Raw genomic sequence first — 115343 nt, forward strand, 5'->3', positions numbered from 1 at the left:
TAGAAATAGTTATGGAGATTAATACTACAAAAGCTATGATGCAACAGCAAATAAATTCTCAGCTTAACTATTATACAGGTAAAAAAGTTCAAAGTGATTCCAGTAATAAGTCCCAGTTTGATGAATTATTGCAAGAAGCAAAAGTTTGGGATCCTGCGCTTGGAAAAGCTTCGGAGGAAGCAGATCAAGACCTTATATGGGGATACCTCGGACAAACAGGAGTAAGTCATGTTCAACAATATGGAGAAGAAGTAGTAAGTGCAGTAAGAGGAACAGTTGGTTTATCATCGTCAGAAGCTGTAAATGTTGGAAGTAGCTATGGTAGCTCTCAATATGCTTCTCTAATTGGAGCAGCATCACAAAAGTATGGTGTTGATGCATCTTTAATTGAAGCAGTTATTCAAACAGAGTCCAACTTCAATGCTGGTGCAGTATCGTCTGCAGGGGCAAAAGGGCTTATGCAACTGATGGACGGGACAGCAAGAGGACTAGGTGTAACGAATTCTTATGATCCACAGCAAAATATTGAAGGCGGTACTCGCTATTTGGCTATGCTACTTAAAAAGTACAATGGCAATGAACAGGTCGCTCTTGCAGCTTATAACGCAGGACCTGGTCGTGTAGATCGTCTTGGTATTGCTACCAACGCTGATTTGCAACAAAAAATGTCATTACTGCCTCAAGAAACACAACGTTATATAGGTAAAGTATTATCAGCTCAAGCATAATATAAAGTTGAACATAAGCGAGAATAATAAGAAACGGGAATACGTGTTCCACTTAAAGGAAGTTAAAGTGGCACTTTCGTATATCCCGTTTTTATCGTATATTGTAGGTTGTACATTTAATCACAGTGGAAGAAGGTTTACATGTTATGCTTTATTTTGACCATTGCGCATCTACCCCTCCTCATGAGGATGTTGTGCGTACGATGATGGAAGTCATGACGAAACATTATGCCAACCCATCCTCGTTGCATAGTGGTGGCGTAGCGGCAGCAAAACTTATTGAAAAAGCACGTGAACAATTGACTAGTTTAATGCATACGAAGCAAGGCAAATGGATGTTTACTTCTGGTGGCACAGAATCTAATAATTTAGCGATTAAAGGCGTTGCCCGTCAATATGCTAATCGTGGCAAACATATTATTACTTCAGCAGTAGAACATGCTTCTGTTCATGAAGCTATGCAACAACTCGGGCAAGAAGGTTTTACGATTACTGAGCTTCCAGTTGATGCTACTGGGCATGTATCACTAGATCAATTGAAACAGCACATAACGGTTGATACTATTCTAGTAAGTATTATGCATGTTAACAATGAGTTAGGTTCAGAACAACCGATTGCTGCAATCGGACAATTGCTAAAGCAATATCCCAAAGTAATATTTCATGTTGATGCCGTACAAAGTCTTGGAAAACTCAATATTGATATTGAGGATTGGGGAATAGATTTATTAAGTGGTTCAGCACATAAATTGCGTGGTCCTCGTGGGGTCGGTTTTCTCTATATGCGAAATGGTATACAATTAGTACCGTTACAAGTAGGTGGCTCTCAAGAACATAATTTACGAGCAGGAACTGAGAATATAGCTGCGGTTGTTGCTAGTGCAAAAGCGTTGCGATTAGCAATACAATCATTAGATCAGCATTATAATGCTGCTGCAATATTAGCGACATATTTACGTGGAAAAATTCAAGAAATACCTGAATTAAAGCTTAATGGCGGTGCACCACAATCTCCGTATATCGTTCATTTCTCATATCCAGGGATGAAGCCGGAAGTCGTTATTCATATGTTGGAGCAACGGAGTATTCTAGCATCGACTCGTTCAGCTTGTTCCTCCAAGGACGATAAACCTAGTCGTGTTCTTATGGCTATAGGGGCAACAAGAGGAGAAGCTACTGGAGGCATTCGTATTAGCTTTGGACAAGAACATACAATAGCGGATATTGATACTTTAGTGGATGCGTTGAATGAAATAATACAGTCACTAAAACATCTTGAGAGGGGCAACACACATTGATGTACGATCGTATAGTGTTACGATATGGCGACTTAACAATGAAAGGTCGCAATCGTAAAATATTTGAAGATAAAATGCTAAAGTCAGTGAAGCGAGCAATGAAAGAGTTTCCTGAGGTAACCTACTGGAGAACATACGGAAGACTATATGTCATTCTAAATGGAATTCCACATCAACCAGTCATTGAGCGTTTGAAAGATTTGTTCGGAATTATCTCAGTTAGTCCGGTTATTTCTGTACCTTCAGAACTTGAAGCGATTAAAGCAGCAGCTGACGAGGTTATGAAATCTCTAGATAAGACTCCAGCTACTTTCAAAATTAATGCTCGTCGAGCATGGAAAAGATTTGCCCACGGTTCTCATGAGATGAATCATTTGATCGGTTCTCATATATTACCGCAATATCCTGATATGAAAGTAGATGTTCATAATCCTGAACTGGAACTGAAGATCGAAATCCAAGAAGAAGCTACTTATTTGTATTGGGAAAACATTGCAGCTGCTGGTGGTTTTCCTTATGGCTCAAATGGTAAAGCGATGTTATTGCTTTCTGGGGGGATCGACAGTCCTGTAGCGGGCTGGATGGCGCTTCGTAAAGGTCTTGAAATTGAGGCGGTACATTTCCATAGTTATCCTTTCACGAGTCAACAAGCAACAGATAAAGTTATTACACTTGCTAGAAGATTGTCATACTATAGCGGTGTTCCAATTCGTCTACATCTTGTTCCATTTACAGAAATTCAAACTCGCATCACTCATAGTAATCAAGAAAACTTAACGATTACATTGATGCGTCGTGCTATGCTTCGTATTACAGAGCAATTAGCATTGAAATTTAAAGCTGGTGGTATTGTAACTGGCGAAAGTCTTGGACAAGTTGCAAGTCAAACATTGTCAAGTATGAACGTTATCGGACGTGCGACTGTATTGCCGATGATCAAGCCAGTTATAATGATGGACAAGCAAGAGATTATAACGATTGCTCGTCAAATAGGAACGTTTGAAACTTCGATCTTACCATTTGAAGATTGTTGTACTTTATTCTTACCGAAATCTCCAAGTACAAATCCTAATCTACGAATTGTTGAACGTGTAGAGCAACAACTACCAGATCTTAACGACTTGATTAAACAAGCAGTTGAGGGAACAGAAAGTGTACTTCTCAATATGACTGAAGGACACCATGAACATGGACAAGTGGATAAATCAGAAGAAGATTGGTTCTAATCAAGGATTAATCAACGGAATGATAAAAAAGAAGCGTCTAGAGAGGTTATTACTCTCTAGGCGCTTCTTTTCTTTAGCTCATAATTGAAGCCGTTGAACGTTTGTTCTTTGATGAGAGACCATAATTTAATTTATGATTCATCAAAAGAAATTAGTGGATTAAACTAATTAAACGATAAGTGCAATAAGTTGACGACTAATAGTTTAGACAGAATATCTTCAAAAAAGTCCGCTAATGCTCATTGAAACAGAGAGCATTAGTGGACTTTTTTGGATAACTATATTTAAGATGTAGCAGTAGTTTTCTTAGCGTTTCGTTTATTGACCATATAGCCTAAACCCAAAATACCTACAATTAGAACAATTTTAACTGCCCACTGAAGCCATACATTTTCTTCGAAGATATTACCGAACTTGTGTTCATCAATAAACATTTTAGAAGCAGTGTATGCTAATACGGCAGCTCCAACATAGATGATCCATTTGAAACGATCAACTAGCTTAATGAACAATGTACTTCCCCAAACAATGACAGGGACACTAATAAGTAATCCAATAACAACTAACAACATATGTCCTTGGGCAGCACCTGCAACTGCAATTACATTATCTAGACCCATTGCAGCATCTGCGATAATGATTGTTTGAATCGATTGCCATAAGGTGTTTCCTGCTTTTACATTATCATGTTGTTCTTCTTGTACGAGAAGTTTGAAAGCGATCCATATAAGAAGTAGCCCACCAACTAAGTGCAACCACGGCAGATCCAGTAGTTTAACAACAAGCAATGTTGCTACTATACGAATGGAAATGGCACCGACTGTACCCCAAATAACTGCTTTCTTCTGTTGATCTTTTGGTAAATTACGAGCAGCTAGGGCGATGACAATGGCATTGTCTCCTGCAAGAATAAGATCGATAAAAATGATGTTTAGCAAGGCAAGCCAAAATTCTCCTGTTAAAACGTTCATGGTCGGTTCCTCCTTTTCAGTTGTCCATATAGAAGCTTACACCAAATATAGCCAAACGTGAAGTGAAAAATTTTAATTTCATGACATATTGATACAAGCTTATTCATACCTCTATTAAAGAGGAGGGGAGCATGTGGACAGCTTAATTATTTTTGTTGAAATCGTATTAATAAACTTGTTATTAAGTGGTGACAATGCCATCGTCATCGCAATGGTAAGTAATCAACTACCCATACATCAAAGGAACAAAGCGATGTGGTGGGGGACACTAGTTGCTGTGTTTTTAAGATGTTTTCTTGTATTACTTGCACTTCCATTACTTCAAATTCCCTTTCTACAAGCGTTCGGTGGATTGCTCTTGTTATATATATCAATTAAATTGCTTATTGATATGCAACAAGCACAACATCAAGAGATAAACATGAAGAAGGTAACACTTATGAGTGGAATCTGGACCATTATTACTGCAGATTTCGTTATGAGCTTGGACAATGTACTAGCTATAGCGGCAGTTGCCAAGGGAGATTTTATTCTTATTATGCTCGGAATTGCCCTTAGCATTCCGATGATTATTTGGGGCAGTAAACTGCTCGATCATCTAATGAAGAGGTTTCCTTTCTTAGCTTATATCGGTGCATCACTACTTGCATTTGCTGCTGGAGAGATGCTAATCAGAGATCAAGGGCTTCATGATATCATTTTTTATAAAATGACAAGCTCACTTACCTTAATTCCATTATTATGTATTCCATTGGTCATAATTGCAGCAATATTAAGGCAAAAACCGATTAGAAAATGAATGAATTTGGACATATTCCCACGATTTTTATTAATGGGAATATGTTTTTTTGTGCAAACCTACTCATAACCCTAGTTTTTTTGTCGCAATTCCGTTAAACTAATAAAGATATGGATACATTAACAGGTAATTATAGAATTAAGGAGCGGAACGTGTAATGAATAATAAATATTCCGCTGGGATACTTTTATTGCTTGCAGGGTTAGTCATTCTTCTAGGTAAATGGGGAGTATTTAGTTTTCTTGGCTCGATATTCTGGCCGATATTAGTTCTCATCCCAGGGATTCTTATTCATGTCCTTTACTTTGGTAGAGTGCTTCCAGCAATTACATTGGTTCCAGGCGGCATGTTGGTTGTGTATGCCATACTTTTTATTTTCTGTAATGCACTTGGATGGAGTAATTTGCGTTATCTTTGGCCGCTGTTTATTTTTGGTGTAGCACTAGGTATGTATGAGTACTACCTGTTTGGATCACCGAAACAGCGTTATATAAAGACAGCTGCTATTGGGCTTGGTGCAGCGTCAATTGTTGGCTTGTTGCTTGTTGCATTATGGGGCTGGGGCATTTATGTCGTAGCATTATTATGTGTTGGTGCTGGTCTTTACTTGATGTTTGGTACACGCAAGCGTAGGTAGACAAAAGAGTTTAACTAAAGAAAATGGAGTGGTAACAGTTAATGAAGGCAAGAGAAAATTTACGTAACATAGCAATTATTGCGCACGTAGACCATGGTAAAACAACATTGGTTGATAAGTTGCTTCAACAATCGGGAACATTCAAGGATCATGAAGCTGTACAAGAACGTGCAATGGATTCCAATGATATTGAGCGTGAACGTGGTATTACGATTTTGGCTAAAAATACAGCCATTAATTACAAAGATTATTTGATCAATATCGTAGATACACCTGGACATGCTGACTTCGGTGGCGAAGTTGAGCGTATTATGAAAATGGTTGATGGTGTACTACTTGTAGTTGATGCATTTGAAGGTTGTATGCCTCAAACGAAGTTCGTACTTCGTAAAGCACTTGAGTCTAACTTGACACCAATTGTTGTTGTTAACAAAATTGACCGTCCAAATGCTAGTCCAACTCAAGTTATTGACGAAGTATTAGACCTATTCATTGAATTAGGTGCTAATGATCAGCAATTAGAATTCCCAGTCGTATATGCTTCAGCATTGATGGGAACTTCAAGCATGAACGTTGATAAACAAGATGAAAATATGCAAGCACTTTATGAAACAATTATTGAAAATATCCCTGCTCCAACAGAGAGCACGGTTGATCCTCTTCAATTCTTAGTTACTTTGCTTGATTTCAACGAATATCTTGGTCGTATTGCGGTTGGCCGTGTAAACCGTGGTATTATTAAACAAGGTCAAACGGTTGCTGTTATTAACCGTGATGGCGTAACTAAACAAGCAAGAATTGAGAAACTATTTGGTTTCCAAGGATTGAAACGTTTAGAGATCGAAGAAGCGGGCGCTGGTGATATCGTTGCTATTGCAGGTATCCGTGAAATTAATATTGGTGAAACGATCGCTGATCCAGCGAATCCTGAAGCATTGCCAGTATTGAAAATCGATGAGCCAACATTGCAAATGACATTCGTTGTTAACAACTCTCCGTTTGCAGGTCGTGAAGGTAAATGGGTTACATCTCGTAAACTACGTGAACGTCTATTCAAAGAGCTTGAAACTGACGTAGCACTTCGTGTTGACGAAACAGATAGTCCAGACGCATTTATCGTATCTGGTCGTGGTGAGCTTCACTTAAGTATTCTTATCGAGAATATGAGACGTGAAGGGTTTGAACTACAAGTTTCTAAACCAGAAGTTATTGTTAGAGAAATTGATGGCGTGAAGAGTGAACCTTATGAGCGTCTTCTAATTGATCTACCAGACGAGAGCATGGGTGCTGTTATGGAAAGCCTAGGAACTCGTAAAGCTGAAATGATGAATATGGTTAATGATGGTTCTGGTCAAGTTCGTCTAGAATTCGTTATTCCTGCTCGTGGCTTGATTGGTTACCGTACTTCATTCCTAACACTAACTCGTGGTTATGGTATTATGAACCATGCTTTTGATAGCTATGGCGAATATGTTCCTTCTAACGTAGGTGGTCGTCACTCAGGCGTTCTAGTTAGTAGTGAAAACGGCACAACAACTTTCTATGGTATGATGGGTGTTGAAGATCGTGGTCACCTATTCCTAGAGCCAGGTGCTGAAGTTTACGAAGGTATGATCGTTGGCGAACATAACCGCGATAATGATATTATCGTAAATATCTGTAAAGAAAAACAATTAACAAACGTTCGTTCTTCGGGTAAAGACGACACTGTTAAATTGAAAACTCCAGTGCTATTCTCTCTTGAGCAAGCACTTGAATATTTGAATGATGATGAGTATTGTGAGATTACTCCTAAAACGATTCGTCTTCGTAAAAAAATCCTTAATAAGAGTGAGCGTGAACGTGCTGAGAAGCATCGTAAAGCTGCTCTAGCAAACTTATAATAAATAGTATGATAAGACTGTGAGGAGGTTGTAAGAATGCAAACATGGTTAAGTGAGCATATGCTCATTTCATATCTACTCATTCTTGGAATGACTTTTTTCATCTTTCAGAAGGTATTCCGTCCTCAACAGGCTAGATTACCATTAATTCGTGAGATTCTGTTGTATGCTACAATGATCTTTGGATCAGCTATTCTGCTTATTATGCAAGTAGATAAGCTACCTATTATTCAATGTATGGCCATTGCAATTGTTATGATGCTCACACTTCGTTTGCGCCAGTTATATGATAGCTGGAAAGGAAAATCTTCAACAGATAACAAAGTCAATACAGAAACAAAGTAATGATTTGATTAGAGCAGCACTCACACCATCCGTCTTTACGTTTGGCAACGGGTGCTGCTTTTTTATATTCTAATGAAAATAAGAGTAGGTGAATATATGAACAAGCAAATTTCAAAGAATGCACAACCACAACCGACCGAGAGTCGGGTGACTTCAAGAGGAACACGTAAACAGAAGAAGAGTAAAAAGAAAATAATTATTACGACGATCTTATCAATTATTATTATTATAGTTGCAGTAGTAGTATTATTCGGTACATACATAGTTAATAAGGTTAATAGTAAATTCCCAGAAATGAGTATTGTTACCGAGCAAGAGGGTGAACCAAATAGTATTGCTCCAATAGCAAAAGGTGAATCAGTAAAGGACAAGCCAGTAACTTTGGTTTTATTAGGAATTGATCAGCGCAAAGGTGGCGGTGGTTTGAACACTGACGTTATGTTAGTTGCTGCGCTAAATCCTATTACGAAAAAAGGGGCAGTTATTGCAATGCCTCGTGATACTCGAATCTCTTATTATAGTAAAGAAAAAGATGCAGTAGAAGTTCGTAAAGCGAATGCGTTTTATGCGAATTACTATGTAAAAGCTCAAAAAGATGGTGAAGATAAAAATGGAGCTATGCTAAAAGGGAAAGCAGCAGTGAGGGATGTGTTAGGACAGTTCTATGACATTCCCATTCAGTATGCAGTATCTGTTAATTTCCAGGGATTCAGAGATGTAGTTGATGTACTAGGTGGCATTCATGTTGATGTGGACATGCGAATGAAGTGGACGGATTCTCATGACGATACGGATATCGACTTGCAACCGGGCCCTCAAACGCTAAATGGGAAACAAACGTTAGATTTTGTACGCTTCCGTCAATCTAAAGCTAATCCCAATGCTTCTAGTGATTTTGAACGAAATAATAGACAAAGTATCGTTCTTTCCGCTATTATGAAAAAAATGATATCACTTGGTGGTATTACGAAGATCGGTGACGTCATAGATGAAGTGAGTGATGATGTTTATACCGATATGCCTACTTCAGAATTAACCCGTATGTTGTCAACTTATTATAATATTAATATGGATAATATTACATTTATGAGTTTACAGGGAAAATGGGATAATCCTTACGTAATAGCAAGTGAAGAATCACTTGCTGAAGCTAAGCAATTATTACAATCTATATTAGCAGAATGAGTAGCATGAACATATCATATACTATCAATAGTTAAGCTTCGATTATCACATAAAAGTGAAATGAAGGGGGAAAAGCTATGGTCGTATTATGGGAGCTACAACACATAGCTTTATTTCAATATGAAACGAAGGAAGCCTAGTGGCTACACTAGGCTTTTTGTGTATTTATTTCCCTTTTAAGCTATGCTCCGTATCTTTTACCAAATCGTCGGGAGTATTGTATGTTTTGTCCTTAGTTGTTGCTTTGTATTGAAGATCTTTTTGAGAAGGCATGAGATCTGCGGGAACTTGCGGGATAATACGTCCTACAATATCTGATAGCTCCTCAGCGATGCCCATTACAGGATGTCCTGCGGAGATATCTGCACTAATCTCCTTAATGCGTTCACCAAGATCCATATCCGCTGTTACGATTGCATTGATGCCATACGTATCATTGCGAAATGCTTCAGCAACGGAGTATTTAATGACTCCAACGCGTGATCTTTCTAGATCTGCGTTAACATCGATACCGACTATTGCATTATTTCCCATGATAACAACATGAGCATTGTTAACTCCTTCGACACTTTTTGCTAGCTCCTCAAGATGTGCAATTGTATCTTGGTGATTGCTAGAGATATTTTGTTGCTTAACAGATTGAGTATTGATGTTCTCATTTTGATTGGTGGAGGGTGATTTATTACTACTGTTCATACTACTGCAGCCAGATAGCAACAGTAACAGAGCTGTTATCATGACTAGTTCCTTTTTCATTTGCTTCACCTCTGTATATAACATGTTTGTACTTTCATAGTGTAACCGTAATGGCTGTTAGCTATGTATGCTAACCATGAAGATGGGGAGGAACTAATATGGGGAAAATAATTGTGCTCGATACAAACGTATTATTGCATGATCCAAAATCAATATTTGCTTTTCCTGATGATGAAGTTGTTATTCCAGCAATTGTTCTGGAGGAAATTGATTCGAAGAAGAGACTTGCTGACGAGTTGGGTCGAAACGCAAGATCTGTATCTCGATTGTTAGATAAAATTAAAGAAGATGGAAAGTTACACTCCGGAATCATACTCGATACAGGTGGGATTATTCGAGTGGAATTGAATCATCGTAATTTTGCACAGATACAAGAGATGTTCGGAGAAATTACGAATGATCATCGAATTATTGCCGTTGCATTGAATTATCATAATGAGCAAAATTTACTACCAGAAGAAGAACGTCAAAGTGTTGTACTCGTCAGTAAAGATGTACTAATGAGAATTAAAGCTGATGTGCTAGGACTTGAAGCGAAAGATTATGTCAGTGATCCTAATATTCAAGAAAGTGATCGATATCTTGGCTTCTTCAATATGCAAGTGCATCCGTCTATAATCGATGAATTTTATAATCAAAGATTTCTCACCATTAATAATTTACAATTAAGACAACGATTTAATCCACATGAATTTATTATTTTGAAAGATGAGATGGGTACTACCAAATCAGCCTTATTAAAGGTTAATGCTCAAGCAACGAAGTTAGAGCCGTTATTTCTAAGCAATGATCCTGTGTGGGGGATGACCCCGCGTAATGCACAACAACGTATGGCACTAGAATTGTTATTGAATGATGATGTTCCACTCGTAACTTTGACTGGTAAAGCAGGTACGGGGAAGACGCTGTTAGCACTTGCTGCAGGCCTTATGAAAGTAGAAGATGAACGAAAGTATAAAAAATTGCTTATAGCAAGACCCGTTGTTCCAATGGGTAAAGATATTGGTTATTTGCCCGGGGAGAAAGATGAAAAATTACGTCCTTGGATGCAACCGATTTATGATAATCTTGAATTTTTATTTGATACAAAAAAATCAGGAGATATTGATAAAATATTGATGGGACTGGGAAGTATTCATGTTGAGGCATTGACGTATATCCGTGGACGATCAATACCTGGCCAATTCATTATTATTGACGAAGCGCAAAATCTTACAAGTCATGAAATTAAAACAATCGTGTCAAGGGTCGGAGAGGGTAGCAAAATAGTTTTGGTAGGTGATCCTGAGCAAATTGATCATCCATACCTAGACTCTATGAGTAATGGTTTAACTAACATTGTGGAGAAATTTAAACAGGAGCAACTAAGCGGACATATTACGTTAGAAAAAGGCGAGCGATCCAAACTAGCACAATTAGCAGCCGATTTGTTATAAATGAAAACAGCCGTTAGACATTCATAGCTGAAATGTCTAACGGCTGTTTTTTTATCTAATTTCACACAAAAATTAAGGTAAAAATATACTGAAATTCCATTTAACATTGATTATAGAAGGATGAAAGCGATATACTTACTGTTAGGAAATTGATATACTTGAAGTATTCCGTGACGTAAAGGAGATAAGTTGTGTTCAATAGACGTTACATATTGTTGATGCTAGGTTCTATGGTGATCATTATAGTAGCTTTTATCTTTTTGACACGCGAATTGAACTGGAATTATGTAAGTGATCTATATAAAGATAAAGATGAACCTGCCGCTATAATTGTTGATCAAGAAAAAGTTATTGAAACTGAGCAATTACACATATTCGTTTCACTAGATGAAGAACAGTTTGAACGGTTAGATCAGTTAAGAATATTGATCGAAGACTCGAATCCTAATATTGAAGTGACTTTAACGAATCAATATGCAGAACAATATGATTATGATGAATGGGAACTAAAGTCTAAGCTAGATGAACTTGGTGATGTACAACTTGTTCCAAACGAGTGGATATTGCCTTTAGCTACGAAAGGCTTGTTACAGCCGGTAGATCGTTTAATGAATAGTGATTCTTTAGCAAGTCATTTGCCAGGCTATACAGATGCATTGAGATGGAATGGCTATCTATGGGGAGTTCCATATTCTAGTAATCCATACATTATCTTATCTCATAAATTACTACAAGAGTTTGTCGATGAAGCTGTTGAAAACCCTATTGACGATGCTGTTGATGTTACTAAAGAACCGATAGAGGAAATTATACATAATAATATACCAGAAATTGTGAATGAAGTTGAGGTAGCAACAAGTAGTAATTGGGATCATATGTTAGAAATGCTTGCCAAAGTAGAGCGAAATGACACTGAAATTGATTTGCTTAATATTGCTGATAATAGCTATAACTCTATGCTGGTCTGGTTAACTTATGGTGATCTTGCCAGACAGAGTGGAATATCGAATAGGGAGTTAAGTGAGGAGCAACTAACGATTGTACAATGGTTAGCTGAGCATGAGCATAAAATTCAACTAGATAATGCTATAGAGGAACCCAATGTAGAAAAGGAAAATTGGCCACTTTACTATATGACATCATGGGAAGAATTTATGTCCAGTGAAGAAGAGTTATTCGAGCAATATGATTCAAATGAGCTGCTCATACCAGTGCCATGGCTTAATGGATATAGTTTTGTTATTCAAGCCAATAGCAAACAAGCGGTTGCTGCGATTGAATGGATTGAGCATGTTACGCAATTAGCTAGTACAAATGCACAGAACTACAAAGAAGCTCCAACTAGAAATATGGAATACACACTAAGTAGTAGTGCTGTTGTAAATAATATTGGGAATTTGTTGAATCAGAAGTTAACGGAATCGCAACTGATGAATGTATCACCAAATTGGCCGGCAGAATATTTGAGTGTGAAACAACAGTGGGATCAGGCTTCTTTACTATCGGACAAACTTAAATTATTACAATAATAACAAAATGGCAAGTACAAGCCCCTTTTTGGTGCTAGTACTTGCCATTTTGTTATGTAAATGTTCGGGCCTAGAGGGATAACTGCAGTTCAATAGTTAATGTTCCATCACTTGTTGTTACTGATTTTGCGCGAAGCAAAGATAGAATATAGGAAGGATAGAAGTTCAAATTGAATTGTGACTCAAGATCATTTTTAGTTTCATCAGGTAATAAGAATCCATTGAAATAGAGCTCATCAACAGTAAATTGTATATAGTTAGTTGGCTCTTCTATAAGTGAATAGTGACCTTTAATTTCAATTTCAATATTATCCCGTTTCCCACGCGCAATGATGGCATTTTCTAAGAAAATAAACTCGAAATCATTAAACATTTTATTCTGATTTCTTAAGAAGCTATTAAGAGCATCATCAGGTAATTCAATCGTATATTTGAAGCCCTTCATCGAGATATATTGCTGATTTTCCTGTAACCAAGTTGGCAGCTCATTCATAGACTTTGCTAGCTCTTGGAAATAGGTTTTCACTTCAATAAGACCTTTGTCTTCCCAGAAAGTAGTTAACTGCTCAATCAGTAATTGAACTCGATCGGCATCGGTTCTTCCTGCCAATTGTTCGTCGATTTGTTGTTCTAGCGCAACGACACGTTTGCGTTGTAATTGTAGTTCTTCTTGGAGTGCTGTAAGTTTATTCTGTTCAACTTTGTAAGCATCGTAACTCGTTTGCAGCACGCGATATTCATCTACATAAGAGGTTAGTATTTCCCTATCATTTGAAATAATAATTTCTACAAATTCGATAGCGAGAAGTAATCCCTCGAGTGTATCGCTTTTAAGAAAATTAAGAAAGATACCATCTCTCTCACCCATATAGTAAGCAAGAAGTACTTTACCAGCCTGATCACGTTTTTCAGCAATTTGATCTTCTTGCTGAGCAATTTGATCTTCCGTTAACGTTAACGTTTGTTGCAAAACTTCAAGCTTTTGACCGATTCGACCGATCTCTTTGTCTAGTTCTACTACAGAGAGACTCGATTGTAATATCTGCTGCAGATCCTCGTCCTCATCAGTTTGTGTAGGTGATATCGATTCTATAGTTGGCTCAGCAATTGCGGAAGGAGTCGTTATAGTATAAAACATGAGTACCGCTAGCAAGCATATGATGATACGTGGTTTCATCACGATTAGATTCAACGCTACCTTACCTCCTAAAACTTTTCGTAGCTTAATAAGATACTTCCTTGTGAGAAAAGCATTAGCTTATCCATAATTGTATGCAATAGCATGACCTATTATTTCTTACATTTGCTTTATGAACCACCTATTAAATTGAAAGTTCAAAAAGCGGGCTTTAAGAACCGAGAAGATGGAACGCTACTTGAGGAAGGAGGAAATGCAAGTGTACATGTCTAGTACAGGCGTACCAGACTTTCCAAGTTCGTTTCATATTCGATGTCGAATAACCTACAAAACCAGTCATCGTTATCAAAGTCCGCTATTTGAACTACCTCTAATAATGGAAACAGGTCGTACAAGTAATTAACCTGTACGACCTGTTTGAAAATTTGATGTCTTAGAAAGGAATACTCATTTCGAATACCGACCAATAGGTGAATCCTACAAATGAGATCACCATATATCCCCAGAACATCGTTATGTAAGTTTTTTCTGAGAAATTCAAATATCCTAGGAAAGCGAATGCAACAGCTTGTGCAAAGAATAATAGAGAAAACTCATACATATGTCCAGCAAAAGCCATCAATGCGATTATTAAGCACCAGAAACCTAGTACTCTATACATACGTGCCATACAGCAACCCCCTTTCATGATGAACGACCTAATTTCCTAAATCTCATTATATCGCTAGCAGTAACAACTGTAAACATCCTCCATGTCTAAAAACCGAAAATATTTCATCATATTTGTGAACTTGTTCATAGTATGTACATGATTATTAGAAAAAATGTATGAGTTTTTTTGAAATTGGTTATACAAAATAGTAACCAATAGATTCTATGAACTCTACTAAGCACATAGAATCTAAGTAAGTGCCTTTACGTTAGGAGGTTATAATAGCATGACAGCTATAAGACAAGATGCATGGAGTCAGGATGATGACTTAATGCTCGCAGAAGTAACACTGCGCCATATTAGAGAAGGTAGTACTCAGCTTTCAGCCTTTGAGGAAGTTGGTGAACGTATTGGTCGTACATCAGCTGCTTGTGGGTTCCGTTGGAATAGTTTTGTTAGAAAACAGTATGATGAAGCTATTCAAATCGCAAAACAACAACGACATAAACGTAATTATATGAAGAAACAGGTGGCTTCACTTCCACAAGTATCATCTATAACGATGTTTGAAACAGATGAAAGACCTATTAGAATGGAACAAGGTTCAATAGAAGAGAGTATGTCTATTGATTCAGTCATTCGTTTTTTACGCGAATGGAAAATGACGTATCAAGATTTAGCGCGCCAAATCCGTAGTTATGAAAAATCATTGAAAGATCGTGAAGATGAACTATATCGACTTCGTCAAGAAAATGAAAGATTGGCGAAAGAAGTAAATATCGTTCAAACCGATTACCATGCTGTGAATGATGATTACAAAACATTAATTCAAATTATGGATCGTGCAAGAAGATTAACAGTTCTTTCAACTGAAGAAGAGAAAAAACCTCGATTCAAAATGGATGCAAATGGTAACCTGGAGAGAATTGAATAGAGTTTGAGGTGGGAGAAGTGTTACTATATATAGTAACACTTTTTTTATTGCTATAAAGAGGAAGTTCAAAAAGCTGAATTTGATAACGATGTGGTGAATGATACAAACTTAAAACGTATGTAAAACTTGTTGAAAGGTATGTGGATAACCATGAGGTTTGAAATCATTGGTAATGGTGCAATAGGTACGTTGTATGGAGCCAAGCTTATACAAGCTGGGTATGCTGTACATTTTTGGACAAGATCGATCGAACAAGCCGAATTTCTGAGAACAGAAGGAATTACGTTAGTAGATAGAGCAGGTAAAAGTAGAACAGAAACGCAGGGGACATATAGATCACTTAAAGAGTTTGCTTTGCATCCATTAGACTTTAGTTCAACAGATGAAATATACATATTACTTACCGTGAAACAAACTCAATTAGATAATGAGCTGTTAGCTCAAATTAAGCTGCTTTTACAGCAATATGAGAATTGTACTTTAGTAGCCTTTCAAAATGGTATAGGACATATTGAAAGATTAGCAGAACTATCGAATAAGCCGATAATAACAGCTGTGATAAGCGAGGCCGCACTAAAAGTACAATCTAACGAAGTACATCATACAGGAGCCGGACTAACCAACCTAGGTGATCAATTAGGTCGTGATTCTGATAAGATACATCAGAAAATATTGGAAGAAGTGTTATTTCAGGCAGGATTTAAGACATTGGTGTCGAAAAACATCAGAGAAGCGATCTATCGTAAATTAATTGCAAACGCAGTCATCAATCCATTAACTGCCCTTTTTGGTGTGAAGAATGGAAAACTATCGTCTGACTCTACTAGATTGCAGTTAATGAAACAACTGTTTGAAGAGACTAGAACTATTTTAGCTTTTGATGAGTTAGAAATTAGTAATGTAAGCTTTGACCAAGTACTACATATTTGTGAAGCAACATCCAGTAACACTTCTTCGATGTTAAGCGATGTTTTGGCTCATCGGGTGACAGAGATACTTGCCATTAATGGAGCAATTGTGAAAATCGCTTCGAAACATGGATATGAAGCAGGTCTTAATATGGCCATAGTACAATTAATATTAGCACTACATCCTGAAAAATAGGGGAGTGAATAATAGTAGCTTATGTGGGATTTTATTAGAAATATCTTCTCGGGGATTGCAATTATACCAATTTTTCCTTTTATTATTGTTTTTTTAGGATATGGTGCATTTGTAAAAGACCGTAAGAAAGCAATTCGTGTAGCAATGGACGTATCTACCATATTTTTCATACCTTGTGTCGCTGCATTGTTTAATGAATTATTTAATAGCGAATTTGGTATATATGGAATATTGTTAGTCATGATAATAGGAGGAGGATTACTTGGAAACATGCACTATCGTAAAGATGGCATCATTCCATGGAAGAAGATCCTTCGAGTCGTATGGCGTATTACGTTTTTCGCTACTGCATTTCTATATATCATTTTTATTATTGTTATGTTGTTACAACTGGCATTTACTGTTTCTTAATATAGAAACATCAAACGTCTCTACTTTAGTAGGGACGTTTTTCTTTTGACTTGAAACTTAGCTATTGTGTACAATGACACAGTAATGAGTTATCGTTATATAGTGTATTTAGTTTAGAAGTAAAACACATAGTGAAGTTTGAGGAGGTAGTGAGGCAGTGGTCGATCTACATAAATATGAATTACCTATTGCTCAAGCATTATCAGCAGATTATATAGAAGGTAAGCAGCAAGTTATCGAAACGCTGTATGGCTACTATGCTGGTAATACAGAGGATTGGATTAAGCGCTCGACGAGATTAACCCAATTGCAACATACTCGCGTGGAAAGTAGCTCATTAGCAAATGTGCTTAAAGCATACAATGAACGTTTGTCTGCAAGTGAAGAAACGTTAGCTAATATTGATCACATTGCACACGGAGCAAAAGTTGTAATTGGTGGACAACAAGCTGGTATTTGGACAGGGCCCTTACTAGTTGTCCATAAAGCAGTTTCTGTTATACAAGCAGCATTATCAGCAAGCGAGCAGCTACAAGAGAAAGTAGTTCCTGTATTTTGGATTGCTGGTGAAGATCATGATTGGGATGAAGTGAATCATACTTATTTGATCTCAACAGAACAGCAATTGAAAAAACTATCTATAAATAGAGATGCTTCGTTAAGAACATCTGTAAGTCGAACATCCATTAGCACGGAACAATGGCAAGAAGCATTAGAAGAATTGTCACAGCAATTACCAGGATCTGAATTTAAAGAGCAGCTTATTCTAGATCTGCAACTAATGGGAGAAAAGTCAACTTCATTATCTGATTTCTTCGGAAATATGTTGAGCGCATTATTTGCTAAGTACGGGTTAGTACTTATTGATTCTGATGATCCACAAGTTAGAGAAATTGAGAGTAGCATGTTCAATAAGCTATTGAAACGTAATGATGAATTAGAACAGGCATATCTTCAATCTGCACAGGCTGTTCGAGATTTAGGTTATTCACTTCAAGCAGATGTAACAGTGAATAGTGCTAACTTGTTTCTATTTGTTGAGGAAAGTCAAAATGATCGGGTCTTGTTATATAAAGAGAATGGTGAATTCCGTGATCGTAAAAACCAGTATCATTGGACGATGCAACAACTAGAGGAATTGTTGGAAAACAAACCTCAAAGTTTCAGTAACAACGTATTAACACGTCCGTTAATGCAAGATTATCTATTCCCAGTACTGGCGACTGTACTTGGTCCTGGAGAAATTTCATATTGGGGCTTAACAAAACAAGCATTTGAAGTTCTAGGAATGGAAATGCCTATTATTGTACCTCGTATGTCATATACACTTGTCGAAGGTATTATTGCTAAAAATATGACTAAATACGAATTGTCATTCGCTGATGTGATGGATCATTTCCAAGAGCGTAAGCAACAATGGCTACATGATCAAGATGAATTACATGTTGCAGATCAATTCAAACATGTGAGAGAGCAATTCACAGCAATGTATGCTCCACTCATTGAACTTGCTGGATCGATTCAAAGTGGTTTATCTAAGCTTGGTGATACAAATATGAACAAAATTATAGAGCAAATGACTTATATGGAAGCAAAGACAGTAGATGCACAGCAGAAACAGTTTGAAGCTGCTATTCGTCAATTAGATCGAGTTGAACTTTCGTTGAAACCTAGCGGTAAACCACAAGAACGAGTACTGTCTATGATTTCATATTGGAATAGATATGATAAAGCGTGGTTAGATGCAATTTTTGCGGTGACTTATTGTAGAACAGGTGGGCATGAGATAGTATACTTATAGTATAGGAAGTTCAAAAAGCAGACGTTGATAACGAAGATTGGAACTTTAGTATATTCAGCTTCGAAGCTTCCATTCATCGGAAGACAAGTATAATCTTCCGATGAATGTTTCTTTCAGATACAATTCAGCTACTTGCCTATTAGCAAGCGCTCTTGTACTACATATAATAAGTTGTTGGTTCAAATTCATTATTGTTAATTATAGGAGGATGATTATGAACGTTTTAGAAAAAAGTATTATTACTGACATTTCACTTGCCCCTGAAGGACATTTGAAAATTGATTGGGCAAGTAGTCATATGCCTGTCTTGAATGAAGTACGTGCACAGTTTGAGAAAGAACAACCTTTCAAAGGGTTGAAGGTTTCAATTTCTTTGCATTTAGAAGCGAAGACAGCTTACTTAGCTAAAGTCGTTCAGGCAGGTGGAGCAGAGGTTACGATTACAGGAAGTAATCCACTTTCAACACAAGATGATATTTGTGCAGCTTTGGTAGAAGATGGTATAACTGTTTTCGGCAAATATAATCCATCTCCAGAAGAATTCAAGATGCTTAATATGAAAGCTTTGGAAAGTAATCCTGATCTAATCATTGATGATGGTGGAGACCTTGTTACATTATTGCATACTGAAAGCAAACAACATGCAGTTAATGTACGCGGTGGTGCTGAAGAAACGACAACGGGTATCATCCGTTTGAAAGCTTTGGAAAAAGAAGGAACACTTACTTTTCCGATGGTTGCTGTAAATGATGCATACTGCAAATACTTGTTCGATAACCGTTATGGTACAGGACAATCTGTATTTGATGGAATAAATGGTACTACTAACTTAGTTATCGCTGGTAAAACAGTAGTAGTCGCTGGTTATGGTTGGTGTGGTAAAGGTGTTGCAATGCGTGCTAAAGGTCTTGGTGCCAGCGTTGTTGTAACAGAAATAGATCCGATTAAAGCTGTTGAAGCTTACATGGATGGTTTCAAAGTTATGCCAATGGTAGAAGCAGCGAAAATTGGTGATTTATTCGTTACAGTAACAGGTAACCGTGATGTTATTCGTAAAGAGCATTATGAAGTGATGAAAGACGGAGCGATTCTTTCGAACGCTGGTCACTTTGATGTAGAAGTGAACAAAGTAGACCTTGACGCAATGAGTGTGGGCAAACGTACTGTTCGCCGTAATATCGAGGAATACAAACTAGCAGATGGTCGCAAATTCTATTTACTTGCAGAAGGTCGTCTTGTAAATCTAGCTGCTGGTGATGGTCATCCCGCAGAAATTATGGATATGACGTTTGCACTTCAAGCGTTAAGCTTGAAATATGTAAATGATCAATACAAAGCAATTGGTAAGCAAGTTGTTAATGTCCCTTACGACATTGATCAACAAGTTGCTAATTTGAAATTAGAAGCGCTTGGCATGGGGATTGACTCTTTAACGCAAGATCAAGTGGCTTATCTTGATAGCTGGGAATAAAAAATAAATAAAATAATTAGAGAATCCTGCTTATAAAAGCAGGATTTTTCTTTTGTGTGGCGAAATAGTCTTACTTAGTGGTGGAAAGTGGAGCGAAGTGGAGTGAAAAGGGGAAGGGGTGGAGCGAAATTATGTTTATGGGAGAATATCAACATAGCATTGACGACAAAGGTCGTATTATAATCCCAGCTAAATTTCGTGATCAACTCGGATCAACCTTTGTAGCAACACGCGGCTTAGATAATTGCTTGTTCATATATCCTGCAAGTGAGTGGGTAGTATTAGAGCAAAAATTAAAAACTTTACCATTAATGAAAGCAGATGCACGTGCCTTTACAAGGTTTTTCTTCTCTGGCGCGATCGAATGTGATTTGGATAAGCAGGGTCGTATCAATCTACCTCAACATCTAAGAGAGTATGCAAAGCTTGAAAAAGATTGCATGGTATTAGGTGTTTCCAATCGGGTAGAGGTATGGAGTAAGTCATCTTGGGAAGGCTATTATGAAGAATCAGAGCAAACATTTAATGAGATCGCTGAAAAACTTGTAGACTTTGATTTTAATTTCTAATAGGACAACATGAATTGGGGGATTTAACGTGTTTTTGCATACAACAGTTTTATTGGAGGAAGCAGTCAAAGGGCTTAACATTAAGCCTAATGGAATATATGTCGACTGTACGCTTGGTGGAGCGGGACATAGCCAGCTAATTGCCGCATCATTAGGGGATCAGGGACGTCTTATTGCTTTCGACCAGGACGACTGGGCACATGAGAATGCAAAGGTTAAGCTTGCCCCTTATATGGATAAAGTTACGCTTGTTCGCAGCAATTTCCGCTATCTTGAACAGGAGTTAAAGCATTGCAATGTACCTATGTTGGACGGAGTTCCACAAGTTGATGGTATTTTATTCGATTTGGGTGTTTCCAGCCCTCAGCTTGACGAAGCAGAACGTGGATTCAGTTATAATCAAGACGCTCCATTAGATATGCGTATGGATCGTGACGAGGAATTGACGGCTTATCATATTGTGAACGAGTGGGATGAAAGAGATATTGCTCGTATTCTTGATCGATATGGAGAAGAAAAGTTTGCTCGCAACATCGCTCGTTCCATTGTGAAAATCCGCCAGACTAATGCGATTGAATCAACGGAACAATTAGCAGAGATTGTGAAAAATGCAATTCCTGCAGCTACTAGACGTACTGGAGGGCATCCTGCTAAGCGTTCATTCCAAGCACTCCGAATAGCTGTGAATGATGAGCTTGGTTCAGAGGAAGAAGCTTTAGAAGCAGCAGTGCGTTGCACAGCTCCTGAAGGAAGAATTTCCGTAATAACATTCCATTCGTTAGAAGATCGTATTTGCAAACAAACATTTGTTAAATACGTAGAAAAATGTTCTTGCCCACCTGATTTTCCAATGTGTGTTTGTGGTACGAAAGGTAAGTTGAAATTAATAACACGTAAGCCAATCTTGCCAAGTGAGCTAGAGATTGAACAAAACTTACGAGCAAGATCAGCCAAATTAAGAATAGCAGAAAAGCTGTAGGGGGGATTAATCGTGGCCTATCAATATGGTAATTTAGCAGTGAAACCTAAGCGTAAAGAACAAGAAGAGTACATCATACGTGAAACAAAGAAAAAAGTCGTTCGTAAAAAACCTATACCAGCAGGGGAAAAAGTATTATATCTTGCCGCTGTACTATTAGCAGTTATCATCTCAGGAGTTATCATATTTAGGTATGCTGATATTTACTATGGTAATTTGCAAGCTAAGCAAATTAATAGTGAAATGAAAGCAATGACGATTGAGGTTGAACAACTACAGCGTGAAGTTCAAACGTTAAGTGATCCTGAACGCATTCGTGAGTTTGCGGAATCTTTAGGAATGGTAAGTAGCCTAGATACAGGAATCATTGTCAAGAAGCCGAGCTCATCTGGAGCAACGGCAAAGCTTGAATAGGAAGTGATAGAGATGATAAAACGAATTAAATTACGTACACTACTACTTGGAGGGGTAATCACCCTCCTTTTTCTCTTTCTTATTTTTCATATTTATAAAGTTCAAGTAGTAGAAGGGTCGATGTGGCTGCAATTAGCAGAAAAACGTTGGTCTACTTCGGAAACTTTCAAATCAAAGCGAGGTACTATTACAGACCGCTCAGGTAATGTACTTGCGATGGATGCTATAGCATATAACGTGTCTATTAATCCAAAATTGATCCATGGTGCTGGAATAGAAGATGAAGTGTCTGAGGCGTTAAAGACGATTCTTGGTATGCCAGAGGATACGGTTAATTCTAATGTGAATGCTAAGCGTGATGATGGAACTTATTACTCTAATCGTGAATTACGTAAAGGCGGCTGGCAAATCGAAAAAGAAGTGGCCGATCAATTGAAAGCATTCTCGGATGAATTGAAAAAGAAATTATCTATGGAAAAAAAAGCGGCAGATACAGGCATTTATATCGAAGAGACCTATGAGCGTATCTACCCACAACATAAAATAGCGTCTCAATTAATAGGTTATATTAGTATTGATGGTGAGAATAAGATGGGTGTGGAATCGACATTCAATGACTTATTAACTGGATCTGATGGTCATATTTCCTACCAAAAGGATGGTCAGAAAGTTCAGATCGCTGGTAGTGATGTAGAATATGTTGCTCCCAAAAATGGGCAGAAGATTGAATTAACAATAGATGCTGATATTCAAGGTTATGCTGAAGAAGCTCTTCGTAGTGTTGTTCAACAGTATAGTCCGAAAAGTGCTACTGCTATTGTTGCAGATCCTAATACGATGGAAATTTTAGCGATGGCTAATATGCCAGATTTCGATCCGAATAACTATGGAGATAGCGATTATAGTAACATGTACAATCATGCTGTTGGCTCGCTGTATGAGCCTGGTTCGACTTTCAAGATTGTAACGTTAGCTGCAGCTATTGAAGAAGGCGTATTTGACCCAGATGAGTTATATCAATCAGGTTCGATCTATGTTCCTGGCGATCCAAATCCGATTCGTGATCATAACAGATATGGTTGGGGTAAAATTTCTTTTCTGCAAGGATTGAAATTTTCCAGTAACGTTGCCTTTGTTAAATTAGGATTTGAACGTCTTGGTGGCGAGAAGTTGAAAGCGTACTTTAATAATTTCGGGTTTGCTCAAAAAACAGGAATTGAAATTCCTAACGAAGCAGTAGGTACAATTCGCTTCCAATATAATCGTGAGATTGCTGCCGCTGCCTTTGGACAAGGTGGTGTCGTAGTAACACCAATTCAACAGATAGCAGCAGTTGCTGCCGTTGCTAACGGCGGAGAATTAATGCAGCCATATATTGTGAAAAGTAAAACAGACCCAACTACACAAACAACGATTGTAACAGAACCAACCACTGTTCGTAGAGTTATTTCTGAGGAATCCTCTAAACTTGCCAATGAGTACTTAGAACAAGTAGTATCCGATCGAATTGATGGTACTGGTCGTAACGCTTATATTGAAGGTTATCGTGTGGCTGGAAAAACTGGTACAGCACAAAAGGTAATTGGTAATAAGTATTCGTCTGATAAGTACGTCGTTTCCTTCATAGGATATGCACCAGTAGATGATCCGCAACTAATCGTTTTAGTAATAGTAGATGAGCCTAACGATAAAAACGCTGGTGGTAGTAAAGTAGCTGCACCAGTATTCCGTGAAATTATGCTGAAAAGTTTAAGAAAGCTTAATATTGCTCCTAACTATGAAAATATTGCAGTAGAAGAAGGCGAAACACCGACAGAAGTAATGATAACTACACCTGATGTTACAGGGATGAAAGGAGGACTTGCCAAAGAAAAACTTAAAAACGCAGGTCTTCCATTCGAATTTATTGGTGATGGTTCTATTGTAGAACAACAGATTCCTACTGCTGGAACGCTAGTTCATCCGACTCAAACCGTCTACCTAGTGACTGAGCAGAAAGAGAATCTGAGCATACCTGATCTTACAGGTGTATCGCTACGTGATGCTGTAGAAATTGCCGCGTTACTCGGCGTACAACTGAAAATAGAAGGTGCTGGATATGTCTACTCGCAACAGCTTATCGAAGATGGGAAATCAAAAGTGTTGAACATTATGTTGTCTCCGCTGAAGGAGTCGGAATATTACGTTGATGGAACGTTGGATAAAGCTGATAAAGATGTGACGGATGGTCTAGACGAGACAGATGATGGTGCAGAAGAACAATCAACATCTGGGGAGTAGTATTAATCTTGAACAAGGAATTCTCTAATGCATGCTAACTTTTGCGAGTGTGGCGCTACGGTGACCAATCGCTGTTTCTATCGCAGTTGTCCTCGGATTTAATAAATCCGAGGACAAAAACGACTGCTATCGTTTTTCCATGAGCGATTAGTCCTCTTTCGCTACTATGTGCGGGGTAGCAGCGTCTCACAATCAAAATAATTTTGTCATGCAATAAGCGGTAGTTACACTCATGAGTCCGAATGGTACAGGTTCTATCTTGTCCGAATTATGAATAGCATGTAGAGAGCAAAGTAACGCTTTTGCTATGTATGTTCTTAATTCAAGCTTACGATGTACTTTTATTTCCATAGCTATTATGGAGAAGTGCAGAAAAGTTGTAGGGGGATAGAGTATGAAAGTTTCTAATGTGACGGTTAGAAGAAGACTGTTCACCATTCTCATGTTTGCAATTATCGCTTTTGTTGGTTTAAGTGTTCGGTTAAGTTATGTCCAGCTTATTCAAGGTGCGGAGTTATCAGAGAAAGCGGAAAATTCTTGGCGCCGTAATATACCTTATGTCGCAAATCGTGGTGAAATATGGGATCGTAATGGAGTACGACTAGCTTATAACGTAAGTACACCGACTGTGTGGGCCATTCCTGTTCAAGTGAAAGAAAAAGAGAAAACAGCACAAACATTAGCACCATTACTAGATATGACGGTAGATGAAATCTTAACGAAAGTTTCAAAAACGCAGATGATTATTCAACTAGGTCCTGGTGGTCGTAAGATGACTACGGAGCAGGCGACTACAATTAGAGCTTTAAGTTTACCGGGGATTGTAGTTGCAGAAGATAATAAGCGTTATTATCCGTATGATCAACTTGCTGCTCATATACTTGGATTTACAGGTATCGACAACCAAGGCTTAACGGGAATGGAACTTACCTATAACGAACGATTAACTGGTACGCAAGGAATGGTTTCGTTTCTATCTGATGCTGCCGGTAGACAAATGCCTAACTCATCTGATACATATGTAGAGCCACAAGAGGGATTGACACTGCAACTTACGATTGATCAGCAAATCCAGACTGTGATGGAACGTGAATTAGATCAAGCGATGACCGGATTGAACGCTAACGCTGTTATGGCAATAGCGATGAATCCAAATACGGGTGAAATATTAGCAATGGCTAGTAGGCCAGGTTATAGTCCTAGCAATTATCAAGAGGTGGATGCATCAGTCTACAACCGCAATCTGCCAATTTGGATGACATATGAGCCTGGATCAACTTTCAAAATTATTACGTTAGCTGCTGCGCTTGAAGAGAAGAAGGTTAATTTACAGACCGATAGCTTTTATGATGGTGGTGCTGTAGAGATTGGTGGAGCTAGACTACGTTGCTGGAAAAAAGGTGGACATGGTAGCCAAAGCTTTTTACAAGTCGTTGAGAACTCTTGTAATCCAGGGTTTGTAGAACTGGGTAATCGTCTAGGCAAAGATAAACTTTTCGAATATATTAGAAACTTCGGATTCGGAACAAAAACTGGTATTGATATCGGTGGAGAAGAAAACGGGATTCTATTCAAATTAAGTCAAGTTGGTCCTGTTGAGTTAGCGACAACGGCATTTGGTCAAGGGGTATCTGTTACTCCGATTCAACAAATTACTGCCGTGTCAGCCGCCGTCAACGGCGGCACGCTTTACAAGCCATATGTCGCCAAAGCTTGGATTAATCGTGATACAGGGGAAATAGTACAATCGAATGAACCGACTGTAGTCAGACAAGTAATTTCAGAAGAAACATCTAAGCAAGTTCGTGAGGCGCTAGAAAGTGTTGTAGCGAAAGGAACAGGCAGAAATGCATTTATAGACGGTTATCGTGTGGGAGGGAAGACAGGGACTGCTCAGAAGGTCATTGACGGCAGGTACTCGACAACCGAACATATTGTATCGTTTATTGGGGTAGCTCCTGCAGATGATCCTCAAATCGTTATCTACGTTGCAGTAGACAATCCAGAAGGTATTCAATTCGGTGGCGTTGTTGCGGCACCGATTGTACGTAACATTATGGAAGATGCTCTGCAAATATTAGAAGTACCAAAACGTACAGATCAAATCGATCGCTTATATAAATATGGTGAAACTCCAATCGTTGAAGTGCCTAATCTTATTGGGCAATCCGTATCTGAAATATATGAAGATATGAATATGAATTTCATGCTTACAAGTGCAGGATCAGGTAAAGTCGTAATTAAGCAGGCGCCTGCAGCTGGAGAACGTGTTGATCGGGGGTCGACTATACGTATTTACTTAGGGGATGAGGGTGACCTCTCCTTAAAGGATATTCATAATCACTGACTGTGATCACGCGGTAACGCGCTGTAGCTTAGTCGGCGTCGAAGATGCCGTCCATCGAAAGCCTGCGTGTGCTCACGTACACAAAACGTACGCTGTGCTACTCGTTTTCGCTGGAGGCCATCTTCTTGGCGGGCGACAACCCACGATTTTGAACTTTCATTTGAAGTCTCGTGCTAAAGTTTCTTCGCTCTTGTAATAGAATCGTACACGTAGCTGGGCTTCGTTTCAAAGTGCTTGATGATTGGGGACTTGGAAGATGACTTCATTAGAAATTTCACATGAGGTCTTGAAATGACAATTTCTTAGCGATTTATTACTAAATATTTGGTATGTTTCTAACGTGATAGACATAATTGTTAAAAATAGCTATTGAATTGGCAAGCTATTCAGATGTAGTATAGTTGACGGGTATAAATATTTGGAAAGAACTAGAGATTGATACATAGTTTTTTCAAGAAGGAGATAATGACATTGATTACTAGAACAGTTGCGCAGCTCGCAGAGATGAGCGGTGCTATTCTAAAGAGTGATAATACAGAGTTGGTCGTGCAAGGTGTTATGACGGACTCGCGAACTGTGGGTGGGCAATTGTTCGTTCCGCTTGTAGGGGAACACTCAGATGGTCATCAACATATTTATCATGCTGTAGAAAAGGGCGCAACAGCGGCACTTTGGAAAAAAGGTGTGCCTGTTCCTGAAGATTTGCCACATATTCCTTTCTTGCTTGTTCGTGATCCATTAGCAGCTTTGCAAAAGCTTGCAATGAATTATCGAAGTGAATTATTTACAAGAGTAGTCGCAATTACAGGAAGTAATGGTAAAACAACGACGAAGGATATGACCGCAGCTTTATTATCTACAGTATACAAGGTGAGTAAGACACAAGGGAATTTCAATAATCATATCGGACTTCCATTAACAATTTTGGCATTAGAAGAGGATACAGATATTGTGGTAGTTGAATTGGGAATGAGTGGCTTTGGTGAAATTGAATTATTAACCCAAATAGCTCAACCTGATGTTGCGATTATTACAAATATCGGCGATGCCCACATGTTGCAACTTGGTAGTCGCAATGGAATAGCTCAAGCTAAACTTGAAATTGTGCATGGGCTTGGTGATGAAGGTGTATTCATCTACAACGGTGATGAGCCATTGATTGAAGAAGAAATGAATAAACTGCATATAGTATCGTCTTTGGAGAAAAAGCGTTTTGGATTAGGAGCGAGTAACGACTGGTCAGCGGCTAACATTGAGCTAGATCCATTTGGTAGTCGCTTTGAAGTATTATATATGGGCGAGTCGTGTAATGTAGGACAGCAACATATTACTACGCCAGGTCGTCATAATGTGAGTAATGCTTTGGCAGCCATTGCAGTCGCTCGCTTGTTCGGCGTAGCCGCTAATCTTATTCAAGAAGGCTTTAATCGACTACAATTAACAGGTATGCGAATTGCTCCTACAAAAGCACATAATGGAGCCATTGTACTAAATGATGCATACAACGCTAATCCAACGGCAACTCGAGCTGCCATTGATCTACTAGGAAGCGTAACTGGCTTCCGTAAGAAATGGTTAGTTCTAAGTGATATGCTAGAGCTTGGTCCCGATGAAATCGCTATGCATGTTGACATGGGTCAATATGCGACAAGTGATAAAGTAGATGCCATCATTACGTATGGTAATCTCGCTGCTCATATCGTTGAAGGTGCGAAAGATCATTTTTCTGAAGAACAACTACAATATTTTACAACAAAGGAAGAGCTGATCGATTGGCTATTGCCTCATATTTCACCTGATGACCTTGTACTTGTTAAGGGATCACGAAGTATGAAGATGGAGCAGGTTGTCGAAGCTTTAGAAAAGGGGTGAGTGTATGGACATGATGGTCATTCTATTATCATTAGGCGTTTCATTCATACTAGCAGTTTTAATTGGACCATTGTTCATACCGTTACTGAAACGATTAAAATTCGGACAGCAGATACGGACAGACGGTCCACAGTCACATTTGAAAAAGAGTGGTACTCCAACAATGGGTGGAGTTATTATCATGCTTGCGTTGTTAATTTCATTCGTAAAGTTTGCTGAGATTTCTAGTGAATTTTGGGTGCTATTAACGGCATCGCTTGGTTTTGGGATTGTAGGATTTCTTGATGATTATATTAAAATAGTATTTAAACGTTCACTTGGTCTAACAGCAAAGCAAAAGCTTGCAGGACAACTATTGTTCTCAATTATCGTTTGCGCACAACTATACAATATGGGTCATAGCACAGAGCTTCTTATCCCTGGAACAGAAATTGGTTTTGATCTAGGTTGGTTCTATTATCCATTTGTAATTATTATTTTGTTTGCTGCAAGTAACTCTGTAAACTTTACAGATGGTATTGATGGTCTATTGGCAGGAACAAGTGCTATAGCATTTGGCGCATTTACAATCGTTGCACTGTTAGCAGATTCATACGATGCTGCAATCTTTTCAGCGGCAATGGTAGGGGCAGTATTAGGTTTTTTAGTATACAATGCACATCCTGCTAAAGTCTTCATGGGTGACATGGGATCTCTCGGTATCGGTGGCGGTATTGCGGCAGTAGCCATTATAACAAAAACAGAGTTGCTCTTAGTTATTATTGGTGGAGTGTTCGTCTTGGAAATGTTATCTGTTATAATTCAAGTAGCATCATTCAAAATTCGAAAAAAACGCGTCTTCCGTATGAGTCCGATACATCATCACTTTGAACTTTCTGGATGGTCTGAGTGGAAAGTAGATGCCGTATTCTGGACGGTCGGTTTAGTGCTCGCTGTTATAGGTTTATTGCTAGTTCTATAAGAGGAAGTTCAAAACAGCCGCTTGTTGAACCTAGACTATAATGATTAATGTAACGGTTCTCGCGGGGCGGGGACCGTTACATCTATATTAGGTAATTCTGTAATCCGTATTTTGAACTTGCACTATACGTAAAATATGTACTCCAAGAAAAAAAGAGAGGTATTCTATATGAAGCATCCATCACAGTATAAGAATGAAAAAGTAATTATATTAGGTTTAGCAAGAAGTGGTGTTAGTGTAGCGAAGCTATTCCATAAGCTAGGGGCGAATGTTACAGTTAATGATCGTAAGCCTCGCGAGCAGTCCCCTGAAGCAGCACAATTAGAACAATTAGGTATTGAAGTAATATGTGGTTATCATCCCGAAAATCTAGTAGATAAGACGACTGCCTTATTAATTAAAAATCCTGGTATTCCATATCATGTATCACCTATTATTGATGCACAAACTAATAATGTAGAAGTTGTTACTGAAGTTGAGATTGCTTATTGGATTAGTAAAGCACCAATTATTGGTATTACAGGATCTAATGGCAAGACGACGACGACAACCTTAATTGGAGAGCTATTAACATCGGCTGATCTAAATCCTGTTGTTGGTGGAAATATCGGTTTGCCTCTATGTGAGATTGCGAGTGAAGTGTCTAGTGAAAACTGGATTGTTGCTGAATTGAGTAGCTTTCAATTGAAAGGTACAATTGCATTTGCACCGAAAATAGCATTAATTTTGAATTTAGCTGAAACTCATCTAGATTATCACGGGGATATGCAGGATTATGTGGCGTCTAAAGCGAAAATATTAAGCAACCAAACAGATGACGATATCGCTATCTTGAATTGGGATGATAAGATTACCCGTCAATTGATGCCTCAGTGTAAAGGTCAATTGTTCCCATTCTCGCTTTTTGAGAAGTTAGAAAGAGGTGTCTTCATTGATCCACCATTTGCACCGATTATCGCTGGCGATCCGTTGCCGAATGCGGCAGAGGAAGCTTCGATCCGATCTATTGTATATCGGATGAATAATGATTCAGAGCAACAAGTACTTATGCCTTTAAGTAGTCTTGGTATTCCTGGGCGTCATAATGCCGCTAATGCGATTGCAGCCATTGCAGCATGTCTTATAGCTGGGGCTGACCCAGCGAAGCTTGTAGAACCTTTAACGAGCTTTAGAGGCGTAGAACATCGTCTAGAGTTCGTAAGAACGAATGAAGGTGTCAACTACTACAATGATTCCAAAGCGACCAATTCGACAGCGACGACGATGACGATTCGATCTTTATCAGCGCCGTTGGTACTGATTGCTGGAGGTTTAGATCGTGGATCTGATTATATGGAATTACTCCCTATTTTCACAGATCGACTGAAAGGTATCGTGGCCGTTGGTGAAACTCGTCATAAACTTGAACATATTGCTAAGCTAGCAGGTTTAGATCAGATAAAGATCGTCGAACCTAAAGCTAGTGCCGAGGAAACGCTAGATGAAGCTGTCAAGCTTGCTAGTGAGTTAGCGGAGTCAGGAGATATTGTGTTACTGTCACCTGCATGCGCAAGCTGGGATATGTTTTCTTCTTATGAACAAAGAGGAAGCATGTTTAAGAAATCGGTGCATACCTTGTAAGTAGGGGGGTTGTCCCTACTTCATTTTATAGAGGTGTGTAAAGCATGGTTAAGACACGTTCTGCTCCAGATATATGGCTATTAATTTCCATCCTTCTTATATTATTTATTGGACTAATGATGGTATATAGTGCGAGTGCAGTATTAGCTTTTCATGAATTTGGTGATAAGTTCTACTTTTTGAAGCGACAATCGATATTTGCAGGATTAGGTTTATTATCTATGTTTTTTATGATGAATGTGAATTACACTGTCTGGAAAAAATGGGCCCCTATGTTACTTATCGTCTGTTTCGGACTACTTATCCTAGTATTAATTCCTGGGGTCGGAGTTGTTCGTGGTGGAGCGCGTAGTTGGCTAGGCATTAGTTCTTTCGGTATTCAACCATCTGAATTTATGAAACTTGGTATGATCTTATTTCTTGCAAAGTGGTTGTCCACAGAACAACAAAAAATTACTCAATTCACGAAAGGCTTATTACCGCCTTTAGGTCTTGTATTTCTGGCGTTTGGCTTAATTATGCTACAACCCGATCTAGGAACTGGAGCAGTTATGGTCGGAGCATCAATGATTCTTATCTATACTGCCGGTGCTCAGATGCGTCATCTTGGCGGTTTAGCGTTAATTGGTGTTATCGGTTTTGTTGGTCTCATTATTGCTGCACCTTATCGTTTGAAACGGATTACTAGTTTTCTAGATCCGTGGTCAGATCCACTTGGCGGTGGATATCAGATCATTCAATCGTTATTTGCCATTGGTCCTGGAGGTCTTGTTGGACTTGGTCTTGGCATGAGTAGACAGAAATTTAGTTACTTACCTGAGCCGCAAACAGATTTTATTTTCTCAATACTAGCTGAAGAGTTAGGTTTCATCGGCGGACTTACATTGATTCTATTATTTCTAGTCGTTGTATGGCGTGGAGTACGTACCGCTATCGCTGCTCCAGATACGTTTGGAAGCTTACTTGCGATCGGTATCACGAGCATTATTGGTGTACAAGTGCTAATTAACATTGGTGTTGTCATTGGAATGATGCCAGTAACAGGAATTACACTTCCATTAGTAAGCTATGGAGGCTCTTCCTTAACATTACTACTAACAGGATTAGGCATCTTGTTGAATATTTCTCGATACTCGAGGTGAAAGAGATGAAAATTTTACTAACAGGTGGAGGTACAGGTGGACATATATACCCTGCATTAGCGATTGGGAAATATATGCAACAACAGGACTCCGCTACTGAATTACTATATATAGGTACAGAGCGTGGGATGGAAAGTAAAATCGTTAGAAGAGCTAACGTTCCATTTGAAAGTATTGAAATTACAGGATTTAAACGTAAACTGTCCTACGATAATGTACGGACAGTTATCCGTTTTTTACGAGGTGTCAATCGTTCCAAACAATTAATAAAACAATTTAAACCAGACGTTGTGATTGGTACGGGTGGTTATGTATGCGGGCCTGTCGTTTATGCGGCAGCCCGTTTAGGCATACCTACCTTTATTCATGAGCAAAATGCAATTCCTGGTTTGACGAATAAATTTTTGACATCCTTTGTATCTCATGTTGGTGTAAGTTTTGAAGATTCATTATCTTATTTTGCAAAAGCAAAGCAAGTTAGCTTTACTGGAAATCCCTGTGCGTCTCAAGTGATCGAGGCAATACCAGGCCGTGGTAGAGCATCATTGGATCTTGAATCTAACCAACGTTATGCACTCATTGTTGGTGGTAGTAGAGGTGCGAAGGCGCTTAATCAAGCGGTTATAGCCTTAGCAAGGGAGCAAGAGCAATTAGAAAAACTTTCGCAGTACCGTATTGTATTTGCTACAGGTGAAATTTATTATGATGATACATTGCAAGCATTGAAAGATAATGCTGCTTATCGAAATGGACAAATTATGTTACTTCCATATATTAATAATATGGCGGAAGTTTTAAGTGATGCATCTATCGTAATTAGTCGCTCTGGAGCTTCGTCGCTAGCAGAGATTAACGCGCTTGGAAAACCGTCTATTCTAATTCCTTCTCCAAATGTAACGAATAATCATCAAGAAGCAAATGCACGTAGTTTGGAGTCTGTTGGAGCTGCAGAAATTATACTTGAAAGTGAACTTAGTGGTACTCATTTGTTAGAAAAATTGAGTGCTTTATTGTTAGATGATCATAAACTTGCGAAAATGTCGGCTGCATCACAATTTTTAGCAGTACCTGATTCAGCAAGCAGAATTGCTTTAGCGTTAGCGAGAATAATGAAACGATAACTGAACGTGAACTCTAGGCGATTGTCACACAACGAAGTGTTAAGGCATAAGATACTTTATAATTCGTGACCAGAAAGTCTAGGAGTTGATCACATGTTCAGGTGGGGCTTACCCACAACGATGGCAACTGCCATTTTTGGAAGGAGGACATACAATTGAATTTATTTATAGCGGAACTTGAGGAGTTAGAAATTGGGGAATATCTCGTCAACGAACCACTGTCGAAGCATACAACATGGAAGATCGGCGGTACGGCTGATCTGATGATCCTTCCACGAGGCAAGAAGCAACTTATATCACTAATCAAGCTACTTGGTAAGCATAGTATTCCGTGGACGAGTATCGGACGTGGATCTAATATGCTAGTAAGTGATAAAGGGATTCGTGGTGTTGTGATTAAGCCAACTGATGGCTTAGATTATGTGCGCTTCGAAGGTAATACTGTCATTGCGGGAGCAGCTTATTCATTTATTAAGCTTGCTGTTATGGCAAGCAAACAAAGCTTAACAGGCTTGGAATTTGCAGGCGGTATTCCAGGAACTGTAGGCGGTGCTGTCTACATGAATGCAGGTGCGCATGGGTCTGATGTGTCACGTATTTTTAAGTCAGCCGAAATTGTTCTGTCTAATGGTGAATTGGTAACGTATAAAAGCGATGATATGAAATTCTCATATCGTCATTCTGTATTGCAGGAAATGAGCGGATTTGTTGTTGAAGCTAGCTTTGAATTAGAAGCTGGTGATAGACAAGTGATTACTGCAGAAATGGCTAAGCATAAGGGACGTAGATTGCTAACTCAACCACTACAACTTGCATGTGCTGGGAGTGTATTCCGTAACCCCCCCGGTGATTTTTCAGCAAGATTGATTGAGGAAGCAGGATTGAAAGGGTTCCAATGTGGAGGAGCGCAAGTATCAGAGCTTCACGCCAATTTTATTATCAACACAGGACAGGCGACAGCTAAAGACGTTTTCGCTTTAATTACCCATATTCAAGGTGTTGTGAAAGAACGCTATGGTATTGAATTGATACCTGAAGTATTGGTAATGGGCGAGCGGTAACTCGGAGGTGATACATTGGACAGATTGGTGATTGAGGGCGGCAAACCTCTGTCAGGAACTGTTGTAATCCAAGGCGCGAAAAATGCAGTGCTGCCGATTATGGCTGCCAGTCTGCTGGCTGAAGGAACGACCGTGCTCGAAAATGTTCCTCATTTACTTGACATTGAAGTGATGATCCATATTTTGCGAGAATTAGGATGTCGAGTTGAGCATAAGGGAAGTACGATTATCATTGACACGGAGCAGGCTTCTGCTTCACATGTACCAGAATCGTTGATGAAGCAAATGCGATCATCAATTTTTCTCATGGGCCCACTACTTGCAAAGTACAGAAAGACTCAAGTTTATCAACCAGGCGGCTGCGCGATTGGCGAACGGAAGATCGATATTCATCTAGACGGCTTGAAGGCACTAGGTGCGCAAATTGAGGAAACAGGAAATTCTATTATTTGCAGTGCACAGAAACTAACGGGTGCGGATGTGCATCTGAATTTCCCAAGCGTAGGTGCTACTGAGAATATTATGATGGCAGCGGTGCTAGCGGATGGTCGAACAACGATTACGAATGCTGCAAGAGAGCCAGAGATTCAAGATTTGCAACATTTCCTTAATGCAATGGGTGCTAAAGTGCTCGGCGCAGGTACAGATACGATTACAATCGATGGTGTAGAGCGGCTACAATCATGTGAGCATCGTATCATTCCAGATCGAATTGTTACAGGAACACTAATGATTGCTGCAGCGGCAACTCGTGGACTAATTACATTACACAAAACGCAACCAAGTCATCTAACTTCTTTAATTCATGTCATGCGTCGAGCAGGTATTCAAATCCAAGTAGACGGTGATATAATAAAAGTTGACAGTAGAGTCAGAAGCAAAGCGGTAGAGAAGATTGTTACTGCACCTTACCCTGCTTTCCCTACTGATTTGCAATCACAGATGATGGTTATGCTTGCACTCTCAGATGGTGTCAGTGTAGTGAAAGAAAATATCTTTGAAGGCAGATTAAAGCATGTAGATGAACTGGCTCGTATGGGCGCTGATATTCGAGTAGATATGAATACAGCCTATATTCGAGGAGTGCCTCGTTTATATGGTGCTACTGTTGAGGCGACTGATCTTCGAGCGGGTGCAGCACTTGTAATTGCTGGTCTTGCAGCACAAGGGAGAACGATCGTAGAGCGAATTCACCATATTGATCGTGGTTATGATCGAATTGAGGATATGTTAACGTTATTAGGGGCTAGAATTACGAGATTAACTGCATTATCCAAAAACGAAACATATGCACAGTAATCGTTGGAATGATAATCGGCTTCCTCATCACCGATGAGGAGGCCGCGTTGTGTTAAGGAGTGGACAAGTTTATGCAATCTCAAATGCCAGTGCTCAAAGAGCCAGAGCCGAAAAAAAAGGGAAATAAAAAATTAATTGCAATTATTGTTATCTTATTTCTTGCTATTTTATCTATTGTATTTTTTAATTCTACGTTAAGTAAAATTACGGAAGTGCAAATCACTGGTACCCAATTTGTAAATGGTACAGAGGTTATGAATGCAGCAGGTCTAAAAGTAGGGGATTCTTTCGTGTTCAGTTCTGCGGAAGAGATTGAAAACAATGTCAAAACTTTAAACACCATTAATAAAGCGGTAGTTACTAAGCATTTTCCAGGGATAATCAAAATTGCTGTTACAGAATATAGTGTAGTGGCTTTTGAATTTGACGACAAAGGCGAACTAATTGCTTTATTAGCTAGTGGAGCGAGTATTAAAACAAACAATGATCGCCTACAAATAATGGACAAACCTATATTAACCGGATGGAGTAAAAATGATCCATATAAAAATGAATTAATGAAGCAACTTTCTTCTATTAATTCAACTTTGCTCGCTGACATATCTGAGATCGCACCTATTCCTTCCGTTGCTTTCCCAGATCGAATTTTAATATATACACGCACAAAGTTCGAAGTTACTACAGCTGTAAGTTTAATACGCGAGAAGGTAGAAGCGATGAATGGCGTTATTGAAACACAAGCACCAGGTAAGCTAACCTTATTACTTGCAGATACGTATGAACCATTTAACAGAGAAGATATGGAAAATACTGAAACTGAGTAAAAAGACTCTACTCAACTAGAGTAAAGAGTGGTAAAATTTTAGTTGTCTAATTTATTTTTATGAGTTTATAGTAACTTTTATGTCTAGTTGAACTAGATTTCTATTTCATATTTTCATGAACTTTTCCTTTTTTTTGATAAATATCTGAAAAAATTGTTGAAAAAAGAGGGAAAGTGCAAATAGTGTTGAATAGAATGTAAGTAGACTATTTACCTATTAGTGCAAAAACGAATAACTAAACTCATTCATTACAACTATAAATATTTATTGAAACGGAGGTGCCGCGCAATGAGCAACGGTGACATAATTGTCAGTTTGGACATCGGTACATCCAAAGTACGAGCAATAATTGGCGAAGTAAGTGATGGAGCCATTAATATCATTGGTGTTGGTACAGCAGACTCTGAAGGCATTCGTAAAGGTGCTATTGTAGATATTGATCAAACGGTTCAATCTATTAAAAATGCGATTGAGCATGCCGAACGTATGGTAGATATTGAAATTTCAGAGGTTTATGTTGGTATCCAAGGTAGTCATATTGGTGTACAAACGAATCATGGAGTAGTTGCAGTTTCTAATGAAGATCGCGAAATCGGTGAGGAAGATATCGATCGTGTACTTCAAGCTGCCAAGGTAGTAACCTTACCCCCAGATCGTGAAATAATTAATCTCGTACCTAAGCAGTATGTAGTAGATGGACTAGAAGGAATTTCAGATCCGCGTGGAATGATAGGTGTTCGCTTAGAAGTAGAAGCTACAGTTATTACTGGTGCCAAATCTTCTGTACATAATCTAGTTAGATGTGTCGATAAAGCAGGGCTAAAAATTAATGGCGTTATTCTTTTAACACTTGCGTCAGGTGTAATGACATTATCTAAAGATGAAAAGTCAGCAGGTACTGTACTCGTTGATATCGGTGGTGGATCTACAACAATTGCTATCTATGAAGATGGTGGTATATGTGCGATTTCTTCATTGCCAATTGGCGGTCAGTTTGTTACAAACGATATCGCTTATGGATTGCGTTCACAAACAGATCATGCAGAGAAAATAAAACTAAAATTTGGTTGTGCTGTTGCAGATGATGCAGCTGATGAAGTGAAATTCAAAGTTACACGCATGGGTAGTAATGTAGAAAAAGAATTTTCACAAAGAGATTTAGCTAGCATTATCGAACCTCGTATGCAAGAAATATTCCAGCTTATTAAGCAGGAAGTTCATGCACTTGGTTATGGTGATAAAGTTGATGGATATGTATTAACGGGAGGATCAGTATCTCTTCCAGGTACACTAGCATTAGCACAATCAGAACTAGAAAACAATGTAAGAATAGCTTTACCAGATTATATTGGAGTAAAAGATCCTTCTTATAGCAGTGGGGTAGGAATGATACAATACGTATCAAAGTACATGGGTGTACGAGGAGCTAGCACTACGAAGAAGGCTGTTAGTCGTAAAGGAAATTCTCCAGCTTCGTCAAAACCCCGAATGTTAGAACGCATTAAAAATATGTTTCAGGAATTTATTTGACGGGGGAGTCGTGTAGATGTTGGAATTTGACTTAGAACTAGAATCACTAGCGCAAATAAAAGTAATTGGTGTAGGTGGCGGCGGTAGTAATGCGGTTAACCGTATGATTGAGAATGGTGTAAAAGGTGTAGATTTTATAACTGTTAATACTGATGCGCAAGCATTACACCTAGCAAAATCTGAGCACAAACTGCAAATCGGTGATAAGCTTACTCGTGGTCTTGGTGCTGGTGCAAACCCTGAAGTAGGTAAAAAAGCTGCTGAAGAGTCTCGTGATCTTATTGCTAATCAGCTAAAAGGTGCCGATTTGGTATTCGTTACAGCTGGTATGGGCGGTGGTACAGGTACTGGTGCAGCCCCTGTTATTGCTGAAATTGCTCGCGAGTGCGGCGCTTTAACTGTTGGTGTAGTTACTCGTCCATTTACTTTTGAAGGTCGTAAACGTTTTGCACAAGCGGAACATGGAATCGAATCGTTAAAAGAAAAAGTAGATACACTAATCGTCATCCCTAATGATCGTCTATTAGAAATCGTAGATAAGAAAACTCCAATGCTTGAAGCATTCCGTGAAGCAGATAACGTACTACGTCAAGCAGTCCAAGGTATCTCTGATCTAATCATGGTTCCAGGTCTAATTAACCTTGACTTTGCAGATGTGAAGACGATTATGACTGAGCGTGGTTCTGCACTTATGGGAATTGGTATTGCATCTGGTGAGAATCGTGCTGCTGAAGCTGCTCGTAAAGCTATTCAAAGTCCATTACTTGAAACATCTATCGATGGAGCTCGTGGTGTAATTATGAATATTACTGGTGGTAGCAATCTATCATTATATGAAGTGAATGAAGCTGCTGAAATTGTTATTTCTGCATCTGATCCAGATGTAAACATGATTTTCGGTGCGATCATTGATGAAGATCTTAAAGAAGAAATTAAAGTAACTGTTATTGCGACAGGTTTTGAAGCAAAACCTGCCGAAGCAGCACCTCGTCGTCAAGTTGGTCAAGGTAACGATGCTGGTGAAGCGGGAAAGTCTCAAGCGACGAAGCCTATTGGTACAAACCTTTCTAATGATTTAGAAATTCCTGCTTTTCTACGTCGCAAATAACAACTTAGTATAAACATATAAAAGGGCTATACTCTTACAGTGATGTAAGTGTATAGCCCTTTTTCTAGTTTAGTAATCTAGTAATGACCACTTTTTCCGACAAAAATAGAACTCCAATGCTGACATAAACAGACAGACTTTGGAGTATATATCCAATATACTGTTTTAGAAGTAATCGCTTGGTACTACAGGAAGTATGTATTTTCATTGTAGTTGAAGGAAGGTATTACATGAAGGTATATCTAGACGTTCTGCTGCTGCGAGAATTATTAGTAGATGGGGTATTATTGTTAACAACAGGTTGGATACGAGGTTTTAAGCCTAAGGCTTGGCGTGTGCTACTTGCTGGCTCTGTCGGAGCGTTATATACAATGGCAATGGTCTTTCCTAGTCTGTCGTCCCTGTACCATATTTCGATTAAGCTATTTGTCTCTCTACTCATGATATACATTACATTCGGCTATTATTCATTACAATCTTTTTTGCGAGATATTGTAAGCTTCTATATCGTTAGTTTTGTAGCAGCTGGAGGGATGATGGCACTATACTATCTACTTATGAGAAGCTCACAAGAAGTATGGGCAAATGTACTGTTTATTGGTGGGACGGTAACAACGAAGCTACATATTGGAATTTTTTATCTGTTTGCTAGTTTCGCAATTGCTCTTTTTTTGTTTTCTAACTTTGTCAGAAGTAAAAAGAAGCATCAACTGATGGAGACTCATCTTGCTGATGTAGAGGTAGATATCGACGGTCAAATATTCACATGTACTGGATTAATTGATACTGGAAATCAATTGTATGATCCCCTTACGAAATATCCAGTTATGATTATCGAAGTATCAAGATTGCAAGATGCGTTGCCCGCTAAATTTTTGAAAGCTTTACAGCAAGGAGAAACGAACGATGCTTTAATGTTGTTATCTGATGAGCAACTCCAATTTCAATGGCAAGATCGAATTAGAATAATCCCCTTTCGGGGTGTGAATAAAGGTTCACAATTTCTATTAGCAGTAAAGCCTGATTGTGTGAAAGTCAATCATGAAGGTAAGAGCTTTGAAAGCGTCAAGGTGCTTATCGGCTTTGATGGAGGTCAGTTGAGTGGGGATGGGTCGTATCAGGCGATAATCCACCCCTCAATGGTCAGTGGGCTTTGATAACGATGAGTATGCGTTGTAGCGTAGTCGGCGTCGAATATGAAGCGAATTTCGGAAGTCCGGTACGCATGTACCAATAACGTACACTTGCGTTTCCTCCTTCCGAAAATTAGCTCCATCTTCTCGGTTCTGAAAGCCCACTTGTGGACTTTGATAACTAAGTAACGCAGGTAGGTTAATGAGAACTTTAAGCTGCTAATGTAAATTTTTAGTTTATGCTTTCGATGTAACTTTTCATTCCAATGAAGTTATGTCTTGAAGCCAATGAAAAGTTTTAGTCTATGCTTCCGATGTAACTTTTCATTCCAATGAAGTTATGTCTTGAAGCCAATGAAAAGTTTTAGGAGGAACAAACTATGATGCTGAAGTATAAGTTGTTGGCACAAATTTCTTTTTATCGGTTGATGTTAAAGTTAGGGCTCAAGGATGAGATGATCTACTATATTGGTGGTAGCGAAGCATTACCTCCACCATTAACACGAGAAGAAGAAGAATATCTGCTCCTCAAATTACCTTCTGGTGATGGTAGCATCCGTACGATTTTAATTGAACGTAATTTGCGTCTAGTCGTATATATTGCCCGTAAGTTCGAAAATACTGGTATTAATATTGAAGATCTTGTATCTATAGGTACGATAGGTCTTATTAAAGCAGTAAATACATTTGATCCAGAAAAGAAAATTAAACTAGCTACTTATGCTTCTCGTTGTATTGAAAATGAAATATTAATGTATTTGAGAAGAAATTCTAAGACGAGATCAGAGGTATCTTTTGATGAACCACTGAACATTGATTGGGATGGTAATGAATTACTTTTATCTGATGTGCTTGGCACTGAAAATGATACGATATATCGCAATATTGAAGAGCAAGTTGATCGTAAATTACTTCAAAAAGCACTTGAGAAGCTCTCTGATCGCGAACGAATTATTATGCAATTACGATTTGGTCTTGCAGATGGCGAAGAAAAAACACAAAAAGATGTTGCAGATATGTTAGGAATATCACAATCATATATTTCTCGTCTAGAAAAACGAATTATTAAGCGGTTACGAAAAGAATTTAATAAAATGCTCTAAAATACATGATAATAACCTAGACAACCACAGTACGTTTTGGGGTGAAAAGCATACGCTATTAGCAGGAATTTCAAAATGTTCGCATGTGATGATGAAGTATTGCATCGTAATAGTTTCTCGGAACTGTCATACGAACGATTTGAACCTTATAGATATGTGTAATCCAAAAATATGTGGCAGGGAGGGTGTGTATTTCAGCTTATGCCTACTATCATGACTTCTACAGAGCCAATTATGCTAAGCTATTTGAGCTTTCAACTAACCTTTTCATTGATCGAGTTGCAAATAGATCAACAATCAGTTGTTATAAAAACAAATGTACAAAATACTGGAAAATATGAAGGATCAATTTCGAGTAACCATTTTATCCTTGCTGCGGGTGGTCGAGAAGTACTTTCTAATGTTAGTTATATTAGTGAAGAACATAAACATGGGATGATATGGGCTTGGAAACGATTAAATCCCGGAGAACTGTGTACGGTTATCTTGAAATTCAACATGGATCCTACCTTATCTGAATATGATTTTAAATACAATTATAGGAAAATCACACAACTTATTAAGCGTTTTCAAATGCATAATGACAGTGAAAAAAGCACTTTCACATCCAATTAGTAGTCGCTGAATCTTGTCGCAAATTGTCAAAACAGGAATAAAATCATTCCCCAAGGAGATAATGATCAATAATGTTTCTCCTTGGGAGGTAATGATATTGACCCGTAATAAAGTTGAAATCTGTGGCGTGGATACTGCTAAGCTACCAGTCCTAACAAACGTTGAAATGCGCGAATTATTCACTGGTCTACAAACTCGTAATGAATGGGGAGCGAGAGAGAAATTAGTAAATGGAAATCTAAGATTAGTTTTAAGTGTCATTCAACGTTTTAATAACAGGGGCGAATTTGTTGACGATTTATTTCAAGTCGGTTGTATTGGCTTAATGAAAGCCATTGATAACTTTGATCTAGGTCAAAACGTGAAGTTTTCTACTTATGCTGTTCCGATGATTATTGGTGAAATCCGAAGGTATTTACGCGATAATAACCCAATCAGAGTTTCACGGAGTTTGCGTGATATCGCTTATAAAGCTTTGCAAGCGAGAGATAGTTTGACGAATAAATTTGCGCGCGAACCGACAGTAATGGAAATTTCACAGCTGCTTAATGTTCCAAAGGAGGATGTCGTCTTTGCATTAGATGCAATTCAAGACCCTGTATCTTTGTACGAGCCTATCTTCAATGACGGTGGCGATCCGATTTATGTTCTCGATCAGATTAGTGATGAGAAGAATAAAGATATAACATGGATTGAAGAGATTGCATTACGTGAGGCAATGCATCGCTTGAATGATCGTGAAAAAATGATCTTATCTATGAGGTTTTTTGAAGGAAAAACTCAGATGGAAGTAGCAGACGAAATAGGGATTTCACAGGCACAAGTATCTCGACTAGAAAAATCAGCAATTCAACAAATGCAGAAATATGTTAATGCATAAACTATAATTATTGACTTCCACAGCTGTTTTGAGACTATTAGTGAATGGAGTTTTAACAATATGTACTTGTAAATACATATTGTTACGGCTAATTCATCAATGGATCTTGAAACAGCTTTTTCTATTTACATTATAACGTTGAAATTCTATTTGGATTTGCTTTAGAGTCGGATATACTTTAACTTTTTCATACATATACTAAACGATCATAGCTTGTAAAAGGGGCGGATGAGTATTATGAAAATATCTGATTTCCAATCCAAAGATGTTATTAATATTGTAGACGGTAAAAAGCTTGGGCATATTAGTGATATTGAATTGGATTTACGGCAAGGGAAGATAGATTCGATTGTTATTCCTCAAGTTCAACGCATGTTCGGTATATTTGGTACAGCCGGTTCGGAGATTGTCATTCCTTGGCGTAATATTGTGAAAATCGGTACAGATGTCGTCCTTGTACGAATGGAAGAAACGAGATCAATTCGAACAGAGGAGGAAGATTTGCATGCTCGTATCTAACAAGTTACACTTAAAGTCATAAAGAAATGACGGAAGGTGAGCGAGATGGAACCATTTGTTGCTAGTCAAGCATCACATCAATTGTTACTCCAAAAATGGATGATGCAATGTGAGCACTTAACATCGGGATTTACGACAAGAATGGGGGGCTATAGCGAAAAGCCATATGCCTCTTTCAATATAGGATTACATGTTAATGATGAGGTAGAAGCAGTCGTTCGCAATCGACAATTATTAACTGATAGTATTGGTTGGGAATTTGATGCTTGGACGAATGCCCAGCAAGTACATGGGAATATAGTTGTTAAAGTGACAACTGAAGATCGTGGACGCGGTAGACTAACGATGTCAGATGCACTTCAAGGTGCAGATGGAATGATAACTAACGTGCCTGACATTTTGTTGACTTCATTTTATGCGGACTGTGTACCCTTATTATTCTGGGATCCTGTTCACGAAGCAATAGGTTTAGCACATGCAGGGTGGAAAGGAACAGCTTCGGCAATTGCAATAGAGATGGTTGAAGCGATGAAATTAAACTTTGGAACAGAGCCAGATCAGCTTATGGTTGCGATTGGTCCATCGATAGATCAATGCTGCTATGAAGTAGATCATTATGTTGTAGAGCAATTTGTAGCGTTATGGCAAAGGCTTGAACTACAGGAATGTTCGATAGACCATGTAATTAAGCCTATTTCTTCGCAAAAGGCTCATATTAACTTGAAAGAAATGAACCGACAGATTATGATAAAAGCAGGAATATTGCCGACTCATATCGAATTAAGTAATTTATGCACTGGCTGTAGGACAGATATGTTCTTTAGTCATCGTGTGGAGAATGGATTAACAGGTAGAATGGCTAGTTGGATTGGCCTATCGAGAAAGGTGATCTATGAATGAGTATAAAGGATCGAATACATCATGTGCAGCAGACAATAGCTCAAGCTACTTCTCGTGCTGGCAGACAATCAGGTACCGTAAATGTCATTGGAGTAACAAAGTATGTTTCCGTAGCTAGAACCGTTGAAGCTGTGGAAGCAGGCGTGTTGCATATAGGCGAAAACCGCTGGCAAACTGCAAAAGACAAATGGGATTACATACATGAACATACAGGAGCTGGACAAGCAACTCCAACATGGCATTTTATTGGAACATTGCAACGTAATAAGGTGAAGGATATTGTAGGTAAATTTCAGTACATTCATTCTTTAGATCGACTTTCATTAGCAAGTGCTATTCAGGAACAGGCTGAAAAGTTAGATGTAACCGTCAAATGCTTTATTCAGGTTAATGTATCTGGAGAGCAGTCGAAGCAAGGAATGAGTGCTGCTGAGGTATCGCTATTTTTGGAACAGTTGCAACAATACCCACGCTTACTACCAATTGGACTAATGACTATGGCTCCCTTTGAACTTGAGAAAGAGGAGACAAGGTTAGTTTTCCGCCAATTAAGAGAATTACGTGATGAGTTAATTGCAAAAGGGAATGGCAAGTGTACCGTAACTGAACTATCCATGGGCATGTCCAATGATTATGAAATTGCAATTGAAGAAGGAGCTACCTTTGTACGGCTTGGAACAGTATTAATTGGAACAGAGGAGGATGAATAATGAGTGTTATTAACAAGTTTATGAATTATTTTGGTTTGCAAGAGGAAGAAGAAATAACAGAACGTGAACGTGTATCTACAAATGATGATCAAGAAGTTGAAACGAATCCATTCGAATCACGTAAACAATCTAGAAATCAACAGTTCTCTAATGTTGGTAACAATGTCGTAAGTCTACACACTCAGAAAAATACGCGAATGGTATTATGTGAACCTAAAAGCTACGATGAAGCACAAGCAATTGCAGATGAAATTCGTAATCGCAAATCAGTTGTAGTAAACTTACAACGTGTTCAAAGTGAACTTGGCTTACGTATCGTAGATTTCTTGTCTGGAACAGTGTACGCACTTAGCGGCTCCATTTCTAAATTAGGGCCTAATATCTATTTATGTGCTCCTGAGACAGTCGAAGTACAAGGTTCTATTACAGAACTGGCACATTTTGATAGATAAATGAAGACAGAATGAGGTGACATAAGTTTGTTATATGAAATTAAAAATATCGTAACTTTATTATTTACGGTATACAATTACATGATCATTGCATACATTTTATTGTCGTGGTTTCCCAATGCAAGAAGCAGTTCGATCGGTCAATTTCTAGGGAAAATTGTAGAGCCTTATCTTTCCATTTTCCGTAGATTTATTCCGCCAATCGGAGGAATGCTTGATATCTCGCCAATCGTGGCTTTTATCGCATTACGCTTCATTCAATCTGGTGTAATGTTCATCATCGACTCAATTGCTTGATAAAATTAAAGGTGAGTGCATATGAAGGACGGATTTTATAGTCATTTCCATCCTGAAGAGAAGCCATTTGTTGATCGCACACATGAATGGATAGAACGGTCCGCTGAGCTACATGAGCTTAGACGGACCGATTTTTTAGATCCAAGACAACAATTTATTGTGACAACGATAGCTAATCGGATAGGATCAGTTAATATTAAATTCGATGGTGGCTACGAGGCTGCTGAACGCAAACGTGCGATTATTGTCCCTGACTACCGAGATGCGGAATATGAAGATTCAGATTTGAAAGTGCTTCAAGTCACTAGTCAAAGCGACAAGTTTCATGAATTAGATCATGGTGATTTCCTTGGCGCTTTAATTGGGTTAGGAATTAAGCGAGATCGAGTAGGAGATATACATCAGCATGATGATTTCTGTCATATCGTTGTTACTTCAGAAATGGCACAATTTCTTGATATTGGGTTTAGGCAAGTACATCGCCTAAATGTTTTGACTGATATCATTTCGATTGATCAACTACAACCTGTCGTGGCTAAGTTCGAAGATTTAAGTTTTACTGTTGCGTCGTTAAGATTAGATGGCATTGCTAGTGATGCTTACCGAGTAAGTAGAACTAAAATCGCTGATCCAATTAAGGCGGGGCGATGCCGGGTGAATTGGAAAACAGAAGAAGATCCTTCTAAGCAATTGAAAGAAGGAGATGTAGTTTCTATTAAAGGTTTGGGTAGGTTTAAAGTTTCTGAAGTCGACGGTATTACTAAAAAAGGTAGAATTCGTGTAAAAATCAGTAAATTTATTTAGAGATTTTGCAGGAAATTGCTTATCGTTGTCGAATATGGATTCATATCATAGTTAGACAGTTTGGTTTGATTAGAATGACCATAGGAGGTGCTCCAATGCCATTGACACCATTGGACATACATAATAAAGAGTTTTCACGTAGACTTCGTGGCTATGACGAGGATGAAGTAAATGAATTCTTGGACTTAGTTATTAAAGATTATGAAGCACTTATCCGTGAAAATAAAGAAATGCAAAATCAAATGCTTACATTACAAGAGCGTTTGAATCATTTCTCTAATATTGAGGATACGCTGAGCAAAACTATTATTGTGGCACAAGAAGCGGCAGACGAAGTTCGAAGTAATGCAAAGAAAGAAGCTCAATTGATCGTGAAAGAAGCCGAGAAAAATGCTGATCGAATCGTTAATGAGTCTTTGAACAAATCTCGTAAAGTTTCACTTGAAGTGGATGAATTGAAAAAACAAGCGTCTATCTATCGCGCGAGGTTCCGTACTCTTGTTGAAGCTCAATTAGAGTTGTTAGCAGAAGAATCATGGGATACGCTTAGATCGGATCGCCCTGAAGCTGTTGTTCACGAATAAAGTTAGCTAGAATTGAACATACTTAGGTAATGTTAATATATCTAAGTATGTTTAGTTCAAAGTCCTGAAGCATATTTCAATTGACATTATGCTTTTAATCAGCTATAAATATTGTTATAATCATTGATATTTGTAATTCGATGACGAGAACACGTTCATGTATGTATTGCTTCAGAGAGCCGATGCTTGGTGAAATTCGGTGCATAGACATAGATGAAATATCATCTCCGAGAAGCTATCCTGAACCTTATCTAAGGAAAAGTACTAAGGGTAGACGGTTTTTCCTCCGATATAAGGAATACGAATCAAGTATTCGTACCAAAGTGTCGTTCTGATCATTTATGCTTATGCATGATTATTTCAGAGCGGAACAAGGGTGGTAACGCGACTAACCTCGTCCCTTTCCATAGGGATGAGGTTTATTTTTGTTTTTTGAGAATGAGAGGGGCTGTTAAAGTATGCAACGCGTAGACGTTAAAGAACGCGCACGTACTCGTGAGTTACGTGTATTAGCACAATGGCAAGAACAAGATACTTTTAAGAAATCAATTGAAAATCGTGAAGGAAAACCGAATTTCGTATTTTATGAAGGTCCTCCAACAGCGAATGGTAAGCCGCACATCGGTCATGTTCTTGGTCGAGTAATTAAAGACTTTATTTGCCGCTATCGTACGATGTCTGGCTACCGTGTTATTCGTAAAGCAGGCTGGGATACACATGGTCTTCCTGTAGAACTTGGAGTTGAAAAACAACTAGGTATTTCAGGGAAACAAGAGATCGAAGCATACGGCGTTGAGAAATTTATTACGAAATGTAAAGACAGCGTATTTGAATATGAGAAACAATGGCGTGAATTAACAGAAGCGATTGGTTACTGGACAGATATGGATAACCCATACATTACACTTGATAACAAATATATTGAGAGTGTATGGCATATTCTTTCTAAAATTCATGAGAAAGGGCTACTGTATCGTGGACATCGTGTAAGTCCTTATTGCCCTTGTTGTCAAACGACATTAAGCTCTCATGAAGTTGCACAAGGATATGAAGATGTGAAGGACTTGAGCGCTACTGCTAAGTTCAAACTGACGGACAGTGTCGAATATATTCTTGCTTGGACAACAACACCTTGGACATTGCCTGCGAATGTAGCATTAGCAGTTAATCCAGAGCTTGATTATGTTCGAGTAGCTAAAGATGGCGAAGTATATATCGTTGCTGCCAACCTTGTTGAGTCAGTTATGAAAGAAGACTTCGAAGTGCTTAGTACGTTGAAAGGTAGCGAACTAGTAGGTCGTAGTTACTTACCTCCGTTCAACTACGTATCAATTGAAAAAGGTCATGTTGTTATTCCAGGTGACTTTGTAAGTGATTCTAGTGGTACTGGTATCGTTCATATCGCACCTGCTCATGGTGAAGATGACTACCGTGTTGCTCGTGCTAATGGTATTAGTATGTTAGCTGTAGTGAACAATGCTGGTCGTTACATCGACGAGGTTACTGACCTTGCTGGTCGATTCGTGAAAGATTGCGATGTAGATATCGTGAAAATGCTAAGTGAAAAAGGACTATTATTTTCTAAAGAACGTTATGAACATAGCTATCCGTTCTGCTGGCGTTGTAAGTCACCACTTCTGTACTATGCTACGGAAAGCTGGTTTATCGAGACAACGGCTGTAAAAGATCAATTGATTGCAAACAATGCTGGAGTAGAATGGTATCCAGGCCATCTTCGTGAAGGTCGCTTTGGTAAGTTCCTTGAGGATTTAGTGGATTGGAATATTAGCCGTAATCGTTATTGGGGTACACCGTTAAACGTATGGATTTGTGAAGAGACTGGCAAGCAGTATGCGCCAAGTAGCATAGCTGATCTACGCGCGCGTGCTGTAGACTTCGTACCAGAAGATATCGAGTTACACAAACCATATGTAGATGGAATCTTACTGAAGAGTCCGTTTGCTGAAGGTGCGGTCATGAAACGTACGTCTGAAGTTATTGATGTATGGTTCGATAGCGGTTCTATGCCATTTGCGCAGCAACATTATCCATTTGGCGACAATGCTAAATTCGAAGATCAATATCCTGCTGATATTATTTGTGAAGGAATTGACCAAACTCGCGGATGGTTCTATAGCTTATTAGCAGTTTCTACACTGTTCAATGGTAAAGCACCATATAAAGCAGTTCTTTCTACAGGTCATATTCTTGATGAAAACGGACAAAAAATGTCCAAATCGAAAGGGAATGTAATTGATCCTTGGGAAATTATCGAAGAGTTCGGTACTGATGCATTCCGTTGGGCATTACTTTCGGACAGCGCACCTTGGAACAGTAAACGTTTCTCAAAAGGTATCGTAGCTGAAGCGAAATCTAAAGTTATTGATACAATTGTGAATACTCATGCATTCTACGCGTTATATGCTTCAATCGATGGATTTAATCATGAAGAACATACAACAGTAGCTACTAACAATAAATTAGATCGTTGGGTTATTTCTCGTCTGAATACATTAATTCAAACGGTATCGAAAGGTCTTGAAGTAAATGATTTCTTGAATCCTGCGAAATCAATTGAAGTATTTGTTGATGAATTAAGCAACTGGTATATCCGTCGTTCGCGTGATCGTTTCTGGGGAAGTGGTCTTACTGACGATAAAGTAGCTGCGTATCAAACTTTACGCCATGTACTGCTTACATTATCTCAATTGATCGCACCTTATACTCCGTTGATAGCTGATGATGTATACAATAATCTTGGTGGTGGAGAAAGTGTTCATCTTGGCGATTATCCAGTAGCAGATGAAAGTTTAATCGATAAAGAGCTTGAACGCGACATGGAAAGCTCGAAAGTAATTGTAGAGCTTGCACGTAATGTTCGTAATGAGACTGGAATTAAAACTCGTCAACCACTTTCAGAGCTAATCGTTTCTCTAGATCGTGAATTTGAAGTTACTTCATATGAAGACATTATTAAAGAAGAGATCAATGTAAAATCGATTGTTGTCCAAAATTCTGACAGTGGCTTTGTTGATTTCAGCTTGAAGTTAAATCTGAAAGTAGCGGGTCGCAAGTTTGGTAAACAAGTTTCTCCAATTCAAAATTCACTTAAAGAAATGTCTGCTGAAGAAACGCGTGCAATCGTTAATAGTGGTAACTATACATTTACGACCGATGAAGGTGAGACGTTAGAAGTTACACTTGATGAATTGCTTGTTGAGAAAAAAGCAAAATCAGGATTCGCTTCTGCATCAGGCAATGGTGTGACTGTGGCACTTAATACAGATATTACGGAAGAGCTTGAACAAGAGGGTTGGGTCCGTGAAGTTATTCGCGCCGTACAGGATACACGTAAGAAACTAGACCTTCCAATTGAAAAACGTATCGATCTTGTATTGCATGTTGATAATGAATTGCAATCTGCTTTGCAAAAATTTGATCAGTTGCTGCAAGATAACCTTCTTGTCCAATCTGTTTCATTTGCTGAAAAAGTGGGTATGGAAACAGTACAACTTGGTGAAAAATCGATAGGCATTTTCATTAACGAATAAGGATATATTAATAAAGGCCCGCTTGCCTAGGTGGCGAGCGGGCTTATTTTATTAAAAGTTCAAAATTTTGAATTGAAATTAACTAAACGGTAAGGAGGAGTAACAATGACGAAACCCGATGATGATGAGCTATCTAAGTTAAAGAAATCTCTTGATGCAATAGAGGAACGGCTAGTCAAAGTTACGAATGACCTTGAACGTACACAAATAGCTGATTACGTAACCCTAATGAATCGTCCCTTTAAATTATTGTGGCGTAATTTTATGGGGGGAATCGCTAGAGGTGTAGGCTCAGCCGTTGGATTAGCTTTCTTTGCTACCTTTGTTGTTTGGATATTGCAAGCACTAGGTGCACTTAACTTGCCGATTATCGGTGATTATATTGCTGATATTGTAAGAATTGTACAGAAGCAAATAGAATAAATGAACAGATTACAATAATTCCAAATCTTCATCGCCTTCATGAGCCTTCATATACTCTTGATATGCAGCGTTACGCACAATATGAACATGTGACCCAGTTATATCTGTAGCTATAAAACTTTCTAATGGCTCTACATAACCGTGAAGCTCCTCATTGATTTCAGCTGCGAATTCCGTATCAAGCATTTGTGAGTTCTGAGCCAAATTACTATTTCCATAGTCCCACAAAGCTTGACTCATGTCTTCACCATCAAATCCGGTGTAGTCTTCGTCGTCAAAGTTGAGTTGGGTGAATGATAGTGGTTCGTACTCGTATTGAGGTGCTACAACTTGATTGACATTAGCATGATTCTGACAATATAACGTCTCAGGTATAGCCTCTAATCTTTCGATATCTATCGCAGTTTGACAGGTCACACAACGTCCGTATTTTCCTGTTTCAATTCGATTCAACGCATCATCGATTTGTGTAAGTTGACGTAATTGTCCTTGAGCAATAGCATGATCACGTTCTTGTTCGTATAATTCAGTTGCTTGATCTGCTGGATGGTTGTCGTACATCGATAATTCAGCATCTATATTGCTCTGACTACTTATTGGAGATGTTTCAGCGTAAGTTTGTTGCTGCTGAATAATACTGTTTTTATCTTCAAGTAGTATTGAACGGAAATGTTGCAGTTGTTGCGATGTAAGGGTTGATTTCACGTATTGCACCACCATTTCGTTTATGGAATGGTTATATTGTTTGCTCATTGTGTACATTTCAGTACGAGCAATCTTTGGGATTAGAGATCATAAACTCCATCTTGAAGAAGAAATGTAAAACTAGATTGTAAAAGTTGGATGTGCTACACTTATTTCGGACAGTTCATGAAAAGTTTTAGTACATGCTTTCGAAGTAACTTTTCAATTGTATGAAATGAATGCCAGTGAAGAACATGAAAAGTTTGCTTATGCTTTCGAAGTAATTTTTCATCACAATGAAGTAAAAATCAGTGAAGTAAATGAAAAGTTTTGGGAGTGGGAGAATGCGATTTTATTATTATGTTATTGCAGTAGTTGTATTAATTTTGGATTTTTTCTCTAAAAAGTGGATTGTTAATAACATGAAAGAATATGATCAGTTTAGTGTGATTGGTGATTTCTTTCTAATCACTTCTCATCGAAATCGTGGTGCAGCTTTCGGAATACTGCAAGATCAACGTGTATTTTTTATAATAATTACTATTGTAATTGTTGGTGCAATTATTTGGTATGCACAATCCGTTCGTAAAAGCGGAAGCGTACTATTGTTATCGGGATTAGGACTAGTACTTGGTGGAGCAGTTGGTAACTTTATCGATCGTGCACGTTTTGGAGAAGTTGTTGACTTCTTCAAATTTAATTTTGGTAGTTATACATTTCCAATTTTTAATGTTGCAGATTCTGCAATAGTCGTAGGGGTAATTCTTATCATGCTTGATACACTTCTAAGTATGAAAGAAGAGAAGAAAGGCAAGGTAGCCGTAGAAAATGAGTAACATTACAGAACAACAAGAGAATTACGAGTTTATCGCTAATGATGAGTCTCAAGGAATACGTATCGATAAGTTTGTAACAGATTCGATTGATAATGCAGCAATATCACGTACTCAAGTGCAAGAGTGGATAAAAACAGCTCATGTACAAGTGAACGGAACTGTTATTAAAAGTAATTATAAAGTTCAGGAAAACGATACTATAACTGTACAAGTACCAGAAACACAAGCTTTAGAAATTATTGCTGAGAATATACCCTTAGAAGTTATTTATGAGGACAGTGATGTCATTGTCATTAATAAGCCACGTGGTATGGTTGTACACCCTGCACCTGGTCACCCTAAAGGTACTTTAGTCAATGCGCTGATGCACCATTGCAAAGATCTGTCTGGTATTAATGGAGTATTGCGTCCTGGTATTGTTCATCGTATTGACCGTGATACGACAGGATTATTAATGGTTGCCAAAAATGATTTGGCGCATGTCTCTCTTGCGGAGCAATTGAAGGAACATTCAGTAACAAGACGCTATACTGCACTTGTTCATGGTAATATGCCTCATGATTCAGGATCCATTGATGCACCAATTGGAAGAGATAGCAACGACCGCAAACTATATACGGTTACGGATGTTAATGCGAAGGATGCTATTACACACTTCACAGTTGTTGAACGAATTGGTGGAGATTACACGATCGTTGAGTTACAACTAGAAACTGGTCGAACTCATCAGATTCGTGTTCATATGAAGTATATTGGTTATCCATTAGCTGGTGATCCTGTCTATGGACGTAATAAAACTATTCCGTTAAAGGGACAAGCACTTCATGCTGGTATTCTTGGTTTCACGCATCCTCGCACAGGCGAACGATTACAGTTTGAAGTACCATTACCGGATGATTTTAATGAGATACTAATAAATTTAAGATCCCGTTAGATCGAAAATTATAAGACTGCAGATAAACTAGAAGTAGTTCTAGTTTATCTGCAGTCTTTTTTTGGATTATAAAATCTTCGATATAATTAAAAACTGCAATATGTACAAACAATTGATTACATTCTGCATTATGTTTTAGTTTAATTTACGATATCCTTATACATAAGGAAAAGATATGTAAAGGATCGGTGATAGAGTATGACAACAATGAATCAGCATTTTCTAGAACTTCAAGGTAGTTATTTATTTTCGGAGGTAGCAAAACGCAGAACGAAATATATGGAACAAAATCCGCAAGCAGATGTTATTAGTCTAGGGATTGGTGACGTTACAAGAGGACTTCCGCAAGCAGTTATTAAAGCGATGCATGCTGCTGTTGATGATATGGTTAATGTAGAAACATTTAAAGGATATGGTCCTGAACAAGGATATTCCTTCTTAATTAATGAAATCATAGCGAATGATTACAAAGCTCGCGGAGTTGAACTTAATACAGATGAAGTGTTTTTAAGTGATGGCTCGAAATGTGATGTTGGTAATATTCAAGAAATTTTCAGTACTGATAGCATAGTAGCTGTTCAAGATCCTGTATATCCTGTTTATGTCGATACGAATGTAATGGCTGGACGTGCAGGTACATTTATTACCAATATCGGTCGTTATGAGAAAATTGTCTATCTTGATTGTTCGGCTAAAAATGATTTTAAACCAAGCCTTCCTACAGAAAAGGTTGACTTAATTTACTTATGCTATCCTAATAACCCTACGGGTATGACGTTAACGAAGGAAGAACTGAAAGTATGGGTAGATTATGCAATCGAGAACGACTGTATTATTTTGTTCGACTCTGCTTATGAGGCTTTTATTACAGAAGATAATGTTCCTCATAGTATTTATGAGATCGAAGGAGCTAAAAAAGTTGCGATTGAATTCCGTAGCTTTTCTAAAACAGCTGGATTTACTGGTATCCGTTGTGCGTATACTGTTGTACCAAAAGAAATTCAAGGTCGCGACGTAAATGGCAATGCAGTTAGTGTTAATGAACTATGGAATAGACGCCATACGACGAAATTCAATGGGGTATCCTACGTAACGCAAAAAGGTGCAGAGGCGATTTATTCGACAGAAGGCAAAGCGCAAATAAGAGAACTAGTGGATTATTATATGACGAACGCTGCAATGATTCGTGAAGGTCTACGTGAAGCTGGCTTTTCCGTATTTGGCGGAGTGAATGCTCCATACATTTGGTTGAAAACACCTGAAGGTTACAATTCATGGAGTTTCTTCGATTACTTATTGAGTGAAGCTAATATTGTGGGAACACCTGGCGTTGGATTTGGTCAATGCGGGGAAGGTTACTTCCGTTTAACTGCTTTTGGTAGTCGAGAGAACACAGAGCGTGCGATCGCACGTATTAAACAGCTTAGTTTATAGTAAATATCTAATTGGACTGACACATATTGATTTACTTTATAAGGAGCTAATCTAAGTTTTTATATCATTAACTTAATGCTCACACTCTAGCAGACGCTGCATACCTCAATGGTTTCAAATCGACTGATCGCATAGTTGATTTGAAATGAGGGATCAGATGTCTGTTTTTTATAATGATTAATATACTCAGCTTAAAATTGGTGTTTTTTGCGGATAATGAACGAAACATCCATTCCATTTTTAAGGAGAATTTTTTAATTATTATAATGAGAATTGATTATAATTTGGATGATGTAACTTGCACCGTTTCCCTTGACATATCGTGTCGAACATGGGATAATTATTTCGATACAGATGTACCTTTAATTCAGCCCCGTGAGGCTGGCAAGGTAACGTGAAGTAAGGCCAATAGGTGAATTGTGTCCAACATACGCTCCTTGTTGAAGGAAGCACTATTTGGTACAGGCAACCTATCGAACCATACAGCTTTCACAACTCCTTGCGGACTGACGCAAGGAGTTTTTTTGTTACTTTGCGACAATTCGGTATTGATGATGGACATATTAATGAAAAGTGGGGTGAGATGCTCGTGTCAGAAGGAGAACGTCTTGTAATCATGGATGAAACCGCAATTAGACGTGCATTAATTAGAATTGCGCATGAAATTGTAGAGAAGAACAAAGGTATTGAAGATTGCATTATCGTAGGTATTCGGACTAGAGGCGTGTATCTTGCCAATCGAGTAGCAGCGAGAATATCGGAAATTGAGGGCACAAAGGTTACAGTTAGAGAACTTGATATTACGAAGTATCGTGATGATCGAAGTGAAATAGCTGATGTGATGGTTGAACTTGCCAATATGCCTGGTGATACAGAACTAGATTCTAAATTGGTAAAGAACAAAAAAGTCATTCTGTTCGATGATGTTCTATATACAGGACGAACGATCAGAGCTGCTATGGATGCTATTATGGACCTAGGTAGACCACAAAATGTACAGCTAGCTGTACTTGTAGATCGTGGTCATCGCGAGCTGCCGATTCGACCAGATTTCATCGGTAAAAATGTTCCCACATCAAAACAAGAAGAGATACAAGTTCAATTTACTGAAATTGATAGTATTGATCAGGTTACGATTATTCACTAGGGAGGCCATTTTATGACGATTACTCAAACTCAATCAAGAAGTTTACTTGGTTTGAAGGATCTTAGTCAAAATGAGATTCAATCCATTCTTGACAGAGCTGCCTTCTGGGAACAACATGCCAATAAAACACATAACTTACTTAACGGAAAATTTGTTGCAAACATGTTCTTTGAGAACAGTACGCGTACTAGAACTTCATTTGAAGTTGCTGAGAAACGATTAGGTGCAGAAGTTATAAACTTCAGTGCTGCGGCATCAAGTGTTGAAAAAGGTGAATCTATCTACGATACAGTTAGAACTTTAGAATCAATGGGAATTGATGCGGGTATTATTCGGTTAAAACCTATTGGCTTGCTAGCTGAAATGGCACCTAAAATTAAAGTTCCTCTAATTAACGCAGGTGATGGTAACAACGAACATCCAACTCAAGCTTTGCTTGATCTATATACAATGCAAAAACATTTCGGTACGTTAAAAGGTTTGAATGTAGCGATTATCGGTGACATTCTGCATAGCCGAGTGGCAAGAAGTAATCTATATGCACTTCGTCAATTTGGCGCGAATGTGATGTTCTGTGCTCCTGACGATATGCAAGCCAAAGATCTTGATGTGCAATATGTAAGTATGGAAAAAGCAATAAAAGCAGATGTAGTTATGATGTTAAGGGTTCAGCTTGAGCGTCATTCATCTGGAATATTGAAATCAGCAGATACTTATCGTGAAAGTTATGGTCTTACTGTAGCTCGAGCAAGCCAAATGGCAAACCATGCGATTATTATGCACCCTGCGCCTGTCAATAGAGATGTAGAGATTGACAGTGAACTTGTAGAAGCTGCAAATTCGAAAATATTCCCGCAAATGGCTAATGGGGTTCCGATTCGAATGGCGGTTATCGAGCGTGCACTTGTATAGATAAAAATTTGTAAAGCTTCCGATGTACTTTTCATATACGAGAAGAAATATCGTGGGGTTAACGAAAAGTTGTAATGCTTTCGAAGTAACTTTTCGTTTACAGGAAGTTGTTCAAGATGCAACAGAAAAGTTTTTAGGAGGATGAAAATGTCTTTATGGATTTTGAACGGTAAAGTATGGAATGAGTCTAGCGCTAATTTAGAAGGTAAGCATATACAAGTAGTAGATGGTAAGATTTCAGCGATTGTTGATGCAAATGAAACGGTTAATATAGAAGGTGCAGAAGTAGTTGATGCACAAGGTAAATTAGTATCTCCAGGTTTTATCGATATGCATGTGCATCTACGTGATCCCGGCTTTACTCATAAAGAAGATATTATTACTGGTTCTCGTTCAGCTGCAAAAGGCGGGTTCACTACTATCGCTTGTATGCCTAATACAAGACCAGTTACAGATACTGCTGAAACGGTTAGATACATTATCGATAAATCCGAAGAAGCGCAATTAGTTAAAGTGTTGCCATATGCCTCTATTACGAAAAATGAGCTTGGTCGTGAACTTACTGACTTTGCTTCATTAAAAGAAGCTGGAGCTATCGGTTTTACTGATGATGGCGTAGGCGTTCAAAACGCTCAAATGATGAAAGACGCAATGGCACTTGCAAAATCTCTTGATATGCCAGTTATTGCACACTGCGAAGATGATTCATTAGTTGTAGGTGCTTGGGCATCTGAAGGTGAGTTTTCACGCAAACATGGACTTAAAGGGATTCCTAATGAATCTGAAGCGATCCATGTAGGTAGAGATGTTTTACTTGCAGAAGCTACCGGCGTACATTATCATGTTTGTCATGTAAGTACAGAACAATCAGTTCGATTGATCCGCCTTGCGAAACAAGTTGGTATTAAAGTAACTGCTGAAGTTTGTCCCCATCACTTAATCTTATCTGATGAGAACATTCCTGGACTTGATGATGCAAATTGGAAAATGAATCCTCCACTTCGTACACCACGTGATGTAGCAGCTGTTCTTGAAGGGTTAGAGGATGGTACTATAGATATAATCGTTACGGATCATGCGCCTCATAGCGCTGAGGAAAAAGCAAAAGGTGTTGACCTTGCACCATTTGGTATCGTTGGTTTAGAAACAGCTTTCCCATTACTTTATACACACTTTGTAGAGACGGGCCGCTGGACACTTGGCTTCCTCTTGAAACGTATGACTCAAGATCCAGCTAGAGTGTTCCGCCTTGAAGAAGGTAGCCTTGAAGTTGGTAAACCTGCGGATATTACAATCGTAGATATTGAGAATGAACAAGCGGTTGATCCTAGTACATTCTTATCTAAGAGCAACAACACACCATTTGGTGGTTGGAAACTTAAAGGATGGCCTGTAGCAACAATCGTAAATGGTAACATTGTCTGGACTGAATAGAAAGAACAACTTTTGAGGAGTGAAACGGATGCAAGCAAGACTATTGTTAGAAGACGGAACTATGTTTAAGGGATTATCATTCGGTGCTGAAACTCAAACGATCGGTGAGGTCGTATTCAATACAGGTATGACAGGATATCAAGAACTTCTTTCTGATCCATCTTACTGTGGACAAATTGTAACGATGACTTATCCACTAATCGGTAACTACGGTATTACTCGCGATGACTTTGAGGCTATTCGTCCTAATATTTATGGCCTAGCTGTTCGTCGTTATGAACCAATTCCAAGTAACTGGCGTGCACAATATTCATTAGGTGATTTACTTAAAGAATATGAGATCCCTGGTATTTCTGATATCGATACTCGTATGCTGACTCGTAAAATTCGTCAATTCGGATCTATGAGAGGTCTTATTACGACTGGTAATGAGCATGTTGAAGAACTTCTAGAACGTTTGAAAGCTACTCCAACTCTTCATGATCAAGTTGCAAGAACATCTACGGATTATGTGTACACGAATCCAGGTAGCAAAGAACGTATTGTTCTAATTGACTGTGGTTCTAAGAGTGGAATTATTCGTGAACTTTCCAAACGTAATTGCGACATCGTAGTCGTTCCACATGACACAACTGCTGATGATATTCGTCGCCTTGCACCAGATGGCATTCAATTGTCTAATGGTCCTGGGGATCCGAAAGATAATCTTCATGTTGCAGAAACAATTAAACAACTACTTGGTGAATTCCCAATCTTCGGAATTTGTCTTGGTCATCAACTATTTGCTCTTGCATGTGGTGCTGATACAGATAAATTGAAATTTGGTCACCGTGGTGGTAACCATCCAGTTAAAGAATTAGAAACAAACCGTTGCTATATTACATCACAAAACCACGGTTATGCAGTTACAGATGAGTCTATCAAAGGTACTGATCTAATCGTGACACATATCAATAATAATGATAAAACAATCGAAGGCTTGAAACATAAAACGTTCCCTGCATTCTCTGTACAGTATCACCCAGAGGCAGCTCCTGGACCAGAAGACTCTAGCTATCTATTCGACCAATTTATTGAAATGATTCGCAAACATAAGATAGAAAATCCGCAAAAACCTCGTCAAGCTGTATTGTCGGAAATGTTGAGAGGAGAATTACAAAATGCCTAAAAATAATAAACTTAAAAAAATCCTTGTAATTGGCTCAGGTCCTATCGTCATCGGACAAGCGGCGGAATTTGACTATGCTGGTACTCAAGCATGTCAAGCTTTGAAAGAAGAAGGTTATGAAGTCGTTCTAATCAACAGTAACCCAGCAACAATTATGACAGATACAAATATGGCTGATAAAGTTTACATCGAGCCGATTACACTTGACTTTGTATCTCAAATTATTCGTCAAGAACGTCCAGATGGTTTGCTTCCAACACTTGGTGGTCAAACGGGTCTAAACATGGCAGTTGAACTTGCTCGTGCTGGCGTACTTGAGCAAGAAAATGTTCAGTTACTAGGTACTCAACTTACTGCAATTGAAAAAGCAGAAGATCGCGATTTGTTCCGTGATCTTATGCGTGAACTTGATCAACCGGTTCCAGATAGTGATATCGTAACTACAGTTGAAGATGCTGTAGCGTTCGCTAACACAATTGGCTACCCGATCATCGTTCGTCCTGCTTACACACTAGGTGGTACAGGCGGCGGTATCTGTGCAGACGAAGAAGAACTTCGCGAAACAGTAGCTTCAGGTATTCGTTATTCTCCAATCAACCAATGTCTAATTGAGAAATCAATTGCTGGTATGAAAGAAGTAGAGTACGAAGTAATGCGTGATGCTAACGATAACTGTATCGTTGTATGTAATATGGAAAACTTTGATCCAGTTGGTGTTCATACTGGTGACTCTATCGTAGTTGCTCCTTCTCAAACATTGTCTGATCGTGAATATCAAATGCTTCGTTCCGCATCATTGAAAATCATTCGCGCTTTGAACATTGAAGGTGGCTGTAACGTACAGTTCGCTCTTGATCCGTTCAGTTTCCAATACTATGTAATCGAAGTTAACCCACGTGTATCTCGTTCATCTGCTCTTGCTTCCAAAGCAACTGGGTATCCAATTGCAAAAATGGCAGCTAAAATTGCAATCGGTTATACACTTGATGAGATCGTTAACCCAGTTACCGGTCAAACATATGCTTGCTTCGAGCCAGCACTTGACTATATTGTATCGAAAATTCCTCGTTGGCCATTTGATAAATTCGTTGATGCGAACCGTAAACTAGGTACGCAAATGAAAGCAACTGGTGAAGTTATGGCGATTGGTCGTACATTCGAAGAATCTATTCATAAAGCAGTTCGTTCATTAGAAATTGGTGCACATCGTATTCATTTGAAAGAATCTACTGAGCTTTCTGAGGATGTACTTCGTACACGTCTAATGAAACCTGATGATGAGCGTATGTTCCTAGTTGCTGAAGCATTCCGTCGTGGTTATGCTCTTCAAGAAATTCAAGATCTAACGAAAATCGACTGGTGGTTCCTTGATAAGATCGAAGGTATCGTGAAATTTGAAGATATCATTCGTTCAACAGCTGAGCTAACTGACGAGTTATTATATGAAGCAAAACGTAAAGGTTTCTCTGACCGTTCAATCGCTGAACTTCGTCAAGAAGGATTCCCTGGTGCTGCTTTCACGAATGAAAATGATATTCGTGTACATCGTAAGTCTCAAGGTATGGTTCCAGTTTACAAAATGGTTGATACTTGTGCGGCTGAATTTGAAGCAGTTACACCTTATTACTACTCCACTTATGAAGTAGAGAATGAAGTAACTGATACAACGAAAGAAAAAATCCTTGTACTTGGTTCTGGTCCAATCCGTATCGGTCAAGGTATTGAGTTCGACTACTCCACTGTTCATGCTGTATGGGCAATTCAAAATGCAGGTTATGAAGCAGTTATTATTAATAACAACCCTGAAACAGTGTCAACTGACTTCAGCACATCTGATCGTCTATACTTTGAACCTTTGTTCTTCGAGGACGTAATGAACGTAATCGAGCAAGAGCAACCAATTGGTGTAATCGTTCAGTTCGGTGGTCAAACAGCAATTAACCTTGCTTCTCCACTTTCTAAAGCTGGCGTTAAAATTCTTGGTTCTAGTCTTGAAAGTATCGATGAAGCGGAAGATCGCAAGAAGTTTGAAGCTCTTCTTCGTAGCTTAGACATCGCTCAACCAGAAGGTAAAACAGTAACAACGGTTGATGAAGCAGTAGCTACAGCTCAAGTTATCGGTTATCCAGTTCTTGTACGTCCATCTTATGTACTTGGTGGTCGCGCAATGGAAATTGTATACTCTGATGAAGATTTGTTGAGCTACATGAAAGTAGCTGTTAAGATTAATCCTGAGCATCCGGTATTGATTGACCGTTACATGCTTGGTAAAGAAGCAGAAGTTGATGCGATTTGTGATGGCGAAACAGTGCTTATCCCAGGTATTATGGAGCATGTTGAGCGCGCAGGGGTTCACTCAGGTGACTCGATTGCCGTATATCCACCACAATCACTTTCTGACGATATTAAGCAACAAATCGTAGACATTACAATTAAAATTTCAAAAGCACTTAAAGTTATCGGACTTGTAAATATTCAGTTTGTTATTCACGAAGAGAAAGTATATGTGATCGAGGTTAACCCACGTTCTTCTCGTACAGTACCATTCTTAAGTAAAGTAACGAATATTCCGATGGCAAATCTTGCAACTCGTGCAATCTTGAATGAGAGCCTTGCTGAGCTTGGTTATGTAGATGGCTTGTGGCCAGAAGATGATCATGTATCGGTTAAAGTTCCAGTATTCTCGTTCGCAAAACTTCGCCGCGTTGACCCTACACTGACTCCTGAGATGAAATCTACAGGTGAAGTAATGGGACGTGACGTACAATTTGCAAAAGCATTGTACAAAGGACTTATTGGTGCAGGTATGAAGATTCCTAACTCTGGTACAATTCTTGTAACAGTAGCGGATAAAGATAAGCAAGAAACAGTTGAATTAATGCGTGGTTTTGCTAACGTAGGTTACAAATTAATGGCAACTGGCGGTACTGCAGATGCACTTGAAGCAGCGGGCTTATATGTAGAACGTGTTAATAAACTAAGTGAAAACACGCCAAATATTCTTGACCATATCCGCGAAGGACATGCTCAATTCGTAGTAAATACACTTACGAAGGGCAAAACTCCAGAACGTGATGGCTTCCGAATTCGTCGTGAAGCAGTTGAGAATGGAGTAGTTTGTATGACATCACTTGATACAGTAAGAGCATTGCTAACTATGATGCAAACAATTAACTTCTCATCTCGCGCTATGCCAGTTTTGCAACAGAAATAAGAGCTAACCTATAGCATGTAAACAGTCGCTACAACTTTCTTATAAGAAAGTTGTAGCGATAAATTCATCTAGTAATAAACAAGAAGTTTAGATTATGCTTTCGATGCAATTTTTCGTTGCGCGAAAAATTTTAGATCATGCTTTCGAAGTAACTTTTTGTTACTAAGAAGTATGTTCAAGTAGAAAACAAAAAGTTTAGATTATGCTTTCGATGCAATTTTTCGTTGCACGAAAAATTTTAGGAGGCAAGGTATGTCACTTACAAAAGCAGAAGCGGCTTCGAAAATAATGGTTGCTCTTGATTATCCAAGTGCAACTGCTGCGGAGCAGTTAATTCAGCAATTGAACGGAATTCCTTGCTACATGAAAGTGGGCATGCAGCTATACTACGCTGCAGGCCCCACTTTTGTAGAAGGGCTTAAAAATCGTGGTTTCCGCGTGTTTTTAGATTTGAAAATGCATGACATTCCTAACACCGTGAAAGGTGGAGCAGCGAGTATTACTGCATTAGGTGTTGATATGTTCAACGTTCATGCTGCAGGTGGTCGAGCTATGATGGAGGCTGCTCTCGAAGGAGTGCAACAAGCAAGCTCTAGTAATCAACGTCCTACCGTAATTGCAGTTACACAATTGACTAGTACTAGTCAGGCGGTTATGAATGACGAGATTGGCATTGCGGGTACTGTTGAAGATGCAGTGCTTTCATACGCTAAGCTAACACAATTGGCAGGATTAGATGGAGTAGTTGCCTCACCGTCAGAAGTTATTGCGATTAAAAATGCATGTGGACAAGCTTTCCAAACGATTACACCAGGTATTCGCCCGTTAGGAGCAGCATTGAATGATCAATCGCGTATCATGACACCAAGTGAGGCTCTTCGTCAAGGTACAGACTATATGGTCATTGGTCGCCCTATTACAGCCGCAAATGATCCGCGTTCAGCAATTGAATCTATTATTGAGGAGTTAATCTCATATGAGTAAAGTATCATTGGAACAACTTGCAAAAGATATTGCAACATCATTACTAGAAATTAAAGCAGTAGCGCTTCGCCCAAATGAGCCATTCACATGGACTTCTGGCATCAAATCACCTATTTATTGCGATAATCGTCTTACAATGACTTATCCGGAAATTCGTGAAAAAGTAGCAGATGGATTTGTAACTTTGATCAAGGAATTGTATCCTGATGCCGAAGTGATTGCAGGTACTTCTACCGCTGGTATTCCACATGCTGCTTGGGTAGCTCAGAAAATGAATTTACCAATGGCTTATATTCGTGATAAAGCTAAAGGACATGGTAAGCAAAATCAAATCGAGGGTCGTGTCCTTCCAGGTCAAAAAGTTGTTGTAATCGAAGATTTGATTTCTACGGGTGGTAGTTCTTTGAAGGCTGCACTTGCAGTTCGTGAAGCTGGAGCAGAGCCGCTTGCAGTATTGGCTATCTTCACTTATCAGTTCCAATCTGCTATCGATGCTTTTGCAGAAGCTGGTATTCCACTACAAACGATTTCAAATTATACTGCATTAATTGAGCAAGCTGTTGCCGCTGGCGAAATTGCTCAAGATGATGTAGCAGCACTTCAATCATGGAGAGCTAATCCGCAAGCATACGGTAACTAGAATTTAGTTATTATGTCTGCAACAAGGACAATATTACTAGACATTATCGTTTCAGCATCAATGAAATGATGATGTCTTTTTTTCAGTTACTATAAGAGGAAGTGGGGCATTTACTATACGTGCATCTATGAATCCTTACTAGTAAATTAATTTTGTGAGAAAATTTTTAGAAAATAATAAAAAAGTTGTAACCTTTTCCAACTCTAAAACGTCTCTAATGTAGAATAAGTGTGAGGAGTGTCATGAGATTATATGAATGAACAGTTACATATTCAAGAAAATGATGTCGAGTCTAGTCACACTCCACTATTAGAAGTGCGAGAAATGGAGCGAATCTTTCAAGTAGGCGGTAAGGAGCTCCATGTGCTAAAAGGACTTAATATGACAGTTGAACGTCAACAACTTGTTATGTTAAAAGGCAGATCTGGCTCAGGGAAAACAACCCTTTTGAACAGTCTTGGTGGGTTAGATACTCCAAGTAGAGGGAGTATTTATTTCAATGGAAAACCGTTCGATACGTTGAGTGATAAGGCCAGGACATTAATTCGTCGTAATGAAATGGGCTTTATTTTTCAGGCGTTTGCACTAATGCCATTATTATCTGCGTATGAGAATGTAGAACTTTCTTTAAGGATGGCGAATCGTCCTAAGAAAGAATGGAAAGAACGCGTTGAAGAATGCTTAACACTGGTTGGACTTGAAAGACGTATGCATCACCGTCCTTACGAATTATCAGGTGGTGAACAACAACGTGTTGCTATAGCTAAATCTATTGCACATCGTCCGATTCTATTACTAGCAGATGAGCCTACTGCTGAACTAGATACTGCGATGTCAGCACAGGTAATGGCGTTATTTCAAAGTATTATTAAGTATGAACAAATTTCGATATGTATGACGACACATGATCCTACAATTTTGGAGGTTGCAGACCATGTTTATGAAATGGTGGATGGCAAATTTATCTCGTAAAGCAAGTATATCAATGGTTATTCTAGCACTATTATTAAGTGGTTGTAGTCTATTACCTAATGAAAAAGAAGAGGAAGTTATACCTGATATTATTCCTCCGAAAATCTCGCAAAAGCCAGAGTATACTGTGGCTACAAAAACATTAGAATCGGCAGTGACGCTAATTGGAAAAATTATCTCATTAGAAGAAGAAACAATGTATTTCACTAAAGGTGATCTCAATGTAAAAGATGTATATGTAAAGTCAGGTGATACCGTTACTGCTGGACAACTGATTGCAGAACTTGATGTAAGTGAACTGCAAAAAACTCTACGCCTTGAAAGGTTAGCTTTCCAACGCGATGAACTGGCGATGAAGGAGTTACTTCGTACAAGAGATGAGATGGATCAAGCTGATTATGAATCTCAACGCATTGCATTTGAAGAAAAAAGACAGAAGCTATCTGATATGGAAGTTGAAATTTCAAAAGGTGCAATTACTGCGCCGTTCTCAGGAACGATTGTTTCGCTTACTGTGAAAAAAGGTGATCTTGTTAAAGCTTATGCTCCAATTGCTATTGTAGCGAATACATCACTACTTGTTCCAGGAGCTAAATTAACAAAAACTGAGCAAGAAAAAGTAGCGATTGGTATGGAAGCAACCGTATCTATCAGTAACGGTGGTTCGATCACAGGGAAAATTAAGCAACTTCCTAACAAATCCACGGAATCATCTTCAGGTGGAGAAGGATCAGGTGGTGCTGCCAGTGGCATTGATCGTATCGAAGATTATATGATTGTACAGATCGATAAGTTGCCAGAAGGCGCAGCTAGAGGTCTTACTGCTTCTATTAAAGTCGTAACTAGTCGTACAAAGGATGCAATTGTAATCCCACCGTCCGCACTAAGAAGTATTGGTAATCGAACTTACGTACAAGTGGTGGACAAGGATGGGAAACGAGAAGTTGACGTGGAAGTCGGACAGCAGACTCCTACTGATGTCGAAATTTTACAAGGCTTAACGCCTGGTCAGAAAGTAGTAGGGAGATAAGATATGGGTATACCCTTCTTTCGCTTTATTTTCCGTAAAATGTGGAATACTCGTTGGCTAACATTAAGTACTTTATTAGGACTTATTGTTGCTGTCGCATTTGCCACAAGTATTCCAATGTACGCTGATGGAGCATTAAAACGAGTTATTGCACAACAATTGAAGGTAGATAGTGAAAGTAAACCTGCAGGTTCATTAATGATGAAGTATCAAGGTGTACCTTCAAATGGGAATAACTTGGATGGTTTGCTTTCAGTTGAGAAGTACATACAAGAAAATATCCCTAAAACGATTGGTTTTCCACATGATATTTTCGTACAACAATACGCCATTCGACCAAGTAATGTAACTCCTGTCTTTCCTGATAAGGTCGATGCGAGTCGCACACGTTCATTGAGTATTCAATCAATGAGTGGTTTAAAAGATCAAAATGAACTTGTTCAAGGTCAATGGTTCAGTGACAAGCTTACCGACAAAGGTGTTTTGGAAGCTGTAATGATTGAGGAAGGCATGTACCGTAATGATGTACATGTAGGCGATCTATTCTATTATCGTGCAGATAATAGCAAACAAATCGTCGTACAAATCGTTGGTATTGTGTCACCACTCGATGTCTCAGATGCCTATTGGGCGCAAGGTATAGAATCGCAATTCGGTACATTATTTGTCGACGAAAAATTATTTCAAGAAGAAATATTGAAAAAGCAAAATATCTTTTTACAGTCTGCAACTTGGTATTATTCATTTGATCTTTCTACAATAAAGAGCAGTCAAATTAATGAACTGGCATCCACTTTAAATCGTCTGGATATTGAATTGTACCAACGACTTAAAGATACGAAAGTAGAGCAGTCATTCGCAGAGACGCTGAAAGAATTCCGTAAGCAAAGTAATGAATTACAAACGATGTTATTTACTTTAGCTGCTCCTATGCTTGCAATGGTTATTTATTTCATTATGATGAATGCGAGACAATCGCTAGATAAACAACGCAGTGATATTGCTGTTCTTCGTAGTAGAGGTGCTGGAACAAGGCAAATTGTAGGGATGTATGTTGTAGAGAGTATAATGCTCGGCATTGTTGCTCTCGTTATCGGACCGTTAATTGGTTGGTATATGTCAAAAAGTATTGGTTCTGCAGACGGATTTTTATCCTTTGTCAATCGAAAATCAATTACGATAGGATTTTCAGTTGAAACGATAATTGCAGGCGTTATAGCTGTTATCGTCGCATTATTAGCGACAATTATACCTGCTGTACAGTACGCAAGAGCTTCAATTGTTAGTTACAAGCAAGACTTAGCACGATCTGATAAAAAGCCATTTTGGCAAAAATGGTATCTTGATATCATATTGGTACTTGTTACCGTCTACGGTTGGTATTTATTCAATGAACGCCAACTACTTACGCTTAATTCAGGCGTTTCAAGTGATCAAATGCAGATACAACCATTTTTATTCTTTGTACCTGCGATAGCGATTTTTGCACTTGGTTTACTATGTCTTAGAATTTTCCCTTGGATATTAGCATTTTGCAATTGGCTGGGTAAGAGGTACTTACCTGTATCTTCTTACTTAACGTTAACACAATTATCTCGATCATCTAAAGGTTACTATCCGTTGATGACACTACTAATTCTAACGATCGGTCTAGGAGTTTATAATGCTTCGGCAGCTCGGACGATAGACTTGAACTCGACGGAACGAACTCTTTACAAAAATGGTGCTGATGTTATTATACAAACCAATTGGGGTGGTATACCCGAAAAAATTACTACTACCAAACCTGATGAAGGTAACAATGGCGGTAATAATGGTGGTAATAACGGAGGTAATAACGGAGGTAATAATGGAGGTAACGGCGGAAACGGTGGTGGAAACGGCGGAGGCGGTGGGAACAATAACCAACCTCAAAAATTACTGTATACAGAACCCCCATTCGAAGTATTCCGTTCTAGTCCTGGCGTAGAAAATGCAACAAGGGTACTTCAGTCAAAAAACAATATTATAGTATCGGGTAAGACCGTTGGTAAAGGTACGATTATGGGAATTGATAATAAAGATTTCTATGATGTAGCTTGGTTCGGAGAAGATTTATATGATGTCGATCCAGCATATTACTTATCATTCCTTGGATTGGCTGAGCATGGTGCACTTATACCTGAAAATATAGCTGAAAAATATCAACTTAAGTTAGGAGATATCGTTTCTGTTAGTTTCACAGATGGAACATTAGAGTTTACTGTGCAAGGTATCGTACCGTTTTGGCCTAATCTATATCCAGATAGTGAACCATTCTTAATCGCTAACTTGGATTATATTTATGATCAATTACCTCTAATTCCTTATGAAGTATGGGTAAAGATGGAGCCCGATGCGCTTGTTGCTCCATTACTTGAAAATCTAGCTGCGAATAAATTAGATGTAGTTACATGGAAAGATGTACGTAATGATCTACTTATTCAATCGAAATTACCGACAAGAGGTGGCGTATTTGGAATTTTAAGTCTTGGATTCCTCGTTACGATTGCGGTTACTTTAGCAGGTTATCTACTATACTGGTTCTTCAATTTGTCAGGTAGGGTTGTTCAATTTGGTGTACTTCGTGCCATGGGACTATCGAAGTCACAGTTAACTAGCATGTTGCTAATTGAACAAATCTTAACTGCTGGACTTGCAATTGGACTTGGATTTGGTATAGGAAAAGTTGTAAGCTACATCTTCTTACCATTTTTACAATCAGCAGACAATGCCTCAGAAATGGTTCCACCATTCCGCGTTATCTTCCAAGCTAGCGATACGAATCAATTGATGCTAGTCGTGCTTGTGATGATGTTAATTGGTGCGACGTTCTTACTCCTTCATATCAAAAAGCTTAAAGTGCATCAAGCTGTGAAAATGGGAGAGGAGCGATAAATCATGATCTATTGTGAAGGTTTAGTAAAAATATATAAAACTGACGACTTGGAAGTTGTCGCTCTACAGGGCTTGAACTTAACCGTAGAGAAGGGCGAATTGATGGCTATTATCGGAAATAGTGGTAGTGGTAAATCAACGCTCTTAAATACGCTAGGTGGCTTAGATCGTCCGTCTGCAGGTCAAGTTAAAGTTGGTCCTTGGGATCTACTGAAGATGACTGAGGAAGAACGAGTAAGTTACAAACGCGATACAGTCGGATTTATCTGGCAAAATAACGCACGAAATTTATTACCTTATTTAACTGCATTAGAAAATGTTGAAATGCCAATGATGCTTTCTGGAAAGTTGGATCGTGCATATGCGATGCAACTTCTAGAATGGGTCGGTTTGAAACATCGAATTCATAATAAACTGCACCAGCTTTCAGGCGGTGAGCAGCAGCGTGTGGCAATAGCAATCTCATTGTCTAATCGTCCAGAGCTTCTATTAGCAGATGAGCCTACAGGGTCGGTAGATACAGCGACATCAGATATGATTATGAATATTTTCCGTAAGCTTAATAAGGAGATCGGTGTCACGATTGTTATCGTTACACATGATATGACTTTGGCCAGTCAAGTTGACCGCGTAGTTGCGATCAGAGACGGATTAACAAGTACGGAGTTTGTAAAACATAATCCAGAGATCGGATCGCATGGGGAAGGTTTTGTATCGCTATCAGCTCATACATCACAAAATGAGCATGTTGCTTATGTGGTCGTAGATAAAGTTGGTCGTCTGCAAGTTCCGAGAGAATACTTGAAATCAATGGATATTAAAGATAAAGTATTAATGGAATTTGATGGTGAGAAGATTACGATTAGAGCTCCACATAAAGTTCAGACTGAGGAATAAGCTGTTTAACTAATTTTGTCCCCTTATAGAAAGCGGTGTAGATAGAGTTCGAGAAAGTTGAACTCATCACTGTTAACTATGAGGGGATTTTTTAATATTTATAAAATAGTAATAAAGATAATATGATTATTTTGTGTTTGCATGATTTTGTTAATAATGGGTAATCTATCGTTATCTTTGGCTCATGCTTCCGAAGCAACTTTTCGTTACTAGGAAGTCAATCAAGGAGAAATGAAAAGTTTTAGGAGGTAACAATAGATGTGGATATATTGGATTAGATTATATGAATCAAAATTTCAAGCTAGTTGTGTCGTGCAGAGAATGGAGAATGACTATTGGATGTATGGTCTTGATTGTCCTCAAGAAATTGAAATTTTTAAATCATTAAAGGGAAGGTATGGTGTAAAGTATTTATTAAATAAATCCCGTAAATTAATATAGTATATGAAACAAACCAAAATAAAACATAACAAAACTGTTAAATTTTATGCTTTAAAATAAAGAAAATAAAAATTATTAAAAAATGCTTGACGTAATATAGTCGGATGTTGTATATTAATACATGTCGCCGTTGCGATAACGTAAGAAATGGCAATGACGCGGGGTGGAGCAGTTGGCAGCTCGTCGGGCTCATAACCCGAAGGTCACAGGTTCAAGTCCTGTCCCCGCAACCAACCTTTGGACATAATGAGTCATCATTATATTATCAAGGGCCCTTAGTTCAGCTGGTTAGAGCAGTCGGCTCATAACCGATTTGTCGGGGGTTCGAGTCCCTCAGGGCCCACCATTAGTTACATACCCTTGCCGGGGTGGCGGAACTGGCAGACGCACAGGACTTAAAATCCTGCGGTAGGTGACTACCGTACCGGTTCGATTCCGGTCCTCGGCACCATTTTTTACTTGCAATACTGATTTTTCAATTGAATATTGTATACATAGTACTACGCCGGGGTGGCGGAACTGGCAGACGCACAGGACTTAAAATCCTGCGGTAGGTGACTACCGTACCGGTTCGATTCCGGTCCTCGGCACCATTTAATTTATCAGATTTACACTATTATGTAGCAATTTCATTGAATAATCCAAACCTCTTCAAGCTTAGCTTGAAGAGGTTTTTTTGTTGCTCTTTTAGATGTTCTGGACTTATGCGTAACTTGGAGTAGTTAATTATTTCTGATCGTGTGAAGTAAGATTCCTTTAATAGTAAAGGTTGTATTGTCAATAGTTTTTAGATGGAATGAAAGAAAAATTTTAGAATATGGACAAAATTTGACAAATGAGAGAATTATCATAAATATTTCAAAATAGTATTGACGGAAGAGAAGTTTATGGGATATTATCACTGAGGATGATAATTATTCTCAAAATTCTCAATTAGCAGTTTTCACGGCTAATATTTTTTTGAGTCATCAGTGAGAATGATAATCATTAATTATATTAATCAGGAATTCGATAGCTTAAACTATTTTACCAGCTCTTATCTAAGAAGTTGGATGAATTGATTGAGCAGTAGAATTCACTACATGATATTCAGAGGAGAAGATTAGAAATGAAATTCAAATGGTACAAACAGCTTTCATTAGTTATTGTTATTGCAATGCTTATAAGTGCTTTACCCGTTTATGCAGCATCGTCTGATGAAAGGGATTTGCTATCAGAGGCTATTGAAGAAGCTAAGGTAGTAACGGAAAAAGATATAGCACTTGTAACAGCAATAGAGTTAGCTGTAAAGGCATTGGAAAATGAAAATAGTTCGCTTCCGCAATTAGTAGATCTTACTGATCGTTTGAATGAACTGGTATCAATTAATGATGACGTATTAGATTCATTAAGAGATATAAAGATTGATTATGTAAAATCATCTGATTTAATTACTTCATTTAACGATACTTTTAGTAGTTACTTATCTAATGTAAAAGTATATGAAGCAGATGGTCAATCATATCTTCGCCTTACCATGAAAGCTCAACCGTCAATAAATCTTGCTTTTACAGTTGAAGGAAAAGCAGGTACAGTAGCGCAATATGTTGACACAAATGTATATGTATATGACTATAAGATTTCTAGTATAGAAGAGCCTGTATTGGGTCTGTTAAGCTATAAGGCTGGTGCTCACGTTGGTATGCATGATCACTACATCGTGATTGACCAGGATGCAACTGCAGAAGACCGTACCGGATTGAAAAATGCTATTGCAGCAGCAACTGCCATCGAAAAAGATGGTAAAGCCGCTAAAAAATTGTTAGCATCGCTAACGGCTGCCAAGAAAGTAAATAATTTAATTACACGCAATGCTGAGCTGATAGCTGCAACTGTAGATCTGAATGCTGCTATTTCCGCTAATCTAATTATAACAGATGAAGATCAGGCAGCATTTGAAGTAGCGCTTGGGAATGCTAAAGCTGTTGAAGATAAGGATGTTGCACTTGTAACAGCAATTGAGCAGGCTGAAAAAGCTGCTGAGAATGAAAAAACTATTTTAGCTGAGCTAGAGTTTCATGCTGATCGTTTGAATGAGCTAGTAGCAATTAATGAAGAAGTTAAAGATTCATTAAGAGATGTAACTACAATTGATTATGTAAAATCATCTGATTTAATAACATCTTTTAACTCTACATTTAGTAAGTATTTATCAAATGTAAAAGTATACGAAGCAGCTGGGCAGTCCTATCTTCGTGTTACTATGAAAACTGATCCGTCAATAAATCTTTCATTTACGATAGAAGGAAAAGTTGGTGCAGTAGCGCAAGTTGTTGAAACAAATGTATATGTCTATGATTATAAGATATCTAGTATAGAAGAGCCTGTTTTAGGTTCTCTTAGCTATAAGGTTGGTACTCACGTTGGTTTGCATGATCATTACATAGTTATTGACCAGGATGCAACTACTGAAGATCGTACCGCGTTGAAAAATGCTATTGCAGCAGCAACAGCTATCCAAAAAGATGGAAAAGCTTCTAAAAGATTGGTAGCAACGTTAACAGATGCAATGAAATTAAGTAATTTAATTACTCGTAAAGCTGAACTGATCGCAGCAACTACAGATCTAAATGCTGCTATCTCCGCTAATTTAATTATTACAAATGAAGATCGTCAAGTATTTGATGAAGCACTAGAAGTTGCAAAAGCTGTTGAAGGTAAGGATATTGCACTTGTAACGGCAATTGGGCAAGCTGAGAATGCTGCTGAGAATAACGCTACTATTTTAGCTGAGCTAGAGTTTCATGCTGATCGCTTAAATAAGCTAGTATCAAATAATAATAAAATTATAAGTTCATTAAGAGATGTAACGACGATCGATTATGTAAAATCTTCTAATCTAACGGAACTTTATAATACTATGTTTAATGAATATTTTTCAAATGTAAAAGTATACGAAGTAGATGGTCAGTCTTATCTTCGTATTACAATTAAAAATGAACCGACAAAAAATCTTACTTTCACTGTTGAGGGCAAAGCAGGTTCTGTATCGCAATATGGTGAAAATAATGTAAACACATATGATTATAAAATATCAAGTACAACTGAGCCTTTACTAAGTTCATTTAGTGTTACTGTTGATGGGGCAAGTTCAACTGAACAATATCTTGTAATTAATCAAGATGCAATTGCAGCAGATCGTGTCGCGTTGAAAAAAGCTATTACAACAGCAGAAGCGGTTACTAACAAAAAAGAAGCACTAGTTACAGCAATTGCGAATGCGAAGAAGGTAGATAATCTACTTACTCGTAAAGCGGTATTGAACGCTCAAACTACAGCTTTAACAGCTGCAATTGCAGCAAACGGCACAACAGCACCTCCTACAAATGTTGAAATTCATGAAGGATCTGGGTTAGAAGTTGGTAAATATACAATTCCACTAACTGTATATACAGCTAACGGAAAAGAAATCTCAATTATGAATGGCTATGTAGCTGCTGATGCTCGCCTACAAGTTACTAAAAATAGTTTGAAAGTATATGTCCTTATGACTGATGCTTCGATGATTAAATCTCTAGAAGTTGATGGCAAGAAGGCATCAGTTGCTGAAAGATATAAAGCAGATGATGTTGCTCGTTACAGCTTTGAAGTATCTTCATTAACGGGATTATTATCCGGAAGTGTTCATGTTGTTGCTGTACTTGATGGGGTAGAAATTTATGATACAACTCATGACATTTCTATTGGATTCGGTTCTCCGTCTAAAGTAGACAAATGGGAAGATGAAGGCTACAGCAAAGGTGATCCGACTACACCAGGAACTGGTACTGAACAACCAGGAGGAACTGGAACTGACACAGGTACAGGTTCTAACGGTGGAGAGTCAAACGGTAATAATGGTGGGTCAACAAATCCTACTCCTAAGTTCACAGATATTGATAATAGTTGGGCAAAAGCTGCGATTGAACGTGCAGTAGCATTAAAACTTGTAACTGGTTATACTGACGGTACATTTAAACCGAATCAAGAAGTTAATCGTGCTGAGTTTACTGCCATTATAGTACGTGCGATGAAACTTGAAGCTGCAAAAGGTGAAGTGAAATTTGCTGATGCGGATAAAATTCAAGGTTGGGCTAAAGAGTTTATTCAGCAAGCAGTAGAGGCAGGTATACTGACTGGTTACAACGATAATACATTCCGTCCTACTGGAAACATTACACGTACAGAGGCAGCGGTTATGATTGTTAGAGCGTTAGGTCTAGAACTTGTTTCAGAAGATGAGCTAACTTTCGCTGATGCGTCTAACATTCCTGCTTATGCAAGAGCATATGTAGCAACAGCAGTTAAGTATGGTTTAGTAGTAGGATATAGCAATAATACATTTGGTCCTGAAAAAGTAGCTACTCGTGCAGATGCGATTACACTAGCACTTCGTGCACTTGATTACAAAGCAAGCCATAAATAATTGATTGAGAGTACATGATAAGTAATACACTCGTAAAAAAAGAAACTTGACGCCAAATCGGCGTCAAGTTTCTTTTTTGTATGCAACTCTTTAAAATCACCTATTCTAAAAATACTAATAATTGCTGATAGGACGCCTTTTACATAGTCATCCTATCAGCTTGCAAGATATTAGACTGATTAAGAATGATGACGTCTTCTTTTAGCAATTACAAGTACCCTTTGCCCAGGTCTGATACGAACAACGATTGTTTTTCTGTGTTTACTCATAGAGGGCACCTCCTTATATCAAGATAAATTAATGTATGAAAATTTTTCTGATTTGCTCTAGACGGATATAATGATTTTATTTTTTGTGTGCTTCATATAGTTAAACATACCGCAAAGATAATCGGAATTGTATCGTTTCTTTTCCGACTGATAATAGTATGAATTACTGATAGGATGGGGGAGCAAACTCGTGACAGTAACGGATTATATCTATAATTTAGTATTGAAACCCAGAAAACTATCTACTTGTATTACCAAATTTCTAGACCGTAAATATATATACATGGTAAAATAATGAAAATATCCTAATAGGAAGGTGATTTATTAATGAAAAAATAATAGTTTGTTCATTAATAGTAGTTGCAGTTATAGTTGCGTTAGTATTTCTTCCTAAGATATATGATAACTATAATGAAGCAAGAGTAGAATCAAAATTGGAGGAATTAAGAACAGAAGCGGATCAGCTAACATAAAAGTATTATGGTCGAATGTAACATCCACAGGAGATTTAACAGGGAAAATAAAAAACAACTCATCTGTAGATATAGAAGGTTATTTTGGAATATACTTTTTTGATAAAAACGGCGAGGTAACTTATGTAAGGGATTCAATTCCAATACCCGGAGATGGTGTGGCGGCTGGTGATGAAATAATGTTTAGTGTACCGGTAAATACATTTGAGTATTCTAGCTACAGTATACAAGCCGATATTATAAGGGAAGTTGATTAATATTGGTCGATAGAAGTGATTAATTATGGAATAATGTACTCATGCTAAAACCACCTTCATAGGTGATTTTTTTCATATATATAAACATCAACAACAAAGGACACTATACAATATGAACAATCTAGAACTTCTAAAATTAGAAATACAACAATGAGGATTTACCGATGATGAACTAATTAAGTATATAGAATATCTCTTCTTCTATATACCTATTTTGTCGATAATGATCGAATAGTGGGAAATATGGAAATCGGAGGTAATAAAGCTGGAAAATAAAATATTTACTGTATTTCTAGGGCTTTTAATGTTACTAGGATGTTCAGAACAGCCAATTGAGTACAAGCTGAATAAAGAATACTCCAATAAGATTTCAAGTAATATCGCACTTTCATTACTTGAATTCACAGAAATTATGGAGGAGTATGACAAACTTGCATTCAAAAGTAATGAGTCTTCGGAGAGAGAAGAATTATTAGGTGATTCTTTATTTGCTATACAAGAAAGATTATCAGTCAAAATTAAGGAACTTTCGAAGGAAGAAAAGATTATATTAAATGATATTATGTTTAGTTATAATACCGGAGTCTCCTTAAATGTATCTCTCTTAAAAAGTAGTCATAAACTTGCTTTAATCAACAAAGACATGGATAATAACGAATATGAAAATTATATAAATATAGATGATGCAATGAAAGAAGTAAAAGAGACATCTAGTGAGATTCTTAATAAATTAGATAAGTATCTCGAAAAATAATAATAATCAACTTTAAGTCTGCCCGATAATAGGTAGGCTTTTTTTTGCTCAATAACGAAAGTGAAAAAATATATAATGCAAAAAAACACAATTAAAGAACAAAAAAACCATCACCTTTCAAGGATTGGATCCTTAAAGATAATGGTTATTAATTATAATATTCTGTTAGAATGCGAACCCTACAATTATATATGGGAATAAAACGATAAGAACCCTTAATACATATAGTCTGGTAGGACGGGTGGGGATCGAACCCACGACTTCTACCCTGTCAAGGTAGCACTCTCCCGCTGAGTTACCGTCCTATGCAATACAAAGTATAATAGCATAGGATGATGTTATTTTCAAGCCATAATCTAGTAAATTATAGCAGGGTAATCTATATTTATTGATTATTGCAACATTATGAGTTGTTAAAACGTTTATGGAAGTAGTTAGTAGTAATTAACTAGTTAATCAAGAAGTGAAAAATTAGGAGGATATATGATGAAGAAGAAAAGCTTACTTACAGCAGTGCTATCATTAGTGCTTCTACTAGCAATAACACCGGTTCTACATGCATTTTCAGATGTGTCAGGTCACAAAGCAGAAAGCCATATTTTAAGTTTGAAGGAGCGAGGCGTTATTAACGGTGTTAGTTCAGGAACATTTAATCCAGATAGTGAATTAACATACGCTCAGGCTGTTTCCTTGCTTGATAGAGCATTTGAACTTGACCTAAGTCGTTTTCGTTTTGTGAAACAACCTCTAGCTAGTGATATGTACAGTAATGTTGCTGATGATCAATGGTACTCAGAAGCATTTGTAGATGGTTATTACAATGGTGTGGAATTCGCTGCTGATGTAGATCCAAATGCTTCAATCAGTCGCCAGGAGTTTGCGTCTATCTTAATGGATCAAGTAGATCGAAAAGGTAATTACCCACTCATTATGATCTATATAGATTACATTGATGCTAAGGAAGTAGAGCAAGACTATAGCAATGCTATTCAAAAACTACTTATTCTAAATTTCGCTGAGCTTACTGAAGATCACAAGTTTAAACCTACAGAAGCCGTTACTCGTGGTGAAGCAGCGATTTGGTTGGATAAAGCACTTATCTTTGCTGATACGATAAAAGGCAATGAAGAAGTTCAGCCTTCAGTATTACCTAGCAATGTAAAGTTGACTACAGAAGCATTAACTGACACTGTAAATAAAGTAACTATTTCAGCTGATGTACCTCATCCAGGTTATGGAATTAAAGTGACTCATATTAATTTTGTTGATAATATCGCCTATGTAGATATCGAGATTGTGGAGCCCAATCCTGATATGATGTATCCTCAAGTGATTACTAACGTATCGACATCTGTATATGTAGATAAACAATATAAAGTTGAATATGTAGAAAAACAATATAACAGTGAAGCTGTAGCACCATAATAATTGTATGAGAACGCTGTATAGTGGTCATTCGTTGACTATCTATACAGCGTTTTTCTGTTCAGGAACCGAAAAACGATCAAGCATTCAATTCTTCTAATTGACTTCTATAAAAAAAACTTCATAATGATACTATTAATTAATACGAGGTGAATAATGATGAAAGCATTAATCGTTATCGACTACACCATTGATTTTGTTACGGGAAAATTACCATGTGGTGATCCAGGCATTGCTATTGAGCATCGTATAGCGGAACTAACGCAACAATTTATACAACAAGATGAACTGGTTGTAATGGCTGTAGACTTACATGAGGAGAATGATCCATTCCATCCGGAAACGAAGTTATTCCCCCCACATAATATTAGAGATACAGAGGGTAGAACGTTATATGGAACCCTTCAACATATATTCGAATTAAATTCCGATCGCATTTATTGGATGGATAAAACTCGTTATAGTGCATTTTGTGGAACAGATCTTCATCTGCGTCTTAAAGCTCGTAACATTAATGAACTTCATCTGGTTGGAGTATGCACCGATATTTGTGTATTGCATACTGCGGTTGATGCGTATAATCTTGGGTACAATGTAGTTATCCATGAAGATGCAGTCGCTAGTTTCAATGCGGCGGGACATGACTGGGCGCTGGGTCACTTTCGAGGATCTTTAGGCGCTCAAATTGTTAGTAACAGGGAGTAGGTAAAGTAATGACGTCAGAACATCTTATGCTTCATACTGATAAATATCAAATTAATATGATGTATGCTCATTGGAAGCATCATACCCACCATCAAAAAGCGATATTTGATGTGTACTTTAGAAAATTGCCATTCGGTAACGGTTTTGCTGTTGCTGCAGGACTCGAAAGAATTGTTCATTATATTCAAGGTTTGAAATTCTCTGAAGAAGAGATTACATTTCTAGCATCACAAGAGGAAAATTACGATCTTCAATTTCTCGAGGAACTTAGACAATTTAAGTTCACGGGTGATATTTACGCTGCGATTGAAGGGACATTGGTTTTCCCCAATGAGCCAATTCTTAGGGTTGAGGCATCTATTTTTGAAGCTCAAATTATTGAGACAGCAATATTGAACTTCATGAATTATCAATCTCTTATCGCTACTAAAGCAGCGAGAATTAAGCAAGTGGCTCCGAATGATATATTAATGGAATTCGGCACACGTCGAGCTCAAGAGGCTGACGCGGCAATATGGGGGGCAAGAGCGGCCTGTCTTGTTGGCTTCCACGCGACGTCGAACATGAGAGCAGCGATGCTATTTAATTTATCAGCTAAAGGAACTCATGCCCATGCTTGGGTACAAATCCATGATAATGAACAGCAGGCATTTGATCGTTATGCTGAAGCGTTACCTGATGATGTAACTTTACTCGTCGATACGTATGATACATTACGTGAAGGAGTACCACATGCCATTGAAACTGCACGGAAACTTGCCGAGAAGGGTAAACAATTGAAGGCTATCCGTCTTGATAGTGGAGATCTAGCATATCTATCTAAGCGTGCTCGTAAAATGCTGGATGAAGCGGGTTTCCCAGATGTGAAGATTGTTGCATCTAATGATCTAGATGAAAATATTATTGTGGAATTAAAGGCACAAGGTGCACAGATTGATAGTTGGGGTATTGGAACGAAGCTAATTACAGCGTCAGATAACCCATCATTAGGCGGCGTGTATAAACTTGTAGCTAAAGAGCGCAATGGACAATATGAACCAGTAATTAAAATTTCAGGTAATCCAGAGAAAATAACGACACCAGGCAAGAAGAACGTATATCGTATTGTGAATTGCGATACTGGGAAAGCAGAAGCTGATTACATTGTTATGCATGATGAAGTACTCGATTCTTCTTCAGAGCAACCATTAATGCTTTACGATCCAAAGCATTCGTATATTCGAAGAAAAGTAAGTCGATATTCAGCTCAACCATTATTATTACCAATATTCATAGAGGGGCAATGTGTATATAAGCTACCTACTGTACAAGAAATTGCCAAGTATCATCAATCACAGCTTGAATTATTTTGGCCAGAAACATTGCGTAAATTAAATCCTGAGAAGTATGCTGTGGTACTAAGTGATACAGTATGGAATATACGTAAAGAGTTATTAAGTCAGCATGATTAGTAATGAAAAAAAGGTAGTACACACATTGATGCGTACTACCTTTTTTGTTATATGATTAGAATGTAGGTAATTGATCTAAGTTGTTTGCAACGGTATCATCGGGTTGTGAACGAATATGTTGCTCATGATCTCTACCTTTGAACAGTTGTAAATTTTTAATTTCATCATTACTAACCATTTCTTGAGCTTGCATATAATCAACTACTTGACCAGAAGAAAGTTTGAATTCTACTATACTTCCCTCTGAATTACGTCTTACCGCGACAACTTCATGTTGCTCTGACATCGTTATACACTCCCTCGCTACATAGTAGACGGTTTACCTTGTTGGACAATTTCCATTAAGCCCGTCTTACCTATATAGTTCCCGATTGTGTCCCCATAATGCATTAATTTTATTTTTTGTTGTAATTCGACGGGTAAAGATAACAATTCATCTAATGATGTATGGACCACACCTGGACTCTCAAGCTGACAATCATGATAGATCGTTTGTACACCATCTTTAACTAATTGCTGCAACAATTGCGGATTGAAGGTCATGTCTGCTGTGTAGAAGAATATATCATTGAACAAGATGGAGTAACTATCTTTATTGGGAATATGCTGTGTTTGGATCAACTTGATGTGTAAATTAGGAGCTAATTCATAGGTAGTGTTCGGAACCAGAGGCACAACGTTAAAGTAATCTTCGATACTTGTGAGATCCCCCTGAATAAGCCCACCCTTGAGTGATGTTTCCCATAAAGGTTCCACTAACGACTCGGCAATATATAAAGTAGCCTTTTTTTTGTATTTGAACATCATCTGAAAAGCATACGATTCCAAACCACCAACATGATCAGAATGGATATGACTAATTAGAACACCGTCTAATTGATTAAAGCTAAAGCCTTGCTCATACAGTGCATGTGGTAGTGTAATCCCACAATCAACTAGCAGGGTGAACGATTGTTGTTGTATTAATGCATTATTATTATAATACTGCTTAGCAAAAGCATTACCAGTGCCAATCATAGTAATGATCACATAGAAACCTCCTTTAGCATGAGCGAAGACTTTTATATTTTATCGGATTATTGCACTGAACTCTGTAATATAGCTCACAAATATGATAAAAACTACTTGCTTATTATCTAAAAATAATACCAATTATTATTTCATTACTTATTTATGATGATTTGTTCAAACCATTTTCTTGAATTGTAACTAAACTGTAAATGTAATTCAACAGTTCTTTGAAGTTTTTTAGAACTATTATTGGCTAGAAAATTAACTTTATAAACAATTAATAAAACTTATGAAATGAGTAAAAACTCATAATTTTCATTCTGTAAGTCGAAAACATTAAATCTTTTTCATTTTAACGTAACTTTTTATTTGATATGGAGTCTAACTACTTAGGAATGATTTAATAATTGGGGGTTATGACAAACAATGAAACATAAGAAAATTTTCATTCTATTAATTATCGTCATGATTTGGAGTACAACAGTTGTACTTGCAAGTGCATCTAGTTCGAAAATAAAAGTAATTGTTAATGATGCAAATTTAGGTGAAATTGGTGAAATAATAGATAGCAGTACTTTTATACCACTTCGCAAAGTTGGTGAATCTTTACATGCCATAGTCGATTGGAACGCCAACACAAAGACAGCTACGATTTATTCGCCGAATGTGCATATGTTCTTATATAGTAGTAGCAATGGTGAAGAGACTACATTTGGTGAAGTGAAAAAAGGATTTAGTGGTAAGATTAAAGTGTTCGCGCAAGTTGATAACGTGAGTTTTAAGTTGAATGATACAAAATTCACGATTGTTGATCCCAATGGAAAAGAAACATTAATTCAACAAATAAAAGTGGAAAAAAATCGAGATAATTATTGGTTTGTAACAGAAGAAACCAATTATCGATTCTCATTAAGTGGAAAATATACGATTCGATGTTACATGAAGGCAGAGAATAGTGAAGATTGGACGATTACATCTGAGAAATTAATTACCTCGACCGCCAACTAAATCTGTTTGACCATGGCATAACATTCTGTTAACATGATAACGTATAAATTATATTTTCAACCGAAATGGGGTAACTACTGTGAGTGAACATCAACATGATGCAGATTGTGGCTGTGGCGAAGACCATGAGCATGAAGAACATGTGTTTATCATAGCAAATGATGAAGGCGAAGAGCGTGAAATGGTAATGGTATATACATTTGAGTCTGAGGACATGATGTATGCCGTACTACTTGATCGTCAAGATCCGGAGCAAGACGGAGTAATTTTCCGTGTTGAAGAAGAAAATGAGGAAGCTTTCTTAGTCGGAATCGAAGATGACGAAGAGTGGAATCGTGTTCAAGCAATCTATGAAGAAATCGCCAACACTGAAAACGGCGAACAATAATAGAAGCAAGTAAAGTAGAGATAAGGATGTTCTTATCTCTATTTTTTTTATGTTTACATAAGAAGAACTGCCCTCCAATTGTTAGATACCATTTGGAGGGCAGTTTTTTTGTTATTACTTATGATTACGAAATAGCTGTTTCTTCAAAAATAACTTTTACGAATTCAATGTTTCGGTCTTCTGGACCTTTAACAGGTAGACCAACTTCAACATGTTCGATAATATAATCAATATTCTTTTGAGAAATAACTTCGCCAGGCAATAAAATTGGTATTCCAGGTGGATACACATAGATAAATTCAGCAATGATACGACCTGCTGACTCTTTGAAAGGAATCGTTTCTGTTTCCCCATAGAAAGCATCACGTGGTGTCAATGACAATTGCGGAATATCAGGTATTTTCACCACAAGCTCACGAGCTTCTGCACCTTCAAAGTATGTTTCAGAAAGAGTTTTCAAGGCAATAATAAGTTTTTGTATGGATTCTGCAGTGTCACCTGGAGTAACTAGGCACAAAATATTGTACATATCACTCATTTCAATTTCTAAGTTGAAATGTTCACGTAACCAGTTTTCTGTATCGTAACCAGTTATACCAAGATGTCTAACATGAATCGTTACTTTTGTTGGGTCGAAGTCGTAAGTGGCTTCATCACCCAGAATTTCATGACCAAAGCTATACAGCCCTGGAATTTGATTGATCGCTGCACGTGCCTGTTCAGCTAATTCAATCGCCTGATTCGCAATTGCTTCACCATGTAACGCAAGATTTCTTCTTGAAGTATCAAGTGATGCTAATAAAATATATGAAGTTGATGTTGTTGTTAGCATACTAAGGATCGTTTGAATACGTTGAGGGTTCACAAGTCCTTTTTTGACATTAAGAACAGAACTTTGTGTCATAGACCCTCCAAGCTTGTGTACGCTTGTTGCTGCCATATCTGCGCCTGCTTCCATAGCAGACATTGGTAATTTCTCGTTGAAGTGAATAAGTACACCATGAGCCTCATCAACAAGGACCGGGATGTGGTAGCTATGCACAAGGTCTACAATCTCTTTCAAATTCGCACAAATACCGAAATAAGTCGGGTTAATAACTAATACGGCTTTAGCGTCAGGATGACGCTGTAATGCACGTTTTACTGAACTAGTCGTAATACCATGATCAATACCTAAGTTTTTGTCTCGAGCAGGTGAGATAAATATTGGTCTGGCACCCGCAAAAATAATAGCAGACAGTACAGATTTATGGATGTTACGTGGAATAATGATTTTATCGCCTGGTACACAAACTGATAAAATCATCGCAATAATCGCACCGCTTGTCCCTTGCACAGAGAAATAAGTATAATCTGATCCAAAAGCATCCGCTGCTAATTGTTGAGCTTCTTCAATGACGCCTGTTGGCTGATGCAAATCATCAAGTGGAGCAATATTAATTAGATCTATGGACAAGGCATTATCACCGATAAAAGTACGAAATTCTGGGTCACTTCCGATGCCTTTTTTATGTCCTGGTATGTGGAACTGGACGGGATCTTGCTCCGCATGTTTGCGAAGCGCAGTAAATAATGGAGTACGACGATGGTCCATCGTTGACATCCCTGCCTTTCATTAGATGTACAAACAAAGTTGAGTATAACAAAAACATGATGGAATGCAATACGTTTTTTATAAATTTAATATATTGCACATAATGGGGAGTCAAGATGTGACGAAATGTTCATAGTTTATGACCGATTAATTATGATACTATTGTTAGATGCGGAGGGATTAGAAAATGATGGATAAAAGAATGTTAGTGGTCATGGCAATACTGATGACTACATTTATTGGCTTCGGAATTATTATTCCAGTTATGCCTGAAATTATTTTGGATACTGCAACGAGTAACGCCGAATTACATAATGGGGCAATCCTTGCTATTTACTCGCTCGTATCGTTTCTACTTTCACCAATCTGGGGTGGCTTATCTGATCGAGTAGGAAGAAAAAAAATTATTGTCATTGGTTTGCTTGGATTTTCAATTAGTTTCTTGATGTTTGGGCTATCAGCTCATCATCTTATTTTAATGTATATCGCTCGAGCATTGGGTGGCTTATTCTCCGGTGCAGTAACATCAGTTATTGTTGCGTATGTGGCAGATATTACAACACCTGAGAATCGTACAAAAGGAATGGCATTTGTCGGTATTTCTATCGGTTTTGGATTTATGATCGGACCTGCAGTAGGTGGAATGTTAAGCGTTATTGATCTAAAAACACCATTCTTCGTAGCTGCGGCACTCGCTTTAGTTACAGCAATTTTTGCAATATTAATATTGCAGGATACTGGAAATTTAATTTCTGCTAATGAACCTAAAGTTTCGAGATGGACCGCATTTCAAGGGACATCAAAATATTTATATGTGCTAGCTTTCTTTGTAACGTTCACGTTAGCATTTCTAGAAGCAACGCTTCAATTATTCGGCATTGAACGATTTGATGTTACACCATCTCAAGTAGGTACAATGTTCTTATTCAGTGGTTTAGCAGGGGCATTGGTGCAAGGTGGAATTGTTCGACGACTTGTGAAGCCAGGAGATGAGCCGAAATTTATTGTCATAGGTTCTATTATTTCAGCAGTAGGCTTCTTTATGTTATTAGGTGCAAATACGTTCCTTTGGGCAACGATTTCAGTTACAGTGTTCGGTATTGGTAATTCCTTAACCCGACCATGTATCACTTCGTTAATTACATTGAAAACAAAAGTTAGTATTGGGGTTGCATCTGGCTTAAGTAATTCTATGGATAGTCTAGGACGTATTGCTGGTCCTATTATCGGTACATTACTATTTACGGTTTCTATTGGTTTACCATATCTAATTGCTGGATTGCTAAGTATACTAGCATTGCTACTCGTATATGGATTCAAGCTTGCAGACCAACATGAAAAGATGAACGTTTCAAAAAACTAAAATATTGTATTATAAGAGGTTGTTCGTTGCAGCAAGTTGGTTGCAGTGGACAACCTCTTTTGTTGTATATAGCTTTTTGTGTGCCAATTAGTGGTTTAACAACAATTCATTACGGGCTTCTATAACATGCAAAAAGGAACTTCATTTTTCATGAAGTTCCTTTTTTTTGGATGAGTAGTAACGATTGTGTAACTGCTCATCTGCTTGCTAACTAATTTGTTATGCTTGGTAAGCTAATTTATATAATGGAAGTAATTGCAAATAAGTTTCAGCCGCATAATCGATGAGTTTCTGCTGATCCTGCACGATATCACTATCCGGAGGCAAGTGACGTCCGATAAGTAACTCTGCTTTTCCTACATCGCGGAAACGAGTTAAGATGGAGGACCAGTCTTCCTCATCAAGATTTTGCACAGATTGAGCTTTCTTTTGCATATGATCTTGTGAAATGACATAGTCACTAGGTACTTGATCGATTACTTGTTGAAGGTTGTTCAACAATGTATTAGCTATATTTTTTTTGTTAGGAACTTCATAGATCAATGCAAACCAGATAAATAGGTGATCGTCGAACAATCCTAGTTGGAAGTGGGGATGTGCTTTGTATCCTCGCTTGTTGTTACAAATAGCTAACCAAGTATCTTTTGGTGGGTTAACTGTACGGCGAGCATGCTTAGCAATATGAAGAAACATTTCATTACTGGCATGTATACTTAATTCCGTAGTTAATTGTTCACCCATAGTTTGGAATTTGGGTCTGATTTGTTCAATAATGGCGCTCATTCGCTCATCAAGTCCTGCTATATGAAAGATATCGAAATCTTTAGCAGTAAATCCAGCTTGAATTAATTGTTGTGTCATAAGGGTACTCCTTTTCGCTTATCATCGACAATGAGAAACTTTATCATTTAATAATGATTATAACATAGAAGCTCTTTTCTGTCCTGTTTCAATTTTAAAAATGATGGTTAAACTAAGCTCAAACATAACATTATGGAAACGAACGAAAAATAGTCAATAAACCAAGTTGCCAATACATAAGATGAAGTATAAGATAATGGTAAAAGTAAATAGTCAGAAGATTTAGGCTATTGTCTTGATTAATGTATTGGAATTACTTTAGACGTTCACAATTATTAAAAGTAAGTGTTTTACAGTCATTAAGATAGGCTTCTTCAGTTACTTTTCATTAATAAGAGGCGTGTCTAATGTCCATGAAAAGGTCTAGGAGGGAATGCCGTGAACAGAAACTATGAAGTAGAATATTGTAATCTCGAACTTCGTTTCGAGCGGCGCCAAATCCAAACTCTCATTAGAGAGCTGATTCAGGAGGGGTATTCGCTATATTGGAGTGAGACGGAGGGGAAATTTCTTGTTTCTATTCGAACGGGTAGAAAACTAGTTAAGCTTCATTTCGAGAAAGTGAATCAACGCTACCGCATTGTTGGGGATTATATAATTAAGGACGAGAGATTATCAGAACTCATCGAAAAGCTTATTAACGACACACGAGGGCATGCTGTAGTTAAGCGTATCAAAGATCGACAAATTGTCATTGAGAACATTATGTTCGGTGAAATTATTCGTCTGGTGGAGGTGTCTGGTATGGAGCATCGAATCATTTATCAGAAAAAGCCTTATGTAACTTTCGAGGATATGATCCAAGCTTTTCAGAACAAGCGGGCTGAGCAACGTATTTCAGTACTACGGATGGAATTAGATTATGAACTTAGTTGCTTAAATGATGCAATCATTGAACAAGATGAGCAAAAATCTCAAGAAATCATTGATAAATTGGAGCTGTTACGTCTTGAGATGTTACAACTCGAAATGTAGAAATATAAAGAAAACGATATTTAAACGGTCTGACCTCTAAGAAAATTAGTGGCCGACCGTTTTTTTTGTTGAACAATTGGAGAATATAAGCTAAACTTTAGTCCGTTATTGATAAAATTGATGAGATTTCATCACAATTTCATCGTAAACTGTTTTCTTCTTTGCACAAAAAGAGTAGAATAAAGCTATTGTGAGAAAAATATAAAGATGAAGGATGGAATAAACCAGATGTCTAAACAACAAATTGGCGTTATCGGTATGGCTGTAATGGGTCGTAATCTAGCCCTTAATATTGAAAGCAGAGGTTTCACAGTTTCTGTGTTTAACCGTTCAAGAGAAAAAACTGACGAATTGATGGCTGAGTCTCAAGGTAAAAACCTTGTTGCAACTTACACAATCGAAGAGTTTGTTCAATCACTTGAAGTTCCTCGCAAAATTCTTATCATGGTACAAGCTGGTGCGGGTACTGATGCAACAATTAACTCTCTAATTCCTCATCTTGCTGAGGGCGACATTATTATCGACGGCGGTAATGCTTACTTCCCTGATACACAACGTCGTAGCAAAGATCTTGAAGCACAAGGTTTCCGCTTCATCGGTACTGGTGTTTCTGGCGGTGAAGAAGGAGCTCTTAAAGGACCTTCTATTATGCCTGGTGGTCAAAAATCAGCTTACGAGCTAGTTGAACCAATCCTTACTGCAATCTCTGCTAAAGTTGGCGAAGATGCTTGTTGTACTTATATCGGTCCAGACGGCGCTGGTCACTACGTGAAAATGGTGCACAATGGTATCGAGTATGGCGATATGCAATTAATTTGCGAAGCTTATGACTTATTGAAAAATGTACTTAATGTTTCTACTGAAGACCTTCATGAAATCTTCACAGAGTGGAATAAAGGCGAGCTTGATAGCTACCTAATTGAAATCACTCGTGATATTTTCTCTAAATATGATCCAGAAACTGGTAAACCAATGGTAGATGTTATTCTTGACTCTGCTGGTCAAAAAGGTACTGGTAAGTGGACTAGCCAAAGCTCTCTAGATCTTGGTGTACCATTGTCCATCATCACTGAATCTGTATTCACACGTTTCTTGTCTGCAATGAAAGAAGAACGCGTAGCTGCAAGTAAAGTACTTAGCGGCCCTGAGCGTCCTGCATTCACTGCTGATAAAGCTGAATTCATTGAATCAATCCGTAAAGCTCTTTATGCAAGTAAAATTTGCTCATACGCACAAGGTTTTGCTCAAATGCGTGCTGCTTCTGATGAATATGGCTGGGATCTTAAATACGGCGAAATCGCAATGATCTTCCGTGGTGGTTGCATTATCCGTGCTGCATTCCTACAAAACATCAAAGATGCTTACGATCGTGATCCAGAACTTCGTAACCTATTACTTGATCAATACTTCAAAAACATCGTTGAATCTTATCAATCTGCATGGCGTGAAGTTATTGCGACAGCTGTGAAATACGGTGTGCCTGTACCTGCATTCTCTAGTGCACTTGCATACTTCGACAGCTACCGTTCTGAGCGTCTTCCTGCAAACTTGCTTCAAGCTCAACGTGACTACTTCGGAGCTCACACATTCCAACGTGTGGACAAAGAAGGTTCATTCCACTTCAACTGGATGCAATCTTAATTAGTTATTTCAGTAGTCCTTGTGAAGCTTGACGTAGCCATTGGCGTAATCGTTCTGCTTCCTGGTCACTACTGTTGCGGCGCCCAATAAGCGCCATAGCTACTTCAGCATAAGCATGGAAATTTTGTAACAACTGTGGCTGCGACAGACCCGTAATAGCTGGGTCTTCGTCAGCCACTTTTTTTGTAATGTAACCAAGCATCCACACGACATCATCACGAGATAATGGATATGTGGAATCAAGAATACGTTCGATTTTTTGTTTCGTTTGATCTTGAAATGAATGTTGTTGTATATCTTTCATCAATAATCCCTCCTAAAACTTTTCATTGGCTTCTCGATATTCATCATTGAAAAATGAATAGTACATCGAAAGAGTAAGCTAAAACTTTTCATTGGTATTAAAAGTATAAACTAAAACTTTTCATGAGCATCACTTTTTTCTACCCTAACGATTGCCAAAGATGATATGATAGTGTAGATGAGCACTTGTAAAGGATGAACACTATGCAAACTAATTCATTACGTAATAAAATTATTTTAATCGGCTTCATGGGAACAGGTAAATCTGCTGTAGCCGATGGATTAGCAAGTGTACTAGAGCTACATAAACATGATGTTGATGTTGCAATTGTTAAACATGCTGGTCAACCAATCTCGGATATTTTTGCACAATCTGGCGAGGAAACATTCCGAAATATTGAGACGGAAGTGCTCCAAGAACTACTATATTCACCAGAAGCCTCTATTATTGCTACTGGTGGCGGAGCTGTCTTGAAACAAGTCAATCGAGACACAATGTTAGAGCATGGTTTAGTTATACATTTGATTGCTAGCGCTGATGTTATTATTTCTCGTGTGAAACATGATACTGGACGTCCGCTATTGCAAGGCGATGTTACAGAGCGTGTCCATCAACTAATGTCTGCTCGTGCTGGTGCTTATGACTTTGCACATTATTCGATTGATACATCAAATCTTTCCTTACCTGAAGTTGTTAGTCAAATCGTTGAACTATGGCATCAAGCCAATTTGAAATAGATAATGAAAAGGAGATATCAATCATGGATGTTATCGTTACCCCAACCCCTAATTTACAGGGTGAAATCGGAGCTTTATCTTCAAAAAATTATACAACACGTTATTTGCTAGTTGCTGCATTAGCAGAAGGTACAAGCACGATTCATTTCCCTGCACATAGTGAAGACAGCGATGCTATGCGCCGTTGTATTCGCGATCTTGGAGCAGTTCTAGAAGAAGATGAGCAGAAAATTGTTATTACTGGTTTTGGTTCTAAGCCGCAAGATATTAAAGAGCTTGACGTTGGTAATGCAGGTGCAGTACTTCGCTTTTTGATGGCAATAGCATCTTTATGTCCAGATGTAACCTTTATTAACCGTTATCCAGACTCATTAGGGAAGCGTCCACATCAAGATTTGATTGATTCTCTTACTACAATGGGTGTTGAGATTGAGCACAATGAAGGAAAGCTACCGATTCGTATCAAGGGTGGTAAGCCTCGTGGCGGACATATCCAAGTATCGGGAAATATTAGCTCTCAGTTTCTAAGTGCTTTACTATTCCTTACACCTTTACTTGAAGAAGATAGTGAAATTGAAGTACTACATGATTTGAAATCAAAAGTAGTAGTTGGTCAAACACTTGAAGTGCTTGAGCAAGCAGGTATTATCATTCATGCTGATGAAGATTACATGCGCTTCAAAGTGCCAGGTAACCAATCTTATCAAGCAAGAGAGTATACAGTTCAAGGAGATTACCCTGGATCTGCAGCAATTCTTGCCGCAGCAGCTGTAACTAACTCTAATGTTATTGTACACCGTTTAATGGAAAAAAGTAAGCAGGGAGAGCGCGCAATCATTGATGTTCTTAAGATGATGGAAGTTCCGCTTACTCATGAAAATGACATTGTTCACGTTAAAGGGAATGGCAAATTGAAAGCCATTGAATTCGATGGTGATCATGCAACTGATGCTGTTCTAGCAATGGTAGCAGCTGCTGTATTTGCAGAAGGTACATCTCGCTTCTATAATGTTGAGAACTTACGATATAAAGAATGTGATCGTATTACAGATTACTTGAATGAGCTTCGTAAAGCAGGCGCTAACGTCGAAGAACGTCAAGCTGAAATTATCGTTCATGGTTCACCAGAAGGTCTGCCAGGTGGCGTTGAAATCAATGCACATTATGACCACCGCGTTATTATGGCATTGACGATTGTAGGTTTAAGATCAAAAGCTCCGCTACGTATTAAAGATGCTCATCATGTTGCAAAATCTTACCCGAACTATTTTGATCATTTGAAGGCATTAGGTGCACAAGTAGAATGGGTAGAATCGAGCTTGTGATCTCATGGCATCTTCTTGGTGTTGACAAGCTCTACTCGCTGATGATCACGATTAAGATATATATGCTTCATAACATATATATCTTAAAAATACTCATACTATTACAAGAGGTTGGTCAACTTTCAAAATTCGCGGGAGGTGTTAAGGAATGGCATTTGAAAATCCATCGCGTGATGAGATTAAAAATTTATTGTCTCAAACTAAAGTGATTGCTGTCGTTGGTTTATCTGATAATCGCGAGCGGATTTCTTATATGGTATCTGAGGCGATGAAGAAAAAAGGGTACACGATTGTACCTGTTAATCCTAAAGCTTCCGAAATATTAGATGAGACTTGCTATCCGTCGTTGTCTGACATTCCTTTTCCGATAGACTTAGTCAACGTATTCCGTCGAAGTGAGTATACAGCTGAGATTGCGGAAGAAGCTGTCAGAGTTGGTGCTAAGGCATTATGGTTACAACTTGGAGTATTTAATCAAGAGGCTGCAGATATTGCAATAGAAGGCGGTTTAGCAGTTATTATGGATCGATGCATTAAGGTAGAGGATTCGATTTTGCTTCCTCAAGGGAAATGAACTTGATGAGCTTTTAAAAATGAGGAAAAGGTATTTCGTTCTACAGAAATGTAGTTGCGAAATACCTTTTTAGTTTTATTAGAAATTATAGATAGCGACCGCTATCAACAAATGAAACTTATTGTAATCTTATACCGTCATAAGTATCTGTAATTCTAAATACATTTGGTGATTATTAATGTGATTTTATAAAAAGGACTGATTTGCAATGACAAAAAAATTAAGGATTAAGTTAGTCGTTTCAATAATAACAATTTTATTTGTTTTTGTAGCATATTCTGGCGTAAGTATTTGGTCTTTTAGTAACAATTTTCAATTAGTTAAGTCTGATGTAGCTGTTGTACTTGGTGCTGCTGCTTGGGATAGTGAACCATCGCCTGTTTTGCGTGAACGGATTAATCACGCCATTTGGCTCTATGAGAATGGTTACGTAGATAACATTATATTTACAGGTGGCAAAGGCAGTGGTGATCAGTATGCAGAATCAGAGGTAGCGAGGGGATATGCGATTCAACGTAATGTTGATCCTGATCATATTTTCATAGAAACGAAATCAAAAATTACAGAAGAAAATCTCACTTACGCATACGAAATTGCTGTAGAGAACCATTTTACAACATTCACCATTGTAAGTGATCCATTACATATGAAAAGAGCGATGTTAATGGCGAAACAAACAGGCATGGACGCTTATTCATCCCCCACACAAAGTTCTGCATATAAGTCACTAAACAGTAAAATTCCATTTTTCTTAAGAGAGCTCTTTTTCTATGTGGGTTATATTTTTAGTCTGCCATTTAGGTGATTACAACAAATTTAATATTGATTTGAACTTTCTTTTTGTGAGGAGTATATGAAAATACTTATGGTTCGATGTTTTCTATCTGATATCGATCTGGGGAGACATTATTATACGTTTTAGCGAAGATAGAAGGAGAATTTGGATCAGTTTCAGCAACAAGTTCAATATCTTGATGTTCAAATGCTGAAACAATCATCGATGTAGTTAACTTTGTTGTATTATTTGTACAGCCAACTAGCCATAAAGTGAGAGTAAACGTTAGTATAATGAGTGAATATCTATTATTTCTCATAGCAACACAATGAGAAAACATTCAATTACCTCCCTGCACAAAGTCACATCAAATATAACAACGAAATTAACAAAAGTATTGTTGCATAATTGGTAAGTCGTGGAAGTATCAATTTTTCCCCTATAATATAACAATGCTTTTGACAAAAACGAACATAACACGTAACATCTTAATAGGTGTTTACTTACAATAAAATCATTTGATATTTCATATAATTCTAGTCGCAAAGGAGGATCGACATGGCTTTCGTTGGTAATTTACAGCAATTAGGGCGCTCGGTTATGCTCCCTATGATTATTCTACCCGCTGCAGCAATTTTTCAAAGTTTAGCACAATTACCATGGGAGTATGTAGGGCTACCTGGCATGAACGAGATTTTGATGCTAGCAAGTCAGTCTATATTTCATTTTCTACCTTATATTTTTGCTTTAGGAATCGCACTTGGATTAACAAGTAATGGCTTAAGTGCAGGGATGGCGGCTCTTGTAGGGATGTTTATCTATACTGGAATCACTACGAAGTATGCACCTGGTACTGAGCCGACTGTTTTAATAGGAACATTTATCGGAATCATTGCTGGTGTATCTTACTTAAGATTCAAAGACTTACGATTACCCGAATATATTCAATTTTTCGGCGGTCCTCGTTTTGTGCCGTTTTTCGTAAGTTGTTTCACATTGTTATTTTCTATTGCTATGGTTAATTTATCACAACAGTTAGAATGGCTATTAGTCCAACTAGGTGAGGTTATTTCACTCGCTGGTGGTTTTGGTGTTTTCTTATATGGATTTATTCATCGCATATTAGTTATTTTTGGATTACATCATCTAGTCAGTCACATCTTCTGGTTCCAAGTTGGTGGTTATGAGACGGATGCTGGGTATATGGTCTATGGAGATTTGCCTAGATACTTTGCAGGGGATCCAACTGCTGGAGTGTTTATGGCAGGATTGTATCCGACGATGATGTTCGCTTTACCAGCGATTGCTTTAGCGATCATACATGAAGCTCGTGAAGATTTGAAACCAAAAATTCGTCGCACCTTTACGTTAGCAGCGCTTGCTTCATTTCTAACAGGTGTCACTGAACCAATAGAATTCGCATTTCTGTTTGTTGCGCCTTATTTGTATGTGGTGCATGCGTTACTGTCAGGGCTTATTATGTGGATTACTTATGAACTTGGTATTTTGCATGGTTTCTCATTCTCAGCAGGCGCGATTGATTACGTTATAAATATGCATCTATCCACTAAAGGCTGGTTAATTATCCCAATAGGTATAGTGACTGGGATTATATACTATTTTCTCTTCCGCTGGGCGATTACACGCTTTCAGATTCCAACTCCTGGACGAGAAGAAGGCTCGCAACTTGATGAGTGGGTTGGTGATATTCCTTACCGTGCTCCGCTTATATTACAAGCGATTGGTGGTAAGCAGAACATAATACAGATGGAGTCATGTATAACTCGTCTCCGTTTGAAAGTTACGAATGAGAAGGATATGGACATTAATGCACTTCGTAACCTTGGTGCTGCGGGTGTTATTCGCCTCGGGGGTGGACATGTTCAAGTTGTCTTTGGTACATACTCGGAGCTTATTCGAGAGGAAATGATCAAGACGATTCATCGCGATCAACAACAGATATCTTTCCATTCTCCAATGCAAGGAAAGATGATCCCTTTATCAGAAGTTCCTGATCCGATTTTCTCGGCGCTACTTGTTGGTAATGGTGTAGCATTTATACCTGATCGAGGAGAGTTGGTATCTCCGGTGAAAGGTAAAGTTATTCACATCTATCCGACGATGCATGCGATAGGTATTTTGACAGACGATGGTCTCGAAGTACTTATGCATATTGGTATTGATACTTCGAAGTTAGTCGGAAAAGATTACTTTACAGCTGTCGTTAAAGAAGGCGACGAAGTATTGCCAGGTCAATTACTTATTCGCTTTAATATACAAAAAGTTAAGAAGGATAGTAAGTCACTTGCTTCTCCAATGGTCATTACCAATTCAGATCGCGTCAAATCTTGGCGGTATGCTCCTTTCAAGGGAGTCAAAAAAGGTCAGTCATCAGTAATGTCAGTTGTGCTTCATGAGAGCAAGGATGAGGGGGATATACAATGACTCAAGGAATAGGCGCATCATCAGGTATTGCCATAGGGAAAGCCTTTGTCCTTCCCAACTGGGAATTTGAAGTTCCAGAACAACGAATTGATGTAGCAGATTTTGCTCGCGAATTTGAGAGAGTATATGAAGGAATTCGCACTTCAAAAGATGAAATTAATCAAATTAAAGATGAGCTTAAGGAAACGGTTGGCGAAGAAGAAACCCAAATTTTTGATGCTCATCTTGCTATATTAGATGATCCAGTGTTCATGAATGAAATCCAAGGCATTATTCAAAGGCAATATAAGGCTGCAGAGGTAGCAGTCAAAGAAGCAATTGATCATTTTGTAACGATGTTTGACTTACTAGAAGATGATTATATGCGTGAGAGAGCGCTTGATATTAAAGATGTAGGCAATCGACTGTTGAAGCATTTATTAGGTGTTCCTGAGATTCAATTACCTAGTGATACTCAGCCATTTATTCTTATTGCTAAAGAGATATCTCCATCTCAATTGGCACATCTTAATCCTGAAAACGTGCTTGGCATTGTAACATTATCTGGTAGCACTACATCTCATTCGGCAATAATGGCTCGAGCATTAGGTATACCGCTTGTCGTTGGAATGGAAGGAAAGATCACGGAGTCATTTGTTACCGGTCAAACGATTCTTATTGATGGAGGTGATGGAACAGTATATCTTGATCCTGCTGAACATCTAATCAACCAATATAGAGATTTACAACATAAATTGTTCGTTGCAAAAGAACAATTACATCATCTAGCTGACCATGAGGCTGTAACTATTGATGGTCAATGCATCAAACTTGAAGCAAATATTAGTTCGGTGAAAGAATTAGAGATTGCTATGAAAGGTGGAGCACAAGGCGTAGGTTTATTCCGCACCGAGTTTCTCTACATGGATCGTCAAGATTTCCCAACAGAGGAAGAGCAATATCAAGTGTATCGTAAAGTAGTAGAAAAGCTACATGGTGGTTCTGTAGTTATTCGTACTTTAGACATTGGTGGAGACAAGCATCTTGATTATTATGAAATTGAAGAAGAAGAGAATCCATTTATGGGTTATCGAGCAATTAGAATCTCACTTGATCAGAAGCAACTTTTCAAAACACAGTTAAGAGCAATTTTACGTGCGAGTGCTTATGGAACAATTAAGGTGATGTATCCGTTTATCACTTCTGTTAATGAGGTTAGAGCAGCAAATACTATACTACAAGAGGCGAAAAATGAACTGACGGCTGAGGGGATTGGATTCGCTGATGAAATAGCGGTAGGCATTATGATTGAAGTCCCTGCTGCAGTTATGATTGCAGATCACTTAGCGAGAGAAGTAGATTTCTTCAGCATTGGCACGAATGATCTCGTACAGTTTACACTGGCAGTCGATCGTATGAATGAGAAAATTTCAACTATGTATGATCCTTACCATCCAGCAATTATTCAAATGCTATCAATCGCAGTAGATGCAGCAAAACGTCATGAAATACCGATCAGTGTTTGTGGAGAACTTGCTGGAGATATTCGAGCATTACCGATTTGGTTAAGTCTCGGAGTAGATGCATTAAGTATGTCTGCACATTCAATCTTACCTTTGAAAGAGCGTTTAATTCATTCTTCTAAATTAGAATGTAAGCAAGTTTTCAATGAAGTAATTCATAGTAGTACAAGTGAAGAGATTAAGCATGTTCTTACTGAATATATGATTACATTTGAAGAAACAGCGAATGGTTAAACCATTCGCTGTTCTAATGCTTGGACAAATGCATGAGCATATGGGGGAAGATCAGGCGGTCTACGTGCAGAGATAAGATTACCGTCAACAACAACAGCTTCATCGAACCATGTTGCACCGGCGTTTTCCATATCATCACGAATACCTGGAGTGGAAGTTACTTTACGATCTTGTAATATTTTTGCTGAGATAAGTACCCAACCAGCGTGACAGATCTGACCAATCGGCTTATTCTGCTCGTTCAATTCTTGAACAAGTTGAAGTACCTTTGGATAACGACGTAGCTGATCCGGAGCCCACCCACCTGGTACAAGAAGACCGCTTATTTCATCACTGTTCACCTCATCAAAAGATAGATCAGCGATGGCAGGCACTCCGTATTTACCAATATGTTTTTTTCCTTTTTCAGGTCCAGCAAAAAGTACCGTTGCACCTGCTTCACGGGTGCGGTATACAGGATACCATAATTCCAAATCTTCAAATTCATCATGCAACAAGCAAATTACCGTTTGATTATGTAATGACATTTAAATGATCTCCCAACTTTTTATAGAATATCTTGATAGAACTCTTAGCTGATAAAAAGTACATCGAAAGTGTTACTAAGCGATATATGTATTCATTGTAACGAAGCTTACTCATTTGAGCAAATATGAGAGAAAGATTATAGATTATGCTTACGAAGCAACTTTATATTTGCGAGAAGCTGATTTAAGAGGTTAAATAAAAGTTTTGAGAGGTGTAATGGTAATGAAGTGGCTACGTTGGTTACCGTCTATTCTATGGATGGCATTAATATTTTATCTATCTTCGCGGACAGGCGATGAGATTAATACGATTTTACCGTTCTTCCAAAAATATTTACCTTTTATACAAGATTTTAATTGGGGGCACTTTGTCAGTTATTTCGTGCTCGCTATGACTTTTGATTTCGCATTTAATCAAAAATCATTCCAATGGCGGTATAAACTCATTATTGTGTTACTATGTACACTATACGGCGCGACAGATGAAATTCATCAATTTTACGTTGGTGGAAGAATGATGGATTGGTATGATCTTCGAAATGACTGTATTGGTGCTACTCTTTGGGTGTTGCTCATTAAAATCCCGTATTTTCAACAGGCATGGAAAAAATTAAGTTAAAGTACATAGCAGGAATATGAGAAAAAAATGTCGAATCACTTACATAGATACATGGAGGCTTGAAGAAGGCTGAAGTGAGTACTTGTAAGGAGTGATCCTCATGCAAAAGTTATGTCTTTGTGGGGAAAATATGTCTCTAAAACTTCGAACGGTTATTCTTTCTGGAAAAGTAGAGATTGATAATGTTCCTATATATACTTGTCAAACATGCAGTAGAAGTGAAGTAATTCCTGAGGTTAAAGATGATCTTAAAGGATTCATTCAAGAATTAGGTGAACAACCTAAAAAAATGAACTTTCTGTTTAACGAGCGCAATGAATGGGCAAATTTATTAGTAGAATATAAACTTACAAAAAAGACTGCTCAAACTGCAAAGGATCAATTTGATCAGATGATGAAGCGTCGAACTAATGAACTTCTGGATCTATACTTATTAGCACAAAGTTTGCATGACCATGACTGGCTAGAATCTATAGTGAAAAGATTGACTCAGCTCGGAGCTCAAATCAAGTCTTCGTAGAGCAAAATAGTACATCTTGTAATTAATAGCTGATATTGTTACCAAATACGTAATAAAAGATCAAAACATTGCGAAATTTGCATTTTTACAGTATTATAATTCCAATATGTGTCGAACGTTTCAATTAATTTATAGCAAATGGAGAGAGTGCTCGTGACCGTAACAATATATGATGTAGCAAGAGAAGCAGGAGTTTCAATGGCAACAGTTTCTAGGGTTGTAAATAATAACCCTAATGTTAAGCCTGCCACTCGTAAAAAGGTGTTTGAAGCTATTGAACGTTTAGGTTACCGACCTAATGCAGTTGCACGTGGACTAGCTAGTAAAAAGACTACAACCGTAGGTGTCGTTATTCCTGATATATCAAATGCTATTTTTGCTGAAGTAGCACGTGGAATTGAAGATATTGCCAATATGTATCATTACAATATTATTTTGTGTAATGCCGATAAGAAGAAAGATAAAGAAATTCGCGTAATTAATACATTGTTAGAAAAACAAGTTGACGGTCTATTATTTATGGGCGGTGCAGTAACAGAGGAGCATCAACAAGCATTCAAAACAGCAAATGTTCCAATTGTTCTTTGTGCTACATCAGATGAGTCTGGAGAGATTCCATCTGTTGATATTGATCATGAGACGGCAGCTTACGATGCGGTTCAATCATTAATTAAGCAAGGACATCGTCGTATTGCTATGATTAGTGGTACGCTAGAAGATCCTTCTAATGGTTATGCTCGTTTTAACGGATATAAAAAAGCTTTAGCTGATGCTGGAATCGTGTACGAAGATACTTTAGTTCGTATTGGTAACTATCGATATGAATCAGGATCAGATGCAATGCGTTATTTCTTAGAGCTTGCTAATCGCCCATCTGCGGTATTCTCTGCAACAGATGAAATGGCAATTGGTGCTATTCATGCGATTCAAGATAAAGGATTACAAGTACCTGCTGATATCTCTGTTATTAGTGTTGATAATTCACGCATGGCTTCTATGGTAAGACCACTTCTTACGACAGTAGCTCAACCGATGTATGATATCGGTGCGGTTTCTATGCGTTTATTAACTAAGCTAATGAAGAAAGAACATGTCGAACAAGCACAAGTTATTTTGCCCCATGAGCTAATTGTTCGTCAATCAGTAGGAGGCAACTAGAGTAATGTTATACAACAAGATTGGCATCATTGGAGCAATGGTTGAAGAAATTGAATTGCTTCATCAAAATGTGAAAAACGTTCAGCAGTCTACGATTGCTGGAGTTACTTATTATGAAGGTACATTGCATGGACAAGCTCTAATCTATTGCAAATCAGGCGTTGGTAAAGTTAACGCTGCTATCTGTACACAAGTTTTATTATCTATGGATGTAGATTGTGTATGGTTCACAGGTGTTGCTGGTGCGCTTGATCCTAGATTAAATGTTGGAGATATTGTTATTTCTAGCAGTGCCTTGCAACATGATATGGACGTTACACCTCTTGGCTATGCTAAAGGTGTAATTCCTTTCCAAGAAGTATCTGATTTCGTAGCAGACGAGGAACTAGTGAAGCTTGCAGTTAAAGCTAGTGATGCTTTGTTCCAAAATCGTACTGTTGTTGGTAGGGTTGTTTCTGGCGATCAGTTTATCGCGAGTGTTGATAAAGTAAAAGAATTACATGAAATATTCGGTGGAGTATGCGCTGAGATGGAAGGTTCATCTGTAGCTCAAGTTTGTTATGCCAATAGTACTCCATTCATTATCATTCGTTCTATGTCAGATAAAGCAGATGGATCTGCTGATGTTTCTTACACAGACTTCGTAGTAGAAGCTGCGAACAATTCATATGCAATTATCGATTATATGGTTTCACATTTACAGTCTTAATCTTAATTAGTATGTTAAAAGCGCTCAAGAGCCGAACCAGGTTCTTGAGCGCTTTTTATTATGAATAAAGGGGTAAATGAAGTATTGGACAGGAAAATAGAGTGCTAGACTGTTAGAGCTTTATTATGTTAACGGATAGTTTACTGCTAATAAGAGGGACAAAATTCCAAATCCCCACTCTCTTCATAACTTAAAATAGGCACTTAACTAGTGACGGGCAAGAAGTTTATAGAACGAGGGGTGCATAACATTTGGAAAATGAAAAACGGAATGTAGAAATACCACAACCAATAAGAAATGATGGTGCTGGTTGGTGGGATTTAGGACCACGGGATATTATACGAGACATTGAGAACCCTGACATGCTAGTTTCGCCTGTCACCGATGCCGGATCCTTCCTAACCTAAAGTTCTCTTTCTCCGATACTAATATGCAGTTAAATCACGGTGGTTGGTCACGAGAAGTGACAGTTAGGCAGCTTCCGATTGCAACCACGATTGCTGGGGTGAATATGGCTCTGACTCCGGGTGGTGTGCGAGAGTTACATTGGCACCAGCAAGCGGAATGGGCGATCATGCTTGTGGGGCGGGCGCGCATTACATCAGTAGATCAGAACGGGAAGAACTTCATTGCTGACGTAGGCGTGGGTGACCTTTGGTACTTCCCTCCCGGAATTCCTCATTCTATTTAAGGACTTGAGGAAGGCAGTGAGTTTTTGCTCGTCTTCCCTGACGGTAGCTTCTCTGACCTCAATACTTTAACTATCTCAGATTGGTTCGCTCATACGCCAAAGGACGTACTATCTGCGAATTTTGGTGTTCCGACAAATGCTTTCGACCAAATCCCGACCCATCAGTTATACATTTTTCAATGAAACGTTCCCGGTCCACTTGAAAGTCAGCAGGTAGCAGACCCACAAGGTACGGTACCAAAAACATTTACACATCGACTACTTGCGCAAGAGCCGATTGTAACTCCTGGCGGGAGCACAGTACGTATTGTGGATTCAACCAACTTTCCTATTTCGTCTCAAATTACCGCATCGTTACTGGAAATCAAACCGGGAGCAATAAGAGAAATGCACTGGCATCCAAACAATGATGAATGGCAGTATTATATCTCAGGTACGGCGAGAATGACGGTTATGGCACCCAATGGTACTGCTCGTACTTTCAATTACCGCGCTGGAGATGTTGGATATGTACCGCGTGCCTTCGGACACTACATTCAAAATACTGGTAATACAAGCGTGTGGGCTTTGGAGATATTTAAGAGTGATCGCTTTGAAGATATTTCACTAAATCAGTGGATGGCGCTTACACCTCATCAACTCGTACAACAGAACTTACATCTAGGACCAGAAGTAATGAACACTTTCAAAAAGAAAAAGCAATTTATAGTGAAAAATCCTGAGTTTACTTATTATCCGAGAACTGATAAGTAAGTATATCAGCATTACATGTTTTTCATATTAATGGGAGAGCTTGTTACACAAACGGACAACTGTTTGAATGTAGCTCCCAAAAGGACAGTTTCTATTTGATGTTCATTGAAGTAACGGGCAGTTTAGTTGAAGATTAATTAAGGTGAGCCTTATCATAATTGACGGCGAAAAATGAGGATAAAATAACGGATGACGCATATCATGATGTTCCATAATCGGACCGGCGGCTGTCTGATACGACGAACTTGGGTACTATCGGTTGATCGAGATGAGAGCGGATTATTGAGGTAACCAGCGTAGAGCATGTACCGCCTGGAACAAAAGTATAATCGATTTCTTCTTTCTCTCTTTCTACACGTAGATGTGAGATGCTACCAAAAGTTTGCTCCCACCGAAGAGATCATATGTCACATCCTAATTTACTAACTGAATAAATTTCAAAGAAGGGGCCATCCCGCAAATTATGGCCCTAAAACTTGCCGTTACAGCTAGCGCGGTGATGCGTATTGGACATACTGGTACAGCATAAAGTAGAATTGCGAGTAGAAGCGGAAATGTTAAATTTGCATATTGGTGTTTAAGATACGGGAGTTTGCGCACGTTGAGTGCTGTGTGTCGGTAGTAAGAACGCATACTCCAGCAGTCCTGCTGTTTTCTCTGGATTGAATAGAGGGAATTGATATTCGTGAGAGATAAACTGCGGCTTCATTTGTTGAAAAACTTTAGGCAATACATACGCTTTGTCTTCCGTTCCTCAGATGATGGAAGTATTCATTGAGGTAACGAATTTTTCAATGTTCGCCTATATTTCCTACGCCTAGTATGCCGATCATATTAAACAACTCAATTTTGAATAAGTGTCTGACTATGCTTATTTTTTCGAATCAATGTGTATCCCAGTGCGATCATCCAAAGTAGCCAAAGTGTGCTGCCAACAGCGGCTGCCCATCCTATTACCGGGAAAGTTGGAATGACCGTGCCGAATAGCTCGGCTTGACCTAATAGATAAATTAAGGAGGAGATAATTCCGAACCAACCGATGAAGGGATGAACGGTTTTGGATTTGAGAAAATGGCGGCAAACAATCAAAGTCCATATAATCGAAAATAGTTGGCCCAAATGCTCTCCAAGAATGACTCCGCCGTATTGGTGAACGACTTGAAATATAATAGAAATGGTCTCTTGTGAAGTATCGGGATGATCAGCGTAATAATTAGAAAGAACCGGCACAACAAATACCCATCTCAATAATCCTGCAATCTGGGTTATTCCTCCAATGATCATAAAAGTTGTTGCAACTCTTACATTTTGGTATTCTTCTCCAATGATCTTGCCTAGAAAAACAACAGCCCAAAACAGCGGCAGTCCGGCTAGTGAAAATATCCACCAAACCAGAATTAATGATGTTCCTCCATCATGAAATTTTGTTAGAATCTGATCTATAGGCATTCTTAGTATTTCAGGGTAATCAAAAATAAAAACAAGAGCAATGTAAGGAATAAAAAGCAATAAAGATCCTAAAATAAACAATTGTCCTGCTTGACGGTGTAAATGATGATTCATTTGAACAACGCTTCCCTTCTTTTTCAAATTAACTACAGGCTGCTAACTTCGATTACGGAATAATCATATGACAGCAGACTAAAGTTCACCATAATAAAACATGCAATAAAGCTAATAAAGTACGAAAATATATAGATATAGGAGTTAATCCAAAATGTCTAAAATGTCTAAAATGTCGGTGTTGTTGGCCAGGCCAATAGTGCTTGACGTATTAAGTAAAGGACACACCATAGAATTGTTGTATAAAGACCTTTATATCCAAGAGGATCTTATGACAAATCCAGACAACTATATCGATGCGGACAAATATGACCTTTTGTTGGAAAGAGCAGCTTCTATTAGTAAAGATCCCTTTTTCGGCTTTCATCTGGGAGCAGAGTTTTCATTAGACAATTTGGGTTTGATTGGATATATTTTGCTCAATTCCAACACTCTACATCAAGCGTTCAAAAACTATCAACGTTATAACATTCTCTTATGCAGTGGTGTAGTTTACGATTTGCAGGTTATCGATGGTGAAGCAAGATTCAGCTTTTGGGTAGGCGACTCTTCTAGAAAAACAACCTATCATCTTATGGATTCAATCCTCTCTTCGACCTATAAGTTTATTCAGAAGCTAACTGGCGATCCAATTAAACTGAGAATGGTCTCATTTATTCAAAATACCCCCTTAGATATACAACCTTACGCCAGTTTTTTTGGAGCGAAGCTTGTTTTCAATCAAAAGGAAACTGCTCTTATATTCGATGCAAATTTATTGGATTTACCCCTCGTATATCGCAATCAGCAGCTGTTACAAATTGTGGAGAACCATGCCATCCAGATGATGCGTGCTTTGAAAATGGAACACACTTTCTCGGAGGTGGTTAGTGTTGCTATTATCAAAAGCTTTGATGGAACTATTCCTAGAATCCAAGACATTGCTAGAAGTCTAGGATATAGCGTTCGTTCCATTCAACTTCAATTAAAGAAAGAGAATACTACCTTCAAGGATTTACTTACCGTTATTCGCAAGAACATGGCGGAAAGTTATTTGAAAAATCCTTCGTTTTCAATTAGCGATATTTCTTATGCTCTTGGATTTTCTGATCCTGTATCCTTTCATCTCGCCTTTAAGAAATGGACAGGGCAAACGCCAGGGGATTATCGGAAACAATACAACTGATCATACAGATGTTTGCACATTTCATTAATTCCTTTGCGCTTTTGATAATAGCCGCAGTCTCCATACTACTTTATGATAATCAAATGAATTATTAATAGAAGAAGGAGCTGTAGAACAAGTGGAAAGGGTTAATCAGAAGGAATTGCATGTCATCTTTGGTACGGGGCCTTTAGGAATGTGGACAATGCGGGAACTGCTTAAATTAAATAAAAAGGTGCGGATAGTTAATAGATCTGGTAGTAAAAACAGCATGCCAGATGAAGTGGAGACGGTTGCTGGAAATGCATTTGATAATTTGAAAGTAGCCGAACTGACGAAAGGCGCTGCAGCCGTTTATCAATGTGCTCAGCCCGCGTATCACGACTGGGTAAAATCTTTTTTACAGATGCAGCAAGCCATTATTGAAGGAACTGCAGTTAATGGGGCCCGATTAATAGTTGCAGAAAATTTATATATGTATGGTATGCCAACTAATGCGCCTTTTGTTGAAACGACATCTTATAACGCACATACCCGTAAGGGGAAAGTACGACAAGCCATGACGGAAGCTCTTGAATGGGCTCACAACTCTGGAAAGCTGCCTATAACTCGCGTTCGTGGATCAGACTTCTGGGGTCCTGACGACTTTGCGGCTACTCCACTCATTTTTGGTTCAGCTTTATCTGGTAAGCGAGCATCCATCTTAGGAAACATGCATAAACCTCATACGTTTACCTATGCGCCTGATTTTGGCAAGGCGTTAGCGATTGCAGGTACAAATGAAGCAGCCAATGGTGAAATTTGGCATGTTCCTAGCAATCCCCCAATCACGCAAATTGAGCTTCTTCAATTAATTTCTGCTAAATTGGATAAAAACGTGAAAACTAGAGTAGTCGAGACATGGCTCATTCGCATACTGGGGTTGTTTAACCCCAGTATGCATGAGATGGTTGAAATGATGTATCAATGGAATAATCCATTTGTAATGGATAGCAGCAAGTTCGAAAAGACATTTGGTATGAAAGCCACGTCTATAGATGAAGCCATATTTAACACATTAAATTGGTGTCGGAAAAATATTTAGTTGCAATATTCTTGCTGTTGTCTGTTACATTTCAGTGACCTGTAAATTATCTTTAATATGTTAGGATATTCTAAATAATTTCATGAAATACTAACTAAAACATAAGAATGGGGTTGATAAAATGTTAGACGTAGTTCAGCCGGGGCAAGTCGTGTATGTGATTATTCGAAACCCTCATGTTCAGGGAGTAGCTAATGTTCAAGAGGCTGCAGTTGTGATGGATCCTAATTCTCCTGGTAATTTTTCATTATTTATTTATGAAACATATTATCCATTAAATAATGACTTTGCCATATATCAAACAGCAAGTGAGGCTGAGGATGCCTATAAAGAAGCTTTTGGGTTTTCTGATGTGGAGGGTTTTTATGGTTAAGCCTTTCGTACCTCAACTTGTTTATGTAGAACCAAAAGCACTGGAATATCCTCTAGGTAGAGAATTAATAACCAAATTTGAAAATATGGGTATTGAAATTAGAGAGACAACCTCACATAATCAAATACGAAACCTACCTGGAGACAATGAATTTCAAAAATATAGAATTGCTAAGTCAACTCTAGTCGTTGGGGTTAGGAAAACTATAAAGTTTGATACTTCAAAACCTTCTGCAGAATATGCAATTCCGTTAGCAACTGGGTGTATGGGTCATTGTCATTATTGTTATTTACAAACTACCATGGGCAGTAAGCCGTATATTCGTACATATGTCAATCTTGATGACATCTTTGAAGCAGCTAATCAATATATGAAGGAAAGAGCTCCAGAGATAACAAGGTTTGAAGCATCCTGTACATCGGATATAGTAGGTATTGATCACTTAACACATTCCCTAAAGAGAGCTATTGAATTTTTTGGTGAATCTGAATTCGGACGATTACGTTTTGTAACCAAATTTGCTCATGTCGATCATTTACTTGATGCCAAGCATAATGGTCGGACTCGATTTCGTTTCAGTATGAATAACGACTATATTATAAAAAATTTTGAACCGGGGACATCCAGACAATCTGAGAGAATGGAAGCGGCTAGGAGAGTAGGGGAAGCAGGATATCCTTTAGGTTTCATTATTGCTCCAATCTATTTGCATGAAGGATGGAAAGAGGGCTATAAGGTAATGTTCGAGAAATTAGAATCCGTCCTTTCCGATTCCGCAAAGAAAGATCTGACCTTCGAATTAATTCAACATCGATTTACTAAACCTGCGAAGCATGTTATTGAGAAGAATTATCCGATGACAAAGCTGGAACTTGATGAAACTAAAAGAAAATGGAAATGGGGACGATATGGAATTGGAAAATATGTCTATACAGACCAAGAGCAGGAGGAAATAAAAGAAACTCTTGGCAGATATATCAACCATTTCTTCCCGCAATCAACCATTGAGTACTTCACATAAATATTACGAATCTTAGCCCATACCTCACTTACATCCACTACGGAGAACTGCATCACAGGAAGGCGCAAGTTATTTTGGGTCTCAAAATGATGAGGTACCTGGAGGGAGACGCTTAAAAAAATCTATGAAATGAAGCCCAGTCCTGCGCAGGGTTGACTCTAAAAAACTCCGAAAACCATTGAATGTAGTGGATTTTCGGAGTTTTTTTCATTACTCCTATTTGATCGTCGCCAGCGACTTGCTCGTGATGTCGTAGACGATGTGGGGCATTCCAGTCGGTGAATCGACAGTGGAATTGACAAACGGTTAAGGCGTCAGATCGGAGGCCCCGATGTACGTTATATTTTCTGGAAGTTTTAAAAGGTATTGCCCAATTGCGAGATGTACTTCGTGAAGCTGTTTTTACCAGCGATTTTTTAGCACGAAATAGGGGTGGATTCGCCTTTAGAGATTTTTCGCTATTCAATTAGATGGCAGAAAGAAGGAATAAACAGGAAGGGATTTTAAGATGAAAAGAGAAAAGTAGTTAGATAGCCTAACCTAGAGGAGAAGGCATTAACATAGTTACTTCAGAAATCGACGTAGTGAACGAAACGTTTACCATTAAAGGAAACTAGAGTTTAATAATTAAAAAACAATACTGCACTAAAAAAACTAATCAAATACTGGGAGAGTGACGAGAGATGAACAGTAGAGAAAGATTTTCGGATCGGGTCGATTCATATTTGAAGTACCGCCCGAGCTATCCGAAAGAGGCTGTTGATTATTTGTACGACTTCATCGGTTTGCGTTCGAACAGTATAATAGCAGACATCGGTTCCGGTACAGGTATCTTTTCAAAGCTACTACTGGAACGCGGAAACAATGTGATCGCGGTCGAGCCGAATCAGGCAATGCGGGAAGCAGCCGAGCAGATATTTGGAAGCAAACCTAACTTTCAGACTATATCAGGTTCCGCAGAATCTACTGGATTACCAGATCAGTCGGTTGAGTTTATTGTCTGCGCACAAGCGTTTCACTGGTTTGATCGCTTAGCTGCGCAAATCGAGTTTCGTAGAATTCTACAGCCGGGTGGGAGAGTAATACTAATTTGGAATTCACGTCTTACAAACGGTACTTCATTTCGTGAAGAGTACGATCAACTGCTCTATACGTACGGTACCGACTACCAAAAAGTCAATCATAAAAATATTTCTCAGACGATGCTTCACTCTTTTTTCAAGGCAGGAACGATGCATGAAGTGCGATTCAGAATGAGTCAGGAGTTCGATTTCGAAGGGCTGAGAGGCAGGTTGCTATCATCTTCCTATAGCCCTATATCAGGACATCCGAATTACAATCCGATGATGACGGAACTGCGAAATCTTTTTGATAGGAATCATCAGGATGGTATTGTTCCATTCGATTATGAAACTGAAATATTTTGGGGAGAAGTTTAGCTCAAGCTACCTGAGTGGAACGTTTCATACGCTAAGTGTTACAATACTTAAGGAGTATTATAGAAAAATATGAGAGAATGCAGGTGAGAGATTGATCTTTGTTTTTATTAAACGATTTTTAATATTAGTAGCAAGTCTTTTCCTCTGGTTTATCATTCACAGTACTTTCGTGGTAATAGATGGGTTAAATGATGAATTGAAACCTGTTGATGTAGCTGTAGTATTAGGAAATAAAGTAGAAACTACTGGACAACCTTCTGAACGGTTAAAAGCAAGATTAGATAAGTCTGTAGAACTTTATGATGGGGGCTATTATACTTATATCATGGTAAGTGGTGGTATTGGTAAGGAAGGTTTCGATGAGGCAAAGGTTATGAAATCTTACTTAATAGATAAAGGGATACCGGAAGATAAAATAATAGAGGATAGCAATGGGTACAACTCATATATGACCGCTCAAAATACTAGCAAGATTATGGATGAATTAGAATTAGACTCCGCTATGGTTATTACTCAATATTTTCATGTAACTAGGACAAAATTAGCGTTTAGAAAAATGGATATAGAAGAAGTTTATTCAGCCCATGCCAAAATCTTTGAGTTTAGAGATATTTACTCAATAATAAGAGAATTCCCGGCATATTATAAGTATCTCTTAAAATAGTGATATAAATAAACGATAATCTTACCTGCGTTCAAGTAGGATTGAATCAGCTTCAAGACTCGTTTTGCTGGACCTTTCGTGCCACTCTAGCTGTCAGGTGACAAGATTATTAGCTCATTAAGTGCCGCGTAAATCGCGGCACTTTTATTTTATAGTGTAAGTTTGTTGTCAAAGCGGGGTAACAATATCTTTATCCGATTACCAATTATGATAATATTCCTATTTCATTCTGGAAAGGAAACATATTACATAATTTTTACGTTTATAGTAAGGAGAGGCAGTAATTAAAAGGTCTTCGGAAGGGGCATAAAAATGCTGAATAAGTTGTTATTTCCTTTACTTATATGCATCTTATTAACACTAGCTGCTTGTAGCAATAAACCTTATGGATATTACGAAGATGATAAAATGATTGGTAACATAGAACGGGTGGAAAGAGCAAACAGCTTGGTTGAAGTGAATATTTCTGAATGGGATAAAAGAGATATGAAAGGCAATGTCGACGCTTACGGCGTGTCTATCCCGGTTATAATAACGGATGATTTGATTATTAAAAAAGAGGACGGGTCCTTATCCAATATTAATTCATTAAAAATCGGACAAAAAGTACTTATCAACCCACCAAGGTGGATTGATGAAGGTATCACATATGAAGCAAAGGAGATTATTTTGTTGGAAATGTCGTACAAGGAGAAGTATAAACAATTATTGTCCAACAAAAAGGGAAGTTATCTGACAACAGTATTTGTTAAAGAAGGAGACTCGTTACCATTAACAACGGAAGATACATTGATGGGTCTTCTATCCAAAAGTCCAATAAACTTCGGAGTTTATCAAGAGGACTTTGTTGTTGATTATAAGCAGGAATTGAATATTGAAAACTTCCCTGTCATGCTTATCTTTGACACAAAAGGATTAGTCTTAAAAACGTATGATGCGGATGAAGTGGTAGCTTTTTTTAATGATTAAAAACATTCAGCTAACGGAGAACGATAGTTGAACAAATGACAATGGAGTAGATATCACAGTACGCACTAATTATATTGAGTTAACGGACTGGAAAAGAGGGAAAACTTATCTCTCAGTAATCTTCTTGCACTTGGGGTAGTCAGAAGGTTTAGTTAGAAAAGAGCGGAGGGATTTTTTGAAAAAACTTTTTACAGCGATCCTACTCATTTTAGTTACATTTATTTTTTGGACGGCATCGCATGCTGAAGCCTTGTCCTGTGCAATGCCACGTCCCGTTAAAGAGGAGATGGACCTTAGCAGCGTCGTTTTCAAAGGAAAAGCGGTCGAGATTAATAAGGACGGACTTACCGTGTTCCTGATCGATGAGGCATGGAAAGGCGTAGAGACCTCGCAACTTGAGATTTATCATAACGGGTGGGATCCTTTTGTTAAAAATACGGAATATTTGGTATTTGGAAGTGTTCAGGAAGGAAAACTTCGCATGAATTTGTGTGGTCGAACGGGACCTTGGGACATTGCAAGGGAAGCGGCGATGAAGGATTCAGGCTTCAAGTCTACTAAACCTGGATTATCAATGGAGTGGGATCAATCTCAACATCAGATGGGGTATGTCATTCCGGCGAGCATAGTAGTTGTTGCTGTTGTCCTTCTGTTACTTTTCATGATTTTGATAAGAACCAAACGAAAGCGGTGACGTTTAAAAACCTTTCTTGATTTTGACAGACTGAATTTTATTTATCCACAATTAGATGTAGTAAGAGTCATAATGTCTTGAGCATTTTATCATGGTAATTTACGTGCTGAATTTGCTTCTTCCTATCTGGCTGTGTGGGGCTTATAATTGTTACTTTTAGAAAGCATAATATTGGAACATTATGCTAGCGGAGAAGGATAGTTTAATGCCATCAATACAGCTTTTCTTTAATAATTGTCAGATTAGTTGAAGAAAAATCTGCTCCGTTTATGCTATAATCTAAATGGATTAATAATCATAAGATACTTTAAGAAGTGAGGATATATGATGATTGCAAAAACAGAAGAAGATTTTAATGGTTTGAAGGAAATAGGGAAAATTGTTGCCTCCATTAGAGATGAATTGGTACAAAGAACAATTCCTGGCATAACGACCAAAGAACTTGATGATATAGCCGGAGAGCTTTTAGAAAGAGCAGGTGCAGTTTCAGCTCCAATAAGTGAATATGATTTTCCTGGATATACTTGCATTAGTGTTAATGAAGAAGTGGCACATGGTGTTCCGGGTCATCGGATTATTCATGAAGGGGATTTAGTAAATATAGATGTTTCTGGTTCCAAAAATGGTTATTTCGCAGATACAGGAATCTCGTTTGTAGTAGGCGAAGGAGACGAAGTATTAACGAAAATCTGCGACGTTGCTAAAAAGGCATTTGAAGCTGGGCTTAAGAATGCAAAACCTGGTTCAAAAAAAAGTAGAATCGGAAAAGTAGTATTCCAAACAGCGAGAGATAATGGATTAACTGTGATCAAAAACCTTACAGGTCATGGTATTGGACGTACAATACACGAAGCACCTGACCACATTTATAATTATAATGATACATGGGATGATGAATTATTAAAGGAGGGGATGGTTATCGCATTTGAACCATTTATTTCGACCTTTGAAGAAGAAGTATCCCAAAAAGAAGATGGGACCTTTGTTACAGAAAAAAGCTTTGTAGCTCAATATGAACATACGATTATTCTTACGAAGAATGGACCGATTATTACTACATTGTAAGAGCATTAATAATTATGAAAGCACCTTAATTAAAAGGTGTATTCATAACGTTTAAAACAACTTGTACAAATAGAATTCATTATCAGTCTTTCCGACTATAATGAAGGAATGTAATTTTTAACCTTTCAGAATAAATCCCGACTTATCTCTTAAGATCATAGATAAGTCGGGATTTTTATGTATCAAAATACCCATATCGATAGAAATACGCATTTTTCTGACGCTAGCCATTAAATAAAAACTATGCTATTGACGCAAAGTTGAAGGGGATGTTCTACGAATATCAAAGACCCTGCAGAATTGTGCACTAAATGTCGGGAAGGGAATTACCTTCTCTGCTATGCTTTGAGTAACGAGGGGAGGTGATAATCATGGATATGCTTGCACAACTGAACAAATCTTTAAGCTATATTGAGGAGAGTCTTACTGATCGTGTGGACTATCAGGAGGCAGCAAAAATTGCTTGCTGTTCGGAATATCATTTAACACGGATGTTCTCATTCCTTGCAGGCATTACTTTATCAGAATACATCCGCCGAAGACGCCTAACTTTGGCAGCACTCGAGCTAAGCCATAGTGATATTAAGATCATCGATGTTGCGATGAAATATGGATACACCTCGCCGGATTCCTTTACTAGGGCTTTCCAAAGCATGCATGGGATTACTCCCTCGGAAGCCCGGATCCATGGACAGTCCCTCAAAACCTTCCCGCGCATGACGTTTCAACTAACTATCAAAGGAGGAAGTGAAATGATCTACCGAATTGAAGACAAAGAGGCTTTTTTCATAGTGGGGATCAAAAAAAGAGTGCCAATAGTTTTTCAAGGAGTGAATCCAGAGATTGCATCGATGTTTGAAGGACTTACACCAGAAATAATTGATCAGATTAAGGGCTTTTCGAATGTTCAACCTTCAGGACTAATCAGTGCTTCTACGAATTTCAGTGAAGGGCGGATGGAGGAGAAAGGAGAGCTAGATCATTACATCGGGGCGGCCACAACGAATGAATCAAGAGATGGCTTCGTCCAGCTGGAGGTGTCAGCCTCTACATGGGCTGTATTTACGGCAGTAGGCCCTTTTCCAAGTGTACTTCAAGAAATCTGGGGACGAATTTATTCCGAATGGTTTCCGTCTTCGGAATATGAGTTAAGTGAAGGACCTGAAATACTCTGGAATGAGCACAAAGATGTAGCATCGCCGCAATTTAAAAGCGAAATATGGATACCCATTAAAACGAAATAAGCAGCCGTTGTCGAAGTAACGGAACAGAATAGTTCCAATATGTGTTAATAAAAGCAACGATTTTGATTTAAATAACAGATATGAGATTATACGGGTTATAAAAAATCCGGTGACCTTGAACAGGTCACCGGATTTTCCATATTAGCTTTTCGGCATTTTGCTCTCATCCATGTACAGCAGGTTCCAGCGGTGACCGTCTAGGTCGGCAAATCCTGCGCCGTACATCCAGCCGTCAATTTCACTGGGCTTGCCAAAGATGCTTCCTCCGGCAAACTCTACTTTTTGAATAAAGGCTTCTACTTCTTCTCTGCTTTCAGCGCTAATGGAAAATATTACTTCTGCGCTATGGGTAGTATCTGCGGTTTTTGAACTTGTAAATTTCTCAAATGCTGCATCCGGGAACAGTAAAATCGTTGTTTGGCCTATGGCAAGCTTGGCTCTCTCGTTACCAACGCTCACCGCATGGAATCCAATCTCATTGAAAAAGGCAGTTGACTTCTCTACATCTTTGACTGGCAGGTTAATCCAAATCTCCTGTGACATGGCTGTAGCCTCCTAGAATATATTTTAAACTATTCCTACTATACTCTACTTCTGGCAGCAGAAGCTAATCTTATAAAAGAAACCGCAATTTCTATCCAGAGTCATTAAACGTGAAAACCATGGTATATAACCCGATTAGTAGGTATCCGTCATATATTGAACTTGAACCAATAAACTACCCATTAGCTATTGAACAAACAAATGGGATTTATACGACCAGAGTTCAAGAGATCTCCGAAATACTCTGCCGAATGAAAGAGGCTTAGGAAACATGATTGCGCTAACGGGATACTATAGTGGAGGGGCTTGCAACTTGGAAACTCCTCTTTCCGTTGAATTAACGGGCAGGATACTTAAAAACTGCAATGAAAAATATGGTAATATATGTATATACTGGAGGTGATATATTGGTAAATACTGTGAGTATCTTACTCGCTGCTATATTTTTAGCCTTGTTAATATTCGGACTTATACAATGTAGAAAACATTCCTTTACAGCAGGCTTTTATTTCTTTCTCTTCTTAATTGTCCTTCAGATTTCACCTTATATTTATTCCCCTTTTATTAGTAAATACATTGATGATTCATTTACTAACGGAAATACTCCTATGGGAATGACTATTGGAGAATTAGTAGCTTGGTTTACTCTACTTCCTAGCATTATAGAAGTTATTGCATTTATTTTTTTAGTTTTTGGATTATATCGAATGTGGAAATCTAAGACCATCAAATCATGATCATCGTAGCTTATTCTGCTAACAGAGAACTATAGTGGAGGGGCTTGAAACATGGGAGCACCACTTTTACATTGAAGTAAGGGGCAGGTTAGTTTAATACGAGGAGCTGTTTATAATCAAATTGTAGTGTGAATAACACTATACTTTAAAGATATTGATAAGGACTTGATTACTTAACTAATAGATTTGTATGCTTAATCATTGGTGGAAAGGAAATGGAATTGCCGCTCATATACATTCAAGTAACTATGTTTCTTGGATGTATA

The 115343-nt window shown here is 38.2% G+C and carries 104 protein-coding genes, 5 tRNA genes, 1 pseudogene and 1 other annotated feature; of the genes and pseudogenes, 95 read left to right on the plus strand and 15 right to left on the minus strand.

The genetic code is table 11. The features are described from left to right. Nucleotides 1-11 precede the first annotated feature (11 nt). From NV377_RS25770 to thiI, 3 genes are all read left to right on the plus strand, one after another. Entirely contained in the window at nt 12-728 is a 717-nt protein-coding gene (locus tag NV377_RS25770) for a lytic transglycosylase domain-containing protein (RefSeq protein ID WP_308860046.1), read from the plus strand. A gap of 146 nt (nt 729-874) precedes the next feature. After that, entirely contained in the window at nt 875-2026 is a 1152-nt protein-coding gene (locus tag NV377_RS01470; RefSeq protein ID WP_258199402.1) for a cysteine desulfurase family protein, read from the plus strand. Further along, nucleotides 2023-3252 carry a tRNA uracil 4-sulfurtransferase ThiI gene (gene thiI, locus NV377_RS01475; protein ID WP_258199403.1) on the plus strand — a complete coding sequence of 410 codons (1230 nt, stop codon included), beginning with the start codon at nt 2023-2025 and terminating at the stop codon, nt 3250-3252. The genes NV377_RS01470 and thiI overlap by 4 nt, the downstream gene beginning before the upstream one ends. 284 nt (nt 3253-3536) lie before the next feature. Here the strand turns inward: thiI and NV377_RS01480 are convergent, their stop codons facing one another. Beyond that, on the minus strand, nt 3537-4223 hold the full coding sequence (locus NV377_RS01480) for a TerC family protein (protein ID WP_258199404.1): 687 nt from the start codon (nt 4221-4223) through the stop codon (nt 3537-3539). A gap of 133 nt (nt 4224-4356) precedes the next feature. Here NV377_RS01480 and NV377_RS01485 point away from each other — a divergent pair, with 133 nt between their 5' ends. The 5 genes from NV377_RS01485 to NV377_RS01505 all read left to right on the plus strand — a co-directional run bounded on the left by NV377_RS01485 (nt 4357) and on the right by NV377_RS01505 (nt 9072). Continuing rightward, nucleotides 4357-5022 carry a TerC family protein gene (locus NV377_RS01485; protein WP_258199405.1) on the plus strand — a complete coding sequence of 222 codons (666 nt, stop codon included), beginning with the start codon at nt 4357-4359 and terminating at the stop codon, nt 5020-5022. Between the two features lie 157 nt (nt 5023-5179). Continuing rightward, entirely contained in the window at nt 5180-5659 is a 480-nt protein-coding gene (locus tag NV377_RS01490; protein WP_258199406.1) for a hypothetical protein, read from the plus strand. 41 nt (nt 5660-5700) lie between these two features. Further along, entirely contained in the window at nt 5701-7542 is a 1842-nt protein-coding gene (typA, locus tag NV377_RS01495) for a translational GTPase TypA (protein WP_258199407.1), read from the plus strand. A gap of 36 nt (nt 7543-7578) precedes the next feature. Next, nucleotides 7579-7887, plus strand: coding sequence for a YlaH-like family protein (locus NV377_RS01500; RefSeq protein ID WP_258199408.1), 309 nt, complete (start codon nt 7579-7581; stop codon nt 7885-7887). A gap of 96 nt (nt 7888-7983) precedes the next feature. Then, complete coding sequence (locus tag NV377_RS01505; RefSeq protein ID WP_258199409.1) at nt 7984-9072, plus strand: LCP family protein; 1089 nt, start codon at nt 7984-7986, stop codon at nt 9070-9072. 165 nt (nt 9073-9237) lie between these two features. Here the strand turns inward: NV377_RS01505 and NV377_RS01510 are convergent, their stop codons facing one another. After that, complete coding sequence (locus tag NV377_RS01510) at nt 9238-9828, minus strand: YhcN/YlaJ family sporulation lipoprotein (protein ID WP_258199410.1); 591 nt, start codon at nt 9826-9828, stop codon at nt 9238-9240. Nucleotides 9829-9926: 98 nt separating this feature from the next. On the opposite strand from NV377_RS01510, the gene NV377_RS01515 reads away from it, so the two are divergent. Next, nucleotides 9927-11264 carry a PhoH family protein gene (locus NV377_RS01515; protein WP_258199411.1) on the plus strand — a complete coding sequence of 446 codons (1338 nt, stop codon included), beginning with the start codon at nt 9927-9929 and terminating at the stop codon, nt 11262-11264. Between the two features lie 191 nt (nt 11265-11455). Continuing rightward, nucleotides 11456-12793 carry an extracellular solute-binding protein gene (locus tag NV377_RS01520; protein WP_258199412.1) on the plus strand — a complete coding sequence of 446 codons (1338 nt, stop codon included), beginning with the start codon at nt 11456-11458 and terminating at the stop codon, nt 12791-12793. Nucleotides 12794-12863: 70 nt separating this feature from the next. On the opposite strand, the gene NV377_RS01525 is transcribed toward NV377_RS01520, so the two are convergent. Further along, complete coding sequence (locus NV377_RS01525; RefSeq protein WP_258199413.1) at nt 12864-13985, minus strand: coiled-coil domain-containing protein; 1122 nt, start codon at nt 13983-13985, stop codon at nt 12864-12866. Between the two features lie 205 nt (nt 13986-14190). Between NV377_RS01525 and NV377_RS01530 the strand changes: the two genes are divergently transcribed. Then, nucleotides 14191-14334 (plus strand): hypothetical protein, encoded by a 144-nt coding sequence (locus tag NV377_RS01530; RefSeq protein ID WP_258199414.1) that lies wholly within the window; start codon nt 14191-14193, stop codon nt 14332-14334. Between the two features lie 30 nt (nt 14335-14364). Here the strand turns inward: NV377_RS01530 and NV377_RS01535 are convergent, their stop codons facing one another. Then, a complete protein-coding gene (locus NV377_RS01535) occupies nt 14365-14601 on the minus strand; it encodes a DUF2626 family protein (protein WP_258199415.1) in 237 nt (78 codons plus the stop codon). Nucleotides 14602-14869: 268 nt separating this feature from the next. Between NV377_RS01535 and NV377_RS01540 the strand changes: the two genes are divergently transcribed. The 33 genes from NV377_RS01540 to NV377_RS01700 all read left to right on the plus strand — a co-directional run bounded on the left by NV377_RS01540 (nt 14870) and on the right by NV377_RS01700 (nt 51402). Then, the gene (locus NV377_RS01540) at nt 14870-15517 is read left to right on the plus strand and encodes an RsfA family transcriptional regulator (protein WP_258199416.1); all 648 of its coding nucleotides are present in this window, start codon (nt 14870-14872) and stop codon (nt 15515-15517) included. Between the two features lie 150 nt (nt 15518-15667). Then, nucleotides 15668-16621: a ketopantoate reductase family protein gene (locus NV377_RS01545; RefSeq protein WP_258199417.1), complete on the plus strand. Its 954-nt coding sequence runs from the start codon at nt 15668-15670 to the stop codon at nt 16619-16621. 21 nt (nt 16622-16642) lie between these two features. Further along, nucleotides 16643-17032 (plus strand): DUF3397 domain-containing protein, encoded by a 390-nt coding sequence (locus tag NV377_RS01550; protein WP_258199418.1) that lies wholly within the window; start codon nt 16643-16645, stop codon nt 17030-17032. Between the two features lie 157 nt (nt 17033-17189). Further along, nucleotides 17190-18833, plus strand: a complete 1644-nt coding sequence (gene bshC, locus NV377_RS01555; RefSeq protein WP_258199419.1) for a bacillithiol biosynthesis cysteine-adding enzyme BshC — start codon at nt 17190-17192, stop codon at nt 18831-18833. A 214-nt stretch (nt 18834-19047) separates the two neighbouring features. Beyond that, nucleotides 19048-20304 (plus strand): adenosylhomocysteinase, encoded by a 1257-nt coding sequence (locus NV377_RS01560; protein ID WP_258199420.1) that lies wholly within the window; start codon nt 19048-19050, stop codon nt 20302-20304. Between the two features lie 131 nt (nt 20305-20435). Next, entirely contained in the window at nt 20436-20873 is a 438-nt protein-coding gene (gene mraZ / locus NV377_RS01565; RefSeq protein ID WP_258199421.1) for a division/cell wall cluster transcriptional repressor MraZ, read from the plus strand. Between the two features lie 28 nt (nt 20874-20901). After that, the gene (rsmH, locus tag NV377_RS01570; protein ID WP_258199422.1) at nt 20902-21852 is read left to right on the plus strand and encodes a 16S rRNA (cytosine(1402)-N(4))-methyltransferase RsmH; all 951 of its coding nucleotides are present in this window, start codon (nt 20902-20904) and stop codon (nt 21850-21852) included. Nucleotides 21853-21864: 12 nt separating this feature from the next. Beyond that, the gene (ftsL2, locus tag NV377_RS01575) at nt 21865-22266 is read left to right on the plus strand and encodes a cell division protein FtsL (RefSeq protein ID WP_258199423.1); all 402 of its coding nucleotides are present in this window, start codon (nt 21865-21867) and stop codon (nt 22264-22266) included. 12 nt (nt 22267-22278) lie between these two features. Next, nucleotides 22279-24546 (plus strand): penicillin-binding protein, encoded by a 2268-nt coding sequence (locus tag NV377_RS01580; RefSeq protein ID WP_258199424.1) that lies wholly within the window; start codon nt 22279-22281, stop codon nt 24544-24546. 394 nt (nt 24547-24940) lie between these two features. Then, the gene (locus NV377_RS01585) at nt 24941-26893 is read left to right on the plus strand and encodes a stage V sporulation protein D (protein ID WP_258199425.1); all 1953 of its coding nucleotides are present in this window, start codon (nt 24941-24943) and stop codon (nt 26891-26893) included. Between the two features lie 465 nt (nt 26894-27358). Then, the gene (locus tag NV377_RS01590; RefSeq protein WP_308860047.1) at nt 27359-28765 is read left to right on the plus strand and encodes a UDP-N-acetylmuramoyl-tripeptide--D-alanyl-D-alanine ligase; all 1407 of its coding nucleotides are present in this window, start codon (nt 27359-27361) and stop codon (nt 28763-28765) included. A gap of 4 nt (nt 28766-28769) precedes the next feature. Beyond that, on the plus strand, nt 28770-29726 hold the full coding sequence (gene mraY / locus NV377_RS01595; RefSeq protein WP_258199427.1) for a phospho-N-acetylmuramoyl-pentapeptide-transferase: 957 nt from the start codon (nt 28770-28772) through the stop codon (nt 29724-29726). Between the two features lie 168 nt (nt 29727-29894). Continuing rightward, the gene (murD, locus tag NV377_RS01600; protein WP_258199428.1) at nt 29895-31346 is read left to right on the plus strand and encodes a UDP-N-acetylmuramoyl-L-alanine--D-glutamate ligase; all 1452 of its coding nucleotides are present in this window, start codon (nt 29895-29897) and stop codon (nt 31344-31346) included. A 44-nt stretch (nt 31347-31390) separates the two neighbouring features. Beyond that, on the plus strand, nt 31391-32488 hold the full coding sequence (spoVE, locus tag NV377_RS01605; protein WP_258199429.1) for a stage V sporulation protein E: 1098 nt from the start codon (nt 31391-31393) through the stop codon (nt 32486-32488). Nucleotides 32489-32493: 5 nt separating this feature from the next. Then, nucleotides 32494-33609, plus strand: coding sequence for an undecaprenyldiphospho-muramoylpentapeptide beta-N-acetylglucosaminyltransferase (murG, locus tag NV377_RS01610; protein WP_258199430.1), 1116 nt, complete (start codon nt 32494-32496; stop codon nt 33607-33609). A 155-nt stretch (nt 33610-33764) separates the two neighbouring features. After that, the gene (gene murB, locus NV377_RS01615) at nt 33765-34670 is read left to right on the plus strand and encodes a UDP-N-acetylmuramate dehydrogenase (RefSeq protein WP_258199431.1); all 906 of its coding nucleotides are present in this window, start codon (nt 33765-33767) and stop codon (nt 34668-34670) included. Between the two features lie 15 nt (nt 34671-34685). Continuing rightward, a complete protein-coding gene (gene murA / locus NV377_RS01620) occupies nt 34686-35969 on the plus strand; it encodes a UDP-N-acetylglucosamine 1-carboxyvinyltransferase (protein ID WP_258199432.1) in 1284 nt (427 codons plus the stop codon). Between the two features lie 71 nt (nt 35970-36040). Beyond that, nucleotides 36041-36793 (plus strand): cell division protein FtsQ/DivIB, encoded by a 753-nt coding sequence (locus tag NV377_RS01625; protein ID WP_258199433.1) that lies wholly within the window; start codon nt 36041-36043, stop codon nt 36791-36793. A 288-nt stretch (nt 36794-37081) separates the two neighbouring features. Beyond that, nucleotides 37082-38323, plus strand: a complete 1242-nt coding sequence (ftsA, locus tag NV377_RS01630) for a cell division protein FtsA (protein WP_258199434.1) — start codon at nt 37082-37084, stop codon at nt 38321-38323. Nucleotides 38324-38339: 16 nt separating this feature from the next. Then, nucleotides 38340-39431 carry a cell division protein FtsZ gene (gene ftsZ / locus NV377_RS01635; protein WP_258199435.1) on the plus strand — a complete coding sequence of 364 codons (1092 nt, stop codon included), beginning with the start codon at nt 38340-38342 and terminating at the stop codon, nt 39429-39431. A gap of 230 nt (nt 39432-39661) precedes the next feature. Continuing rightward, nucleotides 39662-40588, plus strand: a complete 927-nt coding sequence (gene spoIIGA, locus NV377_RS01640; RefSeq protein WP_258199436.1) for a sigma-E processing peptidase SpoIIGA — start codon at nt 39662-39664, stop codon at nt 40586-40588. 356 nt (nt 40589-40944) lie between these two features. Further along, nucleotides 40945-41667 carry an RNA polymerase sporulation sigma factor SigE gene (sigE, locus tag NV377_RS01645; protein WP_258199437.1) on the plus strand — a complete coding sequence of 241 codons (723 nt, stop codon included), beginning with the start codon at nt 40945-40947 and terminating at the stop codon, nt 41665-41667. Between the two features lie 201 nt (nt 41668-41868). Further along, entirely contained in the window at nt 41869-42282 is a 414-nt protein-coding gene (locus NV377_RS01650; protein ID WP_258199438.1) for a hypothetical protein, read from the plus strand. Nucleotides 42283-42379: 97 nt separating this feature from the next. Next, the gene (sigG, locus tag NV377_RS01655) at nt 42380-43162 is read left to right on the plus strand and encodes an RNA polymerase sporulation sigma factor SigG (RefSeq protein ID WP_258199439.1); all 783 of its coding nucleotides are present in this window, start codon (nt 42380-42382) and stop codon (nt 43160-43162) included. Between the two features lie 237 nt (nt 43163-43399). Then, on the plus strand, nt 43400-43681 hold the full coding sequence (locus NV377_RS01660) for a YlmC/YmxH family sporulation protein (protein ID WP_258199440.1): 282 nt from the start codon (nt 43400-43402) through the stop codon (nt 43679-43681). Nucleotides 43682-43726: 45 nt separating this feature from the next. Next, the gene (gene pgeF / locus NV377_RS01665; RefSeq protein WP_258199441.1) at nt 43727-44581 is read left to right on the plus strand and encodes a peptidoglycan editing factor PgeF; all 855 of its coding nucleotides are present in this window, start codon (nt 43727-43729) and stop codon (nt 44579-44581) included. Next, nucleotides 44578-45291, plus strand: coding sequence for a YggS family pyridoxal phosphate-dependent enzyme (locus NV377_RS01670; protein ID WP_258199442.1), 714 nt, complete (start codon nt 44578-44580; stop codon nt 45289-45291). Before pgeF ends, NV377_RS01670 begins: the two co-directional genes overlap by 4 nt. Beyond that, nucleotides 45291-45743: a cell division protein SepF gene (locus tag NV377_RS01675; RefSeq protein ID WP_258199443.1), complete on the plus strand. Its 453-nt coding sequence runs from the start codon at nt 45291-45293 to the stop codon at nt 45741-45743. Before NV377_RS01670 ends, NV377_RS01675 begins: the two co-directional genes overlap by 1 nt. A 27-nt stretch (nt 45744-45770) precedes the next feature. Then, a complete protein-coding gene (locus NV377_RS01680; RefSeq protein WP_258199444.1) occupies nt 45771-46040 on the plus strand; it encodes a YggT family protein in 270 nt (89 codons plus the stop codon). A 21-nt stretch (nt 46041-46061) separates the two neighbouring features. Further along, complete coding sequence (locus NV377_RS01685) at nt 46062-46844, plus strand: YlmH family RNA-binding protein (protein WP_258199445.1); 783 nt, start codon at nt 46062-46064, stop codon at nt 46842-46844. A 95-nt stretch (nt 46845-46939) separates the two neighbouring features. Beyond that, a complete protein-coding gene (locus NV377_RS01690; protein WP_258199446.1) occupies nt 46940-47428 on the plus strand; it encodes a DivIVA domain-containing protein in 489 nt (162 codons plus the stop codon). 131 nt (nt 47429-47559) lie between these two features. Beyond that, nucleotides 47560-47833: a binding site (T-box leader), on the plus strand. Between the two features lie 53 nt (nt 47834-47886). Continuing rightward, nucleotides 47887-50979: an isoleucine--tRNA ligase gene (ileS, locus tag NV377_RS01695; protein WP_258199447.1), complete on the plus strand. Its 3093-nt coding sequence runs from the start codon at nt 47887-47889 to the stop codon at nt 50977-50979. A gap of 105 nt (nt 50980-51084) precedes the next feature. Next, nucleotides 51085-51402 (plus strand): DUF5665 domain-containing protein, encoded by a 318-nt coding sequence (locus NV377_RS01700; RefSeq protein ID WP_258199448.1) that lies wholly within the window; start codon nt 51085-51087, stop codon nt 51400-51402. Between the two features lie 9 nt (nt 51403-51411). Here the strand turns inward: NV377_RS01700 and NV377_RS01705 are convergent, their stop codons facing one another. Continuing rightward, nucleotides 51412-52107, minus strand: coding sequence for a TraR/DksA C4-type zinc finger protein (locus tag NV377_RS01705; protein ID WP_258199449.1), 696 nt, complete (start codon nt 52105-52107; stop codon nt 51412-51414). A 323-nt stretch (nt 52108-52430) separates the two neighbouring features. On the opposite strand from NV377_RS01705, the gene lspA reads away from it, so the two are divergent. The 21 genes from lspA to NV377_RS01810 all read left to right on the plus strand — a co-directional run bounded on the left by lspA (nt 52431) and on the right by NV377_RS01810 (nt 77242). Beyond that, nucleotides 52431-52922, plus strand: coding sequence for a signal peptidase II (lspA, locus tag NV377_RS01710; RefSeq protein ID WP_258199450.1), 492 nt, complete (start codon nt 52431-52433; stop codon nt 52920-52922). Next, nucleotides 52915-53856: an RluA family pseudouridine synthase gene (locus NV377_RS01715; RefSeq protein WP_258199451.1), complete on the plus strand. Its 942-nt coding sequence runs from the start codon at nt 52915-52917 to the stop codon at nt 53854-53856. Before lspA ends, NV377_RS01715 begins: the two co-directional genes overlap by 8 nt. A 198-nt stretch (nt 53857-54054) precedes the next feature. Then, entirely contained in the window at nt 54055-55290 is a 1236-nt protein-coding gene (locus NV377_RS01720) for an LL-diaminopimelate aminotransferase (protein ID WP_258199452.1), read from the plus strand. A 583-nt stretch (nt 55291-55873) separates the two neighbouring features. Further along, nucleotides 55874-56437: a bifunctional pyr operon transcriptional regulator/uracil phosphoribosyltransferase PyrR gene (pyrR, locus tag NV377_RS01725; protein ID WP_258200334.1), complete on the plus strand. Its 564-nt coding sequence runs from the start codon at nt 55874-55876 to the stop codon at nt 56435-56437. Nucleotides 56438-56449: 12 nt separating this feature from the next. After that, the gene (locus tag NV377_RS01730; protein ID WP_258199453.1) at nt 56450-57349 is read left to right on the plus strand and encodes an aspartate carbamoyltransferase catalytic subunit; all 900 of its coding nucleotides are present in this window, start codon (nt 56450-56452) and stop codon (nt 57347-57349) included. A 147-nt stretch (nt 57350-57496) separates the two neighbouring features. Continuing rightward, the gene (pyrC, locus tag NV377_RS01735; RefSeq protein ID WP_258199454.1) at nt 57497-58783 is read left to right on the plus strand and encodes a dihydroorotase; all 1287 of its coding nucleotides are present in this window, start codon (nt 57497-57499) and stop codon (nt 58781-58783) included. A gap of 28 nt (nt 58784-58811) precedes the next feature. Further along, the gene (gene carA, locus NV377_RS01740; protein WP_258199455.1) at nt 58812-59951 is read left to right on the plus strand and encodes a glutamine-hydrolyzing carbamoyl-phosphate synthase small subunit; all 1140 of its coding nucleotides are present in this window, start codon (nt 58812-58814) and stop codon (nt 59949-59951) included. Continuing rightward, nucleotides 59944-63165 carry a carbamoyl-phosphate synthase large subunit gene (gene carB, locus NV377_RS01745; RefSeq protein WP_258199456.1) on the plus strand — a complete coding sequence of 1074 codons (3222 nt, stop codon included), beginning with the start codon at nt 59944-59946 and terminating at the stop codon, nt 63163-63165. Before carA ends, carB begins: the two co-directional genes overlap by 8 nt. Before the next feature lie 252 nt (nt 63166-63417). After that, nucleotides 63418-64149, plus strand: coding sequence for an orotidine-5'-phosphate decarboxylase (pyrF, locus tag NV377_RS01750; protein WP_258199457.1), 732 nt, complete (start codon nt 63418-63420; stop codon nt 64147-64149). Then, nucleotides 64142-64789 (plus strand): orotate phosphoribosyltransferase, encoded by a 648-nt coding sequence (gene pyrE, locus NV377_RS01755; RefSeq protein ID WP_258199458.1) that lies wholly within the window; start codon nt 64142-64144, stop codon nt 64787-64789. The genes pyrF and pyrE overlap by 8 nt, the downstream gene beginning before the upstream one ends. Nucleotides 64790-65041: 252 nt before the next feature. Beyond that, nucleotides 65042-65761 (plus strand): ABC transporter ATP-binding protein, encoded by a 720-nt coding sequence (locus tag NV377_RS01760; RefSeq protein ID WP_258199459.1) that lies wholly within the window; start codon nt 65042-65044, stop codon nt 65759-65761. Next, the gene (locus tag NV377_RS01765; RefSeq protein WP_258199460.1) at nt 65724-66791 is read left to right on the plus strand and encodes an efflux RND transporter periplasmic adaptor subunit; all 1068 of its coding nucleotides are present in this window, start codon (nt 65724-65726) and stop codon (nt 66789-66791) included. The genes NV377_RS01760 and NV377_RS01765 overlap by 38 nt, the downstream gene beginning before the upstream one ends. A 3-nt stretch (nt 66792-66794) precedes the next feature. Next, nucleotides 66795-69707: an ABC transporter permease gene (locus NV377_RS01770; protein WP_258199461.1), complete on the plus strand. Its 2913-nt coding sequence runs from the start codon at nt 66795-66797 to the stop codon at nt 69705-69707. A gap of 3 nt (nt 69708-69710) precedes the next feature. Continuing rightward, a complete protein-coding gene (locus NV377_RS01775) occupies nt 69711-70604 on the plus strand; it encodes an ABC transporter ATP-binding protein (protein ID WP_258199462.1) in 894 nt (297 codons plus the stop codon). A 258-nt stretch (nt 70605-70862) separates the two neighbouring features. Then, nucleotides 70863-71045, plus strand: a complete 183-nt coding sequence (locus NV377_RS01780) for a hypothetical protein (RefSeq protein WP_258199463.1) — start codon at nt 70863-70865, stop codon at nt 71043-71045. A 157-nt stretch (nt 71046-71202) separates the two neighbouring features. Further along, a tRNA-Met gene (locus tag NV377_RS01785) sits at nt 71203-71278 on the plus strand. Between the two features lie 36 nt (nt 71279-71314). Continuing rightward, nucleotides 71315-71391: transfer RNA gene (locus NV377_RS01790), tRNA-Ile, on the plus strand. A gap of 16 nt (nt 71392-71407) precedes the next feature. Next, a tRNA-Leu gene (locus NV377_RS01795) sits at nt 71408-71496 on the plus strand. A 53-nt stretch (nt 71497-71549) separates the two neighbouring features. Beyond that, nucleotides 71550-71638 (plus strand) — tRNA-Leu (locus tag NV377_RS01800). Nucleotides 71639-72153: 515 nt separating this feature from the next. Further along, complete coding sequence (locus NV377_RS01805) at nt 72154-75489, plus strand: S-layer homology domain-containing protein (protein WP_258199464.1); 3336 nt, start codon at nt 72154-72156, stop codon at nt 75487-75489. Between the two features lie 1303 nt (nt 75490-76792). Continuing rightward, nucleotides 76793-77242 carry a hypothetical protein gene (locus tag NV377_RS01810; RefSeq protein WP_258199465.1) on the plus strand — a complete coding sequence of 150 codons (450 nt, stop codon included), beginning with the start codon at nt 76793-76795 and terminating at the stop codon, nt 77240-77242. A gap of 230 nt (nt 77243-77472) precedes the next feature. On the opposite strand, the gene NV377_RS01815 is transcribed toward NV377_RS01810, so the two are convergent. Beyond that, nucleotides 77473-77547 (minus strand) — tRNA-Val (locus tag NV377_RS01815). A 178-nt stretch (nt 77548-77725) separates the two neighbouring features. Here NV377_RS01815 and NV377_RS01820 point away from each other — a divergent pair. From NV377_RS01820 to NV377_RS01830, 3 genes are all read left to right on the plus strand, one after another. Continuing rightward, nucleotides 77726-78667 carry an S-layer homology domain-containing protein gene (locus NV377_RS01820; protein WP_258199466.1) on the plus strand — a complete coding sequence of 314 codons (942 nt, stop codon included), beginning with the start codon at nt 77726-77728 and terminating at the stop codon, nt 78665-78667. A 159-nt stretch (nt 78668-78826) separates the two neighbouring features. Then, complete coding sequence (locus NV377_RS01825) at nt 78827-79372, plus strand: cysteine hydrolase family protein (protein WP_258200335.1); 546 nt, start codon at nt 78827-78829, stop codon at nt 79370-79372. Between the two features lie 8 nt (nt 79373-79380). Further along, nucleotides 79381-80823, plus strand: coding sequence for a nicotinate phosphoribosyltransferase (locus NV377_RS01830; RefSeq protein WP_258199467.1), 1443 nt, complete (start codon nt 79381-79383; stop codon nt 80821-80823). A gap of 55 nt (nt 80824-80878) precedes the next feature. On the opposite strand, the gene NV377_RS01835 is transcribed toward NV377_RS01830, so the two are convergent. Beyond that, nucleotides 80879-81109, minus strand: coding sequence for a DUF3892 domain-containing protein (locus NV377_RS01835; RefSeq protein WP_258199468.1), 231 nt, complete (start codon nt 81107-81109; stop codon nt 80879-80881). 17 nt (nt 81110-81126) lie between these two features. Next, on the minus strand, nt 81127-81840 hold the full coding sequence (locus tag NV377_RS01840; protein WP_258200336.1) for an MBL fold metallo-hydrolase: 714 nt from the start codon (nt 81838-81840) through the stop codon (nt 81127-81129). Nucleotides 81841-82260: 420 nt separating this feature from the next. Between NV377_RS01840 and NV377_RS01845 the strand changes: the two genes are divergently transcribed. Beyond that, nucleotides 82261-82842 carry a stalk domain-containing protein gene (locus NV377_RS01845; protein ID WP_258199469.1) on the plus strand — a complete coding sequence of 194 codons (582 nt, stop codon included), beginning with the start codon at nt 82261-82263 and terminating at the stop codon, nt 82840-82842. Nucleotides 82843-82921: 79 nt separating this feature from the next. Continuing rightward, nucleotides 82922-83230 (plus strand): DUF1292 domain-containing protein, encoded by a 309-nt coding sequence (locus NV377_RS01850; RefSeq protein WP_258199470.1) that lies wholly within the window; start codon nt 82922-82924, stop codon nt 83228-83230. 124 nt (nt 83231-83354) lie between these two features. Here NV377_RS01850 and NV377_RS01855 read toward each other — a convergent pair whose 3' ends face one another. Continuing rightward, nucleotides 83355-84824, minus strand: a complete 1470-nt coding sequence (locus tag NV377_RS01855; RefSeq protein ID WP_258199471.1) for an aminotransferase class I/II-fold pyridoxal phosphate-dependent enzyme — start codon at nt 84822-84824, stop codon at nt 83355-83357. Nucleotides 84825-85011: 187 nt separating this feature from the next. Here NV377_RS01855 and NV377_RS01860 point away from each other — a divergent pair, with 187 nt between their 5' ends. Beyond that, nucleotides 85012-86187 (plus strand): MFS transporter, encoded by a 1176-nt coding sequence (locus NV377_RS01860; protein ID WP_308860048.1) that lies wholly within the window; start codon nt 85012-85014, stop codon nt 86185-86187. Between the two features lie 219 nt (nt 86188-86406). Here NV377_RS01860 and NV377_RS01865 read toward each other — a convergent pair whose 3' ends face one another. Then, nucleotides 86407-87048 carry a YktB family protein gene (locus NV377_RS01865; RefSeq protein WP_258199472.1) on the minus strand — a complete coding sequence of 214 codons (642 nt, stop codon included), beginning with the start codon at nt 87046-87048 and terminating at the stop codon, nt 86407-86409. Between the two features lie 378 nt (nt 87049-87426). Between NV377_RS01865 and NV377_RS01870 the strand changes: the two genes are divergently transcribed. Next, nucleotides 87427-88023, plus strand: a complete 597-nt coding sequence (locus NV377_RS01870; protein ID WP_258199473.1) for a YkzI domain-containing protein — start codon at nt 87427-87429, stop codon at nt 88021-88023. A gap of 228 nt (nt 88024-88251) precedes the next feature. Continuing rightward, nucleotides 88252-89664: an NADP-dependent phosphogluconate dehydrogenase gene (gene gnd / locus NV377_RS01875; protein WP_258199474.1), complete on the plus strand. Its 1413-nt coding sequence runs from the start codon at nt 88252-88254 to the stop codon at nt 89662-89664. Between the two features lie 4 nt (nt 89665-89668). Here gnd and NV377_RS01880 read toward each other — a convergent pair whose 3' ends face one another. Then, nucleotides 89669-89968, minus strand: a complete 300-nt coding sequence (locus NV377_RS01880) for a hypothetical protein (protein ID WP_258199475.1) — start codon at nt 89966-89968, stop codon at nt 89669-89671. A gap of 203 nt (nt 89969-90171) precedes the next feature. On the opposite strand from NV377_RS01880, the gene NV377_RS01885 reads away from it, so the two are divergent. The 4 genes from NV377_RS01885 to NV377_RS01900 all read left to right on the plus strand — a co-directional run bounded on the left by NV377_RS01885 (nt 90172) and on the right by NV377_RS01900 (nt 93409). After that, entirely contained in the window at nt 90172-90705 is a 534-nt protein-coding gene (locus tag NV377_RS01885) for a shikimate kinase (RefSeq protein ID WP_258199476.1), read from the plus strand. A gap of 23 nt (nt 90706-90728) precedes the next feature. Beyond that, entirely contained in the window at nt 90729-92030 is a 1302-nt protein-coding gene (gene aroA, locus NV377_RS01890) for a 3-phosphoshikimate 1-carboxyvinyltransferase (RefSeq protein WP_258199477.1), read from the plus strand. Nucleotides 92031-92178: 148 nt separating this feature from the next. Then, nucleotides 92179-92604, plus strand: coding sequence for a CoA-binding protein (locus tag NV377_RS01895; protein ID WP_258199478.1), 426 nt, complete (start codon nt 92179-92181; stop codon nt 92602-92604). A 208-nt stretch (nt 92605-92812) separates the two neighbouring features. After that, the gene (locus NV377_RS01900; protein ID WP_258199479.1) at nt 92813-93409 is read left to right on the plus strand and encodes a YdcF family protein; all 597 of its coding nucleotides are present in this window, start codon (nt 92813-92815) and stop codon (nt 93407-93409) included. Between the two features lie 58 nt (nt 93410-93467). On the opposite strand, the gene NV377_RS01905 is transcribed toward NV377_RS01900, so the two are convergent. After that, nucleotides 93468-93719: a hypothetical protein gene (locus tag NV377_RS01905; RefSeq protein ID WP_258199480.1), complete on the minus strand. Its 252-nt coding sequence runs from the start codon at nt 93717-93719 to the stop codon at nt 93468-93470. Between the two features lie 218 nt (nt 93720-93937). Here NV377_RS01905 and NV377_RS01910 point away from each other — a divergent pair, with 218 nt between their 5' ends. Next, a complete protein-coding gene (locus NV377_RS01910; protein WP_258199481.1) occupies nt 93938-95824 on the plus strand; it encodes a glucose PTS transporter subunit IIA in 1887 nt (628 codons plus the stop codon). Beyond that, nucleotides 95821-97560, plus strand: coding sequence for a phosphoenolpyruvate--protein phosphotransferase (gene ptsP / locus NV377_RS01915; RefSeq protein ID WP_258199482.1), 1740 nt, complete (start codon nt 95821-95823; stop codon nt 97558-97560). Before NV377_RS01910 ends, ptsP begins: the two co-directional genes overlap by 4 nt. On the opposite strand, the gene NV377_RS01920 is transcribed toward ptsP, so the two are convergent. Next, nucleotides 97557-98087, minus strand: coding sequence for a type 1 glutamine amidotransferase domain-containing protein (locus NV377_RS01920; RefSeq protein WP_258199483.1), 531 nt, complete (start codon nt 98085-98087; stop codon nt 97557-97559). The two genes, ptsP and NV377_RS01920, sit on opposite strands and share 4 nt — an antisense overlap. Nucleotides 98088-98310: 223 nt before the next feature. Between NV377_RS01920 and NV377_RS01925 the strand changes: the two genes are divergently transcribed. The 5 genes and pseudogenes from NV377_RS01925 to NV377_RS01945 all read left to right on the plus strand — a co-directional run bounded on the left by NV377_RS01925 (nt 98311) and on the right by NV377_RS01945 (nt 102537). Beyond that, entirely contained in the window at nt 98311-98706 is a 396-nt protein-coding gene (locus NV377_RS01925; protein WP_258199484.1) for a VanZ family protein, read from the plus strand. Between the two features lie 100 nt (nt 98707-98806). Continuing rightward, on the plus strand, nt 98807-99226 hold the full coding sequence (locus NV377_RS01930; protein ID WP_258199485.1) for a hypothetical protein: 420 nt from the start codon (nt 98807-98809) through the stop codon (nt 99224-99226). A 153-nt stretch (nt 99227-99379) separates the two neighbouring features. Beyond that, complete coding sequence (ccpA, locus tag NV377_RS01935; protein WP_258199486.1) at nt 99380-100384, plus strand: catabolite control protein A; 1005 nt, start codon at nt 99380-99382, stop codon at nt 100382-100384. A 4-nt stretch (nt 100385-100388) separates the two neighbouring features. Further along, nucleotides 100389-101093, plus strand: coding sequence for a 5'-methylthioadenosine/adenosylhomocysteine nucleosidase (locus NV377_RS01940; RefSeq protein WP_258199487.1), 705 nt, complete (start codon nt 100389-100391; stop codon nt 101091-101093). A 251-nt stretch (nt 101094-101344) separates the two neighbouring features. Beyond that, a pseudogene (locus tag NV377_RS01945) lies at nt 101345-102537 on the plus strand (oxalate decarboxylase family bicupin). 843 nt (nt 102538-103380) lie between these two features. Here the strand turns inward: NV377_RS01945 and NV377_RS01950 are convergent. Next, the gene (locus NV377_RS01950) at nt 103381-104100 is read right to left on the minus strand and encodes a DUF4386 domain-containing protein (protein WP_258199488.1); all 720 of its coding nucleotides are present in this window, start codon (nt 104098-104100) and stop codon (nt 103381-103383) included. Nucleotides 104101-104254: 154 nt separating this feature from the next. On the opposite strand from NV377_RS01950, the gene NV377_RS01955 reads away from it, so the two are divergent. The 10 genes from NV377_RS01955 to NV377_RS02000 all read left to right on the plus strand — a co-directional run bounded on the left by NV377_RS01955 (nt 104255) and on the right by NV377_RS02000 (nt 113797). After that, nucleotides 104255-105265 carry an AraC family transcriptional regulator gene (locus NV377_RS01955; RefSeq protein ID WP_258199489.1) on the plus strand — a complete coding sequence of 337 codons (1011 nt, stop codon included), beginning with the start codon at nt 104255-104257 and terminating at the stop codon, nt 105263-105265. A gap of 118 nt (nt 105266-105383) precedes the next feature. Continuing rightward, nucleotides 105384-106328, plus strand: a complete 945-nt coding sequence (locus NV377_RS01960; protein WP_258199490.1) for an NAD-dependent epimerase/dehydratase family protein — start codon at nt 105384-105386, stop codon at nt 106326-106328. 121 nt (nt 106329-106449) lie between these two features. After that, nucleotides 106450-106701, plus strand: coding sequence for a transcriptional regulator SplA domain-containing protein (locus NV377_RS01965; RefSeq protein WP_258199491.1), 252 nt, complete (start codon nt 106450-106452; stop codon nt 106699-106701). After that, on the plus strand, nt 106694-107722 hold the full coding sequence (splB, locus tag NV377_RS01970) for a spore photoproduct lyase (RefSeq protein ID WP_258199492.1): 1029 nt from the start codon (nt 106694-106696) through the stop codon (nt 107720-107722). The genes NV377_RS01965 and splB overlap by 8 nt, the downstream gene beginning before the upstream one ends. A gap of 683 nt (nt 107723-108405) precedes the next feature. Continuing rightward, entirely contained in the window at nt 108406-109161 is a 756-nt protein-coding gene (locus NV377_RS01975) for a class I SAM-dependent methyltransferase (protein ID WP_258199493.1), read from the plus strand. Between the two features lie 91 nt (nt 109162-109252). Continuing rightward, nucleotides 109253-109825, plus strand: a complete 573-nt coding sequence (locus tag NV377_RS01980) for a YdcF family protein (RefSeq protein ID WP_258199494.1) — start codon at nt 109253-109255, stop codon at nt 109823-109825. Between the two features lie 312 nt (nt 109826-110137). Further along, nucleotides 110138-110794, plus strand: a complete 657-nt coding sequence (locus NV377_RS01985) for a hypothetical protein (protein ID WP_258199495.1) — start codon at nt 110138-110140, stop codon at nt 110792-110794. 175 nt (nt 110795-110969) lie between these two features. Further along, complete coding sequence (locus NV377_RS01990) at nt 110970-111488, plus strand: hypothetical protein (protein WP_258199496.1); 519 nt, start codon at nt 110970-110972, stop codon at nt 111486-111488. Nucleotides 111489-111815: 327 nt separating this feature from the next. Then, the gene (map, locus tag NV377_RS01995) at nt 111816-112553 is read left to right on the plus strand and encodes a type I methionyl aminopeptidase (protein ID WP_258200338.1); all 738 of its coding nucleotides are present in this window, start codon (nt 111816-111818) and stop codon (nt 112551-112553) included. Nucleotides 112554-112924: 371 nt separating this feature from the next. Continuing rightward, nucleotides 112925-113797, plus strand: a complete 873-nt coding sequence (locus NV377_RS02000; protein WP_258199497.1) for an AraC family transcriptional regulator — start codon at nt 112925-112927, stop codon at nt 113795-113797. A 141-nt stretch (nt 113798-113938) separates the two neighbouring features. Here NV377_RS02000 and NV377_RS02005 read toward each other — a convergent pair whose 3' ends face one another. Continuing rightward, entirely contained in the window at nt 113939-114340 is a 402-nt protein-coding gene (locus NV377_RS02005; RefSeq protein WP_258199498.1) for a VOC family protein, read from the minus strand. A 407-nt stretch (nt 114341-114747) separates the two neighbouring features. Here NV377_RS02005 and NV377_RS02010 point away from each other — a divergent pair, with 407 nt between their 5' ends. Further along, nucleotides 114748-115077 (plus strand): hypothetical protein, encoded by a 330-nt coding sequence (locus NV377_RS02010; RefSeq protein WP_258199499.1) that lies wholly within the window; start codon nt 114748-114750, stop codon nt 115075-115077. Nucleotides 115078-115343: the final 266 nt, after the last annotated feature.

This window comes from Paenibacillus endoradicis, from assembly GCF_024721975.1.

Bases quoted from the DNA above. Each gene is read 5' to 3' on its own strand.
- NV377_RS01805 (WP_258199464.1), top strand. From the start codon at position 72,154: ATGAAATTCAAATGGTACAAACAGCTTTCATTAGTTATTGTTATTGCA.
- NV377_RS01545 (WP_258199417.1), top strand. From the start codon at position 15,668: ATGAGGTTTGAAATCATTGGTAATGGTGCAATAGGTACGTTGTATGGA.
- murD (WP_258199428.1), top strand. From the start codon at position 29,895: ATGAAGCATCCATCACAGTATAAGAATGAAAAAGTAATTATATTAGGT.
- NV377_RS01580 (WP_258199424.1), top strand. From the start codon at position 22,279: ATGATAAAACGAATTAAATTACGTACACTACTACTTGGAGGGGTAATC.
- NV377_RS01845 (WP_258199469.1), top strand. From the start codon at position 82,261: ATGAAACATAAGAAAATTTTCATTCTATTAATTATCGTCATGATTTGG.
- NV377_RS01510 (WP_258199410.1), bottom strand. From the start codon at position 9,828: ATGAAAAAGGAACTAGTCATGATAACAGCTCTGTTACTGTTGCTATCT.
- NV377_RS01690 (WP_258199446.1), top strand. From the start codon at position 46,940: ATGCCATTGACACCATTGGACATACATAATAAAGAGTTTTCACGTAGA.
- ftsZ (WP_258199435.1), top strand. From the start codon at position 38,340: ATGTTGGAATTTGACTTAGAACTAGAATCACTAGCGCAAATAAAAGTA.
- carA (WP_258199455.1), top strand. From the start codon at position 58,812: ATGCAAGCAAGACTATTGTTAGAAGACGGAACTATGTTTAAGGGATTA.
- NV377_RS02005 (WP_258199498.1), bottom strand. From the start codon at position 114,340: ATGTCACAGGAGATTTGGATTAACCTGCCAGTCAAAGATGTAGAGAAG.
- NV377_RS01840 (WP_258200336.1), bottom strand. From the start codon at position 81,840: ATGATTGGCACTGGTAATGCTTTTGCTAAGCAGTATTATAATAATAAT.
- NV377_RS01855 (WP_258199471.1), bottom strand. From the start codon at position 84,824: ATGGACCATCGTCGTACTCCATTATTTACTGCGCTTCGCAAACATGCG.
- NV377_RS01515 (WP_258199411.1), top strand. From the start codon at position 9,927: ATGGGGAAAATAATTGTGCTCGATACAAACGTATTATTGCATGATCCA.
- NV377_RS01540 (WP_258199416.1), top strand. From the start codon at position 14,870: ATGACAGCTATAAGACAAGATGCATGGAGTCAGGATGATGACTTAATG.
- NV377_RS01765 (WP_258199460.1), top strand. From the start codon at position 65,724: ATGTTTATGAAATGGTGGATGGCAAATTTATCTCGTAAAGCAAGTATA.
- NV377_RS01490 (WP_258199406.1), top strand. From the start codon at position 5,180: ATGAATAATAAATATTCCGCTGGGATACTTTTATTGCTTGCAGGGTTA.
- NV377_RS01905 (WP_258199480.1), bottom strand. From the start codon at position 93,719: ATGTTTTCTCATTGTGTTGCTATGAGAAATAATAGATATTCACTCATT.
- NV377_RS01830 (WP_258199467.1), top strand. From the start codon at position 79,381: ATGACGTCAGAACATCTTATGCTTCATACTGATAAATATCAAATTAAT.
- spoIIGA (WP_258199436.1), top strand. From the start codon at position 39,662: ATGAAGGTATATCTAGACGTTCTGCTGCTGCGAGAATTATTAGTAGAT.
- NV377_RS01675 (WP_258199443.1), top strand. From the start codon at position 45,291: ATGAGTGTTATTAACAAGTTTATGAATTATTTTGGTTTGCAAGAGGAA.
- NV377_RS01760 (WP_258199459.1), top strand. From the start codon at position 65,042: ATGAATGAACAGTTACATATTCAAGAAAATGATGTCGAGTCTAGTCAC.
- NV377_RS01700 (WP_258199448.1), top strand. From the start codon at position 51,085: ATGACGAAACCCGATGATGATGAGCTATCTAAGTTAAAGAAATCTCTT.
- NV377_RS01895 (WP_258199478.1), top strand. From the start codon at position 92,179: ATGGCATTTGAAAATCCATCGCGTGATGAGATTAAAAATTTATTGTCT.
- ileS (WP_258199447.1), top strand. From the start codon at position 47,887: ATGCAACGCGTAGACGTTAAAGAACGCGCACGTACTCGTGAGTTACGT.
- NV377_RS01920 (WP_258199483.1), bottom strand. From the start codon at position 98,087: ATGTCATTACATAATCAAACGGTAATTTGCTTGTTGCATGATGAATTT.
- spoVE (WP_258199429.1), top strand. From the start codon at position 31,391: ATGGTTAAGACACGTTCTGCTCCAGATATATGGCTATTAATTTCCATC.
- NV377_RS01835 (WP_258199468.1), bottom strand. From the start codon at position 81,109: ATGTCAGAGCAACATGAAGTTGTCGCGGTAAGACGTAATTCAGAGGGA.
- aroA (WP_258199477.1), top strand. From the start codon at position 90,729: ATGGATGTTATCGTTACCCCAACCCCTAATTTACAGGGTGAAATCGGA.
- NV377_RS01810 (WP_258199465.1), top strand. From the start codon at position 76,793: ATGTTACTAGGATGTTCAGAACAGCCAATTGAGTACAAGCTGAATAAA.
- NV377_RS02000 (WP_258199497.1), top strand. From the start codon at position 112,925: ATGGATATGCTTGCACAACTGAACAAATCTTTAAGCTATATTGAGGAG.
- NV377_RS01730 (WP_258199453.1), top strand. From the start codon at position 56,450: ATGACGATTACTCAAACTCAATCAAGAAGTTTACTTGGTTTGAAGGAT.
- NV377_RS01650 (WP_258199438.1), top strand. From the start codon at position 41,869: ATGCCTACTATCATGACTTCTACAGAGCCAATTATGCTAAGCTATTTG.
- NV377_RS01955 (WP_258199489.1), top strand. From the start codon at position 104,255: ATGTCTAAAATGTCTAAAATGTCGGTGTTGTTGGCCAGGCCAATAGTG.
- lspA (WP_258199450.1), top strand. From the start codon at position 52,431: ATGCGATTTTATTATTATGTTATTGCAGTAGTTGTATTAATTTTGGAT.
- NV377_RS01660 (WP_258199440.1), top strand. From the start codon at position 43,400: ATGAAAATATCTGATTTCCAATCCAAAGATGTTATTAATATTGTAGAC.
- splB (WP_258199492.1), top strand. From the start codon at position 106,694: ATGGTTAAGCCTTTCGTACCTCAACTTGTTTATGTAGAACCAAAAGCA.
- NV377_RS01500 (WP_258199408.1), top strand. From the start codon at position 7,579: ATGCAAACATGGTTAAGTGAGCATATGCTCATTTCATATCTACTCATT.
- NV377_RS01685 (WP_258199445.1), top strand. From the start codon at position 46,062: ATGAAGGACGGATTTTATAGTCATTTCCATCCTGAAGAGAAGCCATTT.
- murG (WP_258199430.1), top strand. From the start codon at position 32,494: ATGAAAATTTTACTAACAGGTGGAGGTACAGGTGGACATATATACCCT.
- NV377_RS01585 (WP_258199425.1), top strand. From the start codon at position 24,941: ATGAAAGTTTCTAATGTGACGGTTAGAAGAAGACTGTTCACCATTCTC.
- NV377_RS01925 (WP_258199484.1), top strand. From the start codon at position 98,311: ATGAAGTGGCTACGTTGGTTACCGTCTATTCTATGGATGGCATTAATA.
- sigE (WP_258199437.1), top strand. From the start codon at position 40,945: ATGATGCTGAAGTATAAGTTGTTGGCACAAATTTCTTTTTATCGGTTG.
- NV377_RS01985 (WP_258199495.1), top strand. From the start codon at position 110,138: ATGCTGAATAAGTTGTTATTTCCTTTACTTATATGCATCTTATTAACA.
- carB (WP_258199456.1), top strand. From the start codon at position 59,944: ATGCCTAAAAATAATAAACTTAAAAAAATCCTTGTAATTGGCTCAGGT.
- NV377_RS01885 (WP_258199476.1), top strand. From the start codon at position 90,172: ATGCAAACTAATTCATTACGTAATAAAATTATTTTAATCGGCTTCATG.
- typA (WP_258199407.1), top strand. From the start codon at position 5,701: ATGAAGGCAAGAGAAAATTTACGTAACATAGCAATTATTGCGCACGTA.
- NV377_RS01715 (WP_258199451.1), top strand. From the start codon at position 52,915: ATGAGTAACATTACAGAACAACAAGAGAATTACGAGTTTATCGCTAAT.
- NV377_RS01860 (WP_308860048.1), top strand. From the start codon at position 85,012: ATGATGGATAAAAGAATGTTAGTGGTCATGGCAATACTGATGACTACA.
- pgeF (WP_258199441.1), top strand. From the start codon at position 43,727: ATGGAACCATTTGTTGCTAGTCAAGCATCACATCAATTGTTACTCCAA.
- NV377_RS01480 (WP_258199404.1), bottom strand. From the start codon at position 4,223: ATGAACGTTTTAACAGGAGAATTTTGGCTTGCCTTGCTAAACATCATT.
- pyrR (WP_258200334.1), top strand. From the start codon at position 55,874: ATGCTCGTGTCAGAAGGAGAACGTCTTGTAATCATGGATGAAACCGCA.
- NV377_RS01825 (WP_258200335.1), top strand. From the start codon at position 78,827: ATGAAAGCATTAATCGTTATCGACTACACCATTGATTTTGTTACGGGA.
- ptsP (WP_258199482.1), top strand. From the start codon at position 95,821: ATGACTCAAGGAATAGGCGCATCATCAGGTATTGCCATAGGGAAAGCC.
- mraZ (WP_258199421.1), top strand. From the start codon at position 20,436: ATGTTTATGGGAGAATATCAACATAGCATTGACGACAAAGGTCGTATT.
- NV377_RS01910 (WP_258199481.1), top strand. From the start codon at position 93,938: ATGGCTTTCGTTGGTAATTTACAGCAATTAGGGCGCTCGGTTATGCTC.
- NV377_RS01505 (WP_258199409.1), top strand. From the start codon at position 7,984: ATGAACAAGCAAATTTCAAAGAATGCACAACCACAACCGACCGAGAGT.
- NV377_RS01865 (WP_258199472.1), bottom strand. From the start codon at position 87,048: ATGACACAACAATTAATTCAAGCTGGATTTACTGCTAAAGATTTCGAT.
- gnd (WP_258199474.1), top strand. From the start codon at position 88,252: ATGTCTAAACAACAAATTGGCGTTATCGGTATGGCTGTAATGGGTCGT.
- NV377_RS01950 (WP_258199488.1), bottom strand. From the start codon at position 104,100: ATGAATCATCATTTACACCGTCAAGCAGGACAATTGTTTATTTTAGGA.
- NV377_RS01880 (WP_258199475.1), bottom strand. From the start codon at position 89,968: ATGAAAGATATACAACAACATTCATTTCAAGATCAAACGAAACAAAAA.
- NV377_RS01625 (WP_258199433.1), top strand. From the start codon at position 36,041: ATGCAATCTCAAATGCCAGTGCTCAAAGAGCCAGAGCCGAAAAAAAAG.
- NV377_RS01940 (WP_258199487.1), top strand. From the start codon at position 100,389: ATGTTATACAACAAGATTGGCATCATTGGAGCAATGGTTGAAGAAATT.
- NV377_RS01560 (WP_258199420.1), top strand. From the start codon at position 19,048: ATGAACGTTTTAGAAAAAAGTATTATTACTGACATTTCACTTGCCCCT.
- pyrC (WP_258199454.1), top strand. From the start codon at position 57,497: ATGTCTTTATGGATTTTGAACGGTAAAGTATGGAATGAGTCTAGCGCT.
- NV377_RS25770 (WP_308860046.1), top strand. From the start codon at position 12: ATGGAGATTAATACTACAAAAGCTATGATGCAACAGCAAATAAATTCT.
- NV377_RS01975 (WP_258199493.1), top strand. From the start codon at position 108,406: ATGAACAGTAGAGAAAGATTTTCGGATCGGGTCGATTCATATTTGAAG.
- NV377_RS01535 (WP_258199415.1), bottom strand. From the start codon at position 14,601: ATGGCACGTATGTATAGAGTACTAGGTTTCTGGTGCTTAATAATCGCA.
- map (WP_258200338.1), top strand. From the start codon at position 111,816: ATGATTGCAAAAACAGAAGAAGATTTTAATGGTTTGAAGGAAATAGGG.
- NV377_RS01965 (WP_258199491.1), top strand. From the start codon at position 106,450: ATGTTAGACGTAGTTCAGCCGGGGCAAGTCGTGTATGTGATTATTCGA.
- NV377_RS01780 (WP_258199463.1), top strand. From the start codon at position 70,863: ATGTGGATATATTGGATTAGATTATATGAATCAAAATTTCAAGCTAGT.
- NV377_RS01900 (WP_258199479.1), top strand. From the start codon at position 92,813: ATGACAAAAAAATTAAGGATTAAGTTAGTCGTTTCAATAATAACAATT.
- NV377_RS01670 (WP_258199442.1), top strand. From the start codon at position 44,578: ATGAGTATAAAGGATCGAATACATCATGTGCAGCAGACAATAGCTCAA.
- NV377_RS01590 (WP_308860047.1), top strand. From the start codon at position 27,359: ATGACATTGATTACTAGAACAGTTGCGCAGCTCGCAGAGATGAGCGGT.
- NV377_RS01930 (WP_258199485.1), top strand. From the start codon at position 98,807: ATGCAAAAGTTATGTCTTTGTGGGGAAAATATGTCTCTAAAACTTCGA.
- NV377_RS01550 (WP_258199418.1), top strand. From the start codon at position 16,643: ATGTGGGATTTTATTAGAAATATCTTCTCGGGGATTGCAATTATACCA.
- NV377_RS01720 (WP_258199452.1), top strand. From the start codon at position 54,055: ATGACAACAATGAATCAGCATTTTCTAGAACTTCAAGGTAGTTATTTA.
- NV377_RS01770 (WP_258199461.1), top strand. From the start codon at position 66,795: ATGGGTATACCCTTCTTTCGCTTTATTTTCCGTAAAATGTGGAATACT.
- mraY (WP_258199427.1), top strand. From the start codon at position 28,770: ATGGACATGATGGTCATTCTATTATCATTAGGCGTTTCATTCATACTA.
- NV377_RS01820 (WP_258199466.1), top strand. From the start codon at position 77,726: ATGATGAAGAAGAAAAGCTTACTTACAGCAGTGCTATCATTAGTGCTT.
- pyrF (WP_258199457.1), top strand. From the start codon at position 63,418: ATGTCACTTACAAAAGCAGAAGCGGCTTCGAAAATAATGGTTGCTCTT.
- NV377_RS01775 (WP_258199462.1), top strand. From the start codon at position 69,711: ATGATCTATTGTGAAGGTTTAGTAAAAATATATAAAACTGACGACTTG.
- ftsA (WP_258199434.1), top strand. From the start codon at position 37,082: ATGAGCAACGGTGACATAATTGTCAGTTTGGACATCGGTACATCCAAA.
- NV377_RS01470 (WP_258199402.1), top strand. From the start codon at position 875: ATGCTTTATTTTGACCATTGCGCATCTACCCCTCCTCATGAGGATGTT.
- pyrE (WP_258199458.1), top strand. From the start codon at position 64,142: ATGAGTAAAGTATCATTGGAACAACTTGCAAAAGATATTGCAACATCA.